Below are 111970 nucleotides of genomic sequence, written 5' to 3'. Positions count from 1 at the left end.
CCCCGCACGACGCGAGCGCGGCGAGCGGCACTTCCGCCGCATGCCGCTCGCTCATCGTGCCCTTCGATACCACCCGGCTCCCCATGTGTTCCTCCTCGATCATGTTCCTTGGCCGCACGACATCGCGCGCAGCCCCCTAGGCAGCGGGGTCCTCCTGGGGAGCTGCCGTGGCGGGAATCGCGTTCGTCTCGCCCGCACCGCGCCCGTACGGTGCGCGGGCCATGCCGGTCTGCAGCTCCTCGGCGAGCTCGCGCGCCCGCTCGACACTGTCGAGACCGTCGTAGCGGTGGCAGGCGACCTCGTGGCCGCCGTCCGCGCCGATGGGCCGCAGCTCCGGAAACACCACCTCGCAGGCGCCCACCTTCGCATAGCAGCGCGATGCGAAGCGGCATCCCGGGGCGGGATCGATGGGGCTCGGAACGTCGCCCTCCAGGATGATGCGCTTGCGCCGCACCGTCGGGTCGACCGAGGGAATCGCGGAGAGCAGCGCCTGGGTGTACGGGCAGAGCGGGTAGCGATAGAGGTCGTTTCCCTCGGAGATCTCCATGAGCTTGCCCAGGTACATCACGCCCACACGGTCGCTCACATGCTTCACCACGTTCAGGCCGTGCGCGATGAACAGGTACGCGAAGCCCAAGCGCTCCTTCAGGTCCTGCAAGAGGTTGAGCACCTGCGCCTGCACCGACACGTCGAGCGCCGATACCGCCTCGTCGCAGATGATGAGCTTGGGCTTGGGGGCGAGCGCACGGGCGATCCCGATGCGCTGGCGCTGGCCGCCCGAGAACTCGTGCGGATAGCGGGTCGCCATGGACGGGGAGAGCCCCACGAGCTCCAACAGCTCCGCCACGCGCCCGGGAATCTGGTCCGCCGGAAGCAGGCCGTGCGCCACGATGGGCTCGGAGATGATCTCGGAGACGGTCATGCGCGGGTCGAGTGAGGCGTACGGGTCTTGGAACACGAGCTGGATATCACGGCTGAGGGCGCGCCGCTCGCGCGGGGAGAGCGCGGTGATGTCACGGCCGTCGAAGGTGATGGTGCCGCTCGTGGGCGCGATCAGTCCGGCGATCATGCGGCCAACCGTCGTCTTGCCGCAACCGGACTCGCCCACGAGCCCGAACACCTCGCCGCGGCGGATGGTGAACGAGACGTCGTCGACGGCGCTCACGTACGAGAGGGGCTTACCGAACACGCTCGACTTGGCTACGAACGACTTGGTGAGGTGCTCGACGCGCAGCAGCACGTCGTCGCCGGCGGCGGGCGCCGCCGAGGCGGCTCGGTCCTGGATATCTACCATCAGTGCACCTCCAGGGGATAGAAGCAGCGGATCGAGCGATGTCCCTCGCCGGGGACGGGGCTCAAGGCGGGTAGCTCGGAGCGGCAGCGGTCCGCGGCATAGGCGCAGCGGTTGGCGAACGGGCAGCCCTCCCCCACCTCGAGCGGATCGGGCACGGTGCCCTCGATGGCGTAGAGCCGCTCGGACGAATCGTCCTCGAGCCGCGGAATCGACTGCAGCAGGCCCGTCGTGTAGGGATGGTGCGGATGCATGAAGAGCTCGGCGACGGGGGCCTCCTCCACGGTGCGCCCGCAGTACATGACGACCGCGCGGTCGGCCACCTCGGACACCACGCCCAGATCGTGCGTGATGAGCAGCACCGCCATGTGGTAGGCGTCGCGCAGGCGGTAGATGAGGTCCAGGATCTGCGCCTGGATGGTCACGTCGAGCGCGGTAGTGGGCTCGTCTGCGATGAGCAGCTTGGGCCGGCAGACGAGCGCCATGGCGATCATCACGCGCTGGCGCATGCCACCGGACATCTGGTGCGGAAAGTCGTGCGCCCGTTCCTCGGGGCTCGGAATGCCCACCACGCGCAGCATCTCGACGGCGCGCTCCCAGGCCTCCTTCTTCCCTATCTTCTCGTGCGTGAGGATCGCCTCGACGATCTGGTCCCCCACGCGGTAGACGGGGTTCAAGCTCGTCATGGGCTCCTGGAAGATCATGCCGATCTGGTTGCCGCGCACTTCCTCCATCTCCCGGTCGCTGAGCGCCGAGAGCTCCCGGCCGTCGAAGGTGATGCTGCCGTGGGCGATGTGCCCGGGATCCTGCAGAAGTCCCATGATGGAGAGCGCCGTCACGCTCTTCCCGGATCCCGATTCCCCCACGACGGCGAGAATCTCGCCCTCGTCCACGGAGAAGGTGACGCCGTTCACTGCGCGGACCACGCCGGCGCGCGTGGGAAACTCCGTCACGAGGTCCTGTACCTCAAGCAATGCCATGGTCCATCACCGCTTTCGGGATTTGGGGTCGAAGGCGTCGCGAATGGCATCGCCCAGCAAGTTGAACGCAAGGACCGTCACCGTGATGGCGAGGCCGGGGAACACGAGCGAATAGGGGGCGGTGAAGATGAAGTTCCTCCCGCTGCCCAGCATATCGCCCCACTCCGCGGCGGGTGGCTGGACGCCGAGGCCGAGGAAGCCGAGGGATGCGGTATCGAGGATCGCCGACGAGACGCCCAGCGTGGCGCGCACGATGATGGAGGGCATGACATTCGGCAGCACGTGCTTGAAGATGATGGTGGCGTCCGTGTCGCCCGCCACCCGCGCGGCGGAGATGTACTCGCGCTCTTTCACGGAAAGCACCTGTCCGCGCACGATGCGCGCGTACTGGGGTATCGCGACGATGCTGATGGCTATGACTGCCTTGTCGATTCCCGTGCCGAGCGCCGCCATGAGCGCAATGGCCAGCAGCATCGAGGGAATCGCGAGCATCATGTCCATCACACGCATGATGACGGTGTCGACTGCTCCCCCCTTGAAGCCGGCAATCGCCCCGAGGAGCACACCCGCCGCGAGCGAGACGACCACCACGACGGCTGCGACGGAGAGCGAGATCTGCGTACCCACCAATATGCGGCAGAGGATGTCGCGGCCCTGCTGGTCGGTGCCGAACCAATGGGCAGGACTCGGGGGCTGGAAGGACTGCGCGAGGTCCTGCTCGTACGGGTCGTAGGGCAGCACCCCCGGCCATATCGCGGTGACCACGGCGATGGCAACGAGCAGGATGATGAACGCCAGCCCCACGAGGGCGGGCTTGTCGTCCCTGAGCGCATCCCATATCTGGCGCCCCATCATCCCCAGCCTGCCCGGTGCGCGATGCCGCGCGCCGATTCCGAGCGCCTGCGCCATCACCATCACCCCTCTTCCTTGGTATAGGTGATCCTCGGGTCGAGGTAGGCATAGACCACATCGACCACGATGTTCATGAGCACGTAGATGACGCCGATGAGGAGCACGACGCCCTGCACCACCGGATAGTCGCTCTGCTGGATGGCGTCGACCGCGAGCTTGCCGATGCCGGGCCAGGCGAAGATGGTCTCGGTGAGCATGGCGCCTCCCAGGAGGCTCCCCAGCTCCAGACCGATCACGGTGGTGACGGGCAGCATCGCATTCCTCAGGGCGTGGTGCGTCTGGACCCGGCGGCGCCTTACGCCCTTAGCGCGGGCGGTCCGGACGTAGTCTTCATCGAGCGTGTCGAGCATGCTCGAACGGGTCATGCGACAGATGATGGCGAGGGAGTACATCGCCAGGGTGACCGAGGGGAGGATCATGTGGGCGAGCGCGTTCCCGAACGCCTCGAAGTCCCCCGAGAGGAGCGTGTCGAGGAGATAGAAGCCCGTTCCCCCGACCGGCTGGAGCATGGGGTCGATGCGCCCCGTCGACGGCAGGACGTGGAGAGAGCCGGCGAACAGGATGATGAGCAGGATGCCGAGCCAGAACACGGGCATCGAGACGCCCACCAGCGAGACCACCGTGCTGAAGTAGTCCCAGAAGGAGCGCTTGTGCACGGCGGCCGCCACGCCGAGGGCGATTCCGAAGACCCCCGCTATGAGGATCGCGCAGACCGCCAGCTCTATCGTCGCCGGGAACCGACCCATGATCTGCCCCGCGACCGAGGTGTGATCGTAGTAGGAGTAGCCCAAATCGCCGTGGAGGAGCCCCGCCAGATAGCTCACGTACTGCTCCCAGAGGGGCTTGTCGAGCCCGTAGGACGCGCGCCAGGCGGCCATGGACTCGGCGGTCGCGTGCTGCCCGAGGACCGAGGCGGCCGGGTCGGAGGAGAACGCGCGCATGATGATGAACACGATGGTGACCACGCCGAAGAGCACGAGCACCGCCATCATCAGGCGCTTCAAGACATATTTCGCCAACGCTTCCCCTCTCTCGCCTTCGGCTCGAAGATACCCTCCGAGCCCCCGTCGTCATGCCGAGGCCGCGGCCGGGGGTGCTCCATCGACCCCCGGCCCGGCGCCGCTATCCCTTCGAGACCTCGCTGAGGTAGAACGTCCCGACCATGGGGCGCACGAGCCCCTTAACCGAGGAGTCGTATCCGTCGAGGGTCTGCGTATGGCAGATCACCACCGCCGGGACCTGATCCGCGATCATCTTCTCGCACTGCAGGTAGATATCGTCGCGTTCATCGCCATCCGGCGTCTGCGTGCCCTTCTGGATGAGCGCGGTGTAGTCGTCGTTGGCGAAGCGGGACATGTTGATGCTCGGGTCGGTGTCCGAGAAGAGGTTCATGAAGTTGTCCGGGTCGCCGTTGTCGCCGATCCATCCGGTGGCGCAGAGGTCCCAGTCCTCGACGGTGTTGCGGTCGAGGTAGGTGGTCCAGTCGTAGGAGTTGATGGTGAGCTTCACCCCGGCGTCGGAGAGATAACCCTGGATGCTCTCGGCGAGCTCCTGGCCGCCCGCGGGGTTGTAGTTGCGCTGGGACGAGTAGGTGAGCATAGTGAGCTCGGTGATGCCCAGCTCCTTGAAGGTCGCCGCCGCGGCGTCGGGATCATAGGCCAGCTGCTCGACGTCCTTGTCGTAGGGCGCCATCCAGACGGGCATGAAGGAGTTCGCCACCGTGGCGTAGTCGCCGTAGAGCGCGTCGACGAGCGCGTCGACGTCGATGGCCTGGCGAACCGCGCGACGGGCCTCGACATCCATCATCGGCCCCTGGTCGGTACGCAGGACGACGTAGTTGATGTTCATCCCCTCCGTGGTGAGGATCTCCTTGCCCGCCGACTTGACCTGGTCCGCGGTGGACATGTCGACGCCCTCGATGACGTCGCACTCGCCGTTCCCAAGGGCGGTCACGCGGCTCGCCGTCTCGGAGATGAAACGGAAGACAATCGTGTCGACCTTGGGCGCGGCATCGTCGTTCCAGTAATCCTCGTTGGCATCGAGCACGATGCTCTGGTCGTGGTCCCAGGAGCGGAATGTGAACGGACCGGTTCCCACGGGGTTCTCCGTCAGGTCGTTGTCGTACTCGTCCAGGGCGGACGGCGAGACTATCGGGGAGCTCAGCTGCATCGCCAGGTTCTTGATGAACGGGGTCGAGGACGCGCACAGCGTGAAGACGACCGTGTAGTCGTCCGGGCATTCGATGCTCGCGACGCCGGTCCCCGAGTCCTCGGAACCGAAGTTGAACGACGCATAGGGCATGTCCTCCGTGCGGTTGGGCTCGAGCTGGCGGTCGATCGAGCGCTTGACGGCCTCAGCGTTGAAATCGGTCCCGTCGTGGAACTTCACGCCCTCGCGCAGATGGAAGGTGTACGTGAGGCCGTCTTCGGAGATCTCGTACTTCTCCGCGAGCCATGGCTGGACGTCCGAGGAGTCCTCATCGAACCTCACGAGGGTCTCGTAGATCTGGTTGGTCACGTTGCTCGAGGCGCCGTCCTGGATGAGCGCCGGGTCGAGGGACGCCGGCTCCGAGGACTGACCGAACGTGAGCGTTCCGGAATCGGAACCCGAGGTGCCGGAGGACCCCGCCTCGCTCGCGCGCTGGCTGCCGCATCCCGCCAGGTTGAGCGCGACGGGCGCCGCCGCCGCGATCGCTCCCATCGCCTTCACGAACGTGCGGCGCGAGAGTTCGCGCGACGACAAGGTCCCGGTCTTCGAGCTATTCATCAACCCCATGACATACCCCCTAAACGTAAGGCGCGGCGAGCCGCGCCGACGGATGGTAGGAAGCATGGTAACCGGGTAATGCTGCATGAATTCATCGCATTTTTGCTGGTAAACAGCTTGCAAATCAATAGCAATAGTATTGAAAACACCATGACACGCCCATTTTATGTGATTGAAACCGTCTGCTTGCAAATCGGAAACAGCCCGGAAACAGCAAGGTGGCGCATCGGAATCCGGCTCGGCACCGGACCCGGACCTACCTGCGATTTCTTAAAGTTCCGCAGCCGTAGGCGCAATGCGAACATATGTACTATACTAAGCACGTCGACTTTTTCTGCAACCACGCCGCCCGTGCGCCGAACCGGTGCACGGGCGCGGAGATGTCGCATGAGGGGAGCTGCATGGACGCAGTCGCGAGCACCGGGCAGGAGCGCACCTACCTGTGCATCGACCTCAAAACCTTCTACGCCTCGGTCGAGTGCGTCGACCGCGGGCTCGACCCCTTCACCACCAACCTCGTGGTGGCCGATCCCACGCGCGGCAACACGACCATCTGCCTCGCCATCACGCCTGCCATGAAAGCGCTCGGCGTGCGCAACCGCTGCCGCATCTTCGAGATCCCACCGGGGATCTCCTACATCAAGGCCATGCCGCGCATGCGCCACTACATGGAGGTCTCGGCCCGCATCTACGGCATCTACCTGCGCTACGTGAGCCCCGACGACATCCATCCCTACTCCATCGATGAATGCTTCATCGATGCGACGCCCTACCTCAAGCTCTACGACATCGACGCGCGCAGCTTTGCCGAGAAGCTCATGTCCGAAGTGCGGCGCGACACGGGCGTCTGCGCTACAGCGGGCATCGGGCCGAACCTCTTCCTCGCCAAGGTGGCGCTCGACATCACCGCCAAGCACGTGGCCGACAACATAGGCGTGCTCGACGAAGAGTCGTTCCGAGCGCAGATCTGGCCACATCGGCCCATCACCGACATCTGGGGCATCGGCCCCGGCATTGCGGCGAGGCTCGCCAAGTACCACGTCTACGACCTTATGGGGGTCGCCGCGCTCGACGAGCAGATACTCTACCGCGAGTTCGGCGTCAATGCGGAGTATCTCATCGACCATGCCTTCGGCCGCGAGCCCACCACCATCGCAGAGATTCAAGCCTACCGCCCGGCAGCCTCGTCGTACGTGAACGGGCAGGTGCTGCCCTGCAACTATACGTTCGAAGAAGCCCACACCGTGCTCAAGGAGATGATCGATGCCTCGGTGCTCGAGCTCGTGGAACGCGGGCAGGTCACGAACCATATCTCGCTTTCGGTGGGCTATGCCGCAGGTGCGGGCGGCGCGACCACGGGCGACGGGCCGGCAAGCCCCTCGCGCGCCAACCCGGGCGACGTGTTCGTCGGCGAGCACGGCAAGCGCCGGCTGGGGCCGAAGGGCTACGGACGCGCCGGCGGATCGCGCAAGCTCGCGGGCTTCACGAATTCATACCGCAAGCTCATGGCCGCCTTCGATGAACTGTGGAGTGAACGCGTGAGCAAAGACGTTCCCATCAGGCGCATGAGCGTGGGGCTCGGCAACCTCGTTCCCGAGGAGTTCGCAACGATTGACCTCTTCACCGACGTGGCGACCGATAAGCGCGAGCACGACCTGCAGCGAGCCGTGCTCGCGGTGAAGGGCAAGTTCGGCAAGAACGCGCTCCTGCGCGGTATGAGCCTCACCGAGAAGGCCACGGCGCGCGAGCGCAACGAGCAGGTGGGAGGGCACCATGCATGATGGGCAACCGCCGCGCACGACCGCAAACGGACGCGCCCGGGCCGACCGCGCGGCACAGTTCATGCCGTTTGCCGCGCTCCGCGGCTATTATGAGCTCTTGCACGAGGCCGCCCGGGTGCCCGAGCCCCGGCACGAACTCACCGAAGAAGAGTCGCTCGAGCTCTCGGCCGTCGTCCAGCGCGTGCGCAAGCGACAGGTGGTGCGCGTGCGCCACTACGACCGCGATGCCTATACGGAACTCACCGGCTGCGTGTCCCATATCGACCTCGCGGCCCGCGAGCTCTGGGTGGTAAAAACGCGCATTCCGCTCGACGGCATCGTTCGTCTCGAAATACTCGACGAAGTGTAGGCACGCGCGGGACACGGGCCTACGCGATGAAGGGCCACTCCCCCGCTGCGAGCGCCTCGATCGCAGCCGCCACGGCATCGTCCTCACAGCGCCCGATATGCCAGCGAGCAGCCGCGCTTGCTTCGGGTGTCGCGTTCCCCACGGCAACGGGATGCCCCGCGACGCGGAACATGGTCAGATCGTTGCCCGCATCGCCGAACACGACCGCCTCCTCAACAGAGATGCCCACATGATCACAAAGGAACTGCAGGGCCGTACCCTTATTCCATCCCGCAGGCATGATATTTAGATACCCCGCCATCGGGACGTCGAAATCGATGCCCTCAATCGAGCGGTTCAGACGCTCGCAGAGCTCAACGGTAGCGGGCATGTCACGAGGAGCGAACACGTTGACCTTCAGTGCATCGAAATCCGGAAGGCACCCAAGCGGGCGGCAGGCCTTTGCGTAGCCCGGCATAACGGCGGCAAGGTCGCCAACGTCGCCGCAGCAAAGGTACGGGAGCGCGCCATCGAAAGCGACGATTCCCGCTCCGGGCTCTTCGGCAAGAACGTCCACGAGCTGCTCCAGCGCGGCACGCGGCGGGCGCCGTTCGCAGATCTTCTCGCCCTCGTGATAGACCTCAAGGCCGTTCGTCGCAACGCAGGTGAGGCAGCACGAATCGTCGCCCGCAAAAAATGCGGGAATTTGACGGAGCCCGCGTCCGCTTGCAGGGCCAATGACGATCCCCGCCTCCCGCGCCGCGTGGAAGGCCGCAACGGTCCGCGCCGAGACGCTCTTGCTTCCCGGAGGCATAATCGTTCCGTCGATATCACTCATGATGAGCCGAATGCGCTCCATAGGTTCCCTCCGTCTACGCGCCGCGCCATGATATCTGTTTCCATTATGACGCAGTCTGCGGCGTCTCGGATGCGAAGGGTAGCACCTTGGCACATCTGTCTCTCACGCTTTCAACTTGGGGCAAGAATGTGTCGTTAACGCGACGAATATGGGCCGATAACGGTACATTCATGCCCAAGAATGAACGACGGGAACGGGCTTTCGCAGACGGCCCGTTCTTCTGGGTGTGGCAGGGCCGGCCGTCGTGCTACCCTCAAGGATGCCGGTGGGGCAAGCACGCCTCGGCCGGTACCAAGCACGAATACCACGAGATGGGAGCCCCCATGAACGACTTCTCCTTTTACTCCCCCACGCGCATCGTCTTCGGCAAGAACGCACTCGAATCCATAGGCTCCGAGCTCGGCCGTATCGGCTGCACCAAGGCGCTCATCGTTTACGGCGGAGGCTCCGCCCGCGCGGCCGGCACGCTCGACCGCGTAGAGGCGTCGCTCGACGCAGCCGGCATCGCCCACGTCGAGCTTGGTGGCGTGCGGCCCAACCCCGAAATCACGCTCGTTCGCGAGGGCGTTGAGCTCGCGCGCTCCGAGAAGGTCGACGTGGTCGTGCCCGTGGGAGGCGGCTCGGTCATGGACACCGCCAAAGCCATCGCGCTCGGAGCGGTCTACGACGGCGACGTGTGGGACTTCTTCGTGCATCGCGCCGCGCCCACCGAGCGCATTCCCGTGGCAGCCGTTCCCACTCTCCCCGCCTCGGGCTCCGAGGCCTCGAATTCCTCGGTGATCAGCAACGACGCCGAGCACCTCAAATGCGGCATCAACACCGACCTCAACCGTCCCGTCGCCGCTTTCATGGACCCTGAGCTCACCTATACGTTGCCGCCCTATCAGACGGCCGCCGGCGCAGTCGACATCATCTCGCATGTCATGGAGCGCTTCTTCTCGGGCGAGCCCGCCGTGCCCGTGACCGACCACATCGCCTGCGGCATCATTCGCTCCGTCATCGAATGCGCCCCGCGCGCCCTGGCGCAGCCGGACGACTACGATGCCCGCGCGAATCTCATGTGGGCGGGTACCCTCGCCCACAACGGCATCGCCGGATGCGGCGTCAACGTTCCCGGCAGCCGCGACGGAGACTGGACCTGCCATGGGCTCGAGCACGAGCTCTCGGCACTCGACACGAGCATCACGCACGGTGCGGGCCTTGCGGTGATCTTCCCGGCATGGATGCGCTACGTGTGGCGCGAGCATCCCGAGCGCTTCCTCACCTTCGCGCACGAGGTCTTCGATATCGAGGCCGTGGACGGCTCCGACGAGGCCATCGAGGACGCCGTCACCGCAACGATCGATGAGCTCCAGGAGTTCTTCGTCTCGCTCGGCATGCCTCGCACCCTGGGCGAGTTCGACGTACATGAAGACGATATCGAGCGCATGATCCCCGGCCTCACACTGAACCGCGGCGAAGTCTTCGGAAGCTTCAAGCAGCTCACGCTCGACGACGCGCGCGCCATCTATCGCAGCGCGCTGTAGCGCACCAGCCGCGCCATCCATCGCGGCCGCGCGATAGCGCATGCCGGCCCATGCGCCGCACCCATGACCGGCCCGCCCCGCTCTACACTCCGCGCCCGACATGCGATGCGCGAAGCGTGCAAACGGGGCCCGGGTTATGCCGCTTCCGCGGACCAAAACGGCAAGATCTGGGACCCCATTTCGGGATACGACCAGGGACGCCCTGCGTCGGGACGCGAAGCGGGGTACAACCACGCGTTGAAATGTTGCCGGCGCATGGGCGCTCTGTCACGCTTGTGCTCCTGCATCACGATAGGGGGGCTTATGAGGAACATCTCGAGACGAGGCGTCTGCGCCGCACTCAGCCTTGGCGCGCTTGGCCTTGCAGGCTGCCAGAACGCTGCCAACCAAAACGAGTCTGCGGACAATGTACCGACGATCAGTGATTCCGCTGGAACGGACCACGCGGCAGACGAGCCCGTCGAGGAGCCGGAGGACACATCGTCTTCAGAGCCCCAGGGCACGGTCGAGCGCCTGCTCGCCACCATGACGCTCGAGCAAAAGGTGGCCCAACTCTTCCTCGTTACGCCCGAGCAGCTCACCGGCGTATCCAAAGCCACCGTCGCAGGCAGCAAGACCGAGCGCGCCCTGCAAGAGATTCCTGTTGGCGGCCTCGTGTACTTCAAGCAAAACATTGTCGAGACGACCCAGACGCTCGACCTCATCTCCGGCACGCGCGAGCTTTGCTGTGCAGCGGGTGCCGGAATCGCCCCGTTCCTCGGCGTCGACGAGGAAGGCGGGCCGCTTGTCGCGCGCGTTGCCAACTCCGGCGCCTTCGATGTTGAGCACTTCCCCAACATGGCCGACGTGGGAGCCAGCGGCGATCCGGTACACGCCGCGCGCGTAGGAACATCGATTGGGTCCTACCTGCACGAGATCGGCTTCAACCTCGATTTTGCCCCGGTGGCGGACGTGCTCACCAACCCGGAGAACACCGCCATCGGCAAGCGATCGTTCGGATCCGACCCGGACTTGGTGGCCCAGATGGTTGGGGCGGAGGTTGCCGCGATGCTCGAAACGGGCACGCTGCCCTGCGTTAAGCACTTTCCCGGACATGGCGACACGGCGGGCGATTCGCATACCGGGGCCGTTTATGCCGAGCGCACGCGCGACGAGATCGAATCATGTGAGTTCGAGCCGTTCCGTGCGGCTATCGATGCCGGCTGCCCCATGATCATGGTTGGGCACATCGAGACGCCCAACTTCGCGGCAGACGGCCTGCCCGCATCGCTTTCGCGCGTCATGATGCACGACGTCCTCCGCGAAGAGCTCGGCTTCGACGGCGTCATCATCTCGGATTCCTTCGCCATGGGAGCCATCACCGAGAACTACGAACCCACCGATGCCGCAGTCCGTTTCTTCGCTGCAGGCGGCGATGTCCTGCTCATGACCCCCGACCTTCATGCCGCCCATCAAGGCGTGCTCAACGCCATCGCCACGGGCTCGCTCACAGAGGAGCGCATCGACGATAGCGTCCGGCGCGTGCTCACGGTGAAACAACAGGCGGGAATCATCGCCTAGATAAGAACTGATCTGGGCGACCCGGAGCTGAGCCGGGCACCTCGCTGCCCCTGCGACCAAAAGTGCAGGCTCAACCCGATCCTACGCAGAGGTCCCAATGAGAGCCAAGGCGAAGCATTCTCACGTCACGCCGCAAGCCCGCGCAGAAGCCTGATCTCCGCTGCGTAGCCGGCGAGTTCGTTCGGCGTCTCGAGAATGAACGGCAAATCACGAAGAGCCGGATGGCGCGTCACGGCGGCGAAAACGCCTAGGCCTCCACCAAGCTCCTCGCACCCGAGGTACCCATCCCCGATGCGCGCATGGCGATCCTTGTGCGCGCCGCAAGGGTTTTTGGAATCATTCACGTGCACAGCGCATAACCGCTCGAGCCCAACGACCTGGTCGAATTCCCTCAGCACTCCATCGAGGTCATGGATGATATCGTAGCCCGCATCGCTCACGTGGCACGTATCGAGGCATACCCCCAGGTTTCCGGCAAGCTCCGGGCGGCGCTTCTCAACGAGCGCGATGATGCGGGCGAGGTCCTCGAAGCGCCCGCCCACCTCGGTTCCCTTGCCCGCCATGGTCTCGAGCAGCACGCGCGTGCTCTGCCCCTCGAACATGATGTGGCCGAGTGCCTCGGCTATACGCTCGATGCCCCGCTCCATCCCCTGCCCCACATGCGCGCCAGGGTGAAAATTGTAGAACGTGCCTGGAAGAAGCTCGAGCCGCTCGAGGTCCTCGCGCATGCCCTCGAGCGCGAACTCCCGCGCGCGCTCCTTCGCCGAGCATAGGTTGTAGGTATAGGGAGCGTGCGCCACGAGCGGACCGAACGCATGCTCGCGCGCGATGCGCCGAAGCTCCGCGACATCATCGGGATCCGGCACCTTTGCCGTGCCGCCGCGCGGGTTGCGCGTGAAGAACGCAAAGGTATTCGCCCCGATCTGGAGCGCCGTCCTTCCCATGGCCGCGTACCCCCGCGAAATCGACAGATGACATCCGATCGTGAGCATGGAATTCCTCCTCATCGCCTCTCATGATGAGGCATGGTACCCGAACAGGAGAGCATTCGAGCGCCTCGCCGCCGACCGAGCACGTAGCCTCAAGACGCTCGCCGCAACCCTCTCCGAGCGCGCTCACCCCTTCCGGCAGGCGATGAGCTTGAGCGCGGCGCCGATCGGGCCCGGAGTGAGCCGGCGCTGCACATCAAGCAGGCGATCGGGAATCTCGATATGCTGCGGGCAATTCGAAAGACACGCCCCGCAGCGCACGCAATTGCTCGCGAGCTTTGGGGAACCCGTGCGCACCGCCGATGCCGTGAAGTATTGCGAAACGCCGGTGAACCAGCCATGGGCGAACGACGCGTTGTACGCGGCGAAGCACCCGGGAATGTTGATGCCCCGGGGGCAGGGCATGCAGTAGTTACAGCCAGTGCAAGGCACACGGTTCGAGCGCTCAAACACCTGCAGAACGCGCGCCACGACCTCGTGCTGAGCCGCCGAAAGCGCGCCCGGAAGTGCGGCGGTCGCGATGCGCGCGTTCTCGTCCACCATCTCGGGGGCAGTCATTCCCGAGAGCACCATCGTGACCTCGGGGTGGTCCCACACCCACGAGAGGCCCCAGGCGGCAGGCGTCGTGAGCTCGACCGCACCCGGCCCCTCGCCCACCATGCGGTCGGCAGCCTGATCAAAGATGCGGCGCGCGGAGGCGGGGAGCTTCCCGGCAAGCCGCCCACCGAGAAGCGGCTCCATCACGAAGACCGCGAGCCCGCGTCCGGCAGCGGCGACGAGCCCCGCCGTCCCCGCTTGGTAGCGCTCGTTCGCATAGTTGTACTGGATCTGGCAAAAATCCCAGTCGTAAGCATCGAGCACGAGGGAAAAATCGCCCGTACTGCCGTGATAGGAGAACCCGATGGCCCCGATCCGCCCCGCCGCCTTCTGGCGAGCAATCCATGCCTCGATGCCGAGGCCAACAAGCCGCGTCCACTGAGCCGGGCTCGTAATGTTGTGGATGAGGTAATAATCGATGCGATCCGTTCGCAAGCGGCGCAGCTGCTCGTTGAAGATGCGATCGAGGTCCGCCTCGTCCTTGCACGACGCATGGGGAAGCTTGGTCGCGAGAAACACTTGGTCGCGCAGGCCCAGGTGCTCGAGCGCCGCACCCACCACGGCCTCGTTTCCCGGATACAGATATGCCGTGTCGAGATAGTTGACGCCGCACTCGACGGCGCGCGCGATGATGGCCTCCGCCCGGCGCTGGTCGGGCCTGCCGGGCACGCTGCCTGGAAACCGCATACAGCCGAGCCCTAAAACCGAGAGCCTGCGTCCGGTCCTGGGGTCAACTCGATACTGCATGGCGCTCCTCCTGGCTACGAATCTGTCGCAGCCAGTATAGCAACACAGCCGCCCATCAAACGCTCGGTGATGGCGGCCAGCGGAATCATGCCTCGCGTGCCTCGTCCACGAGGCGCTCGCTCTTTCGCTCGAGCTCGCGAACGACCTCGGATGCGGCAAAGGCCGCCACTGCACCCAGTACCATGAGAAGCACCGCCGCCATCTCGCCCATTCCAACCTCCCCGCCACCGCAGGGCACCCAGACCCTGGAGCCCCATGCGGAAAATGCGTTACGCGCTTTGAAAACCTCGTCAACAACCATAGAATCGATGGGGCAATGGCGCGCAAAGCGCGTGTAAGCGAACGGAAAAGAAGAGATATCGGCTCGAATGAAAGCGGGCAACTCGCGGAAAAGCGCGCAGCCGCCCGATACACGCATCGATCCGAATAGAGGCAGAAAAGAGGACGGCGTGAAGGTGACCATTTATACCGATGGATCCGCCCGCGGAAATCCCGGCAACGGTGGCTACGGCGCCGTGCTCTCGTTTACCAACAGCCAGGGGCAAACCTTCACGCGCGAGCTGTCCGAGGGCTTCGAGCGCACCACCAACAACCGCATGGAGCTTCTCGCCGCAATCGTGGCGCTCGAGACGTTGAACCGCCCCTGCGAGGTCGAGCTGCACTCGGATTCCCAATACCTCGTCAACGCCTTCAACAAGCACTGGATTGAAGGCTGGCAGCGCCGTGGCTGGAAGACGGCAGCCAAGAAACCCGTTAAGAACATCGATCTTTGGCAGCGCCTCCTTGCCGCCATGGAGCCCCATCGGGTCTCATTCGTCTGGGTCAAGGGCCATGCAGGACATGAACTCAACGAACGCTGTGATGAGCTCGCCACGACGGCTGCCGATTCCGGCAACCTCCTCGTCGATACCGGCTTCACCGACGCCGACTAGCTCTTCGAGACCATACCGAATGGGGACAGCTCCCCTTTGCTCTTAGGGAAACACTGATCATGGGGCGCCAGAAGCATCCGCCCCATCGAGGTTTCAACTTTTGGGCACTTCCCCGCGCGGCGGACGGGCACGGGCGGGCGAGGGGTGGGAAAAGGCACAGCTCAGGCGGCTGGCACCCTCCCGGATGCGGCACGGCTACCCGGGCCCTCCTCCCCGAAGTGCCCAAAAGCTGAAATCGCGATCGCCCCGGAGGGAATATCAGCGCTTCCCTAGGTGCGCGCGAAGCGATGTGCCCCACCCGCCGATTCGCGAGTACATGTGCCCCACCCGTTGATTCGCGAGTACAATACCCTCAAGCGAGCACGGTTGCGGTAAGGGTCGCCGGATGCTCCACCCCGACGGGCTCCGCAGTGTGGGACAGCCTGGCTGCCCGACGCGAGGACCGCCCGAGCCGGGCCCGAATATCCCGACCTCCCGTCCGCGAAGCCACGACAGATAGGAGCCCCATGCGCATCGCAACTATCGGCACCAGCGCCATCACCAGCGATTTCATCGAAGAGATCAACGCGAGCGACCGCGCCGTGTTCGTAGGCACGCTTTCGCGCGACCTCGAGCGCGCAAAGGCATTCACCGAGGCGCGCGGCGGCTCACGCCCCTTCACCGAGCTCGAGGATCTCGCCGCCAGCAACGAGGTGGACGCCGTGTATCTCGGAAGCCCCAACGCGCTCCATGCGTCGCAGGCCCTCGCCTGCATCGCGGGCGGCAAGCACGTGATCGCCGAGAAGCCGCTGGGCGCGAACGAGCGCGAGGCGCGCGCTGTGTTCGATGCCGCCGAGAAGGCCGGCGTCGTGGTGCTCGAAGCCATGCGCCCCCTGCACGACCCCGCCTTCGTTGCCGTTCGCGACCTCACGCGCAACCTGGGCCGCATTCGCCGCGCCGATCTTCATTTTGGCAAGTATTCATCTCGCTACGACGAAATTCTCGCCGGGAAGCACACCAACATCTTCGATTGCGCGATGGCCACCGGCTCTCTCATGGATATCGGCGTCTACACCGTCGAGCCGCTTATCGAGCTCTTCGGCGCACCCGAATCCGTTCTCGCGGCTCCCGTTCTCCTCGATGAGGAAACTCGCGGCCTCACCCATGGCCCCCTCGATGGATCGGGAGTCATCATCGCCCGCTATGCCGACTTCGTAGCAACGCTCCACTTCTCCAAGATCACCAACGATCGCCTGCCGTCGCAAATCGAGAGCGAGACCGCGACGCTCACCTTCGACGGCATCTCGGTACCCACATGGGCCCGCGTCGAGCACCGGGGCACCGCGGTGCGTGCGGCGGCGAAGCAGGTGCATGTCGAAGAGGGCGCCCGCACGGAGGACCTCGAGCTTCCGCAGGTGCCTAACACCATGGTTTACGAGCTCAGTGATTTTTGCGATGCGGTCGACGCGGTTCAAGCAGGTTCCGACCCGCTCGACGCGCCCGCAGGCCCCTTCGGGAACGTTCGGCACTATCGCGACGTCACGCTGGCGTCTCTCGCCCTCATGGACGAGGCGCGCCGCCAGATGGGCGTGTCCTTCCCCGCCGACGTGTTGGCAAGCGATGCACGCGAAGCAGGCGAACGATAGCGAGCGAAGGGAGCGCACGATGGGTATCATCGACCGCATCCGCACCTATGCAGGGCAAGGCGGGAGCGGCGCGGAGCGCGCAGGCGGTCCTTCAGGCAGCGCCGCCCCAGGCAGCCAGCGCAGCCCCCTCGAGCTCTGCACCATCAAGGAGCTTCAGAGGGCGCTCGCCCAAGACGCCGGCGCGCCGGTCCGCTATCGCTTCCTCTTCACGGGCAACGTGCAGGGCGTGGGGTTCCGCTGGACTAACCAGGGAACGGCCAGGGAGCTCGGCTTGACGGGCTGGGTCCTCAACCTGGACGACGGATCGGTCGAAATGGAGATCCAGGGCCCAGGCGGCGCCATCATCAAGCACCTCGACACCGTCCACGCCTATTACTCCCGCATGCGCTGCCGCGTCTGGCTTACCGAGGCGCAGGCGCTTGACGTCCAAAGCAACGAAACCGGCTTCTCCGTGCGTTATTAGTGGGCACCTTGCGGTGCACGCGTAAATGTTAGTAATATACTCATATACAATGACGTGCGCGGATGCTGCGCCGGCATGTCAGCTCTGTAGCCGCGGCTACGCACGCCCGCTGAGCCGCGGCCGCACGCCAGCCTGGTAGCCGCGGCCGCACGCACCCGCCGAGCCGCGTTTCGCGCCGCTGTGTGCGCGCAACAGGGCAAACCCGCGCAGCGCACGTCGCGCAGAAGCGCGAGCAACCACGACGGCAAGGAGGCTCCGATGGCCGTACAGCGACGCAATACCCGGCAGCGCCGGCTCGTCCTCGATGCCGTTCGAGCCCTGCACAACGGCCATCCCACCGCCGATGATGTGTTCGTCGAGGTCCGGCGCCACGACGGCCGCATCAGCCGGGGAACGGTATATCGCAACCTCTCGCTGCTCTCCGACGAGGGCATGATCCAGCAGCTTAAAACACCGGGTGGAAGTCGTTTCGACGACCGATGCGACCACCATGCCCATCTTATCTGCACGTCATGTGGTGCCGTGAGCGACCTCGACCTCCCCTACGATGCCGGCGCAGACACCGGCTGCGCCCGTTCGACAGGCTATGCAGACGTCTCGCACTATACGTTTTTCGAGGGGCTCTGCCCCGCCTGTCAAACCCGGGAAGCGTAATTCCAACCCTGACGGGCACCCCTAGTCTCGTCCGGCGTAGACGGGTGAACGCCCCTAGCCTCGGCCGACACAGACGGCTGAACGCCCTTAATCTCGTCGCCCAGTTCGACGCCCGCCTCGACGCCCCTCATCTCGTCCGGCCGGGCCTAGTCCCATTTCACGAAACGGAACCCGGCCCGGCCGGCTTGCCTTACCCACGCCTGATACAAGGCGGAGTCTACGCCTCGGCAACCTCGACGAGCTCGATGTCGAAGGTGAGGTCCTTGCCTGCGAGCTCGTGATTCGCATCGAGCACCACGCCTGTCTCGTCTACCTTGATCACCGTCGCGGGCACGGGCTGGCCCGAGGGCGTCTGCAGGAAGAGTTTGTCCCCCGCATTGATCTGCTCGATATTGGGCACCTGGTTAGCAGGGAACGTAAGAATGAGGTCGTCGCGGCGCTCGCCGTATGCCTCGGCGGCGGGAATGCGCACGGTCTTCTTCTCCCCTTCCTGCATATCGACCACAGCTGCATCGAAGCCAGCGATCATCTGGCCGGCGCCGCAGACGAACTCAAGGGTTTCCCCGCGGTCGTAGGAGCTGTCAAACTGTGTGCCGTCATCGAGCGTACCGCGATAATGAACGCGAAGCTTCTTACCGGTATTGGACATCGTTCCTCATTTCTTTCGTGCGCCCGGCAATCGTGCCGCATGGCGCGTTGACACTAAACTGGCGCGGGATGGCCGAGGCGAACCGCGGCGCCATCATAGCGCAGACGAGCAAACGGCCGATGCGCCGTAGCCGCTGATGTGCCGCAAGGCAGACGCCGCAGCCGTACCTTATGCGGCGCCCTCAAGCTCCGCATCGATGAGCTCAGCGAGCACCTCGTCAAGCTCGTGGCCCGCCACACGCATCATCTGCGGGAAACGCGAGTAGTACGTCATGCCGGGCGTCGAGTTGACTTCGTTGAACACCACTTCGCCCTCGGGCGTCACGAAAAGGTCGACGCGCGCGAAACCGGAGCAGCCGAGCGCCTCATACACCGTGCGGCCTGCGGCGCGCACGCGCGCCAGCACGTCGTCGGGAAGGTCCGCGGGGCAGCGCAACTCGGTATTCGCACCGGGATCCTTCTCGAGATGGATGCGGAAGAAGCCATCGCCCTGGATGACGATTTCGTCAACGGCGCCCATCTTCGTTCCGCGCACCGCGTCGCCCACGACCGCGCAACCCACCTCGATGCCCTGGATGGCCTCCTCGATGGCAACCTTCTCATCGAGCGCGAAAGCGGCCTCTAGCGCCGTGCGGTACGACGCCTCGTCCGATGCCTTGGAAACACCGATGGACGAGCCGCCGCGAGCGGGCTTCACGAAGACGGGGAACCCGCCGCAGCGCTCCACCGCCGCCTGGCATTCCTCATCGGAAGCGCCACGATACAGCACCTCGCACAACGGAGAGCGCACACCCGCCGCCGCAGCGAGCCGATGGGCGGCGTCTTTATCCATGCACACCGCAGAGGCGAGCACGCCGCAGCCCACGTACGGAACGCCGCACGCCTCGAGCGCACCCTGAACGGTGCCGTCCTCGCCGCCCTGGCCGTGGAGCACGGGGAGCGCTACATCGACCTTGAGCTGGCATGCGCCCTCCTCGGCGAGCTCGATAAAACCGCCCCGCGCACTCTCGCCGCGACCCGGCAGGAGCGCCACCGGCTCCACATCGTGGCCCTCCCAGGCACCGGAGACGATATCCTCAACATCGCCCGTGTAGTGCAACCATGTGCCATCCCGCGTGATGCCGATGAGAACCGGGCGAAACCGGTCGCGCGGAAGCTGCGCGATGACGTTGTCTGCAGATTTAAGCGATATATCGTGTTCGGTGGAAATGCCGCCGAAGATGATCGCAACGTCGACCATGAGGCTCCCTCCTCCGCGCACGCGGCGCGGCGTCGTACCGAATGAGCAGGCACCAGTATAGGCGAGGCAAGACACCGTTCCGGCGTGGCAAAAGCGACTCCACGCCGTCCCCGCGAGCGCACGGAGAATACTGAGCTCTCAGGAGGCGTACGAACAATGCCGCGCTACCACGGGAATATGGGCAATGCCGTTCACGCACGCGCGCTGGGCGAGCATGCATGCAGACGCTAGCCGCGGGGAGTTCTCGGGCGGGATTTCGCCATGAAGGACGCTCTCGGGCAGCGATTCTCCTTACGGGACTTTACGGGCAGCGATTCGCCATGCGGGGCGCCCTCGGGCGGAATTACGCTGCAGGACTTTGCCGGGCGATAATCCGCCATGCGGGGCGCTCTCGGGCGATAATCCGCCGTATTCCGTGCCTCAGATGGCGAACTATTGCCCAAGAACGGCGGATGCGTCCGAATATCGCCCGGAAAGAGCAAGCATGGCGAAATCCCGCCCGAAAACGGCAAGTGCGCCCGGAGTATCCGCAACTCATTTTCGGCGCCCATGCACTACCATACTGAAGACCCATCCGCAAAGGAGGCACCTTGACCGCGCACGCACGCAAGACACCCGGCAGCAACGTTGCAAGCCCGAAGACGGCTGGCGCCGCAAACTTCATCCTGAACGTTGACACGCCTGCCGGCGCCATCGCGGTCACGGTGGCCCGGAAGCGCGTGAAAAATCTCAACCTACGCGTCCGAGGTGATGGAAGCGTTGTCGCAAGCATTCCACTCCACACGAGCGCGGCGCGGGCGCAGGCGTTCCTCGACCGGCGAGCCTCGTGGATCGCCCAGCATGTGCTGCGCCATCGCGAACAAGCAGAATTGGAACGCGACGCCGCGCATGCACCGAGCACCATCCCCCTGTGGGGAGAGCTCGTCTCGTCCGAAAAGGTATTCGGATCCGCCCTGTCGCCGGAAAGCGCCGCCGCCGAAGCAGAGGACCTCGTTGCAGAGCTCTACCGACAGGAAGTGAAACGGGCGCTACCCGCCGTCGCAGAGCATCTGGAGCACCAGATGGGTGTTCACGCCAGCCGATGGCAGGTGCGCGCCATGAAGACGCGCTGGGGCTCTTGCACGCCGCGCACCAGGGCCATCCGCATCAATGCGCGCCTTGCGGCGTATCCGCTCTCATGCTTGGAATTCGTTGTTGCCCACGAGCTCTGCCACCTCATGGAACCGAGCCACAACCAGCGCTTTCATACGCTGCTCGACATCTACTGCCCCGAGAATCGCGCAATCGCTTCCCTGCTCAAAAAGCCCGCGCGAGCCGCAGCGCGTCCGCAGGCATAGGCTGCGAGGAAGCACGCGCCTGCGGCGAGACACCTGCACCCGCAACGAGACGACCGCGCGGCAAAGGGACGGCCGTTCCCAGCAGTTGAAACCTGGCGCGCCATGGCTTTTGCATAGGGATTACTGGCTACTCGCCGCATCTCCAAAAACCTACCGACTCGAGGTGCGTATTTCATTATCAATGCAACTCATCTACCTGCGAGAATATTGAGTATCCGCAGCTAGATGTGTTGCAGCGTTCGAGGCTCGAGTCGGAAGGTTTTCTGAACGCTCCGAGTAGGGCCGGATTTGCATGATATTCCATGCATAAAAATGACCCCATCCCGTATCGAATGGGGCCTTCTCACCATCAATCGCAACGCCGCAGCCGCCCTCAGAGCGCGTACGAGCGGGCAACAGCGCCGCCAAAGCGCCAAAGCCGCTCGGGCTGCGATGCCCTTAGCGCGTGCGCTCGATTTCGACGCCGACGCTCTTCAGCGGCAGACCAATGGGCGCCCACGGCTTCTCGATGGTAAGTCGCACTGCAAGAAGCTCCGGATGCTTGTGCAACAGCTCGTCCGCAAGATGCTCCGCCGCCGCTTCGATAAGCTTGAACGTGTGGCTGCGCAGATAGGCGTCGATCTCATGGCACACCTCGCCGTAGTGAATCGATTCACCTAGGTCGTCGGTCTCCCCCGCCCTGCGCAGGCTGGCAAAAAGCGTCGCCGACACGATGAATTTCTGGCCGAGCGCCGTCTCCTCGGGATAGACGCCGTGATTTGCAAACACCTCCAACCCGGAGATGATGATCTTGTCCGCATGCTCAAGCTGGCCTGGCTCGAGCTTTGCGAGCGCACGCCGCGTGGCAGGCAACCCTGCTCCGCTACGCTGGGCAAGCGTGGTCTCCTCGCCGCGCGAGGTATCTTCCGGAAGATGCTTCTGCGTCATAGTAATCGCTTCCTTCGTCGTGTTCTTCCACGCTTCTCTATACCCAATACCGAGCGGAATGAACTGGCCCGCGGGAACATAGTTGAAACGAAATCACCCGGTGTCTGTGATTCACATGAAGCAGAATCACCCGGTGTCTACGATTCACGCAGGTATTCAGATGAGTGGCGCGAGGTTCTTCTTGGAATCAGGCCAGGTGCAGGCAGCGCGAACCTCGGCGGGGCAGGCGAAACAGGCGCGTGAGGCCTTGTCCGCTTGGAACAGCAGGCGCTCCAGCTGGCTTGCATCCGGGCGAAGGCGCCGATGCCCGCGAATGGCGAGACACATCTGGTCGACGTCATCGGGGGCAAAGCGCGTGTCAGGCGGCGCGCTCTCCAAGATCTCGCGTGCCAGACGCTCGCCTGCCACCTCATGGGGCTCGCCGTCCGCATACTGCCCGGCTTTGCCCACGTCGTGCAGCAGGGCCGTCGCATACACGACCTCGCGAGAGAATCCCAGCCCCTGTTCCAGATTCAGAATCCGCATGATGCGGGCCGTATCCAGCAGATGCTGTATGCCGTGGCGACAGAATGGCCGGTCGCGCTCGAGCTCTTCCAACCGGGCAAGCTCCCGCTGAAACACCGGGTGTTCCCACACCGCCCGCACGCGGGTCATCTCGTGAAGTCCTATCTTATGGGGGATTGCCTCATCCATACGTCCTCCGTTCGTCGCCAGCTCCATGCTAGCGGGAGAACACGCAAGCGTGAAGAGGCCCGCTTTAGGATGCAAGGACGGAAAGCTGCAACGATGTTCGGGCATTCGATAGTTGGAGCGCTGCATCCAGACGGCACCGCGAGCGCGTTGGCAGGCTCCCTACATGCTGTGCGTCGCGTATACCTGCTCATCCTGCCAGAGCTCGACAGCTTCGGCGAGGGAGCAGCCGCGCTCTGCCGCCGCGGCGCGCGTGGCATTGAGGTCGATGAGGCGCTGGTTGGAAGATCCGCGGAAACGAAGCGAGATGTCATAGAGATCCTGCACAAACGGCCCATCAACAAGAATATCGATGCAGCCGAGCAGGCGCTCCGTCACCGCCGTATGATGCTTGCCGTCTGGCATGAGCTCGTCGAGCGTATCGCCCGTGAAACACCAGATGGTCTTTTCTGGCGAGCCATCCGGTCGCACCTCGCGCGGAAAGCGCTTGCGCACGCGCTCGACGAAGCCGACGAGCCCCTCCTGGTTCTCCGGCTCCATGGGCTCTCCGCCGAGAATGGTCAAGCCCTCGCAGAACGGATGATCCAAGCTCTCGATGATCTCGTCTTCGACCTCCCGCGTGAAAGGCTTGCCGGCAAGGAAGCTCCAAGCGCCGGAATTGAAGCACCCAGGGCACCCGCGACGGCACCCGCTCACGAAGAGCGACGTTCGCACACCCTCGCCGTTGGCGATATCGAAGTATTTAATCTCGGCGTAGTTCATCGCTCCCCCTCCGTCGGGGCGCGGGCATATCATCCCGTGCTCAAACATACTCGAAAGCCTGGCTCCCGCCAGGCTTTCTGCGTAACTGCGCGCGGGATGATATGCCCGCGCCCCAGCGCGCTGACCTGGCCTCGCGGCTGTAGCGAGCGCGGCGGAATCGCTCTCGCAGCTCGTCGCTCCGCCGCAACGCTTTCTCGTTGCAGCCTCTTCTTGCTGCGGTATCGTACCGCCGCAAGCCCTGGCTATACGCTTACAGCCAATACCCCCTACTAACCCACGTCGCCAGTTCAGCATCTTTCCCTGTTGAGCAGACGCTGGACCATCCGGCGGGCCGAGGAGATTCGCCACGCTGCTGCGCCGTCAACGTTGTGGCGGGCTTGCCGGCTTATCGTCCCGCGCGCAGTTTCGCAGGAGCATCGGCTCTGCCGATGCTCCGAGAATGTCTGAGCACGGGACGATATGCCGGCAAGCCCGCCCCGTACCCTTTACAGATGCAGCACGCGGTCGCGAATCTCTTCGGTGCGCCCCTGGTTCCAGAACTGCGTTCCGATGTAGCCGCAGGTGCGCCGCGCCACGTTCATCTTCTCCTGATCGCGGTTATGGCAGTTCGGGCACTCCCAAACGAGCTTGCCATCGTCCTCGACGATACGAATCTCGCCGTCGTAGCCGCACACCTGGCAGTAATCGCTTTTGGTGTTGAGCTCCGCGTACATGATGTTCTCGTAGATGTACTGCATCACGCGGATGACGGCCTTGAGGTTGTCCTGCATGTTGGGAACCTCGACGTAGGAGATGGCGCCACCAGGGCTGAGCGCCTGGAACTCGCTCTCGAACTGGAGCTTATCGAAAGCGTCGATCTCCTCGCTCACGTGCACGTGATAGCTGTTGGTGATATAGCCCTTATCCGTCACGCCGGGGATGATGCCGAAGCGGCGCTGCAGGCACTTTGCGAACTTGTACGTGGTGCTCTCGAGAGGCGTGCCGTAAATGGAATAGTCGATGTCCTCCGCAGCCTTCCATTCAGCGCACTTGTCGTTCATATGCTGCATGACCGAGAGCGCAAAGCCCTTGCCGCGCTCATCGGTATGGCTCGCGCCAGTCATGTACTTCACGCACTCGTAAAGGCCCGCATAGCCAAGCGAGATCGTAGAGTAGCCGCCATAGAGCAGCTTGTCGATGGTCTCGCCTTTATCGAGGCGCGCGAGGGCGCCGTACTGCCACAGAATCGGCGCGGCGTCGGAGAGCGTGCCCTTCAGGCGCTCGTGACGGCAGCGCAGGGCCTTATGGCAGAGCTCCAGGCGCTCATCGAAAATCTCCCAGAACTTCTCGGCATCGCCGCCGGAGGAAAGCGCCACGTCCGGGAGGTTGATGGTCACGACACCCTGGTTGAAGCGACCGTAGTACTTGGGTTTTCCCGGCTCGTAGTTCTTGGCACGGGCAACGTTATCGTAGCCGTTGCCCGAGCGATCCGGCGTGAGGAAGCTGCGGCAACCCATGCAGGTGTAGACGTCGCCCTCGCCCGGCTGCTCACCCTTCGACAATTTGAGTTCGCGCATCTTCTTGGCGGAGATGTAATCGGGCACCATGCGCTTGGCCGTGCACTTGGCAGCAAGCTGCGTGAGGTAGAAGTAGGGGCTCCCCTCGTAGACGTTGTCCTCGTCGAGCACGTAGATGAGCTTGGGGAACGCCGGAGTGATCCACACGCCCTGCTCGTTCTTCACGCCCTCATAGCGCTGGCGGAGCGTCTCCTCGATGATCATGGCGAGGTCGTGCTTCTCGGCCTCGTTGCGGGCTTCGCCGAGATACATGAACACGGTCACGAAGGGCGCCTGGCCGTTCGTGGTCATGAGGGTCACGACCTGATACTGGATGGTCTGCACGCCGCGGCGGATCTCGTCGCGCAGGCGCTCTTCGACCACCTGCGAGACCTTGTCCTCGCTGGCATCGACGCCGAGCTCCGCGAGCTCCGCCTCCACCTGACGGCGAATCTTCTGACGGCTCACCTCGACGAACGGCGCGAGGTGCGTGAGCGAGATGGACTGGCCACCGTACTGGCAGCTCGCCACCTGCGCGATGATCTGCGTGGCGATGTTGCAGGCCGTCGAGAAGCTATGCGGGCGCTCGATGAGCGTGCCGGAGATGACGGTGCCGTTCTGCAGCATGTCCTCGAGGTTCACGAGATCGCAGTTGTGCATGTGCTGGGCGAAATAGTCCGAATCATGGAAGTGGATGAGGCCCTCGTTGTGCGCCCGCACCACGTCCTGCGGCAGCAGCACGCGCTGGGTGAGGTCCTTGGACACCTCGCCCGCCATGTAATCGCGCTGCACGGAGTTCACCGTGGGGTTCTTGTTGGAGTTTTCCTGCTTGACCTCTTCGTTGTTGCATTCGATAAGCGAGAGGATCTTGTCGTCGGTGGTGTTCTTGGTGCGCTTCAAACCCTGCACGTAGCGGTAGATGATGTACTTGCGGGCGACCTCGAACTTATCGAGCTTCATAAGCTCGTCTTCGACCATATCCTGGATCTCTTCGACGGCGACCGTGTGCCCGGCGTTCTCGCACGCCTCCGCCACGTTCTGCGACGCATAGACGACCTGGCGCTCGGTGAGGCGGTCGGATTCCTGCACGTCCTTGTTGGCTGCACGGATGGCGTTCTCGATCTTGGTGATATCGAAAGCGACTTCGACGCCGCTGCGCTTGATGATCTTCATGAGAAACCTTTCTGGTAATGAGCGCTACCTATCTTACGTCAGGTTTTCTCACTACATCGTGTGGAGTTTTGTAGATGGCATACTACATATTGTGTTTATGCAGGTCAGCATAAATGGCCTATTTTCAGGCGCATTACCCACGGCGAACACAGGAACGGGGGTCACAAATTCGCCCAACTCCCCCACCTGCGGTTGCGCTCGCGCGCCCCGTCAACCATTCGTGGATGCCGCTCCACAAGTTGCGGCACCACGATTCGGCGAACGGCAGCTGGCACCTCTTGACCAAGATGTTGTGTTTGACGGATGCGCAGACAACGTCGATGTGTGGCAGCGGGAGCGCGCGGGTACAAGCTGGACAGCGCGCATGGGGCGCGCATTGCGAGAGAGGATTTCCATGGCACGCATCTTCAACAGCCCAAGCAAGTATATCCAAGGTCCCGACGCTCTTGCCGAGCTCGCGAGCCACATCGAACCACTGGGCCAGGCTGCGCTCGCGATCGCCACGAGCACGGGCATCGAGCGCGTCGGCGCGAAGATCGAGGGCGGCTTTGAGCACTCGAGCGCCACAATCACCTTCGAATCGTTCGGCGGAGAGTGCTCGGACACCGAGATCGACCGCATCGCGCAGGCCGCCAAGGCCGCCGGAGCCGATGTCATCGTGGGCGTGGGCGGCGGCAAGGTGCTCGACACCGCCAAGGCCGTAGCGTACAAGCTCGGCGTCCCGGTGGTGGTCTGCCCCACCATCGCCTCCTCCGATGCGCCGTGCAGCGCGCTCTCGGTCATCTACACGGAAGACGGCGTTTTCGATCGCTACCTCTTCCTGCCTGCCAACCCCGATATCGTGCTCATGGATACGACGGTGATCGCAGCCTCACCGGTCCGTCTCACGGTCTCCGGCATGGGCGACGCGCTCGCCACGTACTTCGAGGCGCGCGCCTGCGTTGAGAGCGAGGCCGATACCTGTGCCGGTGGCAAGGCGACGAGCGCCGCGCTCGCTCTGGCCAAGCTCTGCTTCGACACGCTCATGGCAGACGGCGTGAAGGCCAAGGTCGCACTCGAAGCAGGCTGCACCACCCCGCCGTCGAGCGCGTTATCGAGGCGAACACGCTGCTCTCGGGCATCGGCTTCGAGAGCTGCGGCCTCGCAGCGGCGCACGCCATCCACAACGGCATGACGCAGCTGCCCGAAACCCATGCCCGCTATCACGGGGAAAAGGTCGCGTTCGGCACGATCGTGCAGCTCGTGCTCGAGAACGCCCCGACCGAGAAGCTCGAGGAGGTTCTCGGCTTCTGCATGGAGGTAGGACTTCCCACCACGCTCGAAGACCTAGGCGTCGAGGACATCTCGCGCGAGCGGATCATGGCGGTGGCGGAAAGCGCCTGCGCGCCCACGGACACCATGGGCAACATGCCCTTTGCGGTGACGCCGCAGATGGTCTGCGACGCCATCCTCGCCGCCGACGCGCTCGGGCACTACTACCACCTCGACCTCTGCTAGCAGAGCGGAAGAAGCAGAGCGACAAGCTGCCGAGAAACGCGGGCTGCGGGCGCACCGCTCGCAGCCCGCGGGCGCACCGCGGCACAGCCGGACGGGACACGTCGCATCAGAGCCCGCGGCGAAACGAAGCACTGCCGCGCCGGAGCCCAGTTCGGCCGATTGCTATACCGAAGGCGTCACGAGGCTCCGACGAGCATCGTCACGGCGGGAATCGTCAGGACGGAGCCGACCACACTCAGAAAGGTCGCCTGGGCCATGGGCTTGGCGTCTCCGCCCGCCTGCAGGCAGAACAAGACGCCCGCCGTGGCAACGGGCATAGCGTTGTCCAGCACGATCACGGCCCGCAGAAACGGCTCGAGCGGAAAGAGCAGGAGCGCCGCGAAGCTTAGGGCGGGAACGATTAGCAGCCTTCCCGCAGCGGCAATATAGGCGCGCGGGTTGCCGACCATCTCGAGCGGACGGTACCGCGCGATAGAGGAGCCGGTCACGAGCAGCGCGAGCGGCGTGGCGGCCTGCCCGATGATGCCGATCGAATCGCCCGCGACGCCGAGGTCCGTGATGCCGAGAAGCGCCAGCACGAGCACGAGCAGGCTGGCGAAAAACGTCGGGGTCTTCAAGGAGGCGAGCATGGTGCGCAGCCGACGCGCCGGCGAGGGGGCACTACGAGCCGCTAGCGAACCGGCACCGCTGCTCCCCTCGTCTGCACCCTGGGAAAAGAGCGCTGGGCCGATGCCGAACATGGCAATATTCGCCGGGATGAGCGAGATGGCAACGTAGAGCAGGGCCTCGTTCCCAAGAATCGCCGAAATGACCGGCAGCCCAACGAATCCGCAGTTTCCAAAAGCGATGGCAAACCGGTATGAGGGCGCCTCGCCGCGCGGCGCGCGCGTGAAGGCGGTGAGCGCGAACGCGACGGCAAGCCCCACGATGTAGACGACCGCGGTCGCCGCCATCAAACCGACCAACGTTCCGGCGCCGGACAGGTTGGCGTTGCCGTCGATGGACGCGACGATCGAGCACGGAAGCGCGACGTTGAGCACAAGACGGGAAAGGCCGGCATCGAACTGGTCGTCGAGCACGCCGAGCTTGTGCAGGCACCATCCCAATGCGATGGGCACCGAGATTGCGACGATCTGCGACACGACGAACCAGAATTCCACGATTTCCCCCATGCTCTCACTACGGCACACGCTACCGCGGAGCCGGGCGTGCGAACGCGCCCGCCGCTCCATCCTCAAGTCTCTTCGTGCAAGTATAAAGTATGCACCCCCATCGCTGTAAACGCATCTCCCCGCATGGCCTGCCGCGGTTTGATAAGAGCGCCCCGCCGCGGCAGGCGCACCCTCCAAGCGGTCCCGCCCCGCCGCGGCAGGCGCACCCTCCAAGCGGCCCCGGCTCACCCCTCCAGGCGCATCGCCCAAACGATTCCACCCCGTCCGCAACGCCCCCAACGTGCTAGAGTGATGAGCGATTTGCATGAACCGCCGCCGGACGCATCCGGCAAAACGACGAGGAGTTGACCATGACCGAATGGCTGGTACGCCACTTCGTGCGCATGAGCGAGCAGACGGACGATCCTGCCGTGCGCATGCGCTATGGGCAGTTCGCCGGCATCGTGGGCATTATCTGCAACGTCATGCTCTGTCTGGGAAAAGGCGCCATCGGGCTCGTTTCGGGCTCTGTCTCCATCGTGGCGGATGCCGTGAACAACCTCTCGGATGCCGCATCGAACATCGTGAGCCTCCTCGGATTCAAGCTCGCGAGCCGGCCCGCCGACCCTGAGCACCCATACGGCCATGGCCGCTACGAATACCTCGCCGGGCTCGTGGTCGCCGCGCTCGTGCTTGCCATTGGGATCAACCTTGCCTGGAGCTCCGTGCAGAAGATCATCGCACCGAGCCCTACCGAATTCTCCGGAGCGCTCGTGGCCGTACTCGTGCTCTCGATTGCGGTCAAGCTCTGGATGGCCGCCTTCAATCGCTCCATCGGACGCCGCATTAATTCCGACACGCTCGAAGCCACGGCCGTCGACTCCCGCAACGACGTCATAAGCACGGCGGCGGTACTCGCCTGCGCCTGCATCTCGCGGGCGACGGGCGTAGACCTTGACGGATGGGCGGGTCTTTCCGTGGGCGCGTTCATCTGCTGGAGCGGCGTGGGGCTGCTGCGAGACACGGTGAGCCCGCTTCTGGGCCAGGCCCCCAGCCCCGAGCTCGTCGAGCACATTCACGACAAGATCCTCTCCTACCCCGGCGTGCTCGGAACCCACGACCTCATGGTCCACGACTATGGCCCCGGCCGGCAGTTCGCGAGCGCCCATGTCGAGATGGCTGCGGAAGCCGATCCGCTCGAAAGTCACGACCTCATCGACAACATCGAGCAGGATTTCAAGATGGAGGACGGCCTGATCGTGACCCTCCACTACGACCCCATCGTGACCGACGATCCCGAGGTGCGCGACATGCGCCATTGGATTTCGCATGCGGTCGAAGAAATCGATCCGCGCATCACCGTTCACGACCTGCGCTGCGTGCCCGGCCCCACGCACACGAACGTCATTTTCGACTGCGTGCACCCGGCAGGGTCGGCGCTTTCGGCCGACGAGCTGCGTGAACGCGTTGCCCGCCTCGTGCAGGAGCATTACCCGCGCACTATCGCGAAAATCACCGTCGATGAAAGCTACGTGAGCTCTCAGCAGTAGACCCACCCCGCGGCAAGAGGCCCGCCGTGCTTACCGGCAGTAAGTCCATCCTGCGAGAAGAGCCCTGCCGCGCTCAGTGACTTTGGCCGAGGACACCGCTCGTTGCAGCGGCATCATCGATGGAACCGACCCAGAAGGTGCCCCACTCCGCGAGGCGGGAGAGCAAGGGCAGGTCGATATCGGGATCAACCTCGTCGCCGCCGAGCACGATGACGCCGCGCTCATGGTCGATTCCGGTGGAAAACACGTCTGCGTCAAACCCCGACCATACGAAGCCAGCGCCAATCATGCCCAACCCGAGCACCGCCAGCACGAGCGCAACGAAGCACATGGTATTCAATGCCGATTTCATATGTGCATCCTTTCCAATACGGTATCTGTTGCTAGAAACGAGAAGCCTGAGGCCGGGCACCTGGCCGGGTGGACGGTCGAGCACGCAGACAGGCACGATGTGCATGCCTTGGGGAAGAACCAACGGGCGCGCCACGCGCTCTCGGGCGATAATCGGACATTCAAGGGGTTGCCGGGCGATATTCGGACACTCAGGAGCCTCCGAGCGTCCAAATCTCGCCCGAGAACGACGCCGCTGTCCGGATCTCGCCCGAAAACGCCGCGAAAGGGCCGTACCGCGCGCACCAGAAACCCAGCTGCGCGCACCGGCCGCCTAGCCGCGCGTGCCAGCAACCTAGCCATGCGCCCGGCCGCTTAGCCGCGCGCAACGGCCTCGAGCGGGCGCGTAAACTCCTCAGGCGGAATGGGCCTATGGTCTCCTCCGCGCGCTTCGGCCCCTCCGTCGTGATGCGAACCGCCGTGGCCCCCGCGGTCTGCATCGCTATCGCGCCGCTTCACGAAGGGAGACACGGCGCGCCGCACGACCGCGGCCGAAAGCAGCGCCACGCCGCGGGTGAGCTCAAACGCAAGACGCACCAGCAGCAACCCGAGCCCCAGCGCCACCAAGGCAGCGCCGAATTCCACCAGTGTGTAGGGCGCATTTCCCACGATCAAACCGCAGACAGCGAACAGCAAAAAGAGCGGGCATCCCAGCACGAGCAAGACCGCAAGGCCCCAGACCACGGCGACGAAGATCCATACCGTTGCATAAAAAGAGAGCACGGTAATCGCGAGCGCCGCCAAGAGCGCTCCCCAAACGGGAAAGCCCAAGATGACGAGCACCCACAACAGCACGCGGCTCTTGCGACGTGTCTTTGCGACCACGCGCGGAACAGCGGGTAGGTCGTCGAGGATGGCTTCGGCGACCACGCCCGGCGCATCGAGCGTCGAGACCGCCTCCTCCTCACTCAGCCCCTCCTCCATGCGATCGAGGATCATCTCTTCATAAAACGCGAGCGACTCCGCCCGCTGACTCTCGGGCAAGCAGGACAGCAGGCTTTCCAGACGGCTCAGATACTCTGCCTTAGTCATTGCGTTCTCCTTGGTCGCATGCCGCGCCCGGCGCCGCAGCGCCATGGGCAAACTCGATGTAGCGGTAGATGGACATCACGTCCGATTTCTCGGCAAGAAACTCCTCGATGCGCGCCGCGCCCGCGGGCGTGACGCGGTAGTACTTGCGAAGGCGGCCGTTGTGCTCGGCGGAGCGCACGGTAATGCATCCGGCGGACTCCAGCCGCTTGAGCAGGGGATACAGCGTTGACTCGGTAAGGCCGAGCAGCGGTGGAACATCTTTGACGATCTGGTAGCCATAGGACTCGCGCCGTTCCAGCGTAGCGAGCACGCACGTTTCCAAGAAACCGCGCTTGAGCTGAGCGTCCATCTATACCTCCTTTCAACCGATACTATGCGTTATATAGTATAGGTTGACACACGGTATAGCAAGTTCATTTCAAACGCAGCAAGGCGATATGCGCACCGGAGGACCGGGGCAATCAAAGAGAAGCGCCCCTCCGCCAGAATGACGAAGAGGCGCTCGGCTAGTTGGAAAGCTTAGGGAAAGGCGCGGGTCAGAGCGAGCATGTCGCAGGCGCACCCATGGGGATGACGGGAGAAAGCAGCTTGACGGCGTTCTCATCCACAAGGTAGCGGGCACGGGCGCGCCGCAGCTGCTCGGCAACCGCAACGGGAGCCGTCCCGCCCTCGGTCGTGCGGGCAGCCACGATGGCGTCGAGATCGAGCGCTTTCGTGATGTCGCGTCCGAAGAGATCGCTCGCCTCCTTGAACGTCTCAAAGGGAAGCTCGGAGATGTCGCACCCCTGTTTTTCGGCCTCAAGCACCAGGTGGCCCACCACCGCATGCGCCTCGCGGAACGGCATCCCGTGCTTCGCGAGGTAATCGGCAACATCGGTCGCAGCCAGGTGCCCTCGGTGCATCACGGAGCGCATGCGGTCCGCATTCACGGTCCAGGTGCTCACCATACCGGTCATGACGGCAAGGCACTGGGCAAGGGTCTTCGCCGCATCGAGCGCCCCCTCTTTGTCTTCCTGCATGTCCTTGTTGTACGCAAGGGGAAGCCCCTTGCACGTCATCAAGAGCTGCACGAGGTCGCCCACCACGCGGCCCGTCTTGCCTCGAATGAGCTCGGCAAAATCCGGGTTCTTCTTCTGCGGCATGATCGAGGAGCCAGTTGAATACGCATCCGAGAGCGTGATGAAGCCGAACTCCTGGCTGCTCCAAAGCACGATTTCCTCGGAGAGCCGCGAGAGGTGCACCGCCATCACAGAGCAGGCGTACTCGAGGTCGAGCAGAAAGTCGCGATCGGACACGGCATCGAGCGAGTTCTCGATCACGCCTGCGAAGCCGAGAAGCCCTGCGGTCATGCGCCGGTCGAGCGGATAGGTGGTCCCGGCGAGCGCCGCAGCGCCCAGGGGCAAAAGGTCCGCGGCATCGAAGGCGGCGGAGAGCCTGGTGAAGTCGCGGCCGAGCATCCATACATAGGCGAGCAGATGATGCGAGAGGAGCACCGGCTGCGCGTGCTGCAGGTGCGTCATGCCCGGCAGCACCGTGTCGCCCGCCTTCTCAGCGGCATCGAGCAGCGCCGCGCGGAGCCCCAGATTCGCCTCCATGAGGTCCTTGGCGAGCGCCTTCGCAGCGAGACGCGTGTCGGTGGCAACCTGGTCGTTTCGAGACCGGCCGGTGTGTAGCCGTCCGCCCGCAGCACCGATGCGCCGCGTGAGCTCACTTTCGATCGCCATGTGTATGTCCTCGTCGGCGATATCAAAGACGAAAGTACCCGCATCGATATCCGCCTCAATGGCCTTAAGCCCTTCGCAGATGGCATCGGCGTCTTCTTGGCCGATGATGCCCTGCGCCGCGAGCATCGTCGCGTGCGCAATCGAACCGGCGATATCCTGCTTATACAACGCCTTATCTACCGGCAGCGACGCACCGAATTCCTGCGTCACCGGGGCGGCAGCCTCCTCGAATCGGCCGCTCCACAGCGCCATGTGCCAACCTCCGAATCTACTAGCAGGCCAGCTGCGCCACGAGCGCATGCGGGCCGAGCTCCTGCGTCCACGCCTTGAGCGAATAGCACGCACCAAGCGAAAGCGCGGGCTCTTCGCTGCCATCGCATAGCCCGGCGACAAGAGCCCTCGGCCCCTTATGCGCCCGCTCGGTCCATGCGAGCAATGAGGCGGGAACCTCATGCGCCTTCTTCGTATCAATCATCACACCGTACATGGTAGTTCTCCCGGTAACACTTGGAATCATCATCAATGTGAACCGCCCGAACCGGCGCGCCAAGCATGATGGCGACGAAGACCGTCCAAGCCGGCACGCGGAACACGGCGGCAACAAAGGACAGCAGGTCGGACGGAACCGAAGCTTGCCGTTCGGGCAGCCCGCGTAGAGTCGCGATACGGGCTGCCCGTTCGAGCCCTCAGGCTAGGAAAGGTTCTGGGCGGCAAGAGAGGTGGGACCCTGCATCTTCGCCCAGGTCTTGAGAGAGAGCGTTTCGATCTCGATGAAGCCCACGGCGGCCTTCTCGTCGAACGTCGTGTCGCGATCGTAGGTGGCCAGGCCGTAATCGTAGAGCGAGCACGGGCTCTTGCGGCCCATGACCGTGCAATGTCCCTTGAAGAACTTGAGACGCACCGTGCCGGTCACGAACTTCTGGGTCTCGGCCATAAAGGCGTCGAGCGCCTTCTTGAGCGGGCTGAACCACTGGCCGTTGTACACGCAGGTAGCCCAGGTCTGCTCGAGATACAGCTTCTGGTGAAGCACGTCGCGCTCGAGCGTGAGGTCCTCGAGGGCCTTGTGCGCCGTGATGAGGGTGAGCGCGGCGGGCACCTCGTAGCACTCGCGGCTCTTCAAGCCCACCATACGGTTCTCCATAAGGTCAAGCCGGCCATAGCCGTTGTCGCCGGCAACCTGGTTGAGCTTCTCGACAAGCGCAGCGAGCGGCATCTTCTCTCCATCGAGCGCCACGGGCACGCCCTTCTCGAAGTCGACGTCAACGTAGGTCGGCGTATCGGGGGTCTCCTCCGGGTCCTTCGTCATGACCCACACGTCGTGCGGAGGCTCGTTCCAGGGGTCCTCGAGCACGCCGCATTCGATCGCGCGGCCCCACAGGTTGTCGTCGATGGAGTAGGGATTGTCGTTTGCGCCCTCGGGCACCGGAACGCCGTGCTCGTGCGCGTAGGCAACCTCATCGGGACGGCTCTTGAGATCCCACTCGCGCACCGGCGCGATAACCTCAAGATCGGGATCGAGCGTGAGGATCGACGCCTCGAAGCGCACCTGGTCGTTGCCCTTGCCCGTACAGCCATGCGCAACGTACTTGGCATCGTACTGGTGCGCGATGTCGACGAGCTTTGAAGCGAGCAGCGGCCGGGAGAGCGCCGAAAGCAGTGGGTATTTGTTCTCGTACATGGAGTTCGCCGCGATCGCCTTGGTGAGGTACTCGTCGGCGAACTCGTCTTTGAGCTCGAGCACATGGCAATCGATGACGCCGAGATCGAGCGCCTTCTGCTTCTTGTACTCGAGCCCATGGAGCTCCTGCCCCACGTTGCCGAGCACGCAGATGACATCGAGGCCCTTCTCCTCCTGCAGCCACTTGATGCAGACCGAGGTATCCAAGCCACCGGAATATGCGAGTACGACCTTTTCCTTGCTCATGATGGGTGCGTCCTTCCTTGGTATGTGGAATACGATGCGGACGAGCCCGATGAGGTGCTACCTGTCTCACCTTAGGTATGCGTCGACAAAGAGACGGGTGGCGGTATGTACTTGTTTCTGGAAGGGTGCGTCTACAGCAATGAGCGCAGGGGCGCGGCATGAACGACATCACCCGGAGGAAACGACGACAACCTTATCGGGACTCTGGGGATGCGCGGAAGCCGCGCGAACAGAGACGACCGATTATCGTCGTCGGGAAATTGCGCGCTGGCGTCGGTTCTGTGCATCGGCGGCAGTCTGGCCGAGCAGAATGGCGGAAGCCGCCATGCCCTCGTATGTCGCCGTCTCGGTATGCACCGTTTGAACCCTTCGCCGTATGCAAACGCAATCATTAATCCGCGAACGGTAGCCCGCTCGCGTTGGGTGGTATCTTACGCTAAATCTGCGCGTGGGCAAGCGAGAATCGCAATGTTTCTCGTTTGTTTCGCCCTGTGGCAGGCCCTGGTTGAGCGAGGCTGACACCGATCGAAACTCGCCGGAGCGATCGTCGTCAGCTGGGCCGGCGTACTCAATTCCACCAAAATGGCTAAGCTTCAGGCCGACTTGCCCAAATCGCCTCAACCGAAACATGGTACTATCCGGTGCGGCCAGCTTGCCGCGGACGCCATGCCCGGCAGCAGGAACACCGCACACGAAAGGAACGGCATGCCTTCCCCGCTTATCGACTTCACCCAGGACCCCGAGCTGGGCTCCATCAGGCTCATCGCCTGCGACATGGACTGCACGCTGCTCGCTGACGACAAGACCCAGCCCGAGAACATGCCCGAGCTCATCGAGCGCCTGCATCGCGCCGGGGTGCTCTTCTGCCCCGCCAGCGGCCGCCCCGGCCCCACGCTCCAGCTCATGTTCCCCGAACACCGCCACGAAATGGCGTTCTGCGCAGACAACGGGGCGCACATCATCTACCAAGACGAACCCCTCTACAAGGAGCTCCTCGATCCTGCCGTCTACCGCGAGATCGCCGCCGCAACCGAGGCGGAGGGCACGGGCACGGCAGTGCTCTGCGCCTTCGACAAGGCGTATGTGCCCGAGAGCGGCCGTGTGCACCACGAGGCCATAGAGGTGTACTACAAGTCCATCGAATACGTCGATTCGATCGAGGACCTCGATGTCGAGGCGAACAAGTTCACCATCTACTTCCCGGAGCGGAACAGCCGGTCCCGCTACGAGGAGACCTTCGGGCCCGCCTTTGGGGAGCGCCTGGACGTGGCGTGCGCAGGCGAGGAATGGCTCGACTTCATGAACAAGGGCGTCAACAAGGGCGCGGGGCTGCGCCATCTATGCGATCGGCTCGGCATCGACATCGCCGATGCAGCTGCCGTGGGCGATACCTACAACGACATCGAGATGCTCGAGGCGGCCGGTCACAGCTTCGTTGTTGCCAACGCCGCCGAGCACATGCACGACCACGCCCGCTACCTCATTCCCAGCAACAACGATCGCGGCGTCGCCGCACTCATCGAGGCGATTCTCGCCGCAAAGGGCTGCTAGGGTCCGCTGGCGCCGAGCAACGGCCACTGCCGACATCCGCATGAGCGAGAATGCAGCTTTTGGGCACTTGCGGGCGGGAGCGGCGAGTAAGGCCGGACGCTCGGCGATAGAAAACGCAGCTCAGAACACTGGTGCCTTCCGGACTATCGCGTGTCTGCCCGGGCCCCATGCGAAGTAGTGCCCAAAAGTTGCAATCCCGTTCGAGCCGGAAACGCTGCGTCTCTTTCAGCATGGCTTACGCCGTGTCTGCGCGCCGGCGACCAGCCAGCCCCGACGCGCAGCATCCGGCCCGCTCGCATGGGGCACCCTGTATACCAATCGCACCGTTAAGATGTCCCGGAGCGTCTTGACGGCATGCATGCGGCGATCGAGCAAACCATCGATGAAGCACGGGCCGCGCAAAAGCGCTGCTCACGCAAGCGGAGCTACACCCGCCTCGCTCCATACTACTTCGCGTCGGCCCAGGTGGTGCCACTCGATGCATCGGCGATGAGGGGCACGCGAAGCTCCACAACGCCCTCCATGACCTCCCGCACGAGCGCGGTGAGCGCCTCCACCTCGTCTTCCGGGCACTCAAAATCAAGTTCGTCGTGCACCTGCAAGATCATGCGGGCGCGGAACCCCTCGTCGCGCATGCGCCGCGCCACGCGCGCCATGGCGATCTTGATGATGTCCGCCGCCGTGCCCTGCATGGGATGGTTCATAGCAGTGCGCTCGCCAAAACTTCGCTGAGCTGGATTGCGCATCTTGAGCTCGGGGATGGGCCGGCGACGTCCGTACATGGTCTCGGCATAGCCCGTGCGCTTGGCCTCGGCCACCGTACGGTCGAGGTACGTCCGAACGCCGGGATACGCCTCAAAGTAGCGGTCGATCATCTCGCGCGCCTCGGCCATGGGGATATCGAGCGACTGCGAGAGCCCATAGGCCTGCTGGCCGTAAACAATGCCGAAGTTCACCGCCTTCGCACGGCTCCGCAGCTGCGGCGTGACCTCATCAACCGGCACGCCAAACACACGCGCCGCCGTCTCGGCATGGAAGTCCTCGCCCTCGTTGAACGCTGCCACCAGGTGCTCATCGGCCGAAAGGTGCGCGAGCAGTCGAAGCTCGATCTGGGAGTAGTCCACCGCAAGGAACACGCACCCCGGCGCCACCGAGAACGCCGTCTTGACCGTATGCCCCAGCTCGGAGCGCGTGGGGATGTTCTGCAGATTGGGGTTCGAGCTCGAAAGGCGGCCCGTAGCGGTAATGGTCTGGTTATAGGTGGTATGAACGCGCCCGTCGAAGCGGCGCAGCGCCCCCAACGTGTCGAGATAGGTCGACTTGATCTTGGTCTTCTCGCGATACTCGAGAACGAGGCGCACGAACTCGTTATCGCGCGCAAGCTCCTCGAGCACGCGCGCATTCGTGGAATAGTACCCGCGATGCGTCTTCTTAAGGCCCTTGGTAGGCAGGCCCATCACATCGAAAAGGATGTGGCTGAGCTGCATGGGGCTCGCGATGTTGAAGGTCTCGTCGCCCGCCATCTCGCGGATGCGGCCGGCGAGTTCGTCGATCTGGCCGCCGAGCCCCTCCGCAAGGGCATGCAAGCGGTCGGGATCCACGTACATGCCCGTGCGCTCCATCGAGGCGAGCACAGGCACGAGCGGCATCTCGATCTCTTGGAAGATGTCGGCGGCATCCTGCTCCTCGAGCGCCTTCGCGAGCGGCTGCACCGCGGCGAGCGCCACGGCGACCGACCGGGCCGCCGCAACGGGTGCGTCGTCGGCAGCGCCCTCCTCGCCTTGCGCGGCGGGCAGGGCCTTTCCCACATAGGTGTCCGCGATATAGGCATCGCCAAAATCGGAGCGCACCGAGTCGAGCAGATACGCCGCGACCACGGTATCGAAAATGCGCTTCGGATCCACCGCGAGCGGGTCCATGAGCTCGGGCTCGCTCGAATCGATGGGCGAAAGCTCGTGGAGCAGCGCCTTGATATCTGGCGAGGCGACGAGGCCCGTCTCGAACAGGTACTGCAAGACGCCCGCGATGAGGCCGTTCGCGCCATCGATGCCGGCAGCGGCGAGCAGGCTCGCGGAATGGGGCGACAGGCTCGCGCCGGAAGGCTCCTCGAATGCGAGCAGGTTCCCGCCCGCCGCGACCCACAGCGTTCTCGTAAGCCCGAAGAGCGCGTCGGCCTCCTTGTCATCGTCCACCGTGGCGGCAACCCACTCGCCCGCCTCAACGGCGCGCGAGAGCTCCGCGAGCGCAGCCTCGAGATCCTCGGCCGCATCGCTGTTCACCACGATCGGCGATGGCAGCTCGAACGCAGATGGAGCCGCACCGGCAGCGCCGCCCTCGCCGAGCAGCGCCAAGAATCGGTTCTGGATCGACATGATGCCCAGCGCTCCAAGCGCCTCTGCCAGCATCTGGGCATCGTAGGCGGGAAACGCCGTGTGTTCGAAGTCGAGCTCGACCGGTGCGTTCGTCTGGATGGTCGCCACCTTGCGCGAGAGCAGGGCGTCGTCGATATGCGCACGCAGGTTCTCGCCCATCTTGCCCTTGACCTCGTCCGCATGGGCGATGACCTCGTCAAGGCTGCCGTACTGCGCGATAAGGGCGCTCGCTTTCTTTGGGCCGATGCCCGGCACGCCCGGAATGTTGTCAGAGGTGTCGCCCTTGAGGCCGTAGAAATCGGGCACGAGCTCGGGGGTGATGCCATGGTAGAGGTCCTCGACCGTCTCGGGCGTCATGATCTGGACGTCCGAAAGGCCCTTCTTGGTGCCCACAACCTTCACGTGTTCGGTGGTGAGCTGGTACATATCGCGATCTCCGGTGATGAGGAGCATGTCGCAACCGGCGGCTTCGCCCGCGCGCGCGAGCGTGCCGAGGATATCGTCGCCCTCCCATCCCTCGGACTCGAGGATGGGCACCTCGATCTTTTGCAGCAGCTCCTTGATCATGGGGAACTGCGTACGCAGGTCGGGGTCCATGGGCGGACGCTGCGCCTTGTATTGCGGAAGCATTTCCATGCGCACGCGCGGCTTGCCCTTATCAAAGGCAACCGCCACGCCATCGGGGCGAAAGGCATCAATCATCTTGAGGAACATGTTGAGAAACCCGAAGATGGCATTCGTAGGACGGCCATCCGGCGCGTTCATGGTTGGGGGCACGGCATGAAACGCGCGGTGCATGAGCGAGTTGCCGTCAACGACGGCGAACGTGCGACGATCCGGGCTCTGGGGCGCTTGAGCGGTATCAGACATGGAGCATCCTCTCTGGAACTTGGCTGACACCAGTCTACCCGCCCGTGTGGACATACGCGAGGGGGTTCTCAGCGTAAACACAGGCCGCCTCAAAGTGGTCAAAATGGGACGGGGCTGTTTTGACTCATTCCGTCCATGGTGTCAAAGTGCGCCAAAGTGGGACGCGCCAAAATGGCGCCAAAATGGGACGGGGCTGTTTTGACTCGTAATCGCGACGAACAGGGCGCGCGGTGCTCACATGCGGCTTGCGCGCAGCTCCTCAACAAACGCGGCGCCATCTTACATGCCGAATTACGCAATAAGAGGCTCAAATCAAGCTCTTACTGCGTAATTCGGCATGCAAGATGGTCGACGCAGCCAGCCAGAGCACGACGCGCCCCACCGAGGCAGCCAAAACGAACCCGTCCCATTTTGACCCATTTGACGCACCGGGGCCCGCGCGCTTCTTGCGATTTACTTAACCGAGCCCCGGCGACATAAACCCCGGCATATGAGCAGGCGGAACGGGTAAGCGAAGAGCAACTACGTCGGGCGACGGACCGTCGACGGGCTCACCCCGTTCTTTCGCGCCGCCTAGAATCGAGGTCCCATGGCCCGCCCTATCCGCCGCCTTGCCCGCATCGCCCTTGCCCTTGGCATGGCCGCCACGCTCTTTTTCGTTGCCGGCGCCCCTGCGTCCGCGCGCCCCAACCCATCAAGCGCCACCCAAAACGGCACCTCATCACCCAATAACTCTCAAAATGAAAACGATGCCGCGATAACGGGCACGACCAAGCTCACCGACCCCGACAACGCCTCCACATGGAAAGACTTTCTCGGTGCGGGGGAACAAGATGGCACCTACAGCACAGAGCATGCCGGGCGCATCTGGGTCGACGCCTCGGTTTATTCCGATGCAGCGTCTGCAGAGGCCGCGGGCGTGGCAACGAACTCCTTCAAGGACCCCGAAAACGACTTTCTCGTGAGCATCTCGGCCATAGCGCAGACCGCGTCCGTCCACCAGCAGGATGGCGGCGGCCATGACGTCGTATTCGTGGTGAGCCTGAACAGCGTGCTCGGCAGCATGACCTATGCGGAGCGCCCTTATGCCGACTACGTGGTCTCGGCTTTGAACAGTGCTATCGGGCGCCTCATGGCAGAAAACGGCGATTCCAATGCAAACCCCACGCGTGTCGCAGTCGTCGGCTATTCATCCGAGGTGACCGCCCTCATGCCGCTCGCCACCTACCAGCCCGCACATGACGGCACCTATCTGAGCTACGACGCCTCGTCGCACACCATAAACGTAACGGCAAGCATGGTGGACGGCGCAGGCACCACCGCAAGCGCTCGCCTTAACGGCGGATCGTATCTCCAGCGCGGCATCTACCTCGCCGGCGATATGCTTTCCGAGGCAGGCGTGGCGGGCGCCCAAGACCGCTCCCCCGAGCTCATCATCATGGGTGTGGAGAACCCGCCCATGGCAAGCACCGACATAGAGCATCCACCGGCTTACATAGGAGAGACGACTGGCTTTCTGGGACCGCTTCCCGGCACGCGCGAAACCGGCTATGGAACAGACAGCATGTTCGCCACCATGCTCACCATGCGCTCGGTGCAGCAACGCGTAGACGATGCCTACGCGCAGGGCGGGAACCGGCTCACCGTCTATACGACCGGCATCGACACCACTGATGCCGTCGCATACCTGCTCGACACGGCAGAGGGCCAGGCCGAGCGCGATCTCACGGCTACGGTAGGCGGACGCTCCGTCGATCTGAAGGAGAACCTCGCGCAAGCCGCCCGCGCCTACGCTCAGGCAGCCGAGCAGGGCGATCCTACCGTGACGCTCGAGCTCTACGGGTCGAGCGGGTCGGGCATCGTGGCAGAGCCCGTCGAGCTACCGGTGATCGGGGGCCTCCTCGATGAGGGCGACCCCGTGATCTTGAGCAGCGTGCACCGCTATTACTCCTCACGCAGCGCATCAGCCGTAAACTGGGCGTTCGCATCTGCCCTCGACGAGATGTTCGACGTTCGCTACACCTCTCCCGTCGATGCCGACGACGCGCTTGCAGGAAGCGACCGCATCGAGGCGCACAGTGCGGTGGGCGCGGGCATGGAGGTCGCGTCGATAGCGGGCGTGCAATATGGAGATACCCTGCTTACCGGCTCGCTCGCCGCGCAGGCCATCCAGATAAGCCTGCAGGACCCGAGCGACCTTACCGGCGCAACCCATGAGTTCGACTATCTGATCAACAGCATCAACGAGCGCTATCACCTGGGCTACGACGCGTACAACCTATTCTACGAGGCTATGGCGGACGGCCAGGTTTCCTACGATGCAGCAAGCGGAGCGTTCTCGAACCGCGTTTCTTGGTACATCGACGCCGACCACCATATGGTCGCAGGCGACAACGGCCTCCCCTACCGCTTCGCCACGCAGCGCGAAATCGATGCCATCGCCACGGGCTCCGCCGACGCCCAGACCCAGGAGCGCATCGATCGCGCCCGCGCGGCGGGAGCGACCGCCGTATGCGAAACCTATCTCTACATCGGCAACCTGCCCAACTTCTACACGGGCGGCGACGTCGCGCTCTACGACTTCTACATCGCCGTCGAGACCAATCTCGATTCGCACGGCCAAACCGTTTATCTCTCGATTCCCGCGGACGCCGTACCGGCGCTGCGCACCGATATCACGCTCCATGCCGACGGCGAAGCAACCATGTCGATCGACGGCGCGGATGCCTTAAGCCCATTGCGCTTGGTCTTCGAGGTGGCCCCGCGCCCTGAGGTGCGCGAAGCAATCGAACGCGCGCGCAGCGGGGAGGCGACGCGGGACGAAATCGAAGCGGAACTTGGAGCAGCCGGATACGAAGACGCTACGGGCAACCTCGCCGTAACCGCGCTTTCGGTGGAGGGCTCTGGCGACGGCGCGCAGGCAAAGACCGTTGTTACCGGCACAGCAGCCAGCGGCAACAGCGCCTACGTGCTCGCACAGAACCAGCCGCTCTACACGATCGCGTCGGGAGTGCAACCGCCCGCCTACAGCCTCCCTGCACCGAGCGACCTTGTGCCGCTCACGCGCGCACCGCGGGCGGGCGAGACGCTCTACTACATGACCACCGCCTATCGCGCCAATTTTTCTGGCAGCGATGGAACCGCGGCAGCGGAAGCATTCGACGCAGTCCACCCCTATCAGGTTGCCGAAGAGGAGCACCCCTCTTGGCACGTAGGGGACGACGGGCACTATGAGCTTGCCAAGGGGACGCCGGCGAGCTCGAGCAGCTCGGCCGCCGTGACAACGGCGAAAGCGACCAACGCAACCGGCACCGCATCGTACAGCCAGTCGCTTACCGGATTGCAGACGGATGGAAGACTCGTGCTCTCTGCCGCACTCGGCAACAACGGGTCGTATCGTTTCGAAGAAGAGCAGCAGGAGCCCGAACCAGGCGATCCCGGCACGGAAGATCCGGACCCGGAGGAGCCCGGGAAACCCGATCCGGAAGATCCGAGCGATCCCTCGACTCCCGCCGGCCCCGACCAGGGAACCGGGGGCGGCTCGGGTAGCGGCTCCCCATCCGCCGGAACGAGCACGGGCGACAAAGGCTCCGCGAACGCCAGCCAGAGCGCCTCGAACTCATCCAAGGCCCTCGCTGGCACAGGCGACCCCAACGGGCCCGCATTTGCTGCCGTGCTCGGAATCGCAGGCATTGCGGCATGCGCGGCGGGCATCGCTCTCATCAATCGCCGCAAGTAGGAGCGGGTCTGCGGCCGCACCACCCCAGAGCACGCAAACGCCGCCTCGGCACACAGGGTGCCGGGGCGGCGTCTTACGAATCAGCCGGCCGTGCCGGGCTGGCAGCGCTATTCGCGCATCAGCTACTTCGCGAGGCGAGCAAGTACGTCGACGAGCAGCTCGTAGAAGCGCTCAGAAGAGGCGAGCTCCATGCTCTCGTCCGGCGTGTGCACGTCGGAGAGGGTCGGGCCCACGGCGATTGCATCGAGGCCGGGCAGCGCCTCGGCGAAGAGGCCGCACTCAAGGCCGGCGTGGATCGACTCGATCTTGAGCTCGGTACCGAAGAGCTCGCGATAGGCCTCCTGGAAGACATCGCGCACGTGCGAATGGGGCGTGTAGCTCCAGCCGGGGTACTCGTTCTCAAAGCGCACATCGAAGCCGAAGGCGTCGGCGAGCGTCTGGATGCGGTCTTTGACGTCTTCCTGGAGCGATGCGATGGAAGAACGCGGCGAGAGCAGGAAGGTGACCTGGGCTTCCTCGGTGATGACCACGCCGATGTTGGAGGACACCTCCACCGCGCCGTCGGCGGCGACGTTGCGACGCATGACGCCGTTCGGGGCGATGCGCAGGGCGCCGATGAAGGCGCGCGCGTCGGCGTCGCTCATCGCGTCGGCCTCGACGCCGTCCGCAACGGTAACGGTGCAGGTGAAGCCGGGGTCGAAGACCTCGAGCTCGGCCTTGATGTCGGCGATGAGGGCATTCGCGACCTCGACGGCCTGCTGCGCGCGCTCGGCATCAGCACAGGCAACGACCGCGGTGGCCTCGCGGTTGATGGCGTTGTCCTTGGTGCCGCCGGAAAGGCTCACAAGGTGCGGCTCGCCGGTACGCATGAGCTTCTCGACGATACGGGCGAGGATCAGGTCGCCGTTGCCGCGCTCTAGATGGATATCGGAGCCGGAATGGCCGCCCATGAGGCCGGAGACCCCGAGCGTGACCGTGGAGCCCTGCACGTGCTCGCGGGTGATGGAGCGCGTGAGCGTGGCGACCACGCCGCCGGCGCAGCTGACGGTGGCGACGCCCTCCTCCTCGGAGTCGAGGTTGATCATGATGCGAGCGTCGATCTTGGACTTGTCGAGGGTCTCGGCGCCAACGAGGCCGGTCTCTTCGTCGGTGGTGAACACGCACTCGAGCGCAGGGTGCACGAGGGTGTCGTCGTCGAGCACCGTCATCATGAGCGCCACGGCGATGCCGTTGTCCGCGCCGAGGGTGGTGCCGTTGGCGGTAAGAACGCCGTCCTTGACGATGAGGTCCAGGCCATCCTTCTCGAAGTCGTGCTCGACGCTGGCAAGCTTGTCGCACACCATGTCGATGTGGCCCTGCATCATGACGGGCGCGGCAGCCTCGGCGCCGGCGCTCGCGGGCTTCTTGATGATGACGTTATAGACCTCGTCCTGGTAGACGTCGAGGCTGTGGTCTTTGGCAAAGGCCACAAGGTAATCGCTGATGCCCTTTTCGTTACCCGAGCCGCGCGGGATGGCGCTGATCTCCTCAAAATAATGGAAGAGCTTTTCGGGCTGGTATCCCGTAATCTTGTATTCCATGCATTCCTCCTTGGTCGATTGCGCTCGTCTGCGCATCGCAGAAAACGACGCGCTCGAAACGACTTCTACCCGTATACCCTAATGATGGCATAAGCAGGCACGGGCGCGCATCGGAATGCGCGAACGGCTGGACTGCGGCTGGATACGGTACCGCCTATGCAAAAGGACGCTGCTTCTATACATTTTCTGCACATAGCGCGGTCGCGCAGGAAACGCGGGAGAACCATGCAGCGCCCTTCCACCTGTTAGAGACGTGAATCGTAGACACCCGGTGCTCCTGAATCATTTTCTGAAACGTGGACACCCGGTGCGCCCGATTCACGCGCATGAGACGAGCTCTCTACAACTCAAGTCTCTCCTGCCCCGGCGCGACAGCCCGACGCGCCGCCCGCGCCCCTGCCGCAAGATAGCTCCGCTGCGTCGCCTGCGTCACCACGTCGCCCGGCCTCAAGTGCCCCAGCATGAGCGGGGACGCCGGATCATGCTGCTCACGAAAGGTCCGCGCCGCCCCGCGGGCGTCGGCATTCGCATAGCAGTACCGGCACCCGTTGGGGCAGCTGCTATACGCCCCGATATCGCGCATCTCCATGCAGGCACAGCCTTCGCGCATGCCGCGATGCGCAAGCTTCCTGAACGTGACACCATTCGCCGCACCGAGCGCTTCCAAGGTCACACAGCCCGCCCGCTCAACCCCGTAGGCAGAAAAGTCTTCCCGCGTCGCGCACGCCTGCAGGCGCAGCCCGTGCTCGCGCGCGACGCCGCCTAAGAGCTCCGCCATATAGACGCGCTCCTCCTCCATGAGGGGCAAAAGCTCCGGCATGTTCCGGTCGAGCTTGCGGTACGGCTCCACGAAGCTGAACACGCACCGGCTCACATGCGGCGCCAGGCGGCGCGCCATATGGTCGAACGTATACCGATGCACCTCCGTGGTGTAGCGCTCGCTCAGAAGCACCGGGTCGTACCGCCAGACGATCCGCTCACGCCCCACGATACGCTCGAGCTCAATGAGCGTCTCGATGCTCGCATCGATATCAGGAACCCCGGGCTCCATATCGTGCCCGTACGCGGTGATGGTATAGAAGAAGTACGTGCTAAAGCGGTCCGTGATCTCGTGCAAGCGCGGCAGGATAGGCGCATAGTTCTTTGAACAGAACACGACGCAGTCCACTACCGCAGGATCGAGCTCATAGCGGGTGACCTTCTCTGGGAAGCGCGGGTTCCGCACCAGGACATAGCCCTCGGCAAACCGTCTGAGCAGCCAGTCCGTATAATACTGCACGGTATCCGTCCGCCCGCCCGTGTTGATGATCATGCGCGCTCACCTCCCGTCACGGCGCCCGTACCTTACGCGCCCAGCTGTCGCAAAAAATGAGACAACTGAGCCGTCCGTCCGGCATGAGTACTATGCGAAAAATTCATATTACTAGCCGCTACCAGCAGAAACGACACAGAGAGCAATTTGCACAATATGCAAATTACCCCATACTCCCAGGCATTTTGCACTTGCCCTCACGCCGCCTACTCCATATTCCACGTCAAGTATAGCAAGCATTTGGAACATTTGTTCGTATATATAATCAGCGCGCAACCTTCGCCTGACGAACACATCGCCGTGCTACCATGGCACTCGGCCATACAATAACGTAAGAAAGGACCCCCCATGGAACGTCCGAACGCATGGAAGGCATACGATGACGCAGCGCTTGCCGAGCTCGAACAGCTCTGCGGCGACTACCGCGCCTTCATCAGCCAGAACAAAACCGAGCGCGAGTGCGTGACCGCATCCGTCGCCCTCGCCGAGGCAGCCGGTTACGTAAACCTCGAGGACGCTGTGGCCGAGGGACGTGCCCTCAAGCCCGGCGACAAGGTTTACGCCGTGAACCACAAGAAGACCCTCATGCTCGTGAACCTGGGCACCGCACCGCTCGAAGAAGGCGTGAACATCCTGGGTGCGCATATCGACAGCCCGCGCCTCGATATCAAGCAGAACCCGCTGTACGAGGCCGGCGATATGGCCTACCTCGACACCCACTACTACGGCGGCGTGAAGGCCTACCACTGGGTAGCCACCCCGCTTGCCATCCATGGCGTCGTGTGCAAGAAGGACGGCACCACGGTCGATGTCTGCGTGGGCGAGGATGCCACCGACCCTGTATTCTGCATCTCCGACCTGCTCATCCACCTCGCGAGCGACCAGATGAAGAAACCCGCTTCCGAAGCCGTCGACCATGAGAACCTCGATGTGATCGTGGGCGGCCGCCCCGTCGTGATCTCGAGCGAGGGCGACGAGGATGCCGAGGCCCCCAAGGAGCCCGTGAAGCAGATGCTTCTCGACGTCCTCGCCGAGAAGTACGGCATCGACGAAGAGGACTTCCTCTCCGCCGAGCTCGAGGTCGTGCCCGCCGGCGGTGCGCGCGAGATGGGGCTCGACCGCTCGATGATCTTAGGGTACGGCCAGGACGACCGCGTCTGCGCCTACACCTCCCTTGCCGCGCAGCTCGCGGTGCCCGAGGTCGAGCGCACGAGCGTATGCCTGCTCTGCGACAAGGAAGAGATCGGCTCGGTGGGCGCAACCGGCATGACGAGCCGTTTCTTCGAGAACGCCATGGCCGAGGTGCTCGCCCTCGCGGGTCTCGAGAGCCCGCTGGCGCTCCGCCGCTGCCTGGCTGCGAGCCGCATGCTCTCCTCCGACGTTTCCGCCGGGTTCGACCAGCTCTACGCCGACCGCTTTGAGAAGAAGAATGCCGCCATCATGGGCCACGGCCTCTGCTTCAACAAGTTCACGGGCGCGCGCGGCAAGAGCGGCTCCAACGACGCCGACGCCGAGTACCTCGCGCTCATCCGCGACATCATGGACGAGGCCGGCGTGGCCTTCCAGACCTGCGAGCTCGGCCGCATCGGCGCGGGCGGCGGCGGTACGATCGCCTATATCCTCGCTGAATACGGCATGCAGGTGATCGACTCCGGCGTGGCCGTCCTCTCGATGCACTCGCTGTGGGAAGTTGCCAACAAAGCAGACATCTACGAGGCATACAAGGGATATAAGGCGTTTATCGAGCGCGCGTAACAGCGCCGCTTGACACGAGAGCGCGCTCCCGAACGCAACGCATGCAAGAAGCATGGGCCCGGCGGATTCTCCGTCGGGCCCGTTTTTATACGGGGAACCAAAGCGCACCTATTCGTTCATGAACTTGCTGAGTGCGACAAATACGCCGCATTCAGCAGGTTCATGAACGATTGTCAGCAAGTTTGTGAACGATTTCCTTCCTGAGCGCAGTGGCGCGGCGCCAAGCGCCGTAACGAGGAGCATGCCTGCATACGGGGGATGCGCGGCCAGCAAGCCAAGCGAAATTGTGCCCGCACATCGGCATGGCTGCTCATTTCCGCGTTTTTTGGAATTAGGCCCTCAGTGCTCCACGCGCCATTGGCCGTCGGCCAAACCAGCGCGAAAGAGATGTATCGCCATTGCAGAAAAAACGATGGTGCCCACGATGCCGATAGGAAGACCGTAGCCCTCGATGACCATGATGAAGAACATATAGACAGCGCAGAACATAAGGAAGACCGAGCCGGCAAAGCAAATGGCGCGGCGAAGCCAGCGGGGCATCGAACGCCTGGGCCGCTCGGCGGGACGCTCGGAATCGTCTTTTCTCTGAGCGTTCTTTTTGGCCATCGTGCCCCTCTTCTCAGTCGGTTGGAGAATTGTTTCTGCCCATCATACCCCACCGGGCAGGGATACGTTATTTCGAGCCAGTCGGCGGCACGGCCCCCGCGCCAAGCGAAAACCGGCAGCCCCTCACCCTGCACCTGAGGTACCATGGCAGATAACTCGATTGATTCAGGAATCGGGGCCTGTCCCCGAAGAAGGAGGCGCCATGTTCTGCACGCAATGCGGCAACCAGCTACCCGATGACTCGAGGTTCTGCTCCCGCTGCGGAGCACCGGTAGGCGCTCCGACATCCGCTGTGAACCAGGCCGTTTCGGCCACGCCGCAAACCCCGCCGGCACCCGCCGCGCCGGCACCGGCCCCTGCTGCGTCACCCACCCCGGCGGCAGCCCCTGCCCCGACCCCTGCCGCCTCGCCCGCAGCCCCCGCTCCGGCAGCTCCCGCTACGATGCCTGCCCCGGCACCAGCGACGGCACCCGCCGCAAGCCCCCAAGCACCCGCTTCCGATTCCCTGAGCATGCTCCCCGCCTTCGTGCAGGCGATGTCGAATCGCCTGGGGGAGCCGGCCCAGTACATTCCCGAGCTGGGCGCCTACCTTATCGTTACCAAACGGTTCTCCGCCGCGCTCGCGAACATGCACCAGCATTTCTTCGTGAGCGTATACGACGCGGCAGGTTACCCCGAGATGCAGGCCTACATGAAGGCATGTTCCGATTGGGCTCTCAACAATTACCAGGGAGCGCTGCGCGGGCTCCAGAAAGGCGTGGTCTCCTACGCCATCCTGCTCCAGCATCCCTTGAACGCGAACGCCGTCGCCTTCACCAAAGAGCTGCCGAAGAAGCACTTTGCCGCCTTCGACCTGCCCATACTCGTTGATCCCTTTACCGGTGCCTGTGAGATGCTCGAGAAGACGCCGGTCTGGGGCTTCGCCATGTGGAAGGGGATCAAAAAGGCTGCGCGTGAGGCCCTCGGGTTCTAGGAAGCCGCGTGTCGCCAAGTTCATTCCAGTTTTGGGAACTTCTTCTCTAGCATCTCCGAGCATGACCTGAACGCATTCTAAAAAACCGCAGGATCCCGCTGGCAACGGCGAGCGATATCGCACGCCGAATGAAAAGATATTCCCAAACGTGAAACGAACGCACGGGGCCCTCCCGCAGCGACGCGGGAGGGCCCCGTCTGGAAGGAAGGGCGCCTCACGTGAGGACTTGGCCCGGCCTCAAGGCCTCGCCCACTCGACGGACCGGGGCGACGCGGGCCGGGGCAATGCAGGCCGGGCAACGCGGGCCGGGGCGACGCGCCCGCCTGTCCGCCTCAAAGGAACGGCCAAACGGTGCGCCTCGCCCCCGCCTCATCTACTCAAGATTCAAGCCGGTTTCCCTGCTAAAGAAGTGCACCGTGTTGCCGCTGAACGAGAACGAGACGGCGTCGCCCGTCTTGACGATGCCAGCGTGCTCCATGAGCGAAGCGGCCTGCGCCACGATAACGCTATCGTGGCCGTATGCGTTTACATGGAGGTTCACGGTGCTGCCCATGAGCTCAACCACATCGACCACGCCATTCAGCACGTTCTGGCCCTCATCAGAGAGCGCGATGTGCTCGGGGCGCACGCCGAGCGTAATCGACTGCGAGCCCACACCGTTCGCGGCGAGCCGCGCCTGCTTCTCGGCCGAGGGCACCACCTGCGCGTCGCCAACGCGCACGGTATAGGAACCGCCCGCCTCGCGCACGAGCTCAGCGTCATAGAAATTCATCTGCGGCGTGCCGATGAACCCGGCCACGAAGACGTTGGACGGATGGTCGTAGACATCCTGCGGCGTGCCGATCTGCTGCACGGTGCCGTCTTTCATGACCACGATGCGGTCTCCCAAGGTCATGGCCTCGGTCTGATCGTGCGTAACGTACATGAACGTGGTGTCGATGCGCTCGCGCAGCTTGATGAGCTCGGCACGCATCTGGTTGCGAAGCTTGGCATCCAAGTTGGAGAGTGGCTCGTCCATGAGGAGCACCTTCGGCTCGCGCACGATGGCGCGCCCGATGGCGACGCGCTGGCGCTGGCCGCCTGAGAGCTCCTTGGGCTTGCGGTCGAGGTACTGCGTGATGCCGAGAATCTTCGCTGCCTCCTCAACCTTCTTGTCGCGATCCTCTTTGGGAATCTTGCGCAGCTTCAGGGGAAACTCCATGTTGCCCCGCACGGTCATGTGCGGGTAGAGCGCGTAGCTCTGGAAGACCATCGCGATGTCACGGTTCTTGGGCTCAACGTCGTTTACGAGCTTGCCGTCGATGTAGAGCTCGCCGCGAGAAATCTCTTCCAAGCCGGCAACCATGCGCAGCGTCGTCGATTTGCCGCAGCCCGAAGGGCCAACGAGCACCACGAACTCGCGGTCGGCCACCTCGAGGTTGAAATCCTCGACAGCGAGCACGCCCTCGTCCGTCACCTTGAGGTTTGGCCCCTTCTTCTCGCCGTCTTTGGCCTTGTGGGCACGGCGCTTGCCCCCGGCGTGCGGGTAAACCTTCTCGATATGCCTCAAACTAACCTCTGCCATGGTATGCCCCTCCTTATCGGGTAGTTTCCTCGGATGACTGCACACGGGCATCGCTTTGCGCGGCCCATGCCTCCGCTGCGGCCTCGGCGTTCAGCGCGGCGTCCCGTGCCGCAACCTCCGCCTTCGGCAAGCGGCCATAGAGTTCCATCGCTCGATGGAGACGGCGCGCGACCTGCTCGGTCGCATAGCCCGGCAGCGCACGCCAGCACCAGTTTCCGCCGAGCGTCGAGGGCGTGTTGATGCGGGCATCGCTTCCCAAGCCCAGCACGTCCTGCATGGTCACGATCGAAAGGTCCGCGACGCTCGACCAGATGGCGCGCATCATGCCCCAGCCCTCGCCTTCAACTGCGTCGAGGTGCAGGTACTCGCGGGCGAGCGCAACGTCGCCTGCATCTGCGGTATGCAGCCAGCCGAGCGCGGTATCGTTGTCGTGCGTGCCCACATATGCGACGCAATGAGGCGTGTAGTTGTGCGGCTGGTACAAGCTTCCGCCGCCATCCCTGCTATCGAAGGCGAACTGCAGCACCTTCATGCCTGGATAGCCGGTGTCGGAAAGCAGGCGGTACACCGAGGGCGTCAAGAAGCCAAGGTCCTCGGCCACGATGGGACACGGGCCGAGCTTCGCCTCGAGCGCCGAGAAGAATGCCTTGCCCGGGCCGGGCTTCCAGCGCCCGCCCGCCGCGGTCGACGCTCCCGCCGGGATGGCATAGTAGGAATCGAAGCCGCGGAAATGGTCGATGCGCAAGATGTCGTAGAGATCGAGCTGGTAGGAAATGCGCTCGATCCACCATGCGTAACCGTCTTCCGCCATGCGCTCCCACGCGAAGAGCGGATTGCCCCAAAGCTGGCCCGTATCGGAAAAGCCATCGGGAGGGCACCCCGCGACCTCGCGAGGACGAAGGTCCTCATCCAGCTGGAACTGCTCGGGATGCGCCCAGAGGTCCGCGCTGTCCTCGGCCACATAGATGGGAAGGTCGCCCATGAGCTCGATTCCGTGTTCGCGAGCATAGGAGTGGAGGCGCGTCCACTGTCTGAAGAAGAGGCACTGCACGCCCTTCCAGAAACGCACTTCGCAAGCGAGCTTGCTGCGGGCGGCGGCAAGGTCCTCGGGAACGCGCATGCGCAGTCCCGGCTCCCACGTCGAGAGCGCGGCGCCGCCATGGTCGCCCTTGATTGCCATGAAGAGCGCATAATCGTCGAGCCATGCGCCCTCGCGCTCGCAAAATGTCCGAAGCTCGTCGGCGCGCTCGCTCTCAAGGCGCTCCACCGCGCGGCGAAGCACGTCGAAGCGGCCCTCGTAGAGCGCCCCGTAATCAACGCGCGCAGGGTCATCGCCCCAGAAGCGCCCCTCGTACTCGCCCGGCTCGAGCAAGCCCTCCTCTGCCAGATCATCAAGATCGATGAGATAGGGATTGCCTGCAAACGAAGAGAAGGACTGATAAGGGGAATCGCCGTAGCTCGTCGGTCCGATTGGCAGCAGTTGCCAGACCGATTGGCCCGCAGCGGAGAGGAAGTCCACGAACGCGCGCGCCTCGGCGCCGAGCGTACCGACGCCCCACGGCGAGGGTAGGGCGGTCATGGACATCAAGATGCCGGAACGCCTCATATCACTCCCCTCCTTTCACTAACCTGAACCCGGGACGCCCGCGCACGGGTCCGTCCCGCTTTTGCCGTCTCGGGAGCGCGGCCGGCGGAAACGCCGACCGTCGCCGCAACGGCATTGGACGCATCGTCGCCACCATCTGCGGCGGGTGCGGAACCGACACGATCTTCTGGCGAAAGGGCCCGCACGCTCTCGCGTTTGAGCAGCTGGAACGGGACCATCTCGCGCACGGGCTTGGTCTCGCCGCCCAAACAAGCCAGAAGCGTTTCCACGCTCCGCGTCGCGATGAGGCGGGTGTCTTGGCGAATCGTCGTGAGGCGCGGGATCGAGAACTGCGATGAGTTCACCCCGTCGAACCCCACGAGCGACAAATCTCCGGGGATGGACAGCCCCATATCGAAAACCGCCCGCATCGCGCCGAGCGCGATCGCGTCGCCGAGCGCGAAGACGGCCGTGAGGTCCGGGGAACGCATGATGAGCCTCACCATCGCGTCGTAGCCCTCCTCCATCGAGAAGTGGCAGGGCTCGTAATCGCGCTCATAATCGAGCTCGATGCCGTGCGCCCGCAGCGCCTCCTCCGCACCGTGCAAGCGCCGACCGCTCACCTGGCTGAGCGCGCGATTGCCGCCTACGATGCCGATGCGCCTATGGCCGCGGGAAAACAGGTACTCCACGACCTCGCGTGCGGCCTCTACGTCGTTCGTCGAAACGCTCGAAAGGTTCTTGAACGCCAGCCCGGCTGCAGTGTTGGTCACGAGCACGCCCGGCACGCTCACCCGGCTAAACGACGTCTTGAAGAACGCCGGGTCACCACCCAAGAAGAGCATGCCCTTGGGATGGCGCACCTGCTGGTAGTGGATCGCGTAGAGCACCTCGTTCTCATCCTCGTCGAGATAGATCACGTCCGCCTGCTCGTCCGCCTCCGAGAGCAGCGCCTGGATGCGCTCGAGGATGTCGGCGAACAGCAGGTTCCGCGCGCCCTTCACGAAGACGGCGATGGCCGTGCGCCCCTGCATCTTTAGGAAGCGGGCGTTCGAATTGGGCTCGTACCCAACCTCCTCGACCACCTTGAGTACGCGCATCCGCGCCTTGTCGCTCACGTTCGGGTGCCCGTTCAGCACGCGCGAAACCGTTCCCAAGCTGTATCCAGAAAGCCGTGCGATGTCCCGGATGTCCATGATGACCTAGCCCTTGACCGCGCCTGCGGCGACGCCCTTGATGATGTGCTTCTGGCAGAGCAGATAGAACACCACCACGGGGATGACCGCCATGATGAGGGCCGCCATGATGGCGCCCATGTCCACGCGGCCGTACGATCCCTTCATGAACTGGATCACGATGGAGATCGTCTTGTAATCGTTCGTGTCGAGCACGAGGTACGGCAGGAGGAAGTCGTTCCAGATCCACATGGTTTGCAGGATGCCCACCGAGATATAGGTGGGCTTCATGATGGGAAGCACCACCGAGAAGAAGGTGCGCAGCGGCGAGCAGCCGTCGATGAGCGCGGCCTCCTCGATCTCGATGGGAATCGATTTCACGAAGCCGCAGAACATGAAGACCGCAAGGCCCGCTCCAAAGCCAAGATAGATGATGATGATTCCCCAAGGGGTGTCGAGGTTCAGGCGGTCGGCCACGAGCGAGAGGGTGAACATGACCATCTGGAAGGGCACGACCATCGAGAGCACGCACAGCAAATAGACGGCCCGGTTGAACCGGTTGCTCACACGGGTGATGAACCACGCGCACATGGAGCAGCACAGCAGGATGACAAAGACCGAGCCGATGGTGATGAAGACCGTCCACCACACCGCATCGAGGAAGCCATAGCGATCGATGGCCTGGATGTAGTTCTCGAGACCCACGAAGGTCTGCTCGGTGGGCAGCTCGAAGGGCTGCAAGCTAATGAAGGTGCGGCTCTTGAACGAGTCCATGAGCACGATGATGATGGGCAGCACCCAGATGAAGCACAGCACGCAGAAGAACGCCGTGCCCACCCAACTCAAGATATGCTTGCGTTTCATTTACTGCTGCACCTCCTTGGAGCGCGTCACGCGCAGCTGGATGAGGCCGATGGCCACGACCACGAGGCAGAAGATGACGGCCTTCGCCTGGCCCACGCCCTCCCAGCCGGTACGGCCGTAGAAGGTGTTGTAGATGTTAAGCGCCAAGAGCTCGGAGAGCTTCGAGGGCTCGCCCGCCGTAAGCGACAGGTTCTGGTCGAAGAGCTTGAAGCCGTTGGTGATCGAGAGGAACGTGCAGATGGTGATCGAGGGCATCATCATGGGGATGATGACGCTCTTCAGACGCTCCCACGGACCGGCGCCGTCGACCTCGGCGGCCTCGAGCACGTCGGTGGGAATCGACTGCAAGCCGGCGATGTAGACGATCATCATGTAACCGATCTGCTGCCACGAGACCAAGATCACGAGCCCCGCGAAGCCGTACCATTCATTGAGGTTGATGGCTTGGCTGTACTGCGCCAGGATACCGTTGAAGATGAGCTGCCAGATATAGCCCAGCACGATGCCGCCGATGAGGTTGGGCATGAAGAACACCGTGCGGAAGAGGTTCGTCCCGCGCATCTTCTGCGTGAGGGCGAGCGCCAGCGCGAATGCGATGACATTGATCACGAGAAGCGACACGATGGCGAAGAGGGCCGTGTACCAGAACGCATGCTGGAAGATGGTGTCCTGGAACGCACGAAGGTAGTTCTCGATACCGGTGAACTGCGCATCCGTCACCGTGGTGAAATCGCAGAACGACAGCCACACGCCCAAGATAAACGGCACGATGAAGCCGATGAGAAACGAGACGAGCGTAGGCACCAAAAAGACAGGCCAATACTTCTTGATTGCTTTTTCCATATGCTGACCTCCTTACCCTAGAGACAGCGACGGCGGGCGGGAACCTGCCCCGCCCGCCGTGACGTTACGATGCAGGCAGGAAGCCGGATGCCCGGCTCCCGTTACAGCATGTACCGGGCTACTCTGCCGCAGCGGCCGCCTCGGTGGCCCAGCCATCGACGAATGCGGTCACGACGCCGTCCCAGTTGCCATCGGTCTGGTCCGCAGCATAGGTGGTGAGAGCGGAGCCCACGCCGTTCTTCCACTCCTCGCTCGGCATGGTCGAGAAGTTCCAGGAAACCGGGGTCTTTTCGGAGTTGACCTCGTCGGCGATCTGGTTGAGCACGTTCTCGGAAGGCTGGTTGCCCTCGAACGGGATCACGAAGCCCATGCCGGCCTCACCGGAGGGCATGGCGCCGTCGGCGCCGCACATGGCCTTGGTGCCGGTATCGGACGTCACGCACCAGTTGATGAAGTCGAGCGTCGCCTGGATGTTGTCCTCGGAGGCGTTCTTGTTCACGCACCAGTAGTTCTCGGAGCCCGTGCAGATGCCCTGGTCCTCTTCACCCTCGACACCGATGTAAATCGGGAGCAGGCCGAGGTTGTCGTCGCCGACCTCGGAGATGTTCGCGTACTCCCAGGTGCCGTTCTGATAGAACACGGCCTGACCGGTCACGAACTCGGCGGTGGCGTCGTCGGCGGTCTTCGTGGAGAGCACGCCCGGCTCGCAGGTTGCGTTGTTGATGTAGAGGTCCCAGATCTGGCGATAGTTATCGAGATAGAGGCCTTCGATGGCATCGGTGTTGTCGATGCCCTTCTCCTTGTACTCGTAGTAGATCGGGAGGTTGGCCAGGTGGGTCTTGAAGCGCCAGTCGGAGCTGGAATCCATACCGGCAGAGGTGAAGGCGCTAAAGCCGAGCTCGTCCTTGCGGGCGGTGATGTCCTCGACGACCTTCTTCAGGGAATCGAAGTTGGTGATGTCCGCCTCGGAGTAACCGGCCTGGTCGAGCAGGCTCTTGTTGTAGATGAGGCCATAGGACTCGATGACGTAGGCCACACCCTTGGTCTTGCCGTCCTCGCCCTTGAGGGCATAGGAATCGTCGGTGAGGGTCTTCATGACGTCGGCGTCGTCGAGGTCGAGGCAGTAATCCGTCCACGAAGCCAGGCCAACCGGGCCGTTTACCTGGAAGAGGGTCGGGGCCTCGGACTTGGCCATCTCGGACTTCAGCGTGGTCTCATACTGGCCGGAAGCGGCGGTCTTCACCGTTACGGGAACACCGGTCTCCTCGGTGTACAGCTCAGCGAGCTCCTGCCACTGAGCATCCTGCTCGGGCTTGAAGTTGAGGTAGTAGACCTCGCCCGCCGCGCTCGCGCCGCCGCTGCCCGCCGTGCTGCCGGTGTCGCCACCGCCCGAGCAGCCCGTCGCCGCGATCGCCGCGACACCTGCCGTGGCACCGAGCCCAGCCGTGATGAACTGACGACGATTCATCATGATAGTTTCCTCCTCACGTTTGAATTGAAATTGGAAACGTTTCCAATTTCTGTTGGCATTATTATCGCTCGCCAGCGCTTTCGCAGAAATGAAACGTTTCCAAAATGACCGTTCATGGAGTACGCTGCGCCGTCTACCGCTCACGATTCGGCGAGCGGTCGAAATATGGAACAGTTCCACGGAAGGGCTCCGCGAGCGGTCTGGCGTCGTCCCGCGAGCGGTGACCCATCAGCGCATGAGACAATCGTGCCGGGTTAAACTGTCTCATGTGAGACAGTTGTGCCGGGTTAAACTGTCTCATACTGCCGCGCATCTCCCGCTGAGCGTGAGACAATCGTGCCGTCGCCCCCCTTGCCCCCCTGCCCCACCTCGCCCCCCCTGTCGCGCCTACCGCGACACGCTCTGAAAGGACGCCATGCTCCAGGCCATCATCTCCCCCGCTAAGCAGATGCGCGTTGCTCAAGACGCGTTCGCGCCGCAGGGCATCCCTCCCTTCCCCACCGCGACGGAGCGCCTGCGCCAGGAACTCCTTCGCATCGAGCGCGAACAAGGTGCCGACGGCCTCAAGAAGCTCTGGCGCGTAAACGACAAGCTCCTCAACCAGAACATCAAGCGGCTGCACGGCCTCACGCCCGTTCTCGACGAAGGGCAGCTCGCTGAGCCGGATGTTGCCCGCGCGGTTTCGGCGGCGGCGTTTTCCTACGTCGGCATTCAGTACCAGAGCCTCGCGCCCGAGGTGCTCGACCTCGATGCGCTCTCGTGGATTCAAGACCACCTCTGGATTCTCTCGGGCTTTTATGGATGCGCGCGGCCCTTCGATGCCGTCCAGCCCTACCGGCTCGAAATGGGCGCCAAGCTTTCGATCGACGGCGCGCGCGACCTTTACGCGTTCTGGGGCGGCCGCATCGCAGACGCAATCGAGGGCGCGGCGACGCACGGGGACGCCACGGAAACTGAACCCGCCCTCATCGTGAACCTCGCAAGCGTCGAGTACGCCAAGGCGGTTCTTCCCTACACGGCGCCAACCACACAGATCGCTACCTGCGTCTTTGGCGAAGACCTTCGAGACGGAAAGCCCGTGCAGCGCGCCACCGCAAGCAAGATTGCCCGTGGGTCCATGGTCCGATGGATGGCGGAACGGCACATCGAACGGGCCGAAGACCTCACGCGGTTCAACATAGGCTACCGCTACGCGCCGGAGCTTTGCGACGAGCGACAGCTCAAAACAGGCGCTCGCGAGCAAACGCTGGTGTTTTTGCGCGAGGAGCTCCGTGCATGAATACTCCGTTCGCCATTCAACCTTTTCGGCAAGAGGACCTTCCCGCCGTTCTCGAGCTCTTCTGGGAGACCGTTCACACGGTCAACGCCGATGCATATTCTGCAGGCCAGCTCGATGCCTGGGCGCCCGCCGACCCCGACATCCAAGCCTAGAAAACCTCCCTTGCGGCGCATCGAGCCTACGTTGCAGTTGACAGCGCGGGCAAGCTGGTCGGGTTCGGCGACATCGCGCAGGGCCACATCGACCGTCTGTATGTGCATGCTTCTTGCCTTGGCCAGGGAGTCGGCAGCGCCCTCTTGCGCGAGCTCGAGCGCGATGCGCCGCGCCCGCTCGACGTCGAGGCGTCCATTACGGCAAAGCCCTTCTTTGAACGCCACGGCTACCGCGCCGTTGCCCGGCAAACGGTAACGCGCCGCGGCATCGAGCTAACAAACTATCGCATGGTGAAGCGTGGCTGATAACACCCAAAAGTCCGCATGAAAAGGCCCGAGCCGAACAGCGCAACGCCCGTCACTGCGCTGCGGCCGCGCTACGACAGATACCGCTCGCGCAGCTGCTCAACCTCAGCAGGCGTTACCTCAAGCGCTTCGTGGATATACCCCATAAGGCTGCCGTAGCGCTCGCTCGCCGCGTCGCGGGCGGCGCACAGGGCGCGAATAACCGCCGGGTAGCTGAACGTTTGCTCATTTGTGGCGAAGATGTTCGTTGCCAGATAATCCGCCTCGATATCTTCCCAGCTCACCCCGAGCACGGTCTCAACGAGCGCAGAAGCGAGACCGCAGCGGTCGCGGCCCACCGAGCAGTGCCAGAGCGCGGCGCCCTCCGGGAGCTCGATGATGCTCCGCATGAGCGAGCGGTAGCCGAGCATGCCCGAGGCACTCATAAGCAGGTAGCGGTACATGATTTCCATGTTGTCATCGGAGTCATCGCGCATCGAGCGCTCGAACTCACGACGCTCGCGGGCGATTTTCTCGCGCGTGGCCTTCTCCTGCGTGATACCTGTCGCGCTGCGCGCGAGAATGTCGGCATGCACGTAACGCGCGCCAGGGAAAGCATCCATGGGATCGGGAATCTCGATGAGCTCCTCGTCGTTGCGAAGGTCCACCACGAGCATGAGGTGGTACTCATCGCGCAGCCGCCTGAGGTCCGCGTCGCTGCCAAACCCGAGCGCACCAGAGCGGAGCAGCAAGCCCGGCTTCACGCGTGAGCCCTCGGCGGCAGCGAGCCCGCCCAGGTCGCGGGTGTTGGGCAAGTGGCCGAAATCGATCCAGCCATAGGTCTCGCGCTCTGCCGGCCCCACCGCAGCGGGAACCTCGACCGCGAAGGGAGCCTGCTCCTCGATGGCCTCGATACGGCGCGCAATGCGCTCCCGAACCTCGGCCACGCCGCCCGGCGCCGCGCCGGCAATGCTTCCATCCTGCGGATACAGCTCTGCAGCCTTAGACATATATGCACACTCCCTGCGTCTCAGCTAGCGCCGCCATGCCAACATGGCCTCAGCGCCCCTTCCATCGACGCATCATTGTGACAGCTCCCCGCTTGCTTCGCATCAGCATTATGTAAGGACCAGATTCGCCACACGAACGCGGCTACGGCTTGCCTGCGAATGGGCCGTTCGCCTCCTCGTCGTGGTCGATGGCCGCGCCTACCGCGTGACCGTGACGATTAGCCCGAGGTAAGCGGAGGACCCGCGCCCCGGCCAAGTGAACCCAAGAGCCGGGACGTGGGCCGCGTCGAGTTCATTGTACCCGAAACGACAGCCGACCTAATGGCGGCCTGAGAGGAGGACGGCGCGTACGCAACCGACAGTGCGGCCCCAGCCAGAACGACACAGGTTCAAAACGGCTTCAGCAGCTATTACGCACGCCTCGTCGCTTGATTACCACCCAGAAAGCAGGAAGCCACCGCTCCAAAGCTGGAAGATCTGCATCTTTGGCAGCATCTCAATAGTTTTATAACCTGCCGGATCAGCAAGCCGCTTGGAAGCCATAGCTGCGGCGGAGGCCGCGTCCGCATGAGATGCAGTCGCGACTTTTTTATACAACCCCCTATCCGAGCAAATGAAACCAAAAATGCGCTAAGTCGGTCTTTTTTCCTGCGAAACGCGGGTGCCGACCGCCCAACAGGCTGGTAGAGCGCTCGCCGCGGGCGGTCTACCAGCGTGGTTGACAAATCCGACACCCGAACTGCAGGAATAAAGACCGACTTAGCGCAAATTTGGATAGATTCTCGCAGACAGGGGAGGTATTACATTTTGACAAGGCCGCTTCCTCGCAACGTTTAATTACCGGCAAGCATGCCGTTGCTCCAAAACCGATACAGCGCTTTTCTCCCTGCACCAAGAAACAATATGAGCCTATCACTAAGCGCTTCTCAAACGTATCTCCCCTTCCCCGCCCTACACGGCATGCGCCCCACAAGCGCTCTCTCCATCGTCGGAAGCGATCAAATCGCAGGCACGCGCGGAGGAAGCACGATTGCCGACTTCCAAGATAGGAGCCCGATTGACTCCCACCACGTCCGATCGGCCAAACCCGATCAGCCCGCGCTGCCCGCGCCAGCGTATAATGAGCTTCGGGCCGTGGCGGCGTGCATGCCGCGCGGCAAAACATAACGGGGAGCTTGCAGGAGCGAAGGCGAGGCCGAACGCGATAACGCGCGACGGACGCCAGCGCAGCGGCAGGCTGAGAGGGGGCGCGCCCGCCCCGACTCGTGGAACCTGACATGGGTAATGCCAACGAAGGGAGCATGCGTATGGACGCACCGCAAACTGCAACAACTGCATCGGGCACGGGAGGCGAAGCCGCCCACAAGCTCGTCACGCAAATGGATTTCGCCCGTGCAGGCGTCATCACCGACGCCATGCGCGCCGTGGCTGAGGCGGAACACCGCGATCCAGAATTCATCCGCGCAGGCGTGGCCGCTGGCCGCATCGCCATTCCAGCCAACGTGCGGCACCTCGCGGCGGGCCTCAAGCCCGCGGGCGTGGGCGAGGGCCTCTCCACGAAGGTCAACGTGAACCTTGGCATCTCGGGAGATGTCGCAGACGCTGCCGTGGAATGGGAGAAGGTCGCTTGCGCCGAGCGCCTGGGCGCCGACGCCATCATGGACCTCTCCAACTCCGGAAAGACGCGCTTTTTCCGCCAGGAACTCGTGCAAAAGACGCCGCTCATGGTGGGCACCGTGCCCATGTACGACGCTATCGGCTACATGGAGAAGCCGCTCGTCAAGCTCACCAAAGACGACCTGCTGGCCACCGTTCGCGCGCACGCGGAAGACGGCGTGGACTTCCTCACCATCCACTGCGGCATCAATCGCTCGGTCATCAAGACCTTCAAAGAAACCGGCCGCCTCATGAACATCGTGAGCCGCGGCGGGTCGCTCCTGTTCGGCTGGATGGAGGTCACCGGTAACGAGAATCCCTTCTATGAGTACTATGACGAGGTCCTGGAAATCTGTCACGAATACGACGTGACCATTTCGCTGGGCGACTCCTGCCGACCGGGATGCCTCTTCGATTCCAACGATGCGGCAGAGACAGCCGAGATGATCGAGCTCGGCAAGCTCACGAAGCGCGCATGGGACGCCGGCGTGCAGGTGATGATCGAAGGCCCGGGCCACATGGCCATCAACGAGATCGCGGCGAACGTGGCGTTGCAGAAGCGCCTGTGCCACGGCGCCCCCTACTATGTGCTGGGGCCGCTCGTGACGGACATCGGCGTGGGCTACGACCACATCACAGCGGCCATCGGCGGAGCGATCAGCGCAAGCGCCGGGGCGGACTTCCTCTGCTACGTGACGCCGGCGGAGCACCTGTGCCTGCCCGACGCCGACGATGTGCGCGAGGGGCTCATCGCTACGAAGATCGCCGCGCATGCCGCCGACGTCGCGAAGGGCGTGCCGCACGCGCGCGACGTGGACGATCGCATGGGTGATGCACGACGCCGCCTTGATTGGAATGAGATGTGGAACTACGCGCTCGACGCCGATACGGCCCGCGCCCGCTACGAGGCATCGCCCGCCTCGACCGAGGGGACCTGCACCATGTGCGGCAAGATGTGCGCGGTCCGCACGGTCAACAAGGTGTTTGAGGGCACGACGATCGACCTCGGCACGGAATAACAAAGCAAAGGGCCTGGGCCTATACCTCCGTGCTCAAACATTCTCGGGAGTTCGGCAGAGCCGAACTCCCTGTGAAACTGCGCGCGGAGGTATAGGCCTAGGCCTCCGCAAGGCGTTGTCGGCACTGAGATCGAGCGTCGCACTAACACCTTGTCGACGACGATGCTTCAGTAAGTAAGTAAGTAAGTAAGAAAGGACTTCACCATGGATAAGAACATGCTTGGCACTGCACTTGAGAACGTCCGCGCAACGACGCCGCTCGTGCACTGCATCACCAACTACGTCACCGTCAACGACTGCGCCAACGCGCTGCTCGCCTGCGGTGGCTCCCCCATCATGGCGGACGACGAGAACGACGCCCCCGCCATCACGCAGATCTGCGGCGGCCTCGTGCTCAACATCGGCACGCTGAACGCCCGGACCGTTGCCACCATGCACAAGGCGGGCAAGGTCGCCGGGGAGCTCGGCCATACCATCGTGCTCGATCCGGTTGGCGCCGGCGCCTCCGCCATGCGCACCGAGACGGCCGCCGCGCTCATCGACGAGCTGCCCGTCACCGTCGTTCGCGGCAACATGAGCGAGATCAAGGCCCTTACCGGCGCCGCAGCCGCAACCCGCGGCGTGGACGCCAACCCCGACGACGCCGTGACCGACGAGAACCTCGCCGAGGTCGCCGCCATCGTGTGCGAGCTTGCCGCCAAGCTCGGCTGCGTGGTCGCCGTGACGGGGGCAATCGACCTCGTTGCCACCGCCGACCGTGCCCTCGCCGTGCGAAACGGCCGCCCCATCATGGGCAAGATCACGGGCACGGGCTGCATGCTGGACACGATCATCGCCGCCTACGTGGTGGCCAACCCCGAGCACGCGCTCGAGGCGACCGCTGCCGCCATTGCCGGTTGGGGCCTTGCAGGCGAAGTCGCGGAGGGGCGCATGGGCGAGCTCGACGGCAACGCGAGCTTCCGCACCTACCTCATCGACGCTGCCTATAACATGACGGCCGACCAGCTCATGAACGGTGCCCAGGTCGAGGAGCTCTAACATGGCTGAGTCAATATGGGACGGGTCTGTTTTGACTCATAGCCCCGAATGCTCCACAAAGGCCCCCTGTTCGCGCGGGCCATGGTCGCCGGAAGATATCCGCCGCGGCATGCACCTCTACGCCGTAACCGACAGCGCCTGGCTCGGCGAGCGCACGCTCGCCGAGTGTGTAGAGCAGGTGGTTGAAAACGGCGCGACCTTCGTGCAACTGCGCGAGAAGCACGCCTCTACCGAGGAAATCGTTGGGCTTGCCCAGACCATCATTCCCATCTGCCGCGCCCACCGAGTTCCCTTCCTCATCGACGACGATGTCGAGGCCGCGAAGCTCGCGGGCGCAGACGGCGTGCACGTGGGCCAAAGCGACACCGCCTGCGCCGAGGCGCGCCGCATCTTGGGACCGGATGCCATCGTCGGCGTCTCTGCCCAGACAGTCGAGGAGGCCCGTGCCGCCGAGGAAGCCGGTGCGGACTACCTCGGCGTCGGGGCGCTCATCCCCACGCCCACCAAGCCGGACGCGGTCGATGTCACCAAGGACGAGCTCGCGCGGATCTGCAGCACCGTGAGCATCCCCGTCGTGGGCATCGGTGGCCTGCACGCGGGAACACTCGATGTGCTCGCCGATACCGGCGTCGATGGCGCCGCCGTGGTCTCCGCCATCTTCGCAGCCGACGATATCCCGGCAGCGACCCGTGCGCTTGCCGCCGAAATCGACCGGGTCCTTTAGGCAAAACGCCGTCTCACCCGAAAAGCGGCACGCGCCTCGCACCGAGAGGGTCTGAAATAACCCTCTCGGTGCTTTTTTGGTTCGTGGGCAAAAGGTTCGCATACATGATGGGCTCGACGCGCGCCATGGGGAACAATAAGACCAGCCGCATGTCGCGGCCGCAAATGAAAGCGAGGCTCCATGCAGACGAAAACCATCCCCGCCGTCCTTTCCATCGCTGGCTCTGATTCGAGTGGCGGCGCGGGCATCCAGGCGGATATCAAGACCATCGCAGCCCACCGCCTCTTCGCGGAAACTGCCATCACCGCGCTCACCGCCCAGAACACGACCGGCGTGCGTGCCGTGCAGGAGGCCACGCCGGAATTCGTGGCGCAGCAGATCGACGCCGTCTTCGAAGACATCCCCCCTGCAGCGGTCAAGATCGGCATGGTCTCTTCCGCCGCCATCATCGAAACCATCGCCGAACGTTTGAAATACTGGAACGCCGTCAACATCGTGGTCGACCCCGTCATGGTTGCCACGTCGGGCGCTCGCCTCATAAGCGAAGACGCCGTCGAGGCGCTCACCGAACGGCTATTGCCCCTCGCGACAGTCATCACGCCGAACGTCATGGAGGCCGAGGCTCTCTCCGGCATGAGCATCGAGAGCAGCCGAGACCAAGCACTCGTAGCGCAGGCCCTGGTCGAGCGGTTCGGGTGCGCCGTCCTCGTCAAAGGTGGCCACAACGTCAACGATGCAAACGATGTGCTGGCAGAGCCATCCCCGGGCACAGGCGACGCGCCTGAGGTCACTTGGTTCCGCCACGAGCGCGTGGTCACCGAGAACACCCATGGCACCGGATGCACGCTTTCCTCGGCCATAGCCTGCGGGCTTGCGCAGGGGCGGACGCTCCCCGAAGCCATCGACCAGGCGAAGACGTATCTCACCGGGGCGCTCGCCGCGGGGCTCGACCTGGGCCACGGATCGGGGCCGGTCGACCACATGTGGGCATACTGATCTTTGCAACACTCGCGTTACGGTACACGTGGCCGACCCCACTTGAGCGAGCGGGGTCGGCTGCTTTTCTCTGCATCGGCGGTCATCAAAGGTGGAGGCGCCCCAATAGCTCGGGATATCCTTCGTCCACAGCATCGTTGAACTGGCGTGCGTAGAGCCCAACCGCCAAGTACCATGTGAGCAGCAGCAACAGAGTCACCATCACGAGGATCGCAGCTGTCGCGACAAGCACCGCCGCCGTCCATCCCGCCAGGCTCGCGGTCATCGAACCGAGCGCCAAGCACCCCAAGGGCAGTACGACCATGAGCACACGCAGTCGCTTCATGCGCGCACGCTGGCCCCGAAGAAGCGATGCGTGCAGCATCTCGAGCTCATCGATCGAAAACCTCCGCCCAACAAGCTGCTCCCGTTCCCGGGCGCTCAGCCGATTGATATAGATGCGCGCCATCGTGCCCCCCATCGCCTGTGCATCCGCAGCCCCTCAATACTACTACTCCGCATCCCGGCAACCGTCCTGCCGAGCACGTCGCCCTAAACAAATAGGCAAGGGATTCCGGAGCGTGTTTCCCGCGCCAACTTACCCCACCCCCGCCATGGGTTTGAACGCAGGAAGGCCCCGAGGGGTTCCGAAGCGTGTTTCCCGCAGCTGTTCGGCTCCGCCGAACAGCGAGGACCACACGCGCAGGAACCCTCGGGGCCTTCCGCCGGGAGCAAAAACCCGATGCAGCTTTACGCCATCATTGACCCAATCCAGCAGGCCGCGATGCACACAACGATCGTTCCCACGAGCACCCACGTGGTCTTGAACTTCTTGCCCATGATCCAGTACATGAAGCCGAAGACGATGAGCTGGGGCAGGCACGGCATGATCATGTCGAAGTAGTCGGAAATCGGCTGCGCGAAGTCGCCGCTACCAACGGTGATCATCGACAGGTCGAGCGACACATAGCTCGCAACCATGCCACCGATGGCAGCAAGGCCCACCACGCTCACCGCAAACGTGACCTTCTCCATGAGGCCACCCTTCGCGGCATCCGTGATGAACGTCGATCCGTACTGGTAGCCGAACTTCAGGCCGAACCAGCGGATGAGCAGGCCGGGGATGTTGAAGATGAGCAGCAGCAGGATGGCGCCGAGCGGGCTGCCCTGCTGGGCGAATCCGATGGCGATGCCGGTGCCGATCACGCGGAGCGTACCGGCGATGAGCGAGTCGCCGATGCCGGCGAGCGGGCCCATGAGCGAGGTCTTGACAGCGGTGATGGCAGAATCATCGAACTCGTCGTTCGCAGCGTTCTCCTCCTCCATGGCGGCATCAATCCCCATAAGGAGGGTGGAGAGCTGCGGCGTGATGGCCATGAAATCGAGCGAGCGGGCGTAAGCGCGCTTCTGCTTCTCGCTCCCGGGCTCGTAAACCTTCTCGATAACCGGCACGATACCGAACGAATAGCCGATGTTCTGCTGCCGCTCATAGTTCCATGAGCTGTCGAGCATGCAGGAACGCCAGAACACCCGGCGCAGGTCGCGGTCGGTCAGCTTACGCTCGGGCGCAATCTTGATTTCGGACATAGCGAAAACCTCCTTCGCGGTCTTCTCAAGTAGGCGGGATTAGAACTCGTTGTCGTCTACATCGGATGCGACCTGCGTGGGCGCAAAGAGACCGGTGTTGAACACGAGCACGGCGGCGATCACCGCTGCGACAGCGGTAACGCCCACGACGTTCATCCCGCCGTACGCCACGAGCAAGAAGCCCATGAACAGGAAGCACGCGAGCTTCTTGGAGATGATCATGCGCACGAGCATCGCAAAGCCGATGGCCGGGATGATGCCCATGGCGTAGTTGAGCCCGTCGGTGATGAAGGCCGGGATGGAATCGACGATGCCCTGGATGGCCTGGGTGCCCACATAGAACCCGGCTGCGCAGAAGGCGGCAGCAGAGATGACCTGGATGAGCACGAAGCCCCAATGCATAAGGTCGATGCCCCGACGGTTGCAAGCGAGCGCGTACTGGTCCGCCTTCGCCGCCATGATGGGGCCGACGACCGCCATAAGGAAGTTCGACCACATGGACATGAGCAGCGACACCGGCACGGCGATAGCCACGGCCTCGGCAACGTCGGTGCCCGCAGCGATCACGTACGCGGTGCCGATCACGGAACCGGAGGTCATGTCAGGCGGGTTGCTCGCACCGATGGCCTGGGCGCCCAGGTACACGAGCTCGAGCGTGGCGCCCACCTGGCAGCCGGTCGCCACATCGCCGAGCGCAAGGCCGGTGAGCGCGCCGAGCACGAGCGGGCGGTTGAACAGCGCGCTGTTGAAGCAGCTGTTGCAGTAGCCGAAGGCGGACACGAAGAAAATGAATACGGTTTGCATCATCAGGTTGTCCATGGATTTCTCCTCCCTATCCGATGAGCTTCATAGCCTCATCCGAGCGCTCGCTCGGCGTCATCTGGACGAACACGTGCACGCCGGCAGCGTCGAGCTCGCGGATGCGCGCACATTCCTCATCGGAGACGAACACCGCCTCGGAGATCTGCCGCTTGCCGTCCTCCACCTTCACGCCACCGATATTGAGCTCGCGAATTGCCGGCACGGCCTTGCAGAGGCGCCAGGCATCCTCGATGCTCTCGGTGATGATGAACAGGTTGTACTTATCGGTCACGCCGCTCGTAAGCGCCTTGATGGAATCGTCCACGCTCTTCATGACGAGCTTCACACCCTGGGGCTTTGCCATGCGAAGCACCGACATGCGCAGCTCGTCCTTGGCCACCGCGTCGTTGGCAATGAGGATGCAGTCGGCACCCACCTGCCTGATCCAGGTAAATGCCACCTGGCCGTGGAGCAACCGGTGGTCGACGCGCGTCATCTTGATCATGCCGTCTCCTCCCTCACGGCGCGCACCGCGTCCATGATCGCGCGCACGTGATCGAGCGATACCTCGCCGTCATCGTGATAGGTGTCCTTGAAATAGCTGCCCACAACCGCGCCGTCCGCGATCTTCAAGCTCTCGCGCGCGTTCTCGGGGGTAACGCCCGCGGCCACGATGAGCGGGAAGTCGCCTAAGCCCGCACGGAAGGAGCGGATCTTATCGATCGAGGTCTCCTGCCCTGTTGCATCCTGCGTCACCGCTACGGCGTCGCACCGCCCCCGCGCGATCGCGAGGTCCTCTTCGAGCGTGCGGTCCGAAAGCACCGGTTGGTACTTGAAGCGCACCCCACCGAGCACGCAACCGTCGTAGCGCCCGCGGTAAAGGTCGAGAAACGCCTCGAGCGCCTCCTCGTCGCGCGGCTTCACGTGGCCTACCACCGAGTCGAGCTGGACGAACGCCGCACCGAACTCCTGAGCGAGCTCAAAGCCCATGGCATCGATGTTGAGGCAGTTCACGCCGTAGACGATTTCGCTCTTCGCCTCGCGGATGTACTCGAGCGCGCGGCGCATGTCGCCGTATGTTCCGAAGTAGTCCTCCACGATTACCGCATCGACCCCTCCCTCGATATAAAGGTCGAGCTCGCGCTTCGCACGCTCGAGGACTTCATCCGGGGTCTCTCCCTTAAGGTGCAGCATCGCCATAACGGGCTTTCGCTCTTTGAACACCGAAAGGAAGCCTTTGGCGTCCATCACCTGAACCACCTCCTCGTCCGGCATGGGCGCGCCCTCCGCTCCGCCGCTCACGGCGCCCCACGCCCTTCGGCCATCGCACGCCAACAGGCGTGTTCTTGAAATATAAAGATTTAGTGCAACTAATACAACAAGTTAATATAAGCTTAACGAGATACTTCCGTGAGCGTTGTGAAATCACAGGTCAACGGCATGTTTAACCCCCTTTGTCGCTGGATAACCCCTGCATGGCGGCACATGCGCCCCGCAAGCCGCTATGCGCATCCCCGCTCGCGATATACCATTGAAGCAATGAGCCTGCCTTGCCCAACGACCCGATAAGGAGGAACCGTGTGCCCCAAGGATTCCTGCGCCCTCACGCTCCAGGAACGCGTTGAGGCAGACCTGCTCGACCGCATCCAGCACGGCACCTATGCGCCGGGAGAGAAGATTCCCTCCGAGCACGAGCTCTCCGCGCTGTACGGTGTGAGCCGCGTTACCGTGCGCATCGCGCTCAGCCGCCTCGTTGAGAAGGGCTACCTTGTCAAGCGCCAAGGGCGCGGTGCCTTCGTCCGCCCGACGGTTCACGTCGAAAGCACGCTGACCTCGGGCAGCTTCACCGAAACCTGCATCAAGACCGGGTGCGCGCCCTCCACGCGCATCATCTGCTGCGAGACGCGCGCCGCAAGCCCGCAGATCAAGCAGATGCTGAACACCGACGACGACCAGCTCATCGAAATTCGTCGCCTGCGGCTCGTTGACGGGGTCCCCTGCATCGTGGAGTTTGATTACTTCCCCCTCGCGTACCGTTTCCTTCTAGAAACGCCGCTCGAGGACCGCTCGCTCTTCTCCACCATCGCCGAGCACTGCGGAACGGAGGTGGGAGGTTTCGAGGACCAATTCGGCATCGAGGAGGCGAGCGACGAACTCGCCACGCTCCTAGGCACCGAAACCGGCATACCGCTCCTCAAGGTCACCGAGACCGTACTCGACCTCTCAAGCTCCGTGGTCTACGTAAACCTGCAATACATCGCCACGGACCGCTACACCTATGCCGTGGGCTCGCGCAAGCGCTGAGCGCTCAGCCTTCATGAACGGATGAACCTTGCATGCAGCCGGGCCTGGAACGGATTCGAGCTGACAGCTGTACGCTATTCGTCAAACGTGGAGAAATAGCGGAGCTCGAGCCAAAACTGCCTGATTATGCCGTCTGCGCTTAGCCTACTCCCCGCAGGGTAGAAGAGTGATAACAACGTGCCTCCCAGTCGACTCACGATTGGGAGGCCTTCTTTTGTAGGAGGAACAATGCAGTGGTTTGACCCCGATCACGACTATGTGAATGAATACATCGACACCTGGAACCAGAAGATTCGAAGCGCGAAGGCTTGGATGATCGCCCTCGGCGCCGTGCTCGTACTCACGGGCATCGCGAGCGCGGTGGCGCCGCTCGGCATGTACGCCCTCATCCAGGGCCTCATCGCAGGCGTGCTCATCGTTCGCGGCGGCTCGAACATTGCGAGCTACATCCAAACGCCTGCCTTCTTCCGTAATGGGGCAACGCTTGCCGCGGGCATCCTGAATGCGCTTCTCGGCGTGCTCCTCTTCGCGCTGCCGGCGTCCTTCACCGCAAGCACGCTCGGCTTCTTGCTCGCGTTCCTGCTCATCATGACCGGCATCGAGCGCCTGTCCTTCGCTCAGAGCATGCGCTACTACCAGCTTGAGGGATCATCGGCAGGCACCGTGATGGGCATCGTGAACATCATCCTCGGCGTCGTGCTTGCCCTCACCCCGCTCTTCACGAGCGTGGTCTTGAGCTACCTGCTCGCAGCATACCTCATCGTGGCGGGAGCGACCCTCATCGTCGAGGGCGTCTCGATCAAGCGCATCGAACGCTGATGCACGAGCCGGCTATAGCCCGGCTGGATAGCGACCTCGCAGAGAAGGCGCACAAGATACGCCGGCGGGCCCTGCCAAGGAAGGCGGGCCCGCCGGCTCTGTTATGCATGGGGCAAGCGGTTAGCCCCATCGGTTTCGCAGATTCTAAGCGAGAGCGCCTACCGAGGGCGGGCAGATGCCTGCCGAACGTGAGGGAAGGCGCCCGCCGGGCAGACGGCATGGGCGCGCGTCAATCCCGAAACGAACGGCAGGCGCCCGCCGACTACGGACAGGCGTCTAGCCCAGTTCGCTCTACAGGTACTTGCGCCAATCGTCCTCGTCCTCGTCGTCTTCGACGACAGCAGCTGCCGCGGCCTCTTGGGCGCGCGCCGCTGCGGCGGCAGCCTCGGCATACGTCGTTGCGGGCGCCTCGGGGAAGGTGCTGAACGCATGCTCGAACATGGCAAAATGCTCATCGTAGCGCGTGCGGGGAACGGCAAAGACCACCTGCTTCACCCCATGGATGCCCGTTGCGAGCTCCTCGCGGAAAAGCCCGGCCACCGTCTCGGCGTCCCAACCGAAGGCGCCGCACCCGTATGCGCCGAGCACAACCTTCTCGCGCCCCAGCGCATCCACGATATCCAGCACGAACCGGATGCGGTCACGCATGGCGGCAACGAGCGTCTCGCCCTTCACATGGTAGTCCGCCCGTGCGCGCTGGGCGTTGGGGGCAGCCGCCACGATAACGTCTGCATAGGCGTGCATCTTGTCGCGCTCGAAACGCACCGCCGGCACCACGAGGGCACGCTCGCGATACAGCTCGCAGTTAATGTTGCGGCGACGGTTCTCGCCATACCAATCGCGCTGCTCGATGAGAACGTTATACAGATATGAGTCCGCGCAGAGCGCCTGCTCCTGAGCCCAGCTACCCTTGATGTAGCCACCTCCCGGGCTCACAAACGAAGCGAAATCGAGCACGGCGAGGTCACAGAACTGCGCATAGCCGCGGCCGTTTTCCAAAACGGCATCGGTCGCACTCGAAGCCACGACCGAGACCTCCGGCACGCAGGGATCGGCTACTTCCACCTTGGGCGCGCCATCATAGCGCGTCACGCCTGCCACCGAGCGCTCGATATCCTTGGCAAGGCGCTGCGCCACCTCGGCGGTGTGCTGCTCCGCCGCCTTCGCGCGCGCCTCGCGCCGCGGGTTGCCCCGACGTTCGCCACGTCGATCGTTTCGCTCTGCCATATCATCACCTTCATCTCTGCCGGCCATCCGGCGTCACTTCACAGCTTGCACTAGCATACCCGCCTAGCACGGCGCATGCACGCCACAAATGCTCCCCCAACAAAGATGTTTTGCAGAGCGCACAGGCTGAGAGGGATGTTCGTTCCACTTTTGGGAATATCTTTCTCGTCCGCGCGCTGCAACCGGTAGAACACTCGCCAGAATCCTGCACGTTCCTAGGGAGCAGACCACACTCCTGCTGAAAGAGCAAAAAGAAGTTCCCAAAAGTGGAACGAATGCGCCAGGAACGGACGAGCGATGGCATCCAACTGGGCCTGAATGCTTCAGATAGCGCGCCGCCCTAGGCTCGAGCCCTCCAAAGCCATCTGCAACCAGCCTTCCCGGCCGGGGGCCTTCACCGGTGCCGGACGCTTTTCGTCTGAATCGAGAAAAATGAATCTCCTCCCCCGGATTAATGCCGCCCGAGCTGCAAAAAGTGCATCCGGAGAATCGGCGAACGGAGGCAAAGGGCCGGCAAGTGGTCGCCACGCAAGACCTTACAAAGCGCTTACAGGGCCGCGCATCATAATGCCCCCACGGGCATGCTATAAGAGAGGCGGCTACCCCTGGTAGGGCAACCGACTTCCTGCGCAAGGGAAGCCATTCGCTGGGATAACCCGGCGAATACGCCTAGACGACCGAGGGGTGAACAACATGACGAACAAACAACTCACCATCGTGCTCGCCACGCTGCTCGCTGTGATCGTTGGCGGCGGAGCACTCTTTGCCATCTGGAGCGGCACACAGGCGCCAGCGCAAGCGCCCGCCGCGGCAGCGACCGAGCCCGAAGAACTTCCCTATCCTGAGGGCGGCGGCACGCTCATCTTGCGCGTGAATCCCGAATTCGCCATCCATTACGATGCAGACGGCATGGTCGTGGGCGTGGAGGCGCTCAACGCCGATGCCGAGAACATGGGGCTCGACCTGAGCGCGCTGGAAGGGCAGGAATGCCGCACAGCGGTCTCCACCCTCATCGCGCGCATCAATGAGGCGGGCTATTTCGTCGAGGAGGTTGAAGGCGAGGGCAACACGATCGACCTCGAGGTAGAGGACGGGTCGTCTTTGCCGGCGAACGATTTTCTCAAGAATATCGTGAGCGATTCCCAAACCTACGTCATCGGCCAGAACAAGGCCGCGTCCATGCAGGTCACCGGTTCGAGCAACTATGGGTGGACCAACTATAGCGATTCTGACTACGGCCCCGAAAACGACGGCGTCACCGATTACTACGACTCCGACTACGGTCCGCTGAACGACGGCGTCACCGATTACCAGGAGCCAGCGCCCACCGCCCCGCCCGCCACGTCGTCGGGTAGCTCCGGCGGCAGCTCATCCGGCAGCTCCGGTGGCTCCGGCGGCTCGTCAGGCGGATCTTCAGGAAGCACTTCTTCGGGCGGTTCGTCCGGCGGCGGATCCTCGACGCCAGCACCCTCAGGGGGCAACTCGAACTACGGCAACTCGAACTACGGAGGCAACTCCGGCTATAGCGGCAATTCCGGATACGACAGCAATAACTCCGGCTATGACAGCGGGGGCAACTCGAGCTACGACAGCAACAACAGCGGGTACGACGATTGATGCTGCCGGCGCGCACGAAACAGCGACACGAGCTTAAATTCGAGCTCCCGCCGCACGAAGCCCTCCTGCTCGCAAAACGCCTCGGCATGCTCTTCCCTCGGGACGAGCATGCCGGGCCCGACGGGCGCTACACCGTGCGCAGCCTCTATTTCGACACGCCCTTCGACGACGCTCTGCGTGAGAAGCACGAGGGGTTCACGTCGCGGGCGAAATGGCGCATGCGCGCGTATGGAACCGAGCCGCTCGCAATGGATGGCGCGAAGCGCGTCATTCGTCTGGAAAAGAAGGTGAAGCGGAATGGCGCCGGCTCGAAGCACGCTTCATGGCTCACCCCGTGCGAAGCCCGAAGCCTTGCGATACCGAGCCGAGGCACACCGCGGGAGCAGAAAGGGCGGCATGAGCACAGTCTCTCCCCCGCCCCGGCCAGAGAAGTCAGTAACGATCCGGTGCTTGAAGAGTTCAAAGCTGCCCAGCGCGTCTTGGGGCTACGCCCTTGCGTCGTCGTAGCCTATGAACGCGAAGCATTCACGTTCGAGCCGGGCAACGTTCGCGTCACCCTCGATGCTCGCATGCGGTCGTGCAGACACCCCGAGAGCTTCTTCGACCCTAGCCGGCTTCTCGTCCCCTATGCTCCGGGCGCCGTCGTGCTGGAGGTGAAATACGACGCCTACCTTCCCGACATCGTGCGCGACGCCATACAAGTGCCCGGCGCCGTGCGCGTAGCTCACTCCAAATATGCGCTCGCGCGGCGGCTTGAATAGTGGGCACCGCACGCAGCTTGAATGGCGACCCTGCGCGTGAGCGCCGGGAGCCAAACCAGGCAATCACCACCCGGGCAACCACCGCCCAAGCAGCACCGCCCAAGCAACCATTCGACGTAAGGCGATTCCATGACCTTCAACGACATCTTCAAGTCATCGTTTCTCGACCGCATCGATGCGGTGCCCCCACTCGACGCCATCCTCGCGCTCGCGCTCGCCTGCGCGCTCGGCCTGTTCATCGTGCTTATCTACAAGAAGACGAGCACGAACGTCATGCACTCCACGAGCTTCGAGGCCACGCTCGTGGCGCTTACGCTCATCACGACGCTGGTGATCCTTGCGGTGTCAAGCAACGTCTTGCTCTCGCTCGGCATGGTGGGCGCCCTATCCATCGTGCGCTTCCGCACGCCGGTCAAGGAGCCCATGGATATCGTGTTTCTGTTCTGGTGCATCGCGGTGGGCATCGTGCTCGCCGCGGGCCTGCTATTCCTTGCCGTCGTCGGCTGCATCGCAATCGGCCTCGTGCTCCTCATCTTCGCCAACACCCGCACCATGGACCGGCCGTTTATGCTCGTTGTGCGCTGCTCGGGCGAGACGGTAGATACCGCCGAGCGAGCAGTCGAGGCGCTCGTGGCATCGAGCACCAAGCGGCATGTCCTCAAGGCGAAAGACCGCTCCGCCGCAGATGAGGGCACAGGTGCGCTCGACCTCACCTATGAGGTCAGGCTCAAGGACGGCGAGACGGCGTTCATCGATGCCCTCTGCGCCATCGATGGCGTCAGCGACGCCAGCCTCGTTTCCTACAACGGCGACTACCTAGGCTAGCCCTATGCTCGGGTCGCGCTTCATCGACGCCGTCTGCATCGCGGCACTCGCCTGCGCCATCCTGTTCACCGGCGGACTCTACGCTGCCGGCGTGGCGGGCATCATCACACCCGCACGCGACGACGATTACCTCGACCTGCTCTTCCAGCAGGATCGCGTGCACAGCATCGACATCCAGATTGATGATTGGGACGCCTTCCTCGCCACCGCGACGACCGAGAGCTATTCCCGGTGCGACGTGGCGATCGATGGCGAGACGTTCACAGGGGTGGGGCTGCGCGCCAAGGGGAACAACTCGCTCGGGCACATCGCAGAGCGTGGGCTTTCGCGCTACAGCCTCAAGATCGAATTCGATCACTTCGATACGGGGCTCACCTACCACGGCCTGGACAAACTCTCGCTCGACGCATCCTTCCAAGACAACAGCTACCTTAAGACCTACCTCGCCCTCGACATGATGCGCTTCATGGGTGTCCCTACGCCCGCAACGAGCTTTGTGCAGGTGAGCGTTAACGGCGAGGCCTGGGGGCTGTTCCTTGCCATCGAGGAGCCGGAGGATGCCTTCGCCGAGCGCGTATGGGGCGAGGGGCACGGCATGCTCTACAAACCCGACTACCGCTCTCTCGATGACGAAAACGCCGATGTGGCACTGCGCTACGTGAACGACGACCCCGCATCCTACCCGGGAATCCTCGAAAGCGCTCGCTTCGATGCGACGGCGGTGGACGAAAAGCGCGTGGTAGACGCACTCAAGGCGCTGGCCACAGGAGAGCGCGACGAGATCGAGCGCTCAGTGGACGTCGATGAGGTGCTGAGGTACTTCGCCGTGCAGACCTTCGTGGCGAATCTCGACAGCTACCTGGGAAGCACGGGCCACAACTACTTCCTTTACGAGGAGGACGGACGCCTGGCGATGCTCCCCTGGGACTATAACCTGGCCTTCGGCACCTACGCCCTCGGACGAGCTGAGCTGCCGGACGATGCCAGCGCCTACGTGAACCTGCCCATCGATACGCCGGCAGCACCCGAGGTGCTTGCCGAGCGACCGCTCTTCACCAACCTCATGGCTCACGGCGATTACCGCGAACACTACCACGGCTACCTTGACGAGCTCGTACAGGATTACGTGGAGAGTGGGCGCCTGCAGACGACGGTGCGCCAGGCAGAGGAGCTCATCGCTCCTTATGTCGCAGAAGATCCCACGGCGTTTATTAGTTTCGAGGACTTCCAGCTGGGCGTGGATACCCTTGAGGCGTTCTGCCTGCTTCGCGCCCAGAGCATCCGCGGGCAACTAGACGGCCATATCCCAAGCACCCTCGAAGGGCAGATCGCAGCCCCCGATACGCTCGTAGACGCCTCGTCCATCCACATCGAAGACATGGGCGAGCTCTCCGACCTGGAGTGAGTCAAAATGGGACGGGGTTGTTTTGCACGCGCACAAAACAACCCCGTCCCGTTTTGACCCGTTTGGGTATATCAGCAACAAGGTATGCAGGCGCCGACCCCGGGGAGGCAGCATGTATCGTACGGAGCTGGTCAGGCAGCGCGCCTTCGCCGAAGACACGGCAGACGCGATCACCGAGAAGGCGAACGAGATGGAGCTCCAAGGCTGGAAGCTCGTTACGTCCTCACTCGTCTACGGACCCCCGGTGAAGACCGCACTCGTATTCTGGCGCGAAAGCGAGCAAGGCTCCGAGCAATCGACGCAAGCGGCCTCCTAGTAATCCTTCGCTGCCGGCGAGGCCATCCAATCGTTCACGAACTCGCTGTAGGTGCCGTCGATGATGGCCTGGCGCGCGCGGCGCATGAGGGCGAGCAGGTAATAGATGTTGTGCATGGAGAGCAAGATGCCGCCGAGCATCTCCTTGACCGTGACCATGTGCCGGATGTGCGCACGCGTGTAGCCGCCGGTGCACACAGGGCAGGTGCACTGCGGGTCGACGGGGCCGCCATCGTGCGCGAAGCGGGCGTTGCGGAAGTTCAAGCGCCCCTCGCTGGAGAACGCCGTGCCCATGCGGCCTGTGCGCGTGGGCAGCACGCAATCGAACATATCGATGCCGCACGCCACGCCGCGGACGAGCGTGGTGGGGTTGCCCACGCCCATGAGGTAGCGCGGCTTGCCCTTGGGCATGTACTCCGCGGCGAGCGGCTCGAGGGACTCGAACATGGTCTCGTGGTCCTCGCCCACCGAATAGCCACCGATGCCGTAGCCCGGGAAGTTGCCCATCTCCTCCAGCCGCTCGAGCGACCTGATGCGCAGATCCAGATGCATGCCGCCCTGCACGATACCGAAGAGCGCCTGGTCAGGGCGAGTATGCGCCTTGTAGCAGCGCTCCGCCCAACGGCTCGAGAGATCCATGGCGCGCTGCACGTCGCGGCGCTCCGCCGGGTAACCGATGCACTGGTCGAGCTGCATGCAGATGTCGGAGCCGAGCTTCTGCGCGATGGCCATATTGTCTTCGGGGCTCCAGAACACGTGGCTGCCGTCGTAGTCGGTGGCGATGAAGCGCACGCCCTTGTCCGAGAGCTTCACGGCGTCGGAGTGGCTGAAGATCTGGAACCCACCCGAATCGGTGAGGATGGGGCCGTGCCAGTTCATGAAGCTGTGGAGACCGCCCATCTCGTCGATGAGGTCCGCGCCGGGGCGCATGGCCAAGTGGTAGGTGTTAGAGAGGACGATCTGCGCGCCCAGGTCCTTGACCGTCTCCCACGGCACGCCCTTCACCGTGGCGCGCGTGCCCACCGGCATGAAGATAGGTGTCTCGATGTCGCCGTGCGGCGTGTGCAGCACGCCCGCGCGCGCATGCGTCTTGGAGTCTTCGGCGATGATGTCGTAGGTGAATAGGCTCTGGTCCATGGGGCCTCGCGTTTCTCGTCTCGGTCTCGTTCTGGGCGAGCGGACGTGCTCCCATAAGCGCGTGCGCCCGCTCGCCTGTCGCTTCGATGATGAACCAGTATAGCGGGCTGCTCGACCCTTTCCCTCGCCCGCGCCTCACACCATCAAATTCTGGCATACCCGCGATTCGACTCGAAGCATGGGGAGCCGGCCGGCACTCGCCCCGTTCGCCCCGAAAATTGTCGTAAACTTTATAGCTTTCTATTGCCTATTTTCTATAAAAAGTACGACAATTTTGGCAAAAACAGGCCGCGGGTTAATCCGAGTCCTTCGCCTTCGCCTCCCTCGCCGGTGCCTCTCCCAAAAAGAGCGGCGCCACCGCACGCGTATAGAAGGCAAGCCAGGCGAGGCTCACGCAGAAGCCCGCCACCACGTCTGACGCATAGTGAACACCTAAATAGATGCGGCTTACGCCCACAGCGACAATGAGCGCCGCAAGCGCCACCGAGCACCCGATGCGCACCGCACGATCGCGCTCGTAGTGCCAGACCATCCAAATGAGCAGGCCGAAGAACGCCATCGCGGCCATCGAGTGGCCCGAGGGAAAACTGAACCCCGTTTCTGCCGCAAGGCGAAAACCCTCTGGCCTAGGCCGTTGGACGAGGAACTTGAGCACCTGGTTGAGCACCACCACGAGTGCTAGGTTAAGTGCGCAGCACGCGCCCGGCCGCCTGCCCGGCGCGAAGGCGACGATGAGCAAAAGCATCACCAAGAGGGTGACCGGTGTGGCAAGCGCCGAGATGGACTCCATGATAGGCGTGAGCCAATCGGTGCGCAGATGCTCGACAATGAGCATATACGCGGCCTCATCGAGTTTGATAAGCCCGCCCTCGAGAACATCTTCCAGAAGCACGAGAAACACGATGGTGCATGCCGCCACGATCGCCACGCGCTTGTTCTCGCGCAGGAGCTCCAGCCATCTTTTTGCCATGAACCAGACCCTTCGTCCACATCCACTCAGTTCAACACATCATACCCAGACGCAACTACACCGACCATCCCGATCGACGATGCACCTGGGAAAGCCTGCAGGCCCAGTACATCGGCTGGGGTCGCTCGGCTGGTGATTCCGCGCGCTTCAATCGCCTGATGTTTCCATATGCTCAAGATTACAGCTCGAGATGACAAAAGCATGTGGCCGGCATTTCTCGTACCATAGGCCTTATTCAGCGCGGCGCCAACCGAAGGGAAGCACCTATGGCCAAAAGCACCGAAACCGCACTCGCAGCATATCGCACCACCGCATCGACCGTTATCAAGAAACTCGAGCGCCATGGCATGCAGGGACATTTCTGCGCCACGAGCGCCGAGGCCGTGGAGCTTGTGCGCTCCTGGATGCACGAAGGCGACTCCGTAACCTGGGGCGGCAGCGAGACGTTCAAGGAAACCGGCATGAAGGCGACTCTCGAGAACGCGGGCTGCTACCGCATGCTCGACCGCACCACCGCAACCACGCCCGAGGAACAACGCGAGATGTGGCGCAACCGCACTTCGGCGGATTGGTTCTTTATGAGCGCCAACGCCCTCACGCTGAACGGTGAGCTCGTTAACATCGACGGCAACTCCGACCGCCTGTCGCTCCTTCTGCACGGCCCCGCGCACGTGGTGGTGCTCGCAGGGATGAACAAGCTCGTGGCAGACGTGGAAGCCGGTATCAAGCGCATTCGAACGGTGACCTGCCCGCTCAATGCCGCGCGCCTGCACACCAACACGCCATGCGAGGTTGCGGGCGTCTGTTCGGAATGCCATGCAGAGCGCTGCATGTGCTGCAACGTGGTGGTCACGCGCCACAGCCGCCACGATGGACGCATCCGCGTGGTGCTCATCGGGGAGGACCTCGGCTACTGAGCCAATATGGGACGGGGTTGTTTTGACTCATTCGCAGCGGGCGGGTCAAAATGACCCCGTCCCAGAATGACCGATATGTCAAAGCATTTTGACGCGATACTCAGCGGCACGCGCCATACGAAGAGCCATACTGGTGCCGCAGGGACATTCGGCGAGCCACAAAGGGACAAGCTATGGAAATCGGCACACGCATCCGAGAGCATCGCCAAGCGAACGGCATGAAGCAGGAAGCGCTTGCCGCTGCCTGCAAGGTGAGCCGTCAAACGGTATCCAATTGGGAGCGCAACAAGACCCTTCCAGATATCGCGAGCCTTAAAGCCATCGCCACAGCCTTTGATACCTCGGTCGATGCCCTCATCGGTGACGACGCCCCTCATATCATCGAGCGCTTCGATGCCGATTCACGCCGTTTTCTGGCAATCTTCTTCCTCATGCAAGTATGCTGGGTCTCCTCTTATCTCTTAGGTCTCTTCGCAGCAAACGCCCCCAATCATGAAGAGGAGCTGTCAATAGCGGTGGCAGAGGCCTTCGTGCTCGGCATCTGGATCATGTCCTTCATTCCCTACCTCAGATACACGCGCCGTAATGGGCTCAAAACCATCGGTGACATAAGCGCCCATCTGCTCGAGCACATGCAGCAAGAAAAATCCCTCGGCATGCGTTTGACGAGGTCCATCCTTTCGCACATCTATGTTTGGAATTGCCTGCTATGCGATGCGATGATGCTCATCGCCCTCGCCGGAGCTGGATGGCTCACGCCCCTGAGCGCTATCATCACGATTGCCGCATCAAGCTTGATCGCGGTTATAGGCCGCCATGCAGACCGTTGGTTCAATCGATAGATCGGCTTCGCTCGCGCCGAAATCGCGCCGTTTTGAGACTACCGTTTTGAGACGGGGCCGTCTTGAGCTATCGCTGTGAATGAGTCAAAACAAACCCGTCCCATATTGACTCATTCGCGAGCGGGGTCAAAACGAGTCAAAACAAACCCGTCCCAGAATGACCAGAATGACCCAGAACGGCACAAAGCGAGGGGCGGCGCCTCCTCTGCTGCGCCGCCCCTCGGCCTGTTCAATACTTTGGACTCACCCCAATGCATCTATTCGTCATTGCGTCCACTTTGTCCCCCAGGACCAGCCGAACGCGCACAAGCTATAGATGCACCCGGTCGTTCTAAGGTCTTCTCAACAGCTCGCTTCCATGCTCTGACGGAATCCAACGGGTCGCCTCTGCGTACCCACAACGGTTAAGCCTCAAGACCCCAGGCAACGAGCCCGAATGCTTGTGCTATGTCTTCTGTACCCATTGGACTCGCCTCCTTCGGTCGTCGCTTGCTTTCCTGAAGCGACTTGGATGTTCATTGCTATATGTTCCCCGTAAACCCATTCCCATGCACGAACACCTCGACAACCTGAGCGAGTCCGCAAACGGTTGAGAAATGGCGGCGAACGGCATAGCAACTGCCACCAAAGCTGCAGGGCCTCATCCAACTACGGCTCAATCCCCTACCGCCAGCGAGGCTGCTCCTATCCGGCAAGCTTCGAGGCGAAGTCTGCAAGCGTATCGGGGATATTGATCTGCTGCGGGCACACCGCCTCGCAGCTCCCACACCCAATGCAGGCGCTCGGACGCTTGTCCTCGGGAAGCGTCCCCACGAACATGCTCGGAATGAACCCGCCCGCGCCTCCGGTGACCATGGCCTCGTTGTACATCTCGAGAAGCTTCGGGATATCGAGTCCCATGGGGCAATGGCTCGTGCAGTAATGGCACGCGGTACACGGAACCGTGTGCTGAGCGGTCATGCCGTCGACGACCTGCTGGAGCGCTGCCCGTTCTTCGTCGTTGAGAGGCTTTTCCTCCTCAAACGTGGCGATGTTCTCGCGCATCTGCTCGAAGTTGGACATGCCGGAAAGGGTCACGCACACCTCGGGAATGCCCTGGATGAAACGGAATGCCCAGGCAACGGGCTTCTCGTCCGGACGAAGCTCCGTGAGGCGCGCCGCATCGGCCTCGGGCAGGTTAGCAAGCTTGCCGCCGCGAACCGGCTCCATGACCCACACGGGCAGGCCGTGCTTGGCGCACAGCTCCACCTTGCCGCATGCATCTTGGAACTCCCAGTCCAGATAGTTGAGCTGGATCTGGCAGAACTCAAGGTATTCGCCATAGAAATCGATGAAGCGCTCCATCACCGGAATGGCACCATGCGCCGAGAAGCCCAGGTGCTTGATGCGCCCAGCGTCTTTCTGGTCGAGCAGGTAATCCATGATGCCGTGCTTGGTGTCGAGATAGTCATCGATGTTCATCTCGCAGACGTTGTGGATGAGGTAGAAGTCGAAGTACTCCATCCCCGTCTTTTCGAGCTGCTTCTCAAAGATTTCCTCGACCTTGTCCATGTTGGAAAGGTCGTAGCCGGGGAACTTCGTAGCAAGGTAAAACGAATCGCGGGGATACTTGCTGAGCGCCTTGCCCATGGCAATCTCGGACTGCCCACCGTGGTAGCCCCACGCGGTGTCGAAGTAGTTGATGCCGTGCTCGATAGCGTAATCGACCATCTCCTGCGTAGCGGCTTGGTCGATCTTGGCATCGTCGCCGTCGATCACCGGCAGGCGCATGGCACCCATACCGAGCGCCGAAAGCTTGAGCCCCTGAAAATCCTTGTACAGCATGCGCATCCCCTCTGTTATGTGAGCTTGCCGTCTCATGGCACCCATGGCCATGTCGCCACCTATGGTAGATGGTGGAGTGAACTCCAAGTCAAGGGGCAGCACGAAGAACGCCGCAGCTTCAGAGGGTTTCGGGGGCGAAGCGCGAAGCAGCGAGCCTGCAGCTACGAGGCTACAGGCCCACCGCGATAATCGATCTGCGCACAGACGTGAGCTATCGGTTCATGAACACGATGACGAGCGCAATAACGGCAACCACGAGCACCACGATGCCCACGATGGCGCCGATGAACCTCGCGCGCGATCCACGCGTGCGCTCACGCACCGCCTTCTCTGTGCTCGCGAGCTGTTCCACCTCAACGGCCTGCTCCTCGCGCTCCGCCCGGTCCGCCTCGAGGCGCGCGGCAATCGTCTCGGTAACCTCGGGATGCGCATGGATATCGTTCGCCTCGTCAATGAGCGCCTGGGCTTCGGACGCCTCCTCGCGGGCGTCCTCGGCAGCCTGCTCCTGCGCGCGGCGCTCCTTTTCCTTGCCGGAGATCTCTTCCTTCAGCTTGCGCTGGCGTTCCGTCGCGTCATCCTTCGCCTCGCGGTAGGTGTTGCGCGCCTCGTCTGCGGCAGAGCTCACCTCGCGGAAGGCCTGCTTCGCGTCGTCCATGGGCTTCTCGGCCTCGGAAACCGCCTTTCGAGCATGGACGAGGGCGTCTTCAAGCTCCTGCGTGATGCGGGGAAGGTCGTCCCGTGCGGACTGTAACTCGTGGGCAGCATCGGAAATCTCTGTCTGCAACTCGTCGGCGCGCACGCTGTAGGCAGCGGAATTTGCCGAGGGGTTGCGCTGGACCTCGGCATACTCGTCGTGGAGCATAGCGAGGCGAGACTCGGCGCTTTCCACCGCCGCCTGCGCGGCGGCAACGCCATTTTTCTGATCCTCCTCGGCCTTCTCGAGGTTCCGTTTCGCATCGTCGAGCCGGCGCTGCAGGCGCGCGCCGTTCTCGCGCGAGGAGGCCTCCCGCGCCTCCGCGGCATCGAGGGCTGCCTTGAGGCGCTTCTCGGTTTGGGAGTCCGCGTCCTTCATCTGCTGCAAACGCTCTTTGAGCGCATCGATTTCGCCCTGGATGCGCGCTTGCTCGGCCTCCGCCGCCTGTTCGGCTTTGGTCGCGCCGTCGCGACGCGCGGTTTCGCTGGATATGATCGCATGGTAGTTTGCGGCGACCTCACGCCGATGAGCGAGCTCCGTCTCTTCGCCGGCGATCGTTGCATCGAGCTGCTCGAGCTGCTCGCGCGCTTCGGCATGCGCCTTGCGGGCGGCGCTCATCTCACGCACCGCCGCGGCGCCCTCGGAGAAGAAGGAACCGACCGCCTCGACCGGCGAGGCCCCAGGAGCTTCCTCGGTTGGCACGGGCTCCTCGTCTACCACCTGGGATGTGCGGGGCGCAGCCCCCGTGACGGGATGCTGCAGGAACTCGGGGATGCGAGGCGCATCATCCGCCGCCGCACCCGCGTCCTCGGGCGCATCGGCCGCTGCGGTTCCCTCGGGCGCATCGACCTCGTTAGCAGTGGCCGCGGCAGAATCAGAGGCAAGCGCATCGACGTCGGCAGCGCCCTCCAAGACGCCGTCCTGCTCGTTTTCCATGTCATCAATCTTGGTATCGAAATCGTCAACCATCGTTCTCTCCCATGTCGATCGTAGACGAATGAATCTCTCTCTACCAATGATATACGCCCCTGCGGACATCGGGGCCGCAGGCATCCGCTTTTTGCAACGTCAGCATCTTTCCGCCCGCGCAAGCGCCGAGACAAGGCCCGCGTCCGAGAGCCCCAGGCAGCGGGCGAGGCTACTCGATGAGCATGGCGTCGCCGAACGAGAAGAAGCGGTAACGCTCCCGCACGGCCTCGCGATAGGCATCCATGATCTGCTCGCGCGTGGCGAGAGCCGAGACAAGCATCATGAGGGTCGAACGCGGCACGTGGAAGTTCGTGATAAGCGCGTCGACCACATGGTAGGTAGAACCAGGCATGAGGTAAAGATTCGTCGTCGCGTTCTCCCGAGCGACGATATCGCCCATGCCCTCCACCGCCGAGCCGGGAGCATTCTCGAACCGGCGCGCGACAACAGGGGGCTCGGACGCGGCTGCCTGAGCGTCCCACGCGCTCTCAAGCGAGCGCACCGCCGTCGTGCCCACAGCGATCACGCGGTGCCCCGCCGCCTTGGTGGCGTGCACGGCATCTACAACCGACTGCGGCACGTGGTAGCGCTCGGTATGCATGACGTGCTCGGTGGGATCGTCCTCCTCCACAAGGCGGAAGGTGTCGATCCCCACCTCGAGCTCGACCGTCGCCCAGCCGACCCCCTTCTGCTTGATGCGCTCGATGAGCTCGGGCGTGAAATGGAGCCCGGCCGTGGGAGCTGCGGCGGAATGCTCTTCGCTCATGGCGTAGACGGTCTGGTACTTCTCGGGGTCGCCTTCGTAATCGGTGATGTAGGGCGGCAGCGGCACGTGCCCCGCGGCATGGATCGCCTCGTCGAGCGTGCGCGACGCGCCCGATGCGTTCTCGCCCTGCGGCGTGAAGCGCACGAGACGTCCGCCGCGGCTATCGGGCACGAAGTCAAGCACTTCCCCCACAAGTACCACGGGCGCGCTTTCGGGCGCGTGCGGACCGCCCGCGCGGTATTCGATGACCGCACCGGGCTTGAGGCGCTTGCCAGGGCTCACAAGGCATTCCCACACATGACCAAGCGAATCCTGGTCCTCGCGGCGGGTGAGCAAGAGCGTCTCGGCCATACCGCCCGTCTTCGCCTTGCGCCCGATGAGACGCGCCGGCATCACGCGCGTCTCGTTCGCCACGAGCAGGTCGCCAGGCTCCAGATAGTCGATGATGTCGTAGAAGTGACGGTGCTCCACGCTGCCGCCATGAGCAAGCGGCACGGTCTCGCCCGTGGTCGCAAGCGGTTCGCCGCGGTGCAGCACCAGCAGGCGGCACGAATCGCGCGGCTCCGCCGGTGCCTGGGCTATGAGCTCCTCGGGCAGGTTGTAATCGAAATCATCGGTACGCATGGCTACCTCGCTTTCTTATCCGGCTGAATAGCTTAGCACGGATGCCGAAGCGAAACGACCCGTTCTGAAGCGAGGTAGCCGCACGCTGCCTTTATGAGAAGAGGCGGCGAATCTCGTCGCGGCCTTCCTCGCTCGTGAAGATGATCGCCTCATCGCCCGACTCCAAGACGGTATCACCGTTCGGCACGATGAGGTTGCCCCCATGCTCCACGGCGGTCACGATGGTCTCCGCCGGGAACGGGATGTCCTTGAGGGCAAGTCCTGCCACGCGGGCATGCGCACCCACCGCCACCTGTACGATGCTGTGCTCGTCTCGACCGAGCTTCATGAGCGTGTACATGTCATGCACGTCCATGCCCTCAATCACGAAGCGCGCCGTGATTTCAGCCTGGTTCACACCCACGTCCACACCGTTCACCGCCGTGAACATCCACGCGTTCGCCGGATTGTTCACACGCGCCACAACGCGCGGCACCGCATATTCCATCTTCGCGAGCATCGACGTCACGAGGTTCGTCTCGTCCAATCCCGTCACAGCCGCGACAGCATCCGCGATGCGCACGCCCGCGCGCTCCAAGACCTCGGGATCCGAACCACTCCCCTCGATAACGGAAACGTTCGGGCATATCTGACGCACGCGCTCGACGACTTCAGCGCGCTGCTCGATGACCGTGACCGCGATGCCGTCGTCCGTGAGGCGGGAGGCGAGATGGGCGCCGGTCTTGCCGCCGCCGACAATGATGACCTGCATGATTCCTCCTAATCGGTGATGCCGAGCATCTGCTTGAACTTCCTGCTGGCAGAGGTCGCCACGGCAGCGTAGATGATGTCGCCGGCGGCGAGCACGGTGCCCTGCGTGGGGATGAACGTTTCGTTATCGTGCGAGACGCTCACGACCTGCACCTCGCCGAGCGCGGAGATCTCGCGCACCGTGGCGCCGTCGAGCAGCGCCGGCACGTCCGCGCGAACCAGGCGCACATCGCCCGATCCCACTTCGAACACGTTATCGAGGTGGTTATAGGTAAGGAGCTCGCCGATGCGCGCGATGCCCCAGGCATTGGGCGAGACCGTCTGGATGTTCAGGCGACGGTACGTATCGGCCTTCGTAAGATCGTGCAGACGCGCGATGACGCGGGGCACGCGAAACGTCGAGCGGGCGACGTGCGCCACCACGATGTTCGCCTCGTCGGAGCGCATGCAGGAAACGACGGCATCCGTGCGGTCGATTCCCGCGCGCAGAAGCACATCGCGATCGAGGCCGATGCCGCACACGCGTTTGCCGGGGAACGAATCGCCCAGCGCATCGAGTGCTTTCTGATCTTGGTCGACCGCCGTGACCGAAAACCCCTGCCGCGCGAGCTTCCACGCGAGCCCCGATCCGATGAAGCCCATGCCTACGATAATGACGTTCATAATCTCCACCTTTCAGATGGTGTGTACCCTCAACTCTAGCGCTTCGCGGCGACACGCGCCCGTTCGCGGCGGCGCAACCATGCTTTGCGAATATCCTCGATGGCGATGACCACGGGCGGGATGCAGCAGAGGAACGCATAATCCTGCCAAGCCAACGGCGCGGTGTGGAACACACCCTGCAGCGGCGGGAACGTGGTGAGGATCACGAGCAGCACCACTTCGAACACGATGCCTATGAGGATGCGGCGGTTCGAGAAGAGACCGATCTTGAATACCGAGGTGGTCTCGGTGCGGCAGTTCATGACCTGGCCGATCTGCGCGAAGATGATGCCTGCAAGCGTCATGGTCGTTGCCTGGATGTACACCGGGTCGCTATCGTTGCCCAAGCCGGCGAGCGGGATCCCCGGCCAACCGGCGAGCAGGTTCACCAGGAAATAGCCCGCCATGGCGACGATCGAGGCCATAAGGCCATACCACAGGAAGGCCTTCACGAGTACGCGGCGGTTGAGCAGGCGCTCGTTGGGGTCGCGCGGGGGCTGATCCATGATGGTCTCCTCCGGCGGTTCAGTGCCCAGACCCAGCGCCGGCAGCATGTCCGTACCCAGATCGATGGTAAGGATCTGCATGGTTGTGAGCGGCAACGGCACGGCACCACCCGAGAGCAGGTAGACCGCGTTCGGCACCGCTTCGGGCGCATTGGAGTTCAAGATGTAGAGCAAGAATTTGCGGATGTTGCTGTAGACCGCGCGCCCTTCCTCGATCGCGGCGACGATCGAGGCGAAGTTATCGTCCGTCAAGATCATATCGGCCGCCTCCTTCGCCACATCGGTACCGGTGATGCCCATGGCTACACCGATATCGGCTTTCTTGAGCGCGGGAGCATCGTTCACGCCGTCACCCGTCACGGCCACGATCTCGCCCATCTCCTGGAGCGCCGTGACCACACGGAGCTTCTGCTCGGGTGCCATGCGGGCGAAGACAACTTGGCCGGCGAGCTTCTCCTTGAGCTCTTCATCGCCCATCTTCGAAAGCTCGAAACCCGAGATGACGGATAGTCCCTCGCCCTCCACGATCTTCAGGCGCCGCGCGATGCTCGCCGCGGTGAGACCGTAGTCGCCCGTGATCATGACGATGCGGATACCCGCGCGATGGCACTCTGCCACAGCCGCCGCGACTTCGGGACGAGGCGGATCCATCATGACCTCGAGCCCCACGAAGGTGAGGTTGCACTCGATATTCTCGGTCGTGTAATCGCTCATGGCATCGGGGACACCCGCCTCCGCGTTCGCACCGTCGAGCGGGCGGTACGCCACCGCGAGCACGCGCAGGCCGTCGGCGGCGTACGTGTCGTTCGCCTCCATGATGCGTTGGCGGAGCTCCTCGGTCATAGGCTCGACCACGCCGTTCACACGAACATGGGTCGAAAGCCGCACGACCTCGTTCGGTGCGCCCTTCGTGAACGCGATGCGGCGCGCCCCGTCCAGCGGGTACTCAAGAGCATGCACGGTCGTCATGCGCTTGCGGCGGCTCTCGAACGGCAGCTCCTTCACGCGGGGCATACGCGCCTCGAGCTCGGCGCGATCGATGCCGCCCTTCTGCGCGGAAACGATGAGGCATGCCTCCGTGGGGTCACCGTAAACCTCGTAGCGCTTGCCCTCCTCTTCCGGCTCGGCGAGGCGCGCGTTGCCGCAGAGCATGCCGCCTTCGAGCAAGAGCTCGAGGTCGGCATCGTCCACAGCGCGCCAACTGCGTCCCTCGGCTTCTATCTGACCCTCGGGCGCGTACCCCACGCCAGTGATCTCGTATTCGCGCGTCGCCGTCCACAGATGGTTCACGGTCATCTCGTTCTGCGTGAGCGTACCGGTCTTATCCGTGCAGATCACGCTCGTGGAGCCAAGCGCCTCCACGGAATCGAGCTTCTTCACCAGGGCGTTCCGGCGACTCATGCGCTGCACCGCCATAGCGAGCGAAAGCGTCACCGTGGGCAGCAAGCCTTCGGGAATGAATGCCACGACCATGCCGAGCGCGAAGATGAACGAAGACGCGAACGGCTCGTGCACCACGAACAGGGACAGGCAGAAGAACGCGATGCCCATGCACATGGCAAAGATCGTGACCTGCTTCGTGAGGCGGTTGAGCTGACGCGTGAGCGGGCTCTCCGCCGCCTGCATGTTCTGCGTGAGGCTCGCGATCTTGCCGAACTCCGTGTCCATGCCAATGCGGAACACCACGGCGCGGCCGTTGCCCTCAGACACGCTCGTGCCCGCGAAGACGAGGTTGGGAATCTCCGCGGCGGAAAGCCCCTCTTCGAGCACCGCGTCCGCGGTCTTGCGGGACGGGGTGGATTCGCCGTTCAACGTGGATTGGTTCACCTGCAAGTCTGAACTCGCGATGACGCGCGCGTCTGCAGAGATCTTGTCGCCCTCGGCAAGGAGCATGACGTCGCCCGGCACGAGGTCTTCTGCCAGGATCTTCTGCTCCTGGCCGTCGCGAATCACCGTGGCATAGGCCGGCAGCATCTTCTTAAGCGCCTCGGTCGCCTGGCTCGCACGCGCCTCCTGCCAGAAGCTGAACACGCCGTTGATGATGTTCACGAGCCACACTGCGACGCCAAGCTCCGGGAGCCCCGCGATGAACGCGATGGTGCCCGCGACCCACAAAAGCACCGCCATGAGGTGTGTGAAGTTCGCGAGGAACGCAATGACGGGCGACTTCTTCTTTTCGCTTTGGATGACGTTTTTTCCGAAGCGCCCCTGGCGTACGGCCGCCTCGTCCGAGGCGAGTCCTACGCGCGCCGTCTCAAGTTCGCCGAACACGCCGTCGATGGGTGCCTTGCGGATGGCATCGAGCGCATCCAGATCCGTTGCGGCGACGGATGCCGGGGCACCTGAGCCCAAACTGCTTCCCATGAAACCTCTCCTTCCCTGATCGCGGAGTGCCGGCAGCACATCCGCGATTGCGAAAGCATCTTAGTCACGGGAAAAAGCAGCTTCAAGGGGTTTGGCCATATCTTTGTGGCATCTTAATGCCCGGCTGCGCAGGGTGCCCGATCTTGCCGTTCAAGCCTTCGGGCGCCGCACGAAGGCGTGCGCGCTCGGCTTTCGCGGCAACCTCGGGCACCCTGCGCAGCCGGTCGGGGGTGCCTGGTGCGACTGCAGCTTTACAGCCGCTGCATGCGGTAACCAACGCCCACATGCGTCTGAATGAGCTTCGGTTGCGACGGGTCGCGCTCGATCTTCTTCCGAAGTGTCGCCATGAAGACGCGCAGGCTCGCGATGTCGGAGTCCCACGACGTGCCCCAAATCTCGTGCGTAAGGTACGTGTGGGTGAGCACCTTTCCCACGTTTTTGCACATGAGCACAAGCAATTTGTACTCGATGGGCGTGAGATGCAGCTCTTCACCGTTTAGATACGCGCATCCCGCCGCATAGTCCACGCGCAAAGGACCGTTCTCGAACACGCTCTCGCCCGGGTCGTCACCGAGCGACATGCGAGCACGTCGTTGCCAGGCACGCACGCGAGCGAGAAGCTCTTCCACGGAAAACGGCTTCGTGAGATAGTCGTCCGCTCCCGTATCGAGCGCTTCGATCTTGTCCGCTTCCTCGATGCGCGCCGAAATCACGATGATCGGCACGTTCGACCATGAGCGCAGCTTCTTGATGACGGCAATGCCGTCCACATCCGGAAGGCCCAGATCGAGCAGGACGAGTTCTGGGCCATGCGACGCCGCCTCGAGAATCGCCGCCTCACCTGTAGCGGCGACCTCCACATGGTAGCCATGCATGGCAAGAGCTGTCGCGATAAGACGACGCACCGCCGCATCGTCTTCTACCACAAGGACGGAGAGCACCGCACCATCCGCACCGGCCGATGCCGCCCATTTCGATTCCTTATCCATGAATCGCAACCTCCTCTGCGGGAAGCGTGAACGAAAAGACGGCGCCATGGGGCACGTTGTCGTGCACCTCGATAGCGCCGCCATGCGCCTCGACGATGGAACGGCAGAGCGCGAGCCCCAAGCCGAAGCTCCGCTGCGCGTCTGCCGGTCGCTCTGCCTTCGCACCGGAATAGAAGCGATCGAACACGTGTGGTTTGTCGTCGTCCGCCACGCCCGGCCCGTCGTCTGCAACCGTCACGCGCACGAACGCCCCCTCGCGCCGAGCGCTCAGCTGGATGGTCGAACCTGCCGGGGTGTACTTGATGGCGTTGCCCACGAGATTCGTGAGCACCTGGATGATGAGGCTCGCATCGATGCGCACGAGGAGAATCTCTTCCGCGGGCTCGATGACGATACGGTGCCCACCCGCTTGGTTCGCAAGGTGCGACACGGCGGCTTCGAAGATGTCGTCGATGAGCTCGGAGTTCAAGGTGAGCTTGATGGTGCCCTCATCGAAATGCGTGATGGTGAGCAGGTTCTCGACCATATCGATGAGCCAAAGCGAGTCGTGGTACACGTCGTCCAAAAGCGCACGACGCTGCTCGGGTGCAAGACGGTCGGAATCATCGCGTAGAATCGCCGCGGCACCCGAGATCGCCGTGAGCGGCGTGCGCAGGTCATGTCCAAGCGAGCGCAACAGGTTCGCTCGGAGCTGCTCGTTGCGCGCAAGCACAGCGGCCTCTTCACGCTCGCGCGCCTCCCGTTCTCGAGCGAGCTCGAGCGCGCACTCACCGATGATCGAACGAGCGATGGAGAGCTCGAACGAGTCGATGTCGCGCTCGGCAGCACGAATGCCGACCACACCGAATGCCTCATCATGCGTGCGCACGGGCAGGAATATGCCGTCTCCCATGGGAATGGAAACGATTTCTGAAGCCTCGGCAGACACGGGCGGCGCAGGGGCGAGCGAATCGGCGGCCGAAGCGGCGCCGTCCGAGGGTTTGGCAGACCGGAACGCGCGCAATGCATCCACGCGGGCGTTTTCGGCGGTTGCCGCTCGCATCGCCTCATCGTCCCCATTGCCCACCAGCGGAGATCCGAGGCCGTCCCCCTCAGCGGGGTAAAACGCTACCGGGCAATCAAGGAGCTTCAAGAGCTGACTCAAAGCTATCCGTGCAATGCTTTCGGGATCATCCGCCTGCTGAAGCAGCTGGTTCGTCTCAAGGAGCACGCTCGTGCGATAGGCCGTCCGCCGCGCCTCGCGGGCGTTTCTCGCAATGTGGTTCGTGAGCTCCGAGGCAACGATGGCAGCGACGAACATGATGGCGAACGTGACGAGGTAGCTCGTGTCGAGCGACTCGAACGAAAAGCGCGGCACGACGAAGTAGAAATTGTAGAGCACCACCGAGAGCGCAGACGAAAGCAGCGTGTACATGCGCCCCGATGTGACCGTAGCGGTGAGCAGGGTCGACAGGATGTAAAGCGAGATGATGCTCGAATCGGTAAAGCCCAGCTCATGAAAACCGAGCCCGATCGCGGTCGATGACGCCAGGAGCACGCACATGGCGCCAAGACGCGCCGCCATTCTTCCTTCGCGTCGCGGTGCCCGTACGTTCACCTTGCCCATCCGCCGCCTCCCTTCGCGTCGCTCCCCAGTATAGCGCGGCAACGCGGGGTGCAACGCGTTCGCCCTTCATGGGTAATGCGTTGACTACCTGCATCTTTATGACATTTTAATATCCAGGCGCTCGAGCTTAATGCCGCCTTTACCGCTCACATGCTGTACTGAATTCGACAGCAGGGCATGCCCGTGGAGCCCCCGTAACACTTGTATGTCGCTGCCTGGAATCTTGGATTCGTCCGCATTTCGCATGTTTCAGATGAAACATGCGGGGAAGAATTCGGGCTTCCGACCATGAATCCTGCGGGTGTCGAACACCTTGAGCCCGCCACGGGAAGGAGACCATGTCATGCACGAGATAACCCCGATCGCTCTCGCCGGAGTGTTCCTCGGTGCCGGATGCGCCGCGCTCTTCGGCTACTGTGTGTACGTGTTCGCGAGTGTCTGCTGCCGGCCGGCATGCAACAAGCGTCGCAAGAACTAACGAAGCGCGACCTCCGCACCGACCTCATGTGCCGCGAGACCTGCGCTCCAAACGCTCACGAGCAGCGGCCCACCCGAAAACCCTGCCCGAATCCAAGGACAGACAGCGCTTAACCAGACCTGCCGAATAGCTCATCCAATGTGTCGTCGATCAGGGCATCGACGGTGCACTCCAGCGCCTCGGCACGCAGAAGACTACGGTTGAGCAGCGTGAGCGCGAGCGCGAACTGCAGGTTCTGCACGGCGGCGACATCCACCCCAGGCCGCGCGTCGGCAACCTCATTCACGATCCAGCGCACGAGCGCGCCGTCGGACGCGGGATCGAGCGTCCGTTCATCGGGCAGACTTCGCACGAGATAACGGTACTCCTCAGCCGTTGCGATGCGGAAGATGTTTCGATCCGACCGCCAAAGAAGCTCGAGCCACGAGCGCATGCGCGCGCGATCGAGCGGAGCGCCCGCCTCCTCGCGCGTGCGCTCGAGCACGTCCACCGCGTGCTGGCGATTCTCTATGAGCATGGCGTAGATGAAGTCGTCCTTGGAGTCAAAGAAGTGGTAGAACGTGCCCTTGGCTATGCCCACGGCCGCTGCGACCTGCTCCACGCGCAGGGAGCGGATCCCGTTTCGCACCAGTTGGTCCCAGCCCGCATCGATCATGCGGCGATACAGCTCGTCTCGGTTCTGCTGCGTAAAAATAGCTGGCATTCGACCATCACTCCGTTAGCGCGCCGAGGCGTCGGTCGCAACCGCTTTGGCGCGGCGCTCCCGATAGTTCAGCCACTCGCGAACGAACGCGAGCGCCACGCTAACGAGCACGATGACCGCAACCACGTGGAACGCAAGATGCATGCCGTCCATGAACACATCCGGGCGCCCTTCGATATAGCTTGTGACCGGATAGCCGATCGACTGCGACATGCCGCCGTAGAGCAGCGCCGAACCCACCGTGATGCCCACGGACTGTCCCAGGTACCTCATGAGGTTGCCGAGCGACCCCACGAAGCCAAGCGATCCCTCGGGCGCGTGCCCCATCACCATGGAGTTGTTGGGGGCTTGGAAGATGGCGCTACCAAGCGAGGTAAACATGATGCAGGGAATGAGCACGAAGAGCGGCGTATCGAGCGCCACGAAGCCCATGATGGCGAGCCCGCAGGTGTAGATGATCTGCCCCACGAGCGTGGGCTTTTCGCACCCCACCTTGTCCGACACGGCGCCCGAGATGGGGCCTACGATGGAGTTGACGAGCGGATAGCACGCCATGATAAGGCCAGCTACACCCGCGCCGATGCCGCGCGCCTCCTGCAGGTAATACGGGAAGATGAACGTATAGGCCGCCATGGCGAGGAAAACGAGCGCCATGTTGATGAGGTCGATGACGAAGCGAACGTCGCGAAAGACGCCAAGTGTTACGAGCGGAGACTTCGCATGGTTCTCCACCACGACGAAGGCGACGAGCAGCCCGATCCCGCACGCAAGCATGCCGATGGTAAAGGGCGTGACCCCGCGTTCCGTGAGCGTAATGGCGAAGAAGATTAACAGGATGGAGGGGATGAGCAGCACCGTGCCGAGCGCATCGAACGACGGGCGGTGCACAGGGTGACGGTTGCTGAGCACCTTGAGCCCGACGACAAACGAGATGAGGCCAATGGGCAGGTTGATGATGAAGATGAACTCCCACGGAAGCGTCGCCACGATGAGACCGCCGAGCGTGGGGCCGCACATGGCGCCGAGCGCGGTGAACGTCGCCACGAGCCCGAGCGCGCGGCCGCGGCTGTCTGGGAAGGTCTCGGTGATGATGCCCTGGTTGTTGGCGAGTGACGCCGCGCCGCCAAGCGACTGGACGGCGCGAGCAACGACAAGCATCTCGAACGTTCCCGAAAGCGCACAGAGCGCCGACCCCGCGGTGAAGAGTGCCACGCCGACCTGGAAGATGCGCACCTTGCCGAACATATCGCCGAGGCGTCCGAACACGAGGAGCGCCGCGCAGGTCACGATGCTGTAGATGCTTGCGACCCACTGGATGGACGCCATATCCACCCCGAGTTCCTGCTGCATGGAGGGAAGTGCGACGTTTACGATAGTGCCGTCGAGAATCTCCATGAATGTCATCGCGAGAATGACGACCAGCGCCGCCCCTGCGTGACCACCGCCCGCTTTGGTGCCCGCCTTGGCGGCCCCCGCTCTGTTGCCTGGCGCACTCTCTGCCATGCGCTCCATTCCTCAGCCTCCAAAAAAATGACTATTGCGTTCTGATAGTCATTTTAATCCTAGCGGCCGGGAATTAAAGGGGCGCCTTTGCCTCATGCTGAAGGCCGTCTCGGGGCACCGGACAAGGCGAAGACAGATCAGCGCTCAAGACAGTACCTTTTTATCGGCGCGCACGGCTATCGGTGCGCACGGAGATCAAGCTGCAAGACCGCAGGTCACCGCGAAGCGCAAGGGCGACCCACCCAACCAAGCGCCCAAAAGGTACTGTTTCGAGGCTCAAGTTGGAAAATGTCAATGCTTCTTCGCGGCACGGCGCTCATCGCGCAGACGAGCGCGGTCAAGCGCGGCCTCGGCAGCGGAAAAACGGCACCCGCAGTAGTTCTGCCGATACATCCCGAGTTCGCGAGAACGACGCGTTGCCTCGGGATACCAGGGGCGAAAATCGCGGATTACCGGCGTGAGGCCGCGCGCCGAGGCGAGCCGGCAAAGCACGTCGTTGCAGGTTTCGAACAGCTGATACGGCGACACGGCGAGCGTCGTCGCGATATGGGTGAAGCCCTCGCGCTCTGCAACGCGGCAGGCCTCAGCGAGGCGCATCGCATAGCAGGCACGGCACCGGCGCTCGCGCGCCTCAGCGCCAATGGGTGCCACCGAGCGCTCCCATCGAACAGCGTCTTCCTCCGCCTCGATGAGTGGGATGCCCTCCACCGCACACCAACGCCGAAGCTCGGTAAGACGGCGATCGTGCTCCTCAACGGGCTGTATGTTCGGGTTCGTCCAGCAAATCGTTGGTTCGAAGCCCTCCTCGCAGAGCAGGCGCACAGGCTCGAGCGAACAAGGGGCGCAGCAGGCATGGAGCAGCAGGCGCGTCATGAGCGCACCTCCTCTTGCTCCTCGCCAAAGGCGGCATCGCAATCCTCGTCATCACCGTAGAAGCACACACCGTACGAGGTGTCCTCGCAATGCGTGATGAGAGGATCGGCGCGAAGCTCATGGACGTACCCCCAGTCGCCCGCGCACCCGGTAAGATGGAGCACCGCCGCGAAGGCGCCCGCTACGGGGCAACCGCACGCAAGCCCCGCTGCAACCACCAGAGGCGTCACGACGAACGTGGGCGCAAGCGCGATGATGAGGTACTGCGAGCGGGTGTATACGATGCCCTCGGCGCATGCGTAGAGCATGCCGCGCTTCCAGTTGGCACCGAACGACACGCGGGTACCCGCCGGAGCGAATGCTTTGAAGAAGATGGCGTGCACGAGCTCGTGCGCCGCAAGCGAGACCACGAGCGCCACCGCGACCCAAGCGATCCAGAACAGGTAGTCGACGATGCCGCGCCCGTCTTCCGCAAAAATCCCCACCAGCAGGCCGTCGAAACTCTCGGGAACGGCCACGGCAAGCGCGACCGCGAACACGAGCGTCGCCGCCAACCCGATGATGAACGTCACGGCAGAGCACTGGGTCATGCGCTTGAGGAAATCCTCGTCCTCGAACGTGTGTATGTTGCTTCGGCATCTCATGTGTCCAAGCATACACGGAATCTGGCGTGCTGTGCCATAATGGTTGCCTATCTGGATGTTTCGACCAAAGCAGGGAGGCTGCATGGCATCCAAGCTGAGCAAAGATTCGCGCCCCACCTGGCCGCGCCGCGCCATCGTAACGGCCGGCATGCCGTATGGCAACAAGAACCTGCACTTCGGCCATGTGGGCGGCGTCTTCATTCCCGCCGACTTCTATGCGCGCTTCCTGCGCGACCGCATCGGCCGCGAGAACGTGTTGTTCGTCTCTGGCACCGACTGTTACGGCAGCCCTATCATGGAAAGCTATCGCAAGCTGCATGACGAACAGGGCTACGAAAAGCACATCTCCGATTATGTGGAGGCGAACCACGAGAGCCAAGCCGCAACGCTCGCCGGCTACGACGTGGAACCCGACTTCTTCGGTGGCAGCGCCCTCGAACCCGCCGCGCACGTTCACGAGCAGATGACCGACGAGATCATCTTGCGCCTCAAGGAGCAGGGCGTGCTCGAGAAGCGCGCAACCAAGCAGTTCTTCGATCCGGTGGCGCAGCAGTTCCTGAACGGGCGCCAGGTCACGGGCAGATGCCCCATCCAGGGCTGCAAGTCCGAGAAAGCCTATGCGGACGAGTGCGACCTGGGGCATCAGTTCGAACCGGAGGAGCTCATCGCGCCCAAGAGCGCGCTCACCGGCGAGACCCCGGAACTTCGCCCCGTGGACAACATCTATTTCGACCTCCCGTCCTACCTCGACTTCCTGAAAGGCTTCACCAAGAAGCTCGAGGGCGACGAGACGGTGCGCTCCGTGGTGGTAAAGACCCTCGAAGAGTGGCTTAACCCGCCGCAGCTCTACATCCAGAACAAGTTCCGCGAGGCATTCGACGCCATCGAGGGCGAGCTGCCGCCGCACACCGTGACAGACCCCGAAGGCAACAAGAGCTCGTTCACCGTGACCTTCCCGAGCTGGCGCGAACGCGACGACGCGCACGAGGTGCTCGGAGCAGGCGGCGTGCGCTTCCGCTCCGGAAAGGCGCTCGTGCCGTTCCGCCTTACGGGCAACATCGCCTGGGGCGTCCCCGTAACCGATGAATGCGGCTGCTCCGGCCTCACCTGCTGGGTCTGGCCCGAGAGCCTCTGGGCGCCCGTCAGCTTCACGCGCACGGCGCTTGCGGCAGACGAGCGGGCCGGTGGCACGCGTTACGCTGCGCACAACTGGCGCGACTGGTGGTGCGATCCCGAGGCGCACGTGTACCAGTTCATCGGTCAGGACAACATCTACTTCTACGGCATCGCGCAGACGGCGATGTGGGAAGCGCTCGGCTGGAACATGCAGCAGAGCACGCTCGTGGCAAACTACCACGTACTCTACATGGGCAAGAAGGCAAGCTCGAGCTCCAAGACCCCGCCGCCGCCCGCAAGCGAGCTCCTCGACCACTACAGCACCGAACAGCTGCGCGCCCACTTCCTCTCACTGGGCCTTGGTGAGAAGCCGGTGAGTTTCAGCCCTAAGGCATACGATCTGCGCGAGACGGGCAAGAACCCCGATGGAACGCCGCTCCTTGCCCGCGACGACAAGCGCGTGATCGACCCGGTGCTCAAGGAGGGAACGCTCCTTACCGGCGTGTTCAACCGCTTGGCGCGTTCGTGCTTCTACGGCGTTGCAAAAAAGGACGGCGACCCGAGCACGGTGCGCACGGGATGCATTCCCGCAGGCGAAGCTTCGGCCGAAGCGACAGAGGCCGCCGAGCAGGCAGCCCTCGCCTTCGAGCAGGCCATGTGGCGCACCGAGCTCCATCGCGCGCTCGGCGTGTGCGACGCCTTCCTGCGCACCGCCAATAAGCGCTGGAGCGACGAGAGCAAGGCGGCCAAGGCGGTGCAGAAGGACGACCAGGCTGCGGGCGATGCGCTCATGCATCAGGCGCTCGTCGACGCGTTCTTGGAGCTGCGCGTGGCAACCGTCCTCATGCATGGCATCGTGCCTGCCGGATGCGAGCTCATCTGCGAGCACTTCGACATAGCTCCCGAGGCGTTCTTCTCCTGGGAGCACGTGCTTGACTCGACGGATGCCCTTGTGGAAAGCCTCGGCGAGAAGCCGGGCACCCACCGCGTGAAGGAGCTGCCGCCGCGCTTCGACTTCTTCTCGTACTAAGGGCGTCCTCCCGGCGGGCCGGGTCCATATGCCCCCGTGCTCAAACAGTCCTCGAAAAAGAGCCCCGATGGGGCTCTTTTTCTGCGGAACTGCGCCGGGAGCATATGGCCCCGCCCTGCGGACGGCCTTGCACTCGCGGCGGGGATTCCCCCTCGCATGGCAGCCATCCTTGAATGAGACACTTGTGCCGGGTCTAAGTGTCTCATGAATGATGGAGCAGCGGTGCGGGGTTAACGTTCCCTGCGTTCGTAGACGGCGCCGGTGGGGCACGCCTCATGGCAGGCGCCGCAAGCAGTGCAGCGATCTTCCAGGATGCGAAGGGTGCGGCCCATCGGACCGGCGGCGATGGCGCCAAAGAGGCAGGCGCGAACGCAATCGCCACAGTGCATGCAGCGATCGATGTCGATGGCGTATGACGCGCCGACACCCGGTTTTCGCGCGTCATGTGAATCGCAGACACCCGGTGTCTGCGATTCAACATCGAAGAGCGGCAGCATGTCCTGGACGTCCTGCATGTCGTTCCTCCCCTACCGAACTCGCATGAGGCAGGCTCCAGCGCCTCACCCCAGCCGTCATCTCTTTCCCAATTATGCCGCTTTCTTGAGTCGGCGGGTGGCCCTTGCGCGAGCGGAGAAAACGCCTATCGTAATGCAGCCGGTCAATCGAGCGCCCGTGGGCGCATACCATCGAGAGGCTTTCACCATGAACGACACCCTGACCATGCGGCGCGCGCTGCCCGGCGAGGCGGACCGCGTCATGGAGATACTCGAAGACGGCAAGCGCTCCATCGCGCGATTCGGCATCGAGCAATGGCAGCACGGTTATCCCAACCGCGCGAGCGTTGAGGGAGACCTCGCCCTCGACGCCTGCTGGGTCGCCGTTGACGCCTCCGGCTCGCTGCTCGGCACGCTTGCCCTTCGCTTCGACGAGGATCCCGAATACCGCATGCCCGAGCTCACCTGGCTCACCCCGCAGACCACCCCCGGCTGCACGCCCTCCTACGCCGCCATCCATCGCTGTGCCACCGCCGCCGGCGCGCTCAAGCGCGGCGTGATGGGCTTCATGTTCGCGGCGGCGGAGAACATCGCACGGGAGAACGGCCGCAAAAGCCTTAGGATCGACACGCATCCCGGCAACGTCGCTATGCGCTCGTTCCTCACCCGCCACGGCTTCACCGAGCTCATGACCTTCGAGCTCAAGACCAAAGGGGATGCCGAGACCGACCTCACGCGCATCGCATACGAAAAGTTGGTGTAACGATGCAGAAGCTCTATCTCATGCGCCATGGGCAGACGGTGTACAACACCCAGCATATCCTCCAGGGCCGCTGCGACTCGCCACTCACCGATGAGGGCGTGGCGCAGGCACGACGCACCGCCGCATGGCTTCGCAGCCAGGAAGCAGACTTCTCCTGTATAGCCGCATCGCCCTTGGGGCGCGCGCAGCAAACGCTCGACATCGTCGTAGCGGAGGTCCCCGGACTCTCCACGCTCCCCCGCATTTCCTCCGCCGGGCTCATGGAGCGCGATTACGGCAGATTCGAGGGGGAACCCGTCGAACGCCTGGGTGTGAGCCCATGGGAACCAGGCGACGCGGCGGTCATGCGCGGCGGCGAGACCCAGGCATGCGCCCGGTACCGCATCGTGAGCACCCTTCGCGGCCTCATGGACGGATGCACCGGAGACGCGCTCGCCGTATCGCACGGCTCTATCAGCAAGCTGTTCAAAACGGTCTGGGAGCGTAACGCGCGCTGCGAGCAAGATGTCTATCTGGGCAACTGCTGCGTCCTCGTTTTTGAATACGACCGCGATTCCGGCGCGTTCTCCAACATCGAGATCGCCAACCCCGCCTCGTAAGCCACGGCGCTGAGAGCCAGAGCGCCTCGATGCCGCAAGGAGCGCCCGGAGTACAGACTACCGGCGCTTGCCGTGGGAGTTGCGCCAAATCTCGCGACCGAGCATGAGCGCGAGCACGAGCGCAGAAACATAGCCGAGAAAGCCGATGATCGGGATGCCGAAGATGACCGGCTCGATTTTCGCATAGTACACGACCGACGACCCGATGAAGAGACCCGCGATCACGATCGCCATCGACGCACGGTCCACGATGCCGCCCAGGCGCCGAAGCACCTCGTCGGAACCCATGAGCTCGGTATTCACCTTGAGCTGGCCGCGCGTGAGCATGCGCGACGCGAGACCGAGGTACTCCGCCGTCTGGAGCGACCCCTTTACGGCGCGGGCGGTACCCACTGCAAGCTCTTCCGCAGCTTCGCGCGCACGCTCGTAGCCGCTCTTCTCGTGGGCGATATGCACCTGGATGATCTCGATCATGTTGACGTCGGGCATATATTCCGAAAGCAGGCCCTCGAGCGTCACCATACCGCGCGCGAACATCGTCACCACCGGTGGCAGCTCGATATCGTTCTTGCGCGCCAGATTGATGAGCGCTGTCAGGAAACGGCCGATATCGAGGTCTTTGAGATTGCTTCCGCCAAAATCCTGCACGATGTAATCGAGGTCCGTGAGGAACGCCGTGTGGTCGATGGCAGCCGTGTCGCCGCGCGAGATGGCGAAGCGCATAAAGCTGTCCTTGAGCTTGGGCACATCGTTTTCGGCCACGGCGAAAATGATGTCTTTCACCACACCGCGGTCATGCGCGGACATGCGCCCCACGATGCCGAGGTCGATGAAGTAGATGACCCCGCCCGAAAGGATGATGTTGCCCGCATGGGGGTCCGCATGGAAGAAGCCGTCGTCGAGCACCTGCGTGGCGTAGTCGTCCACGATCTCGTTGCCCAGGTCCTTGAGCTTGTAGCCCGCGCGCACGAGCAGCTCGGGCTCCGAGATCGAGATGCCCTCGATGTAATCCATCACCACGACATGCTCAGTGCAGAGGTCCATATACGAACGCGGGCACGAGATGCCGGGCGTATGCTTGTGGAAGGCATAGAACTCGTCGAGATTGCGCGCCTCGGCAAGGAAGTTCGTCTCTTCGCGGAACGAGCGCCAGAGCTCTTCCACCACCTCGCCCAAGTCGATGATCTGCTCGGTCTTGATGAGGCGCGTCGCAAGGCGCGCGAGCGAGCGCATGATATCGATGTCTTGCGCCATGACCTGCTGGGCGCCAGGACGCTGCACCTTTACGGCAACGTCCTCTCCGGTAACGAGGCGGGCGCGATGAACCTGCGCAAGCGAGGCGCTACCGAGCGGATTGGGATCGATGGCATCGAAGAGGTCGCCGAGCTTCTTGCCGTATTCTGCCTCGAGGCATTCGAGCACCACGGGATAGGGAACCGGGTCGGCCTCGGTGCGCAGGCGGCGCAGCTCGTCGCAATAGCGCTGGGGCAAGATTTCAGAGCGGTTTGAGAGGATCTGGCCCATCTTGACGAACATGGGGCCGAGCTCCTCGAGCATGCGGCGGAGGCGCACCGGCGTGATGTTCCTCCACACCTCATACTTGCGTGCAATATGGAAGATCTGCGCGATACGACGACGACGCCCCGTGAGGGTGAGCTGGTACTTATCGACATCCGCCATGACCTCGGGCTCATCGGGCACCTCGTCCACGGCCCGCTCGCGCCGAAAACTCGTGCGCGACGGGCCGAACTCAGGCTCCTCGCCGGGCACTCGCTCTTCCGGAATCAAGGGCTCGGGAGGCGGCGATGGGTTGTTCTTCGTGCCGAAGTCCATGGCGGATAATCGCTTTCGTTATTCCTCGGTTTTCTCGTCGGCAACGCCCTCGGCATCGCCCGGCGCTTGCTCGCCGGCAGCTTCCTCGGCTGCAACCGACTCCACGGGCACGCTCACGGCAGCGGCGGGAACCGCCTCCACGAGCTCCGTGACATGGGCTACGAAGGCGGCGCGCTCGGCCGTCGTGAGCGGGCGCACGCGAGCGACGATGAGCTCGTCCAAGATGCGCTCGGCAACCGTCGCTCCCTGCTCGCTCAGCCGCTCGGTCACATCGCTCACGGCCCCGCCGGCCTGCTTGAACACGTCGGCCATGGAGCGTGCGAAATCACCTTGAGACGCATCGCTTCGGGCCTGCGCGCCGCGGGCGCTCAGATCGTCGATGAGTTCTTTGCCCTTGTCGGCCGCCATGGCAGCGGCGCCCAGGCTCACGTTCACCATGTTGTTGACAAGTTCGTCGAAAGACATAGCCATGTTGCCTCCTCAAACGAGCGGACGCGCAGCTAGCCCGAGCGCCGCGGTTTTCGTTGCTCCCCTTGTACCCCAAAGGAGCGCTGCGGTAACAACGGGGCGGGGCCGGCAACTTCCCTTGGCCCCGTTGCCAATCCGGTTGACCGGTCTATTCGCGCACGTTGTCAGACATCGCGAAGCCGTTCTTCATCGCGCAGCTCGTGGTATAGAGCACCTTGCCGAGCAGCTCCTCCGTTGCGCACTTGAGTTCGGAAGCGAGATCGCTGTTCGCCGCTGCGAGCTTCTCCGGCACCGCAGCCACATCAAGGCCCGCCACGGCGGCATCGGTCTCATGGAGCATCTTGTGACCCAGGGCAGCCATCTTCTCCTGGTATGCCTCGACCGCAGCCGCGTTTTCATGGAAGCGCGCGTCGGCGAGGGCGGCGATGATGCGGTTCGCCCAGTAGAAGCTTTCGCTCGTCACGCGGGCACCGGTATTGCCGAGGTACTCGGGCAGCTCATCGACGTTTGCATAGAACGGGACGAGGGCGTTGAACGGATTCGAGCCAAACGCCATCCACTGAACGGCTCGGTACGCTTCAGGTGCATAGGGGCGGAGCTGCAGCACCGCGAGCTGGCCGTTGCGATTGATGCCGATGGGGCGGTAGCGGTTGCGCGAAGCGGCGTTACCCATGGTGCCATAGGGGTCGAACGGCGTGCCCTGATAGTGCGCGGAGAGCACGTCCTTCACATCCTCGATCGTGAGCTTGCGCTCCGGGACGCGCGACCACGGGATGTCATCAGACTCGGGGCCAAAGACGGCGGCAGGCCCGTCCCAGCCGTCGCTCGGGTTCAGGCAGCGCTGCATGTACCACGCGCGCGGCGTGTTATATACGTGGTCGCTCTCGCTGTGGCTTCCGAACGCCTGCCGCGGATTGAAGATATCGCCATTGAGCATGCCGGCACGCACGTCCTCGATGAGGTCGAGAAGCCCGTCTGCGAAGTCGTCCTCGTCATCTTGCTCCACGTCGTCTGCGAGGTCGTCCGCAAAGTCGTCGTAGATATCGTCGAAGACCTCGGGGCGCAGCAGCGTGAGGTCAAGGTGATGCTCTGCCATCCAGCTCCGCAGGTCGGGGCTCGCCATGTGCTCGACCTCATCGCCCTCGGCATCCGCGAGGTCGAAGTAGTCGATGCCAAGCTGATTGGGCATGGTCACATACGAATCGTCCGGCACGCGCTTCGCGATCCAATGATGGCCGCCGATGGTCTCGAGCCACCAGATCTCGTCCACATCGCTGAATGCGATGCCGTTCATCTCGTACGTGCCGTAACGCTCCAGAAGCTCGCCCAGCCTCCGAACGCCGTCGCGAGCGCTCTTGATATAGGGCAGCACGAGCGTGACCATGTCCTCCTCGCCGATGCCACCGGGAACCGCGGGCACGTAGCCCTCCTCGCCTTCGGTGCCCTTTGCGGGCTTGTAGACGACGAGCGGGTCCGCGCCGAGCACACGCGGGTTCGAAGTGATGGTTTCCGTGGCGCTCATGCCCACGTTAAGCTCGTTGAAGCCTGCCGCCGCCCAAGGACCGTGGCCCTCGATGGCATCGGGCACGGCGGTGTAGCGCATGGGGTTATCCGGCAGCTCGATAGTGAGGTGCGAAGCGGTCGAAGTGTAGGTGCGCGGCTGCTCGCTTGGATGGACAACCGTGAGGCGCTTGGGCTCAAACTGCCCGTTCGGTGAGTCCTCGTTGCGAGCAACGATGGTCGAACCGTCGTAGCTCGCCTTCTTGCCGATGAGAATGGTAGTGCAGGGCATGAAGCCTCCTTGCTTGAGCGTACAGGTCACGTGCCCGAGCGGGCTACGCACCATCAAGTGTACCCCCACGCGCGGACATTCACCCACCCAACGTAAGGGTTCTGCAAGGGGGCACACTGCATGCCCTTGCGACCGCGAATCTCGGATTGACGAGGGGGCGTTAGGGGTATGCTTAGTCTTCGTGTCGGCGACCGCCGGCGCACGACCCGCTCGCATGAGAGCGTAGAAAGAAAGGTACAGCATGACCGGAACGATCAAGAAGTCCTTCTTCCGCGAGAAGGGCTACGGCTTCATCGCCCCCGACGACGCGCCCGCCGACGGCACCAAGTCCGACATCTTCGTGCACTTCAGCGCGATTCAGATGGACGGCTTCAAGACCCTTGACGAGGGCGACCGTGTTGAATTCGAGGTCGGTCCGGGAAAGAAGCCGGGCGAGACGCAGGCGCTCAATGTGAGGAAGATCGCGTAGGGTCCTGCTCCCGGCGGGGCGCTCCCCCGTTTCTCCTTGCTCATACATTCTCGAAAGGCCCAGCTTTGCTGGGCCTTTCTGCGAAACTGCGCAGGAGAAACGGGGGAGCGCCCCTGCGTGCGGGCTGCGCGATTGGGCTGGATGGGACATGGCGAGGGCTTGGAGGGCTCGCCGCTTTGCGGCATCGCCCTGTGCGGTGGGGCACAATAATGGGATGCTGCGCGCTCGGGGGTTCGCCGCTTTGCGGCATCGCACCGCGCGGTGGGCACAACGACGAGATGCCAGCACACGACCTACCCCTGCGGGCATCACCCCACAAAAGGAAGCAGCGGGGCCATTTCCCGCAACGGGCAGAGGCGGCTCCTCTAGCGAAATTAGCTACGCTGTGGGCGGCTTCATGCCAAGGTGGTCGAAGGCGGCGGTTGTGGCCATGCGGCCCTGCGGGGTACGCACGATGAGGCCACGCTGCAGGAGGTAGGGCTCGTAGACGTCCTCGAGCGTGGAGGGGTCCTCCCCTACGGCGCTCGCCAGCGTGCTGAGACCAACCGCACGGCCGCGGAACGTCTGGGCGAGCGTTTCCAGGATGCGGATGTCCATCCAATCGAGACCGAGTTCGTCGATCTCGAAGAACTCGAGGGCCTCGCGAGCGGTCTTGAGGTCGATGGCGCCGCTGCCGCGCACCTGCGCGTAGTCGCGCACACGCTTGAGCAGGCGGTTTGCCAGGCGCGGGGTACCACGTGAACGGGAGCCGATCTCGACCGCGGAATCGTGATCGATCTGCACCCCCAGAATCGAGGCGGAGCGCTCAACGATCTGGGCGAGGTCCTCGATTGCGTAATAGTCCAAGCGGAACGAGATGCCGAAGCGGTCGCGCAGAGGCCCTGTGAGCATGCCCGAGCGAGTGGTCGCCCCCACAAGGGTGAAGTGCGGGATCTCGAGCCGGATGGAACGCGCGGCCGGCCCCTTGCCGATCACGATATCGAGCGCGAAGTCTTCCATCGCAGGATAAAGAATCTCCTCGACGGAACGGTTCAGCCGGTGAATCTCGTCGATGAAGAGCACGTCGCCCGGTTGAAGATTGGTTAAGATGGCCGCGAGGTCGCCCGTGCGCTCGATGGCCGGGCCGGATGTCGTCTTAATCTGCGCACCGAGCTCGTTGGCGAGCACCGAGGCGAGCGTCGTCTTGCCGAGGCCCGGAGGGCCGGAGAAAATCACGTGGTCGAGCGTTTCGCCACGACTCTGTGCCGCTTCGATGAGGATGCGCAGGCTCTGCTTGATATGCTCCTGGCCGCAATAGTCGTCAAGAAGCTGGGGGCGCAGGCTGCGCTCCACATCGAGGTCGTCTGAGGTGAGATTGCCCGTCACGAAGCGATCGCCGCGGGCCGCAGCCGGACCGTTCGCTGCACCGTGCCGCTGCGGCACGTCCTGCCACAGGTCCTGTTCATCCGCTTCCCACATCATGCATCCATCCCGAGTCTCTTCAGTGCGGCCGCGAGCAGGTCTTCCACCCGCATGCCCTCATCATACCCGTCGAGGGCAAGATCGGTCTCCTGCGGGCTGAAGCCCATGGAAAGGAGCGCGGCGCGCGCGTCGTCAAGCGGCGACGAGGCAGCGCGGCTGAGCGGGAGCTGGCCCGCGGCGGGTACATCGGCTGCAGCGAGGCCATGGTCTTTGGCAAGCGTGCCCTTGAGCTCGAGGATAAGCCGCTGCGCCGTTTTCTTTCCCACGCCAGGCACCGCAGACATGCCCGTGGTGTCTTCGGCCATGACGATGGAGTAGATCTGCGAGACGGAATACTTGGACAGCACTGCGAGCGCAAGACGCGGTCCCACGCTTGAAACCGCAACCAAGCGATCGAACATCGTGCGCTCCTCGACGGTGGCGAAGCCAAAGAGCGCGACGGCATCGTTGCCGATGCGCATCCGCGTATAGAGCCGCACCTCTTCACCGAGCGGGGGCAGAGAGGCCGCCGTCATGCCCGAGATGCCGACCTCGAACCCGATACCCGAAACGTCGAGCACCGCCACCGAGAGGGTGGCCTCGAGCAGGATTCCGTGGAGTTGAGCGATCATGCGTAGGGGTTTCCCTTCTCCTTGACATAGGCGCCGTCCGTAGCGGCCGCGGTGCGCCAGAGGTTCGCATGGCAGATCGCGCACGCGAGGGCGTCGGCCGCGTGGTCGGGCTTGGGGTCGTGATCGAGGTTCAGGAGGCTGCGGACCATATAGGTTACCTGACGCTTATCTGCAGCGCCCGTCCCCACAACCGCTTGCTTAATCTGCATGGGGGTATATTCCCCCACCTCGACGCCCGCAAGGGAACAGGCAACGAGCGCAGCGCCGCGCGCATGTGCCGTGGGGATGGCCGAGCGGACATTCGCCCCGAAATAGATGCCCTCGACCGCCGCCGCATGCGGCTGATACCGATCGACAACCGAAACGAGTTCGTCGACGATGTGCCGAAGGCGCGCCGCGAGGTCGGCCTCGGTCGTCGTATGGATGCACCCGTAGGCACGGCAACGGCATATGCCGCGGCGCTCCTCCACGACGCCCCAGCCGGTATTCGCCAGCCCGGGGTCGATTCCCAAGACGACCATCGGCCCTCCCCTCAATCAGCTCTGGATGCCTCCACACGGCATGTTCGAGATTTCGAACATCTGTTCTAGTATCATATCATAGCGAGGCGGAGGCGGGCACTAGTTTTGCGAGAAGAACGAGAAGCCACGGGCAGCAGGGCCGGCAAACGGGTTGCCGCCCTCCTCGCCATCGGCGGAGCCCCCTTCGAAGAGGTCGTGCAGCGCGCGCTGGACCTGGTCCTCGAGCTGGGGGAGCTGCCCGCCCAGCTGCTGCCGGCCCTCTTCCGTAGACATCGCCTCGAGCTGCTCGGGCGTGATGCCAAGAAGGCTCCCCACCAGCCCCATGATCTCGCCGCGCACCCGTGCGCTCAGCGCTTCCCCGCGCGATTCCGCACGCTCGATTGCGGCGCGCGCAAGCCCCGCAAGATCGAGCGGATCGGCTCCATGCCGGCCCAGATCGGACCACGCAAGATCGACCGGCCAGGCCCGCTCGCCGAAGGAACGAGCCGAAACCGCAGGCACCAGGGGCAGCGCGCGGCGAGCTGCTTCGCCCCGGCGAACGAGCATGAGCAGAAGCGCCGCCGCATCCGGCCTCGTTGCCGCAAGCGGAAGGTCGTCGAGTGGAAGGTCGCGATCGATATGGGCCTCGAGCGCCGCGTCGATTTGGCTCGGCTCGAGCGCGCCCAACGCCTCGGCGACGCGAACCGCATAGTAGGGACGCGATGCCTCGAGTGCGGCGGCTCTCCTGATGATGCCATCGAGATACGACTTCACCGCACGCAACGAGACGAGGGCGGCCGGCACCGCGGCGCCCGCGCGGTTGCGCATGCGGGCCACGAACTCCAGCGCTGTAAGGTACACGTCGCCGAACGGAGCGATCTGCCCCGGCAGCGACCCGCCCGCACCCTCGGGCGCGAGGGCGTAGTCGGTCTTGGTGAGCGAGCTTACCGGCAAGGCATGCTCGGCATGCGCGATGTCGTCGAGGAAGAGCTGGGCCAGATGAGCCGATGCCCGGCGAACGGCAGCATCGTCGCCGGGAACGGCGATGCGCGACTCGTCCCGGTCAAGCAGCGCTGCGCAATCGGGCTCCGCACGCTCGACAAGGCGGATGTGCAGCGATGCGACAAGGTCGCGCACGCGCTCGACCCGTTCCCGCTCGGCCGCATCCTGCGCAGGCGTCCGCATGCCGGACCGCGCCACAAACAGGCCGACGACGTTTCGCGGCCCGAAGGCATCGACGCAGAGCGTCGCAGCGAGTGAACTGGGCAGGCTGCCATCGAGCACGAGCGCGGCCCGCGAGCACCCGCACGCCGTCGCAGCGTCCACGAGGCCCACGCGAAGCCCGTCCCACAGCCATTCCGACCGATTGAAATGCGGTAACTCGTGGTCTTCGATGCACGGCACGGTCGTACCGCGTTGAACATCCTGCACGAGCAGGTCTTCCTCAAAGCACGGCGAGGCCGCCACGACTCGTCCGCAGTCATCCATCACGAAGGAACCGCCCGCATAGATGGCTCCGTCGAAGCCGCCAACCGGCGCCACGCAAGCGAGCCAGAGGCTGCGCTTGACGGCAACGGGACGGAAATGGCCGTCCTGCACGGCGGCTACGGCCGATGTCTCGACTCGCGAAACGTCGAGCGATCCAGCCTGGAAGTAAATCATAAGGTCGCACCCGGGAGGCAGGAGCTCGCCCGCGCGCTCGACGTCGAAGGTGATCGCGCAGCGGACGCCGTCGACATCGAAGACGGGCGGCGTCCACAGGTCGTCATCGCCCGCCTGCTCGCGGCGAATCGCCAAGAGCGTGCGCAGCGGCGACACATTCCCGTCTTTGAGCAAAAACACCTCGAGCATGTACGCACCCTGGTGCGCGACGAAGGCGGGGACGAGCGCGGCTATGTCGAGTTGGGCGAGCCGCATCGCCATGCCGCTCAGGCCGGCGATCAGATCGTGCTGGAAGTTCGCGGATTCGACGATCGGGCCAGGCGCGGCGCCCGAGAACAGGGGGACCGGCGTGCAGAGAAGCCGAGTCCCCTGCTCGTGCGCAAGGGCTGCCTGGTCCTCGATGCGCGCGCAGATAGCGTCGATGTCACCCAGACGCATGTCGATCTGCGCGATTGCGATCTTCATAGGGCGCTCCCCCTCTCCCTCTGCCCCACTGCGCCCCGCACGGGCGATGCATAAACCTCTTCTGCGATTTTATGCGAAAAAGGGCCGCCCGAAGGCGACCCTTCCGCATCCATTGGTAGCGAAGAGCCTAGAACTCTGCCTTCCACAGCCCATGAAGGTTGCAGTAGGCGTACACCGTACCGGCCTTAACGCCGCCGGGGAAGAACGCCACGGGGCTCTGACCGGGCTTGAGATGATGCACCTCGAGACGGTCGTCCGCCTCGAGCGCGATCCACTGAATGTAATGGGCCGTCTCCATGGGATGCTCGGTCGAGCCGACCGTCACCTTGATGAGGCGGCCCTCGTGCTCAATCTCGACGACAGGAACATGCTTCTCGACGGCACCGTCGCTCGTATTGGCGTCGAGCGCCTGATAACCCGCGGGAGCCGGAGTCTCGACCTGCAGGGCAGCGAGGAAGTTGTTCGCGTCATTCTTATAAAACGTAGCCATATTGACCTCCATGTCACGTGTGCGTACGCTGTTAGACTTCGCCTATTATGCCCGCGCGCATGAAGCGGTAGTCACCGGCGGAGGAGGGCGGCAAGATGCTTGGAACCTCCACACAACGAGTTTTCATCGAGCTCCCACAAACCACTACATTCCCTATACAATATCTTCATATGCACACGCGCCGCGTGTTCCCCATCCCAAAGGGCGCGTGAGAAAGGACGGACACATGGGTTTTCGTTCCTGGCTGCGCGAGCGCTTCTCGCGGTCCGCGCAGCGTAAGCGGAGGGCTGATGCCCCGGGATCGCCGAGCGCGCATGCCGCGCGCCCCGAGATCGCGCCCGGATTCCCCCAGGATGAGTGGGAAGAAGTACCCGCCTACCTTCCCGTCGACCCCGCCGAGCATCTACCGGCATGCATCATCGCCTCGGCCATCGCCGCAGGCGCCCAAGAAGAAAGCAAGCTCGTGGTTAAGCGCGTTTCGGTCGCCAACCCCGAGCATCAACGCGTCGCCGTCATCGCGACGGCACTGGGCGCGGGAGCCCTGGAAAAGAGCTCGTTTGCTGTAAAGCGCATCTATAAGCAGAAGGACATGGAAGGGACCCAAAGCGATGCTGCGTAAATTCAAAATCTCGATCGATGGAACCCAGTACCTTGTGGAAATGGAGGAGATCGGCGCCCCGGCAGGGCCCGCGCCCGTCGTAGCCGCC

The 111970-nt window shown here is 63.4% G+C and carries 99 protein-coding genes and 1 pseudogene; 38 read left to right on the top strand and 62 right to left on the bottom strand.

Going from position 1 to position 111970, the window contains the following annotated elements:
* Positions 1-136: 136 nt before the first annotated feature.
* The 5 genes from HGEM_RS03630 to HGEM_RS03610 form a co-directional block, all read right to left on the bottom strand.
* Positions 137-1294: an ABC transporter ATP-binding protein gene (locus HGEM_RS03630; protein ID WP_019128050.1), complete on the bottom strand. Its 1158-nt coding sequence runs from the start codon at positions 1292-1294 to the stop codon at positions 137-139.
* On the bottom strand, positions 1294-2271 hold the full coding sequence (locus HGEM_RS03625; RefSeq protein WP_019128049.1) for an ABC transporter ATP-binding protein: 978 nt from the start codon (positions 2269-2271) through the stop codon (positions 1294-1296). The genes HGEM_RS03630 and HGEM_RS03625 overlap by 1 nt, the downstream gene beginning before the upstream one ends.
* 6 nt (positions 2272-2277) lie before the next feature.
* Positions 2278-3186, bottom strand: a complete 909-nt coding sequence (gene nikC, locus HGEM_RS03620; RefSeq protein WP_019128048.1) for a nickel transporter permease — start codon at positions 3184-3186, stop codon at positions 2278-2280.
* Complete coding sequence (locus HGEM_RS03615; RefSeq protein WP_019128047.1) at positions 3186-4202, bottom strand: ABC transporter permease; 1017 nt, start codon at positions 4200-4202, stop codon at positions 3186-3188. The genes nikC and HGEM_RS03615 overlap by 1 nt, the downstream gene beginning before the upstream one ends.
* A 103-nt stretch (positions 4203-4305) precedes the next feature.
* On the bottom strand, positions 4306-5958 hold the full coding sequence (locus HGEM_RS03610; RefSeq protein WP_035100637.1) for an ABC transporter substrate-binding protein: 1653 nt from the start codon (positions 5956-5958) through the stop codon (positions 4306-4308).
* Positions 5959-6350: 392 nt separating this feature from the next.
* On the opposite strand from HGEM_RS03610, the gene HGEM_RS03605 reads away from it, so the two are divergent.
* Positions 6351-7730: a Y-family DNA polymerase gene (locus HGEM_RS03605; RefSeq protein WP_035101181.1), complete on the top strand. Its 1380-nt coding sequence runs from the start codon at positions 6351-6353 to the stop codon at positions 7728-7730.
* The gene (locus tag HGEM_RS03600) at positions 7723-8079 is read left to right on the top strand and encodes a YolD-like family protein (RefSeq protein ID WP_019128044.1); all 357 of its coding nucleotides are present in this window, start codon (positions 7723-7725) and stop codon (positions 8077-8079) included. Before HGEM_RS03605 ends, HGEM_RS03600 begins: the two co-directional genes overlap by 8 nt.
* A gap of 19 nt (positions 8080-8098) precedes the next feature.
* On the opposite strand, the gene HGEM_RS03595 is transcribed toward HGEM_RS03600, so the two are convergent.
* A complete protein-coding gene (locus HGEM_RS03595; RefSeq protein WP_019128043.1) occupies positions 8099-8917 on the bottom strand; it encodes an HAD family hydrolase in 819 nt (272 codons plus the stop codon).
* A gap of 323 nt (positions 8918-9240) precedes the next feature.
* Here HGEM_RS03595 and HGEM_RS03590 point away from each other — a divergent pair, with 323 nt between their 5' ends.
* Together HGEM_RS03590 and HGEM_RS03585 are read left to right on the top strand one after the other, a co-directional pair.
* On the top strand, positions 9241-10443 hold the full coding sequence (locus HGEM_RS03590; protein ID WP_019128042.1) for an iron-containing alcohol dehydrogenase: 1203 nt from the start codon (positions 9241-9243) through the stop codon (positions 10441-10443).
* Between the two features lie 303 nt (positions 10444-10746).
* On the top strand, positions 10747-12003 hold the full coding sequence (locus HGEM_RS03585) for a glycoside hydrolase family 3 protein (protein ID WP_019128041.1): 1257 nt from the start codon (positions 10747-10749) through the stop codon (positions 12001-12003).
* Positions 12004-12128: 125 nt separating this feature from the next.
* Here HGEM_RS03585 and HGEM_RS03580 read toward each other — a convergent pair whose 3' ends face one another.
* From HGEM_RS03580 to HGEM_RS10600, 3 genes are all read right to left on the bottom strand, one after another.
* Positions 12129-12995, bottom strand: a complete 867-nt coding sequence (locus HGEM_RS03580) for a deoxyribonuclease IV (protein WP_019128040.1) — start codon at positions 12993-12995, stop codon at positions 12129-12131.
* A gap of 123 nt (positions 12996-13118) precedes the next feature.
* Positions 13119-14336, bottom strand: coding sequence for an aldo/keto reductase (locus HGEM_RS03575; protein ID WP_035100633.1), 1218 nt, complete (start codon positions 14334-14336; stop codon positions 13119-13121).
* An 85-nt stretch (positions 14337-14421) separates the two neighbouring features.
* Positions 14422-14547: a hypothetical protein gene (locus HGEM_RS10600; RefSeq protein WP_268257917.1), complete on the bottom strand. Its 126-nt coding sequence runs from the start codon at positions 14545-14547 to the stop codon at positions 14422-14424.
* A 238-nt stretch (positions 14548-14785) separates the two neighbouring features.
* Between HGEM_RS10600 and rnhA the strand changes: the two genes are divergently transcribed.
* From rnhA to HGEM_RS03550, 4 genes are all read left to right on the top strand, one after another.
* On the top strand, positions 14786-15268 hold the full coding sequence (gene rnhA / locus HGEM_RS03565; protein WP_019128037.1) for a ribonuclease HI: 483 nt from the start codon (positions 14786-14788) through the stop codon (positions 15266-15268).
* Between the two features lie 506 nt (positions 15269-15774).
* Positions 15775-16893: a Gfo/Idh/MocA family protein gene (locus HGEM_RS03560; RefSeq protein ID WP_019128036.1), complete on the top strand. Its 1119-nt coding sequence runs from the start codon at positions 15775-15777 to the stop codon at positions 16891-16893.
* A gap of 19 nt (positions 16894-16912) precedes the next feature.
* Positions 16913-17356: an acylphosphatase gene (locus HGEM_RS03555; protein ID WP_019128035.1), complete on the top strand. Its 444-nt coding sequence runs from the start codon at positions 16913-16915 to the stop codon at positions 17354-17356.
* 258 nt (positions 17357-17614) lie between these two features.
* Entirely contained in the window at positions 17615-18010 is a 396-nt protein-coding gene (locus HGEM_RS03550; RefSeq protein ID WP_022349137.1) for a Fur family transcriptional regulator, read from the top strand.
* 217 nt (positions 18011-18227) lie between these two features.
* Here the strand turns inward: HGEM_RS03550 and HGEM_RS03545 are convergent, their stop codons facing one another.
* Positions 18228-18659, bottom strand: coding sequence for an FKBP-type peptidyl-prolyl cis-trans isomerase (locus HGEM_RS03545; RefSeq protein WP_019128033.1), 432 nt, complete (start codon positions 18657-18659; stop codon positions 18228-18230).
* 168 nt (positions 18660-18827) lie between these two features.
* Positions 18828-19898, bottom strand: coding sequence for a D-alanine--D-alanine ligase family protein (locus tag HGEM_RS03540; protein WP_019128032.1), 1071 nt, complete (start codon positions 19896-19898; stop codon positions 18828-18830).
* Positions 19899-20488: 590 nt separating this feature from the next.
* On the opposite strand from HGEM_RS03540, the gene HGEM_RS03535 reads away from it, so the two are divergent.
* Positions 20489-21235, top strand: a complete 747-nt coding sequence (locus HGEM_RS03535) for a M48 family metallopeptidase (protein WP_019128031.1) — start codon at positions 20489-20491, stop codon at positions 21233-21235.
* 438 nt (positions 21236-21673) lie between these two features.
* Here the strand turns inward: HGEM_RS03535 and folB are convergent, their stop codons facing one another.
* The 4 genes from folB to nrdD form a co-directional block, all read right to left on the bottom strand.
* Positions 21674-22162 (bottom strand): dihydroneopterin aldolase, encoded by a 489-nt coding sequence (gene folB, locus HGEM_RS03530; protein WP_019128030.1) that lies wholly within the window; start codon positions 22160-22162, stop codon positions 21674-21676.
* A 156-nt stretch (positions 22163-22318) separates the two neighbouring features.
* Entirely contained in the window at positions 22319-22855 is a 537-nt protein-coding gene (locus HGEM_RS03525; protein WP_019128029.1) for an HD domain-containing protein, read from the bottom strand.
* A 159-nt stretch (positions 22856-23014) separates the two neighbouring features.
* Complete coding sequence (gene nrdG / locus HGEM_RS03520) at positions 23015-23614, bottom strand: anaerobic ribonucleoside-triphosphate reductase activating protein (protein ID WP_019128028.1); 600 nt, start codon at positions 23612-23614, stop codon at positions 23015-23017.
* A gap of 485 nt (positions 23615-24099) precedes the next feature.
* Positions 24100-26322 carry an anaerobic ribonucleoside-triphosphate reductase gene (gene nrdD, locus HGEM_RS03515; RefSeq protein WP_019128027.1) on the bottom strand — a complete coding sequence of 741 codons (2223 nt, stop codon included), beginning with the start codon at positions 26320-26322 and terminating at the stop codon, positions 24100-24102.
* 394 nt (positions 26323-26716) lie between these two features.
* On the opposite strand from nrdD, the gene HGEM_RS03510 reads away from it, so the two are divergent.
* Both HGEM_RS03510 and HGEM_RS10595 read left to right on the top strand, forming a co-directional pair.
* Positions 26717-27496: an iron-containing alcohol dehydrogenase gene (locus HGEM_RS03510; RefSeq protein WP_268257916.1), complete on the top strand. Its 780-nt coding sequence runs from the start codon at positions 26717-26719 to the stop codon at positions 27494-27496.
* Positions 27493-27819: a dehydroquinate synthase/iron-containing alcohol dehydrogenase family protein gene (locus tag HGEM_RS10595; RefSeq protein WP_420834426.1), complete on the top strand. Its 327-nt coding sequence runs from the start codon at positions 27493-27495 to the stop codon at positions 27817-27819. The genes HGEM_RS03510 and HGEM_RS10595 overlap by 4 nt, the downstream gene beginning before the upstream one ends.
* A 176-nt stretch (positions 27820-27995) precedes the next feature.
* On the opposite strand, the gene HGEM_RS03505 is transcribed toward HGEM_RS10595, so the two are convergent.
* Complete coding sequence (locus tag HGEM_RS03505; RefSeq protein ID WP_035100629.1) at positions 27996-28979, bottom strand: AEC family transporter; 984 nt, start codon at positions 28977-28979, stop codon at positions 27996-27998.
* A gap of 362 nt (positions 28980-29341) precedes the next feature.
* Here HGEM_RS03505 and HGEM_RS03500 point away from each other — a divergent pair, with 362 nt between their 5' ends.
* The gene (locus tag HGEM_RS03500; RefSeq protein WP_019128025.1) at positions 29342-30520 is read left to right on the top strand and encodes a cation diffusion facilitator family transporter; all 1179 of its coding nucleotides are present in this window, start codon (positions 29342-29344) and stop codon (positions 30518-30520) included.
* Between the two features lie 73 nt (positions 30521-30593).
* On the opposite strand, the gene HGEM_RS03495 is transcribed toward HGEM_RS03500, so the two are convergent.
* The 6 genes from HGEM_RS03495 to HGEM_RS03470 all read right to left on the bottom strand — a co-directional run bounded on the left by HGEM_RS03495 (position 30594) and on the right by HGEM_RS03470 (position 35590).
* Complete coding sequence (locus HGEM_RS03495; RefSeq protein WP_019128024.1) at positions 30594-30872, bottom strand: hypothetical protein; 279 nt, start codon at positions 30870-30872, stop codon at positions 30594-30596.
* 353 nt (positions 30873-31225) lie between these two features.
* Positions 31226-31942, bottom strand: coding sequence for a DUF1700 domain-containing protein (locus HGEM_RS03490; RefSeq protein ID WP_019128023.1), 717 nt, complete (start codon positions 31940-31942; stop codon positions 31226-31228).
* The gene (locus HGEM_RS03485) at positions 31935-32291 is read right to left on the bottom strand and encodes a PadR family transcriptional regulator (protein WP_019128022.1); all 357 of its coding nucleotides are present in this window, start codon (positions 32289-32291) and stop codon (positions 31935-31937) included. Before HGEM_RS03485 ends, HGEM_RS03490 begins: the two co-directional genes overlap by 8 nt.
* 187 nt (positions 32292-32478) lie before the next feature.
* A complete protein-coding gene (gene argH, locus HGEM_RS03480; RefSeq protein WP_019128021.1) occupies positions 32479-33918 on the bottom strand; it encodes an argininosuccinate lyase in 1440 nt (479 codons plus the stop codon).
* A 19-nt stretch (positions 33919-33937) separates the two neighbouring features.
* The gene (locus HGEM_RS03475; protein ID WP_019128020.1) at positions 33938-34153 is read right to left on the bottom strand and encodes a hypothetical protein; all 216 of its coding nucleotides are present in this window, start codon (positions 34151-34153) and stop codon (positions 33938-33940) included.
* A gap of 204 nt (positions 34154-34357) precedes the next feature.
* On the bottom strand, positions 34358-35590 hold the full coding sequence (locus HGEM_RS03470; protein WP_019128019.1) for an argininosuccinate synthase: 1233 nt from the start codon (positions 35588-35590) through the stop codon (positions 34358-34360).
* 705 nt (positions 35591-36295) lie between these two features.
* Here HGEM_RS03470 and HGEM_RS03465 point away from each other — a divergent pair.
* The gene (locus HGEM_RS03465; RefSeq protein WP_019128018.1) at positions 36296-37141 is read left to right on the top strand and encodes a Cof-type HAD-IIB family hydrolase; all 846 of its coding nucleotides are present in this window, start codon (positions 36296-36298) and stop codon (positions 37139-37141) included.
* 446 nt (positions 37142-37587) lie between these two features.
* Here HGEM_RS03465 and polA read toward each other — a convergent pair whose 3' ends face one another.
* Positions 37588-40383 carry a DNA polymerase I gene (gene polA, locus HGEM_RS03460; protein ID WP_019128017.1) on the bottom strand — a complete coding sequence of 932 codons (2796 nt, stop codon included), beginning with the start codon at positions 40381-40383 and terminating at the stop codon, positions 37588-37590.
* 589 nt (positions 40384-40972) lie between these two features.
* Here polA and HGEM_RS03455 point away from each other — a divergent pair.
* Entirely contained in the window at positions 40973-44122 is a 3150-nt protein-coding gene (locus HGEM_RS03455; RefSeq protein ID WP_020424278.1) for a vWA domain-containing protein, read from the top strand.
* 122 nt (positions 44123-44244) lie between these two features.
* Here HGEM_RS03455 and HGEM_RS03450 read toward each other — a convergent pair whose 3' ends face one another.
* Both HGEM_RS03450 and HGEM_RS03445 read right to left on the bottom strand, forming a co-directional pair.
* Entirely contained in the window at positions 44245-45702 is a 1458-nt protein-coding gene (locus HGEM_RS03450) for an aminoacyl-histidine dipeptidase (RefSeq protein WP_019128016.1), read from the bottom strand.
* A 340-nt stretch (positions 45703-46042) separates the two neighbouring features.
* Positions 46043-47014 (bottom strand): DUF1848 domain-containing protein, encoded by a 972-nt coding sequence (locus HGEM_RS03445; RefSeq protein ID WP_019128015.1) that lies wholly within the window; start codon positions 47012-47014, stop codon positions 46043-46045.
* Positions 47015-47362: 348 nt separating this feature from the next.
* Between HGEM_RS03445 and HGEM_RS03440 the strand changes: the two genes are divergently transcribed.
* Positions 47363-48769, top strand: a complete 1407-nt coding sequence (locus tag HGEM_RS03440) for an aminopeptidase (protein WP_019128014.1) — start codon at positions 47363-47365, stop codon at positions 48767-48769.
* 339 nt (positions 48770-49108) lie between these two features.
* Here the strand turns inward: HGEM_RS03440 and HGEM_RS03435 are convergent, their stop codons facing one another.
* A complete protein-coding gene (locus tag HGEM_RS03435) occupies positions 49109-49375 on the bottom strand; it encodes a hypothetical protein (RefSeq protein ID WP_019128013.1) in 267 nt (88 codons plus the stop codon).
* A gap of 511 nt (positions 49376-49886) precedes the next feature.
* Between HGEM_RS03435 and HGEM_RS10445 the strand changes: the two genes are divergently transcribed.
* Positions 49887-50348, top strand: a complete 462-nt coding sequence (locus tag HGEM_RS10445; RefSeq protein WP_019128011.1) for a hypothetical protein — start codon at positions 49887-49889, stop codon at positions 50346-50348.
* Positions 50349-50721: 373 nt separating this feature from the next.
* Here the strand turns inward: HGEM_RS10445 and HGEM_RS03420 are convergent, their stop codons facing one another.
* From HGEM_RS03420 to HGEM_RS03395, 6 genes are all read right to left on the bottom strand, one after another.
* Positions 50722-51912 carry an ABC transporter ATP-binding protein gene (locus HGEM_RS03420; RefSeq protein WP_019128010.1) on the bottom strand — a complete coding sequence of 397 codons (1191 nt, stop codon included), beginning with the start codon at positions 51910-51912 and terminating at the stop codon, positions 50722-50724.
* Between the two features lie 13 nt (positions 51913-51925).
* Positions 51926-53518 (bottom strand): 4-alpha-glucanotransferase, encoded by a 1593-nt coding sequence (gene malQ, locus HGEM_RS03415; protein ID WP_019128009.1) that lies wholly within the window; start codon positions 53516-53518, stop codon positions 51926-51928.
* A complete protein-coding gene (locus HGEM_RS03410; protein ID WP_019128008.1) occupies positions 53515-54693 on the bottom strand; it encodes a LacI family DNA-binding transcriptional regulator in 1179 nt (392 codons plus the stop codon). The genes malQ and HGEM_RS03410 overlap by 4 nt, the downstream gene beginning before the upstream one ends.
* 6 nt (positions 54694-54699) lie before the next feature.
* A complete protein-coding gene (locus HGEM_RS03405; protein WP_019128007.1) occupies positions 54700-55536 on the bottom strand; it encodes a carbohydrate ABC transporter permease in 837 nt (278 codons plus the stop codon).
* The gene (locus tag HGEM_RS03400) at positions 55537-56379 is read right to left on the bottom strand and encodes a carbohydrate ABC transporter permease (RefSeq protein WP_019128006.1); all 843 of its coding nucleotides are present in this window, start codon (positions 56377-56379) and stop codon (positions 55537-55539) included. It lies immediately after the preceding gene.
* Positions 56380-56497: 118 nt separating this feature from the next.
* Positions 56498-57850 (bottom strand): ABC transporter substrate-binding protein, encoded by a 1353-nt coding sequence (locus HGEM_RS03395; RefSeq protein ID WP_019128005.1) that lies wholly within the window; start codon positions 57848-57850, stop codon positions 56498-56500.
* Positions 57851-58265: 415 nt separating this feature from the next.
* On the opposite strand from HGEM_RS03395, the gene HGEM_RS03390 reads away from it, so the two are divergent.
* The 3 genes and pseudogenes from HGEM_RS03390 to HGEM_RS10435 form a co-directional block, all read left to right on the top strand.
* Positions 58266-59129 carry a YaaA family protein gene (locus HGEM_RS03390; RefSeq protein WP_019128004.1) on the top strand — a complete coding sequence of 288 codons (864 nt, stop codon included), beginning with the start codon at positions 58266-58268 and terminating at the stop codon, positions 59127-59129.
* Positions 59126-59281 (top strand): hypothetical protein, encoded by a 156-nt coding sequence (locus tag HGEM_RS10440; RefSeq protein WP_019128003.1) that lies wholly within the window; start codon positions 59126-59128, stop codon positions 59279-59281. Before HGEM_RS03390 ends, HGEM_RS10440 begins: the two co-directional genes overlap by 4 nt.
* Before the next feature lie 30 nt (positions 59282-59311).
* Positions 59312-59587, top strand: a pseudogene (locus HGEM_RS10435) (GNAT family N-acetyltransferase); the annotation flags it as partial.
* A 71-nt stretch (positions 59588-59658) separates the two neighbouring features.
* Here HGEM_RS10435 and HGEM_RS03380 read toward each other — a convergent pair.
* Positions 59659-60576 carry a tyrosine-protein phosphatase gene (locus tag HGEM_RS03380; protein ID WP_019128001.1) on the bottom strand — a complete coding sequence of 306 codons (918 nt, stop codon included), beginning with the start codon at positions 60574-60576 and terminating at the stop codon, positions 59659-59661.
* A 1307-nt stretch (positions 60577-61883) separates the two neighbouring features.
* Between HGEM_RS03380 and thiC the strand changes: the two genes are divergently transcribed.
* From thiC to thiD, 4 genes are all read left to right on the top strand, one after another.
* Complete coding sequence (gene thiC, locus HGEM_RS03375; RefSeq protein ID WP_035100625.1) at positions 61884-63251, top strand: phosphomethylpyrimidine synthase ThiC; 1368 nt, start codon at positions 61884-61886, stop codon at positions 63249-63251.
* A 204-nt stretch (positions 63252-63455) separates the two neighbouring features.
* On the top strand, positions 63456-64289 hold the full coding sequence (thiM, locus tag HGEM_RS03370) for a hydroxyethylthiazole kinase (RefSeq protein WP_019127999.1): 834 nt from the start codon (positions 63456-63458) through the stop codon (positions 64287-64289).
* A 1-nt stretch (position 64290) separates the two neighbouring features.
* Positions 64291-65013: a thiamine phosphate synthase gene (gene thiE / locus HGEM_RS03365; protein ID WP_154646798.1), complete on the top strand. Its 723-nt coding sequence runs from the start codon at positions 64291-64293 to the stop codon at positions 65011-65013.
* Positions 65014-65193: 180 nt separating this feature from the next.
* The gene (thiD, locus tag HGEM_RS03360) at positions 65194-66009 is read left to right on the top strand and encodes a bifunctional hydroxymethylpyrimidine kinase/phosphomethylpyrimidine kinase (RefSeq protein WP_019127997.1); all 816 of its coding nucleotides are present in this window, start codon (positions 65194-65196) and stop codon (positions 66007-66009) included.
* Positions 66010-66094: 85 nt separating this feature from the next.
* On the opposite strand, the gene HGEM_RS03355 is transcribed toward thiD, so the two are convergent.
* The 5 genes from HGEM_RS03355 to HGEM_RS03335 form a co-directional block, all read right to left on the bottom strand.
* Entirely contained in the window at positions 66095-66457 is a 363-nt protein-coding gene (locus HGEM_RS03355; RefSeq protein ID WP_022349853.1) for a hypothetical protein, read from the bottom strand.
* A gap of 281 nt (positions 66458-66738) precedes the next feature.
* On the bottom strand, positions 66739-67575 hold the full coding sequence (locus HGEM_RS03350) for a PTS system mannose/fructose/sorbose family transporter subunit IID (RefSeq protein ID WP_019127995.1): 837 nt from the start codon (positions 67573-67575) through the stop codon (positions 66739-66741).
* Between the two features lie 39 nt (positions 67576-67614).
* Positions 67615-68394, bottom strand: a complete 780-nt coding sequence (locus HGEM_RS03345) for a PTS mannose/fructose/sorbose/N-acetylgalactosamine transporter subunit IIC (protein WP_019127994.1) — start codon at positions 68392-68394, stop codon at positions 67615-67617.
* 13 nt (positions 68395-68407) lie between these two features.
* Complete coding sequence (locus tag HGEM_RS03340) at positions 68408-68881, bottom strand: PTS sugar transporter subunit IIB (RefSeq protein WP_019127993.1); 474 nt, start codon at positions 68879-68881, stop codon at positions 68408-68410.
* The gene (locus tag HGEM_RS03335) at positions 68878-69651 is read right to left on the bottom strand and encodes a BtpA/SgcQ family protein (RefSeq protein WP_019127992.1); all 774 of its coding nucleotides are present in this window, start codon (positions 69649-69651) and stop codon (positions 68878-68880) included. The genes HGEM_RS03340 and HGEM_RS03335 overlap by 4 nt, the downstream gene beginning before the upstream one ends.
* A 303-nt stretch (positions 69652-69954) precedes the next feature.
* On the opposite strand from HGEM_RS03335, the gene HGEM_RS03330 reads away from it, so the two are divergent.
* Positions 69955-70680 carry a GntR family transcriptional regulator gene (locus tag HGEM_RS03330; protein WP_019127991.1) on the top strand — a complete coding sequence of 242 codons (726 nt, stop codon included), beginning with the start codon at positions 69955-69957 and terminating at the stop codon, positions 70678-70680.
* A 228-nt stretch (positions 70681-70908) separates the two neighbouring features.
* Positions 70909-71499 (top strand): HdeD family acid-resistance protein, encoded by a 591-nt coding sequence (locus tag HGEM_RS03325; protein ID WP_019127990.1) that lies wholly within the window; start codon positions 70909-70911, stop codon positions 71497-71499.
* A 291-nt stretch (positions 71500-71790) separates the two neighbouring features.
* Here HGEM_RS03325 and HGEM_RS03320 read toward each other — a convergent pair whose 3' ends face one another.
* Positions 71791-72726, bottom strand: coding sequence for a TIGR02452 family protein (locus HGEM_RS03320; RefSeq protein WP_019127989.1), 936 nt, complete (start codon positions 72724-72726; stop codon positions 71791-71793).
* 693 nt (positions 72727-73419) lie between these two features.
* On the opposite strand from HGEM_RS03320, the gene HGEM_RS10215 reads away from it, so the two are divergent.
* From HGEM_RS10215 to HGEM_RS03295, 5 genes are all read left to right on the top strand, one after another.
* The gene (locus tag HGEM_RS10215) at positions 73420-74343 is read left to right on the top strand and encodes an anti-sigma-I factor RsgI family protein (protein ID WP_019127988.1); all 924 of its coding nucleotides are present in this window, start codon (positions 73420-73422) and stop codon (positions 74341-74343) included.
* Positions 74343-75104, top strand: a complete 762-nt coding sequence (locus HGEM_RS03310; RefSeq protein ID WP_019127987.1) for a polyphosphate polymerase domain-containing protein — start codon at positions 74343-74345, stop codon at positions 75102-75104. Before HGEM_RS10215 ends, HGEM_RS03310 begins: the two co-directional genes overlap by 1 nt.
* A 129-nt stretch (positions 75105-75233) precedes the next feature.
* Entirely contained in the window at positions 75234-75929 is a 696-nt protein-coding gene (locus HGEM_RS03305) for a DUF4956 domain-containing protein (protein WP_019127986.1), read from the top strand.
* Positions 75930-75933: 4 nt separating this feature from the next.
* Positions 75934-77334, top strand: a complete 1401-nt coding sequence (locus tag HGEM_RS03300; RefSeq protein ID WP_019127985.1) for a CotH kinase family protein — start codon at positions 75934-75936, stop codon at positions 77332-77334.
* A 112-nt stretch (positions 77335-77446) separates the two neighbouring features.
* Complete coding sequence (locus HGEM_RS03295) at positions 77447-77650, top strand: hypothetical protein (protein WP_019127984.1); 204 nt, start codon at positions 77447-77449, stop codon at positions 77648-77650.
* On the opposite strand, the gene tgt is transcribed toward HGEM_RS03295, so the two are convergent.
* A complete protein-coding gene (gene tgt, locus HGEM_RS03290; RefSeq protein ID WP_019127983.1) occupies positions 77647-78786 on the bottom strand; it encodes a tRNA guanosine(34) transglycosylase Tgt in 1140 nt (379 codons plus the stop codon). The genes HGEM_RS03295 and tgt overlap by 4 nt on opposite strands.
* A gap of 295 nt (positions 78787-79081) precedes the next feature.
* A complete protein-coding gene (locus HGEM_RS03285) occupies positions 79082-79756 on the bottom strand; it encodes a phosphatase PAP2 family protein (protein ID WP_019127982.1) in 675 nt (224 codons plus the stop codon).
* 266 nt (positions 79757-80022) lie between these two features.
* Between HGEM_RS03285 and HGEM_RS03280 the strand changes: the two genes are divergently transcribed.
* Together HGEM_RS03280 and HGEM_RS09670 are read left to right on the top strand one after the other, a co-directional pair.
* Positions 80023-80673 (top strand): lactate utilization protein, encoded by a 651-nt coding sequence (locus HGEM_RS03280; RefSeq protein ID WP_019127981.1) that lies wholly within the window; start codon positions 80023-80025, stop codon positions 80671-80673.
* Positions 80674-80846: 173 nt separating this feature from the next.
* Positions 80847-81515: a helix-turn-helix domain-containing protein gene (locus tag HGEM_RS09670; protein ID WP_019127980.1), complete on the top strand. Its 669-nt coding sequence runs from the start codon at positions 80847-80849 to the stop codon at positions 81513-81515.
* A 684-nt stretch (positions 81516-82199) separates the two neighbouring features.
* Here the strand turns inward: HGEM_RS09670 and HGEM_RS03270 are convergent.
* The 8 genes from HGEM_RS03270 to HGEM_RS03235 form a co-directional block, all read right to left on the bottom strand.
* Positions 82200-83339 carry an aldo/keto reductase gene (locus HGEM_RS03270; RefSeq protein ID WP_019127979.1) on the bottom strand — a complete coding sequence of 380 codons (1140 nt, stop codon included), beginning with the start codon at positions 83337-83339 and terminating at the stop codon, positions 82200-82202.
* A gap of 211 nt (positions 83340-83550) precedes the next feature.
* Complete coding sequence (locus tag HGEM_RS03265) at positions 83551-85002, bottom strand: coiled-coil domain-containing protein (RefSeq protein WP_019127978.1); 1452 nt, start codon at positions 85000-85002, stop codon at positions 83551-83553.
* 169 nt (positions 85003-85171) lie between these two features.
* Positions 85172-86392 carry a tRNA preQ1(34) S-adenosylmethionine ribosyltransferase-isomerase QueA gene (gene queA / locus HGEM_RS03260; RefSeq protein WP_019127977.1) on the bottom strand — a complete coding sequence of 407 codons (1221 nt, stop codon included), beginning with the start codon at positions 86390-86392 and terminating at the stop codon, positions 85172-85174.
* Positions 86393-86483: 91 nt separating this feature from the next.
* On the bottom strand, positions 86484-87143 hold the full coding sequence (locus HGEM_RS03255) for an NAD-binding protein (protein ID WP_019127976.1): 660 nt from the start codon (positions 87141-87143) through the stop codon (positions 86484-86486).
* 8 nt (positions 87144-87151) lie between these two features.
* Complete coding sequence (locus HGEM_RS03250) at positions 87152-87805, bottom strand: potassium channel family protein (protein ID WP_019127975.1); 654 nt, start codon at positions 87803-87805, stop codon at positions 87152-87154.
* Between the two features lie 35 nt (positions 87806-87840).
* Positions 87841-90714, bottom strand: coding sequence for a cation-translocating P-type ATPase (locus tag HGEM_RS03245; protein WP_019127974.1), 2874 nt, complete (start codon positions 90712-90714; stop codon positions 87841-87843).
* A 251-nt stretch (positions 90715-90965) separates the two neighbouring features.
* On the bottom strand, positions 90966-91703 hold the full coding sequence (locus HGEM_RS03240; protein WP_019127973.1) for a response regulator: 738 nt from the start codon (positions 91701-91703) through the stop codon (positions 90966-90968).
* Positions 91696-93267, bottom strand: a complete 1572-nt coding sequence (locus tag HGEM_RS03235) for an ATP-binding protein (protein WP_019127972.1) — start codon at positions 93265-93267, stop codon at positions 91696-91698. The genes HGEM_RS03240 and HGEM_RS03235 overlap by 8 nt, the downstream gene beginning before the upstream one ends.
* A 385-nt stretch (positions 93268-93652) precedes the next feature.
* On the opposite strand from HGEM_RS03235, the gene HGEM_RS10590 reads away from it, so the two are divergent.
* On the top strand, positions 93653-93787 hold the full coding sequence (locus HGEM_RS10590) for a hypothetical protein (RefSeq protein ID WP_019127971.1): 135 nt from the start codon (positions 93653-93655) through the stop codon (positions 93785-93787).
* 109 nt (positions 93788-93896) lie between these two features.
* On the opposite strand, the gene HGEM_RS03230 is transcribed toward HGEM_RS10590, so the two are convergent.
* The 4 genes from HGEM_RS03230 to HGEM_RS03215 form a co-directional block, all read right to left on the bottom strand.
* The gene (locus HGEM_RS03230) at positions 93897-94490 is read right to left on the bottom strand and encodes a TetR/AcrR family transcriptional regulator (protein WP_019127970.1); all 594 of its coding nucleotides are present in this window, start codon (positions 94488-94490) and stop codon (positions 93897-93899) included.
* A 15-nt stretch (positions 94491-94505) separates the two neighbouring features.
* Positions 94506-95993 (bottom strand): MFS transporter, encoded by a 1488-nt coding sequence (locus HGEM_RS03225; RefSeq protein WP_230197210.1) that lies wholly within the window; start codon positions 95991-95993, stop codon positions 94506-94508.
* Between the two features lie 291 nt (positions 95994-96284).
* Positions 96285-96866 carry an epoxyqueuosine reductase QueH gene (locus tag HGEM_RS03220; RefSeq protein WP_019127966.1) on the bottom strand — a complete coding sequence of 194 codons (582 nt, stop codon included), beginning with the start codon at positions 96864-96866 and terminating at the stop codon, positions 96285-96287.
* Positions 96863-97456: a DUF3267 domain-containing protein gene (locus HGEM_RS03215; RefSeq protein ID WP_230197209.1), complete on the bottom strand. Its 594-nt coding sequence runs from the start codon at positions 97454-97456 to the stop codon at positions 96863-96865. Before HGEM_RS03215 ends, HGEM_RS03220 begins: the two co-directional genes overlap by 4 nt.
* A gap of 136 nt (positions 97457-97592) precedes the next feature.
* Between HGEM_RS03215 and HGEM_RS03210 the strand changes: the two genes are divergently transcribed.
* Positions 97593-99656 carry a class I tRNA ligase family protein gene (locus tag HGEM_RS03210; protein WP_019127964.1) on the top strand — a complete coding sequence of 688 codons (2064 nt, stop codon included), beginning with the start codon at positions 97593-97595 and terminating at the stop codon, positions 99654-99656.
* Positions 99657-99886: 230 nt separating this feature from the next.
* Here the strand turns inward: HGEM_RS03210 and HGEM_RS03205 are convergent, their stop codons facing one another.
* Positions 99887-100171, bottom strand: a complete 285-nt coding sequence (locus HGEM_RS03205) for a 4Fe-4S dicluster domain-containing protein (protein ID WP_019127963.1) — start codon at positions 100169-100171, stop codon at positions 99887-99889.
* A 187-nt stretch (positions 100172-100358) separates the two neighbouring features.
* Here HGEM_RS03205 and HGEM_RS03200 point away from each other — a divergent pair, with 187 nt between their 5' ends.
* On the top strand, positions 100359-100913 hold the full coding sequence (locus HGEM_RS03200) for a GNAT family N-acetyltransferase (protein WP_019127962.1): 555 nt from the start codon (positions 100359-100361) through the stop codon (positions 100911-100913).
* Positions 100914-100915: 2 nt separating this feature from the next.
* On the top strand, positions 100916-101512 hold the full coding sequence (locus HGEM_RS03195; protein ID WP_019127961.1) for a histidine phosphatase family protein: 597 nt from the start codon (positions 100916-100918) through the stop codon (positions 101510-101512).
* Between the two features lie 57 nt (positions 101513-101569).
* Here HGEM_RS03195 and HGEM_RS03190 read toward each other — a convergent pair whose 3' ends face one another.
* From HGEM_RS03190 to HGEM_RS03180, 3 genes are all read right to left on the bottom strand, one after another.
* Positions 101570-103345, bottom strand: coding sequence for an ABC1 kinase family protein (locus tag HGEM_RS03190; protein ID WP_019127960.1), 1776 nt, complete (start codon positions 103343-103345; stop codon positions 101570-101572).
* Between the two features lie 18 nt (positions 103346-103363).
* Positions 103364-103816 carry a hypothetical protein gene (locus tag HGEM_RS03185; protein WP_035100618.1) on the bottom strand — a complete coding sequence of 151 codons (453 nt, stop codon included), beginning with the start codon at positions 103814-103816 and terminating at the stop codon, positions 103364-103366.
* A 145-nt stretch (positions 103817-103961) separates the two neighbouring features.
* Positions 103962-105605 (bottom strand): C69 family dipeptidase, encoded by a 1644-nt coding sequence (locus HGEM_RS03180; RefSeq protein ID WP_019127958.1) that lies wholly within the window; start codon positions 105603-105605, stop codon positions 103962-103964.
* A 241-nt stretch (positions 105606-105846) separates the two neighbouring features.
* Here HGEM_RS03180 and HGEM_RS03175 point away from each other — a divergent pair, with 241 nt between their 5' ends.
* Positions 105847-106074, top strand: a complete 228-nt coding sequence (locus HGEM_RS03175) for a cold-shock protein (RefSeq protein ID WP_019127957.1) — start codon at positions 105847-105849, stop codon at positions 106072-106074.
* Between the two features lie 378 nt (positions 106075-106452).
* Here HGEM_RS03175 and ruvB read toward each other — a convergent pair whose 3' ends face one another.
* The 5 genes from ruvB to HGEM_RS03150 form a co-directional block, all read right to left on the bottom strand.
* Positions 106453-107532: a Holliday junction branch migration DNA helicase RuvB gene (gene ruvB / locus HGEM_RS03170; protein WP_019127956.1), complete on the bottom strand. Its 1080-nt coding sequence runs from the start codon at positions 107530-107532 to the stop codon at positions 106453-106455.
* Positions 107532-108146, bottom strand: a complete 615-nt coding sequence (ruvA, locus tag HGEM_RS03165; RefSeq protein WP_019127955.1) for a Holliday junction branch migration protein RuvA — start codon at positions 108144-108146, stop codon at positions 107532-107534. Before ruvA ends, ruvB begins: the two co-directional genes overlap by 1 nt.
* Complete coding sequence (gene ruvC, locus HGEM_RS03160; protein ID WP_019127954.1) at positions 108143-108667, bottom strand: crossover junction endodeoxyribonuclease RuvC; 525 nt, start codon at positions 108665-108667, stop codon at positions 108143-108145. Before ruvC ends, ruvA begins: the two co-directional genes overlap by 4 nt.
* A 99-nt stretch (positions 108668-108766) precedes the next feature.
* Positions 108767-110773: an NAD(+) synthetase gene (locus HGEM_RS03155; RefSeq protein ID WP_019127953.1), complete on the bottom strand. Its 2007-nt coding sequence runs from the start codon at positions 110771-110773 to the stop codon at positions 108767-108769.
* Positions 110774-110900: 127 nt separating this feature from the next.
* Entirely contained in the window at positions 110901-111263 is a 363-nt protein-coding gene (locus HGEM_RS03150; RefSeq protein ID WP_019127952.1) for a desulfoferrodoxin family protein, read from the bottom strand.
* A 226-nt stretch (positions 111264-111489) separates the two neighbouring features.
* On the opposite strand from HGEM_RS03150, the gene HGEM_RS03145 reads away from it, so the two are divergent.
* Positions 111490-111882, top strand: coding sequence for a hypothetical protein (locus HGEM_RS03145; protein WP_019127951.1), 393 nt, complete (start codon positions 111490-111492; stop codon positions 111880-111882).
* Positions 111883-111970 lie beyond the last annotated feature (88 nt).

The sequence above is a fragment of the Enorma massiliensis phI genome (assembly GCF_000311845.1).
GTDB lineage: Bacteria > Actinomycetota > Coriobacteriia > Coriobacteriales > Coriobacteriaceae > Enorma > Enorma massiliensis.
This window is presented reverse-complemented; position numbering and strand designations above follow the sequence as displayed.

Bases quoted from the DNA above. Each gene is read 5' to 3' on its own strand.
- HGEM_RS03285 (WP_019127982.1), bottom strand. From the start codon at position 79,756: ATGGCAAAAAGATGGCTGGAGCTCCTGCGCGAGAACAAGCGCGTGGCG.
- argH (WP_019128021.1), bottom strand. From the start codon at position 33,918: ATGGCGCTGTGGAGCGGCCGATTCGAGGAGGCTGCCGCCCCGGTGACG.
- HGEM_RS03185 (WP_035100618.1), bottom strand. From the start codon at position 103,816: ATGGCTATGTCTTTCGACGAACTTGTCAACAACATGGTGAACGTGAGC.
- HGEM_RS03475 (WP_019128020.1), bottom strand. From the start codon at position 34,153: ATGTACGGTGTGATGATTGATACGAAGAAGGCGCATGAGGTTCCCGCC.
- nikC (WP_019128048.1), bottom strand. From the start codon at position 3,186: ATGGTGATGGCGCAGGCGCTCGGAATCGGCGCGCGGCATCGCGCACCG.
- HGEM_RS03340 (WP_019127993.1), bottom strand. From the start codon at position 68,881: ATGATCAAGATGACGCGCGTCGACCACCGGTTGCTCCACGGCCAGGTG.
- HGEM_RS10595 (WP_420834426.1), top strand. From the start codon at position 27,493: ATGACGCAGCTGCCCGAAACCCATGCCCGCTATCACGGGGAAAAGGTC.
- HGEM_RS03450 (WP_019128016.1), bottom strand. From the start codon at position 45,702: ATGGAATACAAGATTACGGGATACCAGCCCGAAAAGCTCTTCCATTAT.
- HGEM_RS03485 (WP_019128022.1), bottom strand. From the start codon at position 32,291: ATGGACGCTCAGCTCAAGCGCGGTTTCTTGGAAACGTGCGTGCTCGCT.
- HGEM_RS03595 (WP_019128043.1), bottom strand. From the start codon at position 8,917: ATGGAGCGCATTCGGCTCATCATGAGTGATATCGACGGAACGATTATG.
- HGEM_RS03150 (WP_019127952.1), bottom strand. From the start codon at position 111,263: ATGGCTACGTTTTATAAGAATGACGCGAACAACTTCCTCGCTGCCCTG.
- HGEM_RS03605 (WP_035101181.1), top strand. From the start codon at position 6,351: ATGGACGCAGTCGCGAGCACCGGGCAGGAGCGCACCTACCTGTGCATC.
- HGEM_RS03230 (WP_019127970.1), bottom strand. From the start codon at position 94,490: ATGCCAGCTATTTTTACGCAGCAGAACCGAGACGAGCTGTATCGCCGC.
- nrdD (WP_019128027.1), bottom strand. From the start codon at position 26,322: ATGAAGATCATCAAGCGCAGCGGCGTCGAAGTCGCTTTCGATATCACC.
- HGEM_RS03465 (WP_019128018.1), top strand. From the start codon at position 36,296: ATGCCTTCCCCGCTTATCGACTTCACCCAGGACCCCGAGCTGGGCTCC.
- HGEM_RS03490 (WP_019128023.1), bottom strand. From the start codon at position 31,942: ATGACTAAGGCAGAGTATCTGAGCCGTCTGGAAAGCCTGCTGTCCTGC.
- HGEM_RS03500 (WP_019128025.1), top strand. From the start codon at position 29,342: ATGACCGAATGGCTGGTACGCCACTTCGTGCGCATGAGCGAGCAGACG.
- HGEM_RS03455 (WP_020424278.1), top strand. From the start codon at position 40,973: ATGGCCCGCCCTATCCGCCGCCTTGCCCGCATCGCCCTTGCCCTTGGC.
- HGEM_RS03245 (WP_019127974.1), bottom strand. From the start codon at position 90,714: ATGGGAAGCAGTTTGGGCTCAGGTGCCCCGGCATCCGTCGCCGCAACG.
- HGEM_RS03175 (WP_019127957.1), top strand. From the start codon at position 105,847: ATGACCGGAACGATCAAGAAGTCCTTCTTCCGCGAGAAGGGCTACGGC.
- HGEM_RS03345 (WP_019127994.1), bottom strand. From the start codon at position 68,394: ATGGACAACCTGATGATGCAAACCGTATTCATTTTCTTCGTGTCCGCC.
- HGEM_RS03350 (WP_019127995.1), bottom strand. From the start codon at position 67,575: ATGTCCGAAATCAAGATTGCGCCCGAGCGTAAGCTGACCGACCGCGAC.
- HGEM_RS03240 (WP_019127973.1), bottom strand. From the start codon at position 91,703: ATGGATAAGGAATCGAAATGGGCGGCATCGGCCGGTGCGGATGGTGCG.
- HGEM_RS03335 (WP_019127992.1), bottom strand. From the start codon at position 69,651: ATGCCGGACGAGGAGGTGGTTCAGGTGATGGACGCCAAAGGCTTCCTT.
- HGEM_RS03270 (WP_019127979.1), bottom strand. From the start codon at position 83,339: ATGCTGTACAAGGATTTTCAGGGGCTCAAGCTTTCGGCGCTCGGTATG.
- HGEM_RS09670 (WP_019127980.1), top strand. From the start codon at position 80,847: ATGGAAATCGGCACACGCATCCGAGAGCATCGCCAAGCGAACGGCATG.
- polA (WP_019128017.1), bottom strand. From the start codon at position 40,383: ATGTCTGATACCGCTCAAGCGCCCCAGAGCCCGGATCGTCGCACGTTC.
- HGEM_RS03220 (WP_019127966.1), bottom strand. From the start codon at position 96,866: ATGACGCGCCTGCTGCTCCATGCCTGCTGCGCCCCTTGTTCGCTCGAG.
- HGEM_RS03325 (WP_019127990.1), top strand. From the start codon at position 70,909: ATGCAGTGGTTTGACCCCGATCACGACTATGTGAATGAATACATCGAC.
- nrdG (WP_019128028.1), bottom strand. From the start codon at position 23,614: ATGAACTACGCCGAGATTAAATACTTCGATATCGCCAACGGCGAGGGT.
- HGEM_RS03380 (WP_019128001.1), bottom strand. From the start codon at position 60,576: ATGTCTAAGGCTGCAGAGCTGTATCCGCAGGATGGAAGCATTGCCGGC.
- HGEM_RS03525 (WP_019128029.1), bottom strand. From the start codon at position 22,855: ATGGATGAGGCAATCCCCCATAAGATAGGACTTCACGAGATGACCCGC.
- HGEM_RS03540 (WP_019128032.1), bottom strand. From the start codon at position 19,898: ATGGTCGACGTTGCGATCATCTTCGGCGGCATTTCCACCGAACACGAT.
- HGEM_RS10445 (WP_019128011.1), top strand. From the start codon at position 49,887: ATGCTCCCCGCCTTCGTGCAGGCGATGTCGAATCGCCTGGGGGAGCCG.
- HGEM_RS03215 (WP_230197209.1), bottom strand. From the start codon at position 97,456: ATGACCCAGTGCTCTGCCGTGACGTTCATCATCGGGTTGGCGGCGACG.
- HGEM_RS03575 (WP_035100633.1), bottom strand. From the start codon at position 14,336: ATGCAGTATCGAGTTGACCCCAGGACCGGACGCAGGCTCTCGGTTTTA.
- HGEM_RS03355 (WP_022349853.1), bottom strand. From the start codon at position 66,457: ATGGCGCGCATCTATATCAATCGGCTGAGCGCCCGGGAACGGGAGCAG.
- HGEM_RS10590 (WP_019127971.1), top strand. From the start codon at position 93,653: ATGCACGAGATAACCCCGATCGCTCTCGCCGGAGTGTTCCTCGGTGCC.
- HGEM_RS03180 (WP_019127958.1), bottom strand. From the start codon at position 105,605: ATGCCCTGCACTACCATTCTCATCGGCAAGAAGGCGAGCTACGACGGT.
- HGEM_RS03200 (WP_019127962.1), top strand. From the start codon at position 100,359: ATGAACGACACCCTGACCATGCGGCGCGCGCTGCCCGGCGAGGCGGAC.
- HGEM_RS03310 (WP_019127987.1), top strand. From the start codon at position 74,343: ATGCTGCCGGCGCGCACGAAACAGCGACACGAGCTTAAATTCGAGCTC.
- HGEM_RS10600 (WP_268257917.1), bottom strand. From the start codon at position 14,547: ATGGGCGAGATGGCGGCGGTGCTTCTCATGGTACTGGGTGCAGTGGCG.
- queA (WP_019127977.1), bottom strand. From the start codon at position 86,392: ATGCGTACCGATGATTTCGATTACAACCTGCCCGAGGAGCTCATAGCC.
- tgt (WP_019127983.1), bottom strand. From the start codon at position 78,786: ATGGACCAGAGCCTATTCACCTACGACATCATCGCCGAAGACTCCAAG.
- HGEM_RS03440 (WP_019128014.1), top strand. From the start codon at position 47,363: ATGGAACGTCCGAACGCATGGAAGGCATACGATGACGCAGCGCTTGCC.
- HGEM_RS03625 (WP_019128049.1), bottom strand. From the start codon at position 2,271: ATGGCATTGCTTGAGGTACAGGACCTCGTGACGGAGTTTCCCACGCGC.
- HGEM_RS03210 (WP_019127964.1), top strand. From the start codon at position 97,593: ATGGCATCCAAGCTGAGCAAAGATTCGCGCCCCACCTGGCCGCGCCGC.
- HGEM_RS03405 (WP_019128007.1), bottom strand. From the start codon at position 55,536: ATGAAACGCAAGCATATCTTGAGTTGGGTGGGCACGGCGTTCTTCTGC.
- HGEM_RS03145 (WP_019127951.1), top strand. From the start codon at position 111,490: ATGGGTTTTCGTTCCTGGCTGCGCGAGCGCTTCTCGCGGTCCGCGCAG.
- HGEM_RS03305 (WP_019127986.1), top strand. From the start codon at position 75,234: ATGACCTTCAACGACATCTTCAAGTCATCGTTTCTCGACCGCATCGAT.
- HGEM_RS03390 (WP_019128004.1), top strand. From the start codon at position 58,266: ATGCTCCAGGCCATCATCTCCCCCGCTAAGCAGATGCGCGTTGCTCAA.
- malQ (WP_019128009.1), bottom strand. From the start codon at position 53,518: ATGAGGCGTTCCGGCATCTTGATGTCCATGACCGCCCTACCCTCGCCG.
- HGEM_RS03410 (WP_019128008.1), bottom strand. From the start codon at position 54,693: ATGGACATCCGGGACATCGCACGGCTTTCTGGATACAGCTTGGGAACG.
- HGEM_RS10215 (WP_019127988.1), top strand. From the start codon at position 73,420: ATGACGAACAAACAACTCACCATCGTGCTCGCCACGCTGCTCGCTGTG.
- HGEM_RS03225 (WP_230197210.1), bottom strand. From the start codon at position 95,993: ATGGCAGAGAGTGCGCCAGGCAACAGAGCGGGGGCCGCCAAGGCGGGC.
- HGEM_RS03235 (WP_019127972.1), bottom strand. From the start codon at position 93,267: ATGGCGGCGCGTCTTGGCGCCATGTGCGTGCTCCTGGCGTCATCGACC.
- HGEM_RS03300 (WP_019127985.1), top strand. From the start codon at position 75,934: ATGCTCGGGTCGCGCTTCATCGACGCCGTCTGCATCGCGGCACTCGCC.
- thiD (WP_019127997.1), top strand. From the start codon at position 65,194: ATGCAGACGAAAACCATCCCCGCCGTCCTTTCCATCGCTGGCTCTGAT.
- HGEM_RS03600 (WP_019128044.1), top strand. From the start codon at position 7,723: ATGCATGATGGGCAACCGCCGCGCACGACCGCAAACGGACGCGCCCGG.
- HGEM_RS03395 (WP_019128005.1), bottom strand. From the start codon at position 57,850: ATGATGAATCGTCGTCAGTTCATCACGGCTGGGCTCGGTGCCACGGCA.
- HGEM_RS10440 (WP_019128003.1), top strand. From the start codon at position 59,126: ATGAATACTCCGTTCGCCATTCAACCTTTTCGGCAAGAGGACCTTCCC.
- HGEM_RS03610 (WP_035100637.1), bottom strand. From the start codon at position 5,958: ATGGGGTTGATGAATAGCTCGAAGACCGGGACCTTGTCGTCGCGCGAA.
- HGEM_RS03435 (WP_019128013.1), bottom strand. From the start codon at position 49,375: ATGGCCAAAAAGAACGCTCAGAGAAAAGACGATTCCGAGCGTCCCGCC.
- HGEM_RS03550 (WP_022349137.1), top strand. From the start codon at position 17,615: ATGGCCGTACAGCGACGCAATACCCGGCAGCGCCGGCTCGTCCTCGAT.
- HGEM_RS03195 (WP_019127961.1), top strand. From the start codon at position 100,916: ATGCAGAAGCTCTATCTCATGCGCCATGGGCAGACGGTGTACAACACC.
- HGEM_RS03580 (WP_019128040.1), bottom strand. From the start codon at position 12,995: ATGCTCACGATCGGATGTCATCTGTCGATTTCGCGGGGGTACGCGGCC.
- thiE (WP_154646798.1), top strand. From the start codon at position 64,291: ATGGCTGAGTCAATATGGGACGGGTCTGTTTTGACTCATAGCCCCGAA.
- HGEM_RS03445 (WP_019128015.1), bottom strand. From the start codon at position 47,014: ATGATCATCAACACGGGCGGGCGGACGGATACCGTGCAGTATTATACG.
- HGEM_RS03555 (WP_019128035.1), top strand. From the start codon at position 16,913: ATGGGTATCATCGACCGCATCCGCACCTATGCAGGGCAAGGCGGGAGC.
- ruvB (WP_019127956.1), bottom strand. From the start codon at position 107,532: ATGTGGGAAGCGGATGAACAGGACCTGTGGCAGGACGTGCCGCAGCGG.
- thiC (WP_035100625.1), top strand. From the start codon at position 61,884: ATGGACGCACCGCAAACTGCAACAACTGCATCGGGCACGGGAGGCGAA.
- HGEM_RS03255 (WP_019127976.1), bottom strand. From the start codon at position 87,143: ATGCAGGTCATCATTGTCGGCGGCGGCAAGACCGGCGCCCATCTCGCC.
- ruvC (WP_019127954.1), bottom strand. From the start codon at position 108,667: ATGGTCGTCTTGGGAATCGACCCCGGGCTGGCGAATACCGGCTGGGGC.
- HGEM_RS03280 (WP_019127981.1), top strand. From the start codon at position 80,023: ATGGCCAAAAGCACCGAAACCGCACTCGCAGCATATCGCACCACCGCA.
- folB (WP_019128030.1), bottom strand. From the start codon at position 22,162: ATGACGCAGAAGCATCTTCCGGAAGATACCTCGCGCGGCGAGGAGACC.
- HGEM_RS03420 (WP_019128010.1), bottom strand. From the start codon at position 51,912: ATGGCAGAGGTTAGTTTGAGGCATATCGAGAAGGTTTACCCGCACGCC.
- HGEM_RS03205 (WP_019127963.1), bottom strand. From the start codon at position 100,171: ATGCAGGACGTCCAGGACATGCTGCCGCTCTTCGATGTTGAATCGCAG.
- thiM (WP_019127999.1), top strand. From the start codon at position 63,456: ATGGATAAGAACATGCTTGGCACTGCACTTGAGAACGTCCGCGCAACG.
- HGEM_RS03190 (WP_019127960.1), bottom strand. From the start codon at position 103,345: ATGGACTTCGGCACGAAGAACAACCCATCGCCGCCTCCCGAGCCCTTG.
- ruvA (WP_019127955.1), bottom strand. From the start codon at position 108,146: ATGATCGCTCAACTCCACGGAATCCTGCTCGAGGCCACCCTCTCGGTG.
- HGEM_RS03495 (WP_019128024.1), bottom strand. From the start codon at position 30,872: ATGAAATCGGCATTGAATACCATGTGCTTCGTTGCGCTCGTGCTGGCG.
- HGEM_RS03510 (WP_268257916.1), top strand. From the start codon at position 26,717: ATGGCACGCATCTTCAACAGCCCAAGCAAGTATATCCAAGGTCCCGAC.
- HGEM_RS03250 (WP_019127975.1), bottom strand. From the start codon at position 87,805: ATGAACGTCATTATCGTAGGCATGGGCTTCATCGGATCGGGGCTCGCG.
- HGEM_RS03265 (WP_019127978.1), bottom strand. From the start codon at position 85,002: ATGGTTGACGATTTCGATACCAAGATTGATGACATGGAAAACGAGCAG.
- HGEM_RS03295 (WP_019127984.1), top strand. From the start codon at position 77,447: ATGTATCGTACGGAGCTGGTCAGGCAGCGCGCCTTCGCCGAAGACACG.
- HGEM_RS03560 (WP_019128036.1), top strand. From the start codon at position 15,775: ATGCGCATCGCAACTATCGGCACCAGCGCCATCACCAGCGATTTCATC.
- HGEM_RS03630 (WP_019128050.1), bottom strand. From the start codon at position 1,294: ATGGTAGATATCCAGGACCGAGCCGCCTCGGCGGCGCCCGCCGCCGGC.
- HGEM_RS03590 (WP_019128042.1), top strand. From the start codon at position 9,241: ATGAACGACTTCTCCTTTTACTCCCCCACGCGCATCGTCTTCGGCAAG.
- HGEM_RS03585 (WP_019128041.1), top strand. From the start codon at position 10,747: ATGAGGAACATCTCGAGACGAGGCGTCTGCGCCGCACTCAGCCTTGGC.
- HGEM_RS03320 (WP_019127989.1), bottom strand. From the start codon at position 72,726: ATGGCAGAGCGAAACGATCGACGTGGCGAACGTCGGGGCAACCCGCGG.
- HGEM_RS03470 (WP_019128019.1), bottom strand. From the start codon at position 35,590: ATGAGCAAGGAAAAGGTCGTACTCGCATATTCCGGTGGCTTGGATACC.
- HGEM_RS03155 (WP_019127953.1), bottom strand. From the start codon at position 110,773: ATGAAGATCGCAATCGCGCAGATCGACATGCGTCTGGGTGACATCGAC.
- HGEM_RS03400 (WP_019128006.1), bottom strand. From the start codon at position 56,379: ATGGAAAAAGCAATCAAGAAGTATTGGCCTGTCTTTTTGGTGCCTACG.
- HGEM_RS03545 (WP_019128033.1), bottom strand. From the start codon at position 18,659: ATGTCCAATACCGGTAAGAAGCTTCGCGTTCATTATCGCGGTACGCTC.